We start from the raw sequence: 113,994 nt of genomic DNA on the forward strand, positions 1-113,994 counted from the left end.
CCGATATTGGTGAGGAAGACACAGGTCTCAAAACGTTTGGCTTTGACAACTACCAAACGGCCGCACGCGTGCTAGGTATCACTGCCACCTCGCCCGAGGGCGTGCGTCTCGCCATGATGGCCTCGGGACACAACCAACGCAATGGCAAGAACTTGGTGTTCTTTCAAATGGAGTCATGGAGCGCTGAGCCATTCAAATACCAATCTAATGACATGGATGTGCTCGCGGGATTGAAAGACAAACTGCACAACGCATGGCTGTTTGACAACTTCGACTCAGCTCATCACGGCACTCATCCTGCGCTCGAAGCGATTTTGTACAACACACCTGTCACGCCCATCACCAATGGCAAATACCGTCACATCAAGTTGGATTGGGGCGTGCCCTTTGCCATGAAAAAAGCGGGCTACGACACCTTGTTTGTGACATCGGGCCAGTCGGGTTGGCGTGAGCTCAACCGCGTGTTGCTCATTCAAAGTTTCGACGAAGTCATTGATGCAGCCACCTTGCGCGCCAAGTATTCAGGCGCAGAGGGCGGGATCTGGGGTGTGTGGGATTCCTACATGTTTCGCTACATCGAAGAGCGTTTAGCTCAGCAGCCCAAAGATCGGCCGTTGTTCATCTATGCGATGTCGACCACCAACCATCCGCCGTATGAGTTGCCCTCGGACTACAAGCCATTTGCGTTCGACGTCAACAAATGGCCAGGCGATAAAGGCTCTGAGCATTTGATTCCTAACTTGCAAACTTACCGCTATGCGAATGACGAGTTGGCCAAGTTCGTCACGGCCGTCGAGGCCAGTTCTGCTGCTGCTCGCACTGTCGTAGCCGCTACTGGCGACCACAACGTGCGAACCTTTGGCCAATACGCCACGCCTGAGAGTCAAGTGCTGCGTCAGCAAGTGCCGTTTGTGGTGTGGGGTGCTGGCAAGTTGGCTTGCCCAAGTGCCCTGCATCAAGTGGGTAGCCATTTAGACATGTTTCCGACCTTATTCTCATTGCTGGGTGTTCATGAGGGCTACATGATGACGGGGCGCGATTTGGCGGAGTGCCCCACATTGCGCAACACCGATGAGGCCATTGCCGTTACCTTCATTGGTCAAGCGCGAACCAATCACGCGATTTGGAGCATGGGCAGTGCCAACACCTTGGCCTGTCAACCCGTAGGAAGTGTGTGTGAATGGCAGTCCAAACAAGATGCCAAAGCGCGAGCTCGCGTAGCATTGTTGGACTGGAATATCCGTTATCACATCCAGCACGCTACAGGGAGAAAATAAGCCATGTCTCAATCTTTGCAACACCTTTTCGATAACAACCGGGCTTGGGCCGAGCGCATGATTCAGGAGAATCCTGCGTACTTCTCACGCTTGGCCAATCAGCAGAACCCCAAGTATTTGTGGATCGGCTGCTCCGACAGTCGCGTGCCTGCCAACCAAATCACCGGCCTCGACCCAGGTGAAGTGTTTGTGCATCGCAACGTGGCCAACGTAGTGGTGCATTCCGATTTGAACGCTTTGTCCGTCATTCAATATGCGGTCGATGCACTCAAGGTCGAGCACATCATGGTGGTGGGCCACTACGGTTGTGGTGGTGTGTTGGCGGCCACACGTGGCACACGCGTGGGCTTGGCCGACAACTGGTTGCGCCATGTGCAAGACGTGCGCTTGCGCCATCGCCAACGCCTCAACCATTTGCCACAAGCCGAACTTGAGTCGGTCATGTGCGAGATGAATGTGATCGAACAAGTGGGCAACGTTGCGTTGTCGAACGTCATGCAAGACGCTTGGGGCCGTGGCCAAAAAGTGACTGTGCATGGCTGGATTTACGGCTTAGATGATGGCTTGGTCAAAGACCTCGGCGTCAGCATGAGTCACGCTGGCGAAGTGGTGGATGTCTTCCGCAGCGCCTTCAAACGCTACCCTCGTGGTGGCATGCTTCCCGCCGCATGACCCTGTGGGTCGGCGCGGCATTTTTCTTTTTGTTAATTGGAGAAATTCATGTCCGACCCTATCGTCATCGTCAGCGCTGCTCGCACACCCATGGGCAGCTTTCAAGGCGACTTCTCTAGCCTTGCCGCACACGACCTCGGTGGCGCAGCTATCAAAGCAGCTGTTGAGCGTGCTGGCATCAACCCCGAGTTGGTGACCGAAGTTTTGTTTGGCAACTGCTTGATGGCCGGCCAAGGCCAAGCCCCTGCACGTCAAGCCGCATTCAAAGGTGGTTTGCCCAAGTCGGCTGGCGCTGTGACCTTGTCCAAGATGTGCGGATCTGGCATGCGCGCAGCCATGTTCGCGCATGACATGTTGATTGCCGGTACACACGATGTGTTGGTAGCCGGTGGCATGGAGAGCATGACCAATGCGCCTTACCTCATGCTCAAGGGCCGTGGCGGTTATCGCATTGGCCACGACCGCATCTTTGATCACATGATGCTCGACGGTTTGGAAGACGCTTACGAACCCGGCCGCAGCATGGGCACCTTTGGTGAAGACTGCGCAGCTAAGTACAGCTTCACACGCGCCGAGCAAGACGCATTCGCCACTGCCAGCGTGCAACGCGCCAAGGCCGCGACTGAGAGCGGTGCATTCGCCACAGAAATCACGCCCGTCACCGTCAAGACCCGTGCAGGCGAAACGGTGGTATCGATTGACGAAGGCCCAGGGAAAATCAAGCTCGACAAAATCACCTCGCTCAAGCCCGCGTTCAAAAAAGACGGCACCATCACGGCTGCTTCTAGCTCGTCCATCAACGACGGCGGCGCTGCCATGGTGATGATGCGTGAGAGCACAGCCAAGCAATTGGGCTGCAAGCCATTGGCTCGCATCGTCAGCCATGCCACCCACGCACAAGAGCCAGAATGGTTTGCCACCGCCCCCGTCGGTGCGACACAAAAAGCCTTGGCCAAAGCCGGCTGGAAAGTGGAAGACGTCGACCTGTGGGAAGTAAACGAAGCCTTCGCAGTCGTGCCCATGGCTTTGATGAAAGAACTTAACGTGTCGCATGACAAAGTCAACGTCAACGGCGGCGCGTGTGCCTTGGGTCACCCCATCGGCGCATCCGGTGCGCGCATCATGGTCACGCTCATTCATGCACTCAAAGCGCGTGGCCTGAAAAAAGGCTTGGCCACCTTGTGCATTGGCGGCGGTGAAGGCACTGCCGTCGCCCTCGAACTCGTTTAAGTTTTCGTCATGCCAACCGCACTCATCATCGGCGCGTCGCGCGGCATTGGGCTCGAGCTGGTTCGTCAATATGTGACGGACGGCTGGCGCGTCATTGCCACTGCGCGTGACGATGCTGGGCGCGATCGTATCCAAGCCCTCGGCGCGCAGTGCTTCCGCATCGATGTGGCGAGCCCCATCAGCGTCTCCTCGTTTGAGTGGATGCTGGATGGTGAAAAGCTAGACCTTGCTTTGTATGTGGCGGGTGTCATTGATCACAATGCCGCCAGCACCCCGCCCACGCAAGACGCGTTTGACCGCGTCATGCACACCAACGTCATGGGCGCCATGATGGTCATCCCGCAAGTTGCACCCATGGTCGAAGCTGCGAACGGCGTGTTCGCTTGTATCAGCAGCGTGATGGGCAGCTTGCAAGGCACACGCACTAGCGATGCCGCGCTGTACCGCATCAGCAAAGCTGCGCTAAACATGGTGGTGCGCACCTCTCAGCCTGAGTACCCCCGCGCACGCATGGTGGCCATGCACCCAGGCTGGGTGCAAACCGAGATGGGCGGCTCCAACGCCACGCTCACACCAGAGCAAGCTGTCACGCGCATGCGCCAAACGCTGGCGCACATCAAGCCCGAACACGCAGGGCAGTTTTTGTCTTACGACGGCAGCACCATTGCTTGGTGAGGCCATTCACTATTTCACTTCATAACGGATAAAGCCATGTTGCTCACCCCCGACCAAACCATGATTCGCGATGCCGTGCGCGACTTCGCACAGCAAGAGCTGTGGCCCAATGCCGCCAAGTGGGACAAAGAACACACCTTCCCGCACGAGGTGCACAAAGGTTTGGCCGCCCTCGGCGCTTACGGCATTTGCGTGCCCGAAGACTTGGGCGGTGCAGGCTTGGACTACACCACGCTCGCGATTGTTTTAGAAGAAATCGCTGCAGGGGATGGCGGCACCAGCACGGCGATTAGCGTGACCAACTGCCCCGTCAACGCCATCCTCATGCGCTACGGCAACGACGCGCAAAAGAAACAATGGCTCACTGAATTGGCGCAAGGCAACATGCTCGGCGCGTTTTGTTTAACCGAGCCACATGTGGGCTCTGACGCCTCCGCGCTGCGCACGACGGCCACCAAAGATGGCAATGAGTACGTCATCAACGGCGTGAAGCAATTCATCACCAGCGGCAAAAACGGCCATGTCGCCATCGTCATTGCAGTGACCGATAAAGGCGCTGGCAAAAAAGGCATGAGTGCGTTCATCGTGCCCACCAGCGCACCCGGCTACCAAGTGGCTCGCCTTGAAGACAAGCTCGGCCAGCACAGCAGCGATACCGCACAGATCAACTTTGACAACTGCCGCATCCCCGCCGAGAACTTGATTGGTTCGGAAGGCGAGGGTTACAAGATCGCCTTGTCCGCTTTAGAAGGCGGCCGCATCGGCATCGCCGCGCAAAGCATTGGTATGGCGCGCAGCGCATTTGAAGCCGCGCTGCAATACAGCAAAGACCGCGTGAGCTTTGGCACCGCCATCTTCAACCACCAAGCCGTGGGCTTCCGTTTGGCCGATTGCGCCACGCAGCTTGAAGCTGCACGTCAGTTGATGTACCACGCCGCCAGCTTGCGCGATGCCGGTTTACCGTGTTTGAAAGAAGCGGCCATGGCCAAACTCTTTGCCAGCGAAACGGCAGAGCAAGTGTGCAGCGTCGCCATTCAAACCTTGGGCGGCTACGGCGTGGTGAGCGACTTCCCCGTCGAGCGCATCTACCGCGACGTGCGTGTGTGCCAAATTTACGAAGGCACCAGCGACGTGCAAAAAATCATCATCCAACGCGCCTTGGCTTGATGGTGTTTAACTTGGCAGTTCACGCAAAGGCTTTGGCATGAACGGTGCCCAGCATTGCCCTTGTGGCCGTGTGGATGCCAAGAATCGCGCTGTGGCCTATGCCAATTGCTGCGGCCGTTTTGTTGACCACTTCGACACGACGGCTGCACCCAACGCCGAACACCTCATGCGCTCGCGTTACAGCGCGTTTGTGTTGGCGTGTGCTGACTACTTGCTGGCCACATGGAACAGCAGCACACGGCCGGCATCGCTGGACTTTGATGTGGGCGCTAAGTGGCTAGGGCTTGAGGTGCGTGAGCACAAAGTCACAGGTGCTGAAACAGCCGAGGTGGAGTTTGTTGCTCGTTGCCGTGTCGATAGCCGAGTCGTACGCTTGCACGAGCGCAGCCGCTTTGTGCGCGAAGATGGTCGCTGGTTTTATGTGGATGGCGATCAGTTCTAGTCCTTGCACGTGCCCCCGATAATCGGGACATGACATTTGAAGCAGTTTTATTTGATTGCGATGGCGTGCTGGTCGATAGCGAAGCCATCACCTGCGGCGCACTGCGCGACATGCTGGATGAAAACGGCTGGCGCCTGAGCTTGGCCGAATGCATGGCGCACTTCGTGGGCCACACCGTGCGTAGCCGTGCACCGCTGATCGAGGCGCACACAGGTAAGCCCCTGACCGACGCGTTCATGGATGAGTTCTATCGCCGCCGCAACATCCGCTTAGAAAGCGACATCACCGCCATCGACGGCATTCACGAAGCTGTGCGTCATTTGCATGAACGTTGCGAAGGCCGTATTGCCGTGGCATCAGGCGCAGATCGTTACAAAGTCGAGATGATGTTGCAACGTGTGGGCCTCGCTCAGTTTTTTGAAGGCCGCATCTTCAGTGGCCACGAGATGCCGCGCAGTAAGCCTTTTCCCGATGTGTACTTAGCAGCTGCTGCACACTTGCAAGTAGAGCCTGCGCGTTGCTTAGTGGTCGAAGATACGCCAGTGGGTATTGCTGCTGGTGTGGCTGCGGGTTCAATGGTATGGGCTTATGCGCCGCCACTAGCGCCCACTGAAGCGTTAGTGCTAGCGGGAGCCGCGCAAGTGTTTGCACATATGAACGACCTGCGTATCTAGCGCAACGTTCAAGTGATAACGGCCGTTAAGCGCTTTGCCGGAAGGTTTCAGGCGCTTTCCCTGTCCAAGTTTTGAACGCCCGAATAAAACTCTTCTCGTTCGAAAAGCCCACCTCAGCCGCGACTTGTTTGAGAGGTTTGTTCGTGCGCAGTAACAGCGCACGCGCACGTTGCTCGCGCACGCTGTCTTTGAGCTGTTGAAGGCTAGCGCCTTCTTCTTGCAGTTGACGGTGCAGGGTGCGGGCCGACATATTCAGCCACGCGGCTAAGTCATCGGCATTGCGGCTGTGCTCGGGGTGTTGCGCCAAGGTTTGGCGCACCTTCTCCACCAACAAGCGGTCGCGTCGATAGGGACGTACGGTCAGCAGCAGGGCGCGTTGCAGCATCTGTTGCAGCGCGGCTTCGTCGCGGCGCACGGGCAGGGCCAAGTAGCCTGCATCAAATTGCAAGCAGTTGACAGGTGCGTTGAAGTGCGTGGGGCCATCAAACAACACGCGGTAGCTATCGGCATGCGCGGGTGGTGCAAAGCGCAGGTGCGTGGCCGTGAGTGGGATGCGCGAATCGGTCAGCCAACACGCCACACCCAGCGCATTGCGCAGCACCGAGACCACGCAAAACTCGCGGAACACGCCGAGGTCGCGAGTCTCATCCAGCTGCAAACTGGCCACGCCGTTGCGCTCGATCAAGCTCAGGTGAATGTCGTCGGTCAACAAGCCGTGGTGCCTGCACCAGCGTGCCAGCGCGACGCCTAGGCTGGGTGAGGTGAGCGAGGCGCGCACCAACATGCCGTAGCTGCCCCACGGCAAACGACGGCTGAACCAACCCAAGCCCTCATCGTCCAACTCTTGCATGGCGATGCCCGAGATCAGCTCCATCTGCATGGCAGTCACTCGGGCACTGTTTTTCTTGAGAAGTTTTGGCTCGATTTGTACCTTCTTCAACGCGTCGTCCACGCGCAAACTGCGCTGCGCGTAAGCAGTGGCAATGGCCTGAATAAAAGCAATGGGCGTCTCTGCGCGGCCCTGTGCAGGCGTGGATTCAGAGGTGGGGCTAGGACTAACCATAGGAAGCGTCATTGTGGCAGGATTTGCAACCCATCTGACGCAGGCCGTGGTGGCAAACCGCCTAAGCTTGGGCCACAACGCCGTAATAGGACAAACACGATGACTGTTTTGCATTCCCAGCTCAACCCACGCTCCGCCGACTTCGCGGCCAACGCTGCCGCCATGCGCACGGTGGTGGATGACCTCAAAGCCCATCTCGAAAAAATCGCCGTCGGTGGCGGCGAGGCTGCGCGTGCCAAACACACCGCACGCGGCAAGCTGTTGCCCCGCGACCGCGTGCAAATGCTGCTCGACCCTGGCACGCCATTTTTAGAAGTGGCCCCACTCGCTGCGCTCAACATGTACAACAACGACGCGCCGTGCGCGGGCTTGATCGTCGGTATCGGCCGCGTGAGCGGTGTGGACTGCATGATCGTGTGCAATGACGCTACCGTGAAGGGCGGCACGTATTACCCACTCACGGTGAAGAAGCATTTGCGTGCGCAAGAAATCGCGCAGCAAAACAACTTGCCTTGCATTTACTTGGTTGACTCGGGCGGTGCCAACTTGCCCAACCAAGACGAGGTGTTCCCCGACCGCGACCACTTTGGCCGCATCTTCTTTAACCAAGCCAATATGAGCGCGCAAGGCCTTGCGCAAATCGCGGTGGTGATGGGCAGCTGCACAGCCGGTGGCGCGTATGTGCCGGCCATGAGCGACGAGACCATCATCGTGAAAAACCAAGGCACCATCTTCTTGGGGGGCCCGCCTTTGGTGAAGGCGGCCACAGGCGAAGTGGTGACGGCAGAAGACCTAGGCGGTGGCGATGTGCACACACGCCTCTCAGGTGTGGCAGACCACCTCGCGCAAAACGACGTGCATGCACTGGCGCTGGCTCGCCAATGCGTGAAAAGCCTCAACGCGCAAAAGCAACCCAACATCGCCACGCACGCACCTGTGCCTCCGAAGTACGACGCGCAAGAGTTGTACGGCGTGATCCCTACCGATACACGCAAGCCCTTTGATGTGCGCGAGATCATTGCGCGCATCGTGGATGGCAGCGAGTTTGACGAATTCAAAGCGCGTTTTGGTACGACCTTGGTGTGCGGCTTTGCCCGCATCGAAGGCATGCCGGTGGGCATCATCGCCAACAACGGCATCTTGTTCAGCGAGTCGGCTTTGAAAGGCACGCACTTCATCGAGCTGTGCTGCCAACGCAAAATCCCGCTCGTGTTTTTGCAAAACATCACCGGCTTCATGGTGGGCCGCAAGTACGAGAACGAAGGCATCGCACGCAACGGCGCGAAGATGGTCACGGCTGTGGCCACTGCGGCGGTCCCTAAGTTCACCGTCATCATTGGCGGAAGTTTTGGCGCGGGCAACTACGGCATGTGTGGTCGCGCCTTCAGTCCACGATTCTTGTGGATGTGGCCGAACGCTCGCATCTCTGTCATGGGTGGCGAGCAAGCGGCTAGCGTCTTGGCTACGGTCAAGCGTGATGGTATTGAAGGCAAAGGCGGCCAATGGAGCGCCGAAGAAGAGCAAGCCTTCAAAGACCCCATTCGCCAGCAGTACGAAGAACAAGGCCACCCTTACTTCGCCACAGCACGCCTGTGGGACGACGGTGTGATTGACCCCGCAGACACACGCCGCGTGTTGGCTTTGGGTTTGAGTGCGTCGCTGAACGCGCCCATTCCTGAGACCAAGTTTGGTTTGTTCCGCATGTGATGGGTGATTGACATGAGCGCTCTCACCATTACCAACCAAGGTGCGATTCGCACCATCACGCTTTGCCGCCCCGACGTGCGCAACGCCTTCAACGATGAAGTGATTGCGGAATTGAAAAACGCCTTCACAGAAGCTAGCCAAACCGCCGATGTGCGCTGCGTAGTGCTAGCCGCAGAAGGCCCCGCGTTTTGCGCAGGTGCTGACCTGAACTGGATGCGCCGCATGGCCGACTACACACGCGACGAAAACCTCGCCGACGCAGGTCAGCTTGCCGCCATGCTGCGTGCGATTTACGAATGCCCCAAACCCACCATCGCTCGCGTGCAGGGCGATGTGTTTGCCGGTGGCGTGGGCTTGGTCGCTGCGTGCGACATGGCGGTGAGTGTGGACACGGCAATCTACTGTTTGAGCGAAGTAAAACTGGGCCTCATCCCCGCCACCATCAGCCCTTATGTGATTCGCGCCATGGGTGCGCGTGCATCGCACCGCTACTTCTTAACAGCCGAGCGTTTCAGCGCGGCCGAGGCGCATCGCATTGGCTTGGTGCACGAAGTGGTCGCCGCTGATGCGCTGGATACCAAAGTGGCCGAGCTGACCAGTGCCTTGGTCAGTGCCAGCCCCAACGCTGTGCGCGCGTGTAAGCGTTTGGTGCAAGACGTGGCCGAGCGCGAGATCGACGACGCCTTGGTGGCGCACACCGTGGCGGGCATTGCCGACATTCGTTCAAGCGCGGAAGGCAAAGAGGGCGTGCAGTCCTTCTTGCAAAAGCGCAAGCCTTCGTGGTTGCTGTGAGCTTCTCGGAAAAAGGATTCAAAGATGTTTAAGAAAATTCTGATTGCCAACCGTGGCGAAATCGCCTGCCGAGTTGCCGCCACCGCCCGTCGCATGGGCATCAAAACCGTGGCTGTGTATTCGGACGCTGATGCACAAGCCAAACATGTGCAGGTGTGCGACGAAGCCGTACACATTGGCGGCAGCGCACCCAAAGACAGCTACTTGCGCTGGGAGCGCATCTTGCAAGCGGCCAAAGACACTGGCGCACAAGCGGTGCACCCAGGCTACGGCTTTTTGAGCGAGAACGAAGATTTTGCTAAGGCGTGCGCCGCCGCAGGTCTCGTGTTCATTGGCCCACCAGCCTCCGCCATTCTGGCGATGGGCTTGAAGGCGGAATCGAAACAGCTGATGGAAAAAGCTGGCGTGCCCTTGGTGCCCGGCTACCACGCAGCCGACCAAGACCCCGCCTTGTTGCAGCGCGAAGCCGACCGCATTGGCTACCCCGCGCTCATCAAAGCCAGCGCAGGTGGTGGTGGCAAAGGCATGCGCGTGGTCAACTGCAGTGCTGAGTTTGCCGATGCACTGGCCAGCTGTAAACGCGAAGCCATCAACAGCTTTGGCGACGATGCGGTGTTGATTGAAAAATACGTGCAACGCCCACGCCACATTGAAATTCAAGTGTTTGGCGACACGCACGGCAACTGCGTGTATTTGTTTGAGCGCGATTGCTCGGTGCAGCGCCGCCACCAAAAAGTGCTGGAAGAAGCCCCGGCGCCTGGCATGACCGAAGCCTTGCGCAAGCAAATGGGTGAAGCCGCCGTAGCAGCCGCCAAAGCCGTGAACTACGTGGGCGCAGGCACGGTGGAATTCATCGTGGAGCAGGCAGCGTATGACAAGCCTGAATCGATGAAGTTTTTCTTCATGGAGATGAACACGCGCTTGCAGGTGGAACACCCCGTGACCGAAGCCATCACTGGCCTCGACTTGGTGGAGTGGCAACTGCGCGTGGCCAGTGGCGAGCCGCTGCCTTTGCAGCAAAGCGATTTGCGTATTCACGGTCACGCCATCGAAGCGCGTATTTGCGCTGAGAACCCAGACAACAACTTCTTGCCAGCCACTGGAACTTTGGCGGTGTACCGTAAACCTGCGTGCAGCAGCTTTGAAATCAGCGACACCCGCATTGACGACGGCGTGCGCGAAGGCGACAGCATCAGCCCGTTTTACGACTCCATGGTGGCCAAGCTCATCGTGCACGGCGACACACGCGAGCAAGCGTTGGCGCGTTTGGATGACGCCCTGTCGCAAACCCGCATCGTTGGCTTGACGACCAATGTGCAGTTCTTGCGCCACATCATCCGCACCGATTCATTTGCCACAGCCAAGCTCGACACCGCGCTGATTCAACGTGAAGAAAAAGCCTTGTTTGCGCAAGAGCCTTTGGGCCTCGCACTCACCGCTGCGTCAGTCGTGGCCAACACGCTGTACCGCGAAGAAGCCTTGAAAGGCAACGACCCATTTAGCAGCCGTGATGGCTGGCGTGCTTACGGCGTGGCTACACGCAACTTTGGTTTTGTATTCCATGGCGCGTCTTACGACGCCGTGTTGACCTATGCCCATGATGGCAGCTTGCAATTGAACGTCGCGGATGCCGACGGTGATGTGTCGGGCGTCTTGACCTACCGCGAGGACGGCGATGCCTTGCACATCAGTTTTGCGGGCCACACAGCCCGTTTGCAGGTGTTCCATGAAACACAAGGCCACGAAGATGTGGCTCATGTGTTTGCACCCCAAGGCGCCACGCGCATCACCGTGGTCGACGCTTTGGCCCACGCGGGCGAAGTGCAAGAGGCCGGCGGCCGCTTGACGGCACCCATGCCCGGTAAGGTGGTGTCGTTTGCGGTTGCCGCAGGTGACAAAGTCAAGGCCGGTCAGCCGTTGGCGGTCATGGAAGCGATGAAAATGGAGCACACCATCGCCGCACCCGCGGACGGTGAAGTGTTGGAACTGCTCTATGCGCCGGGTGACCAAGTGGCCGAAGGCGAAGAGCTTTTGAAATTGAAAGTGTGATGACCATGGCGATGAATCTGCCGCGTCGCGTGAAGCTGATTGATGTCGGCCCTCGCGACGGCCTACAAAACGAAAAACAACCAGTGTCTGCTGCCGTCAAGGTGGAGCTGGTGCATCGCTTGCAAGCGGCGGGGCTGAAGGAAATTGAAGTCACCAGTTTTGTGTCGCCCAAATGGGTGCCGCAAATGGCCGACAACGCTGAGGTAATGGCTGGAATTCATCGACAGCCCGATGTGCGTTATTCGGTGCTCACGCCCAACTTGCAAGGCTTTGAGTCTGCGTTGAAAACCAAGCCCGACGAAATCGTGGTGTTTGGTGCAGCCAGCGAAGCGTTTAGCCAAAAGAACATCAACTGCTCGATTGCCGAGAGCATTGAACGTTTCGCCCCCGTGGTCAAAGCCGCACGTGATGCCGGTATTGCTGTGCGTGGCGCCATGAGTTGTACAGTGGGCTGCCCATACGAAGGCGACATTGCGCCTGAGCGCGTGGGCTACTTAGCGGGCTTGATGAAGGGCATTGGCATTCAACGCGTGGATGTGGCCGACACCATAGGTGTGGGCACGCCACGCAAGGTGCAAGCCGCCATGGAGGCCACGCTCAGGCATTACGCGCTCAACGACGTGTGCGGTCATTTTCACGACACCTATGGCCAAGCCTTGGTCAACACGCTGGCCGCTTTGCAAATGGGCGTCTGGAATTTTCAGTCGTCTGTGGCCGGTCTGGGTGGTTGCCCGTATGCCAAAGGTGCCACCGGAAATGTGGCCACTGAAGATCTGGTGTACATGATGCACGGCATGGGAATTGACACAGGTATTGATCTTGATAAGTTGATCGATGCCGGCGTGTTCATTAGCGAGGCTTTGGGGCGCCAGCCCAATTCCCTCGTGTCACGCGCGGTTTTGAACAAGCGCGCAGCTTGAGCGGTGGCATTCGCTGACAATGTAACCATGTGTGGAAGCGAACTTACTCCCAAGCCTCAAGGCCTAACCCCCGCTGATTTACGCTTAGTCGCACAGGCCAAGCGGGTGCTGCAAAGCAATGAGGTGTTGGAATCACCCTGCATCTCGATTTGCCGCATGTCGGACGACACGACCTACTGCGAAGGCTGTTGGCGCACGCTGGATGAAATCGGTGGATGGGGGCAGCGCAATGCCGATGAAAAACGGGTGGTATGGCAACTGATCAGTGAGCGTTTGGCTGCCCACGGAGCGACATAAATCGTCGGTGCGTCGTGATGCTTTGAATACCTGAAGGATGAACGCTATGAAAACCATCACCTGCTACCTCGATTTCATTTCTCCCTACGCCTACCTTGCCTTTGAGGCTTTGCCCAAAAGTTTGATGAGTGTGAGCCACCGCATGGTTTACAAGCCAGTGTTATTTGCCGCGATGCTCAAACACCACGGCCAGTTAGGCCCTGCTGAAATTGCAGGCAAGCGAGAGTGGACCTATCGCCAAGTGTTATGGCAAGCCAAGCAACTCGGCGTGGCGATGGACATGCCTCAATCGCACCCTTTCAATCCGCTGGCCTTGTTGCGTTTGGCCATCGCCTGCAGTGCTGACGGCGAGCCCAACCGCTATGTGTGCGAAACCATCTTCAACCATGTGTGGCAGGGCGGCGCAGCGGCAGACGATGCAGCGCGTTTACAGAAACTCACGCAGCAGTTGGCCCCTCAGCGCTCGGTGGACACGTCAGAGGTGAAAGGCCAGCTCAAAGCCAACACCGAAGAAGCCATTGCACGCGGCGTGTTTGGCGTGCCCACCTTTTGCGTGGACGACAAAGTGTTTTGGGGCTTGGATGCTTTGCCCATGATGCGCGCCTACCTTGATGGAGATCAATGGTTTGACACAGCTTGGGATGCCACCGCAAGTATCCAGCAAGGCGTGAAGCGTTGAATAGGGCATTGCCCTGACAATGCCTTATGCCCAACGCTTTTAACTTTTCCGCCTCCCCGTTTGATTGCTTAACACCCGACCAGCAACGCTTGGTGCGCGACAGCGTGGACGTGGTGTATTACCCCGAGGGTGAAGCGATCCTTGATGTGGGCACAGCTCCCACACATTTGTTCGTCATTATCAAAGGCTTTGTCACGCAGTACGACGGTGATGAGGTGATCACTACCTACGGCCCTGACGATACGTTTGACGGACGGGGCTTGGTGGCTGGTAAGACCAGTAACAAATTCGTTGCCCAAGAAGAGGTGGTGGCCTATCAGCTGGCACGCCAAACCGTGACCGAGTTGATTGCGAGCAATGCCACGTTTGGTGCCTTGTTGTTCTCTGACTTGAGCAACAAACTCACCGCTTTGTCGCAGCGACAAAGCCAGCATGAGTTGCAGTCGCTCACGCTCTCGCGTGTAGATGAGGCATTTGTGAGGCCTGCTCATTTTGTGAGTATGGATGCCGATGTGGTGTCTGCTGTGCATGTCATGCAAGTTCAGCGTACCAAGTGTGTACTCGTCCGTGATGAGAGAACATCCCCGCCTCGTCTGGGGGTCTTCACTGCATCCACCTTGCAGCGTGCGATTTTGAATGGCACACCTCTCAATCAACAGCGGGTGGGTGAGCTGGCCGGTTTTCAGCTCATCAGTGTTCGTCCCGATGATCAGGTGGGCGATGCCCTTGCCTTGCTGCAACGCCATCGCGTTCATCGTTTGGTGGTGATGGACGGCGATCATGTGGTGGGCGTGCTGGAGGCTTTGGACTTGTTCAGCTTCCTGTCCAACCATTCACACCTGATCACTGTGCAAGTGGAGGCCGCTGTCGACATTGAAGGCTTGGCGCAAGCGGCCACGCAAATCACCCGCATGGTCACTACGCTCTACCGCAGTGGTACGCGTGTGAGTTTGATTGCCCGTTTGGTGCAAGACTTGAATGCGCGTTTGTTTGAGCGCGCATGGCAGCTCATCGCTCCTGCCGATTTGGTCGCCAATAGCTGTTTGTTTGTGATGGGCAGCGAGGGGCGAGGCGAGCAGCTGCTCAAGACCGACCAAGACAATGGCCTCATCTTGCGTGACGGCTACACGCCACCAGAAAATTTAGAAGATATTTGCCAATCGTTCTCACAAGCGCTGACAGCATTTGGTTATCCCGAGTGCCCGGGGCACATCATGGTGAACAACCCGATGTGGCGTAAGACCGCGTATGACTTTGGCCAAATGGTCAAGCAGTGGCTGTTGATGCCCGATGCCAACAGCTTGATGAACTTGGCTATTTTTTTAGACGCGCACCCTGTGTGTGGTGATGCCCACCTTTTGCAAGATGCGCAGCAAGTCCTGCAGAAGTTGGCCACCGACAACGATGCCATGCTGGCGCGCTTTGCCGCGTCGATCGACGCCTTTGGCAATAGCAGTGGCTGGTGGAACCGCTTGCTGGGGCTGGATGATCAACAAGGCTTGCATCTCAAGAAAGAAGGCATCTTTCCCTTGGTGCATGGGGTACGCAGTTTGGCCCTGGCTGAGCATTTGCAAGAGACCAGCACGACTGCCCGCATTGATGCCTTGGTGGTGAAGCACGTGATCACGCCAGCACTTGGCGCAGACCTCACACAAACTTTGCATTTCTTGATGGGCCTCAAGCTCAAAGCTGGCGTGACCGAGATGGAGACACAACGTACCGTATCTGGCTTGGTCAACGTTGCCAAACTTTCGACCTTGGAGCGCGACTTGCTCAAGGATGCGTTGGGTGTGGTCAAACACTTCAAAGGCTTGTTACGCAGCCGTTTCAAACTAGACACCCTCTGATGCCCTCGATCATTTCTCCCACACGTTGGTGGCGCACGCTCAAGCGTGAGTGGTTGATTTACCACTTAGGCTTGCCGGAGTTTCGCTTCATGTTTGACAAGCCACCGCCCAACGAATGGGTGTCGCTTGATTGCGAGACCACAGGCTTGAATGTGAGTTCAGACGAAATTATCTCCATTGGTGCTGTGCGCATCGTGGGCAACAAGATCATGACCAGTGAACGCTTTGAAGTGTTGGTGCGTCCCGAGCGCGGTGTGTCAGCTGACAGCGTGCGCATTCACCGTTTGCGTGAACAAGATGTGGCGCAAGGCTTGCCCGCAGATGAGGCGATGAAACAGCTCATGCGCTTCATTGGCAGCCGGCCGCTGGTGGGTTACTTTTTAGAGTTCGATGTAGCGATGCTGAACAAAGCCATCTGGCCACTGTTGGGGCAAGGTTTGCCTCAGCCCAAGATCGAAGTCTCGGCGATGTATTACGACCACAAGTTTCGTCAAATGCTGCCGTATGAACAGCAGACTAATCCGAACATTGATTTGCGCTTCGCCACGATCATGTCGGATTTGGATTTGCCGGTGCGTGAGGCGCATGATGCTTTGAATGACGCTGTGATGGCTGCAATGGCGTTCATTAAGTTGCGTCAACTGCGTGGTGCGTGAGGTTTTAGCTCCCCTTCTTTGACGCGCGAGGTGAGGTAGGCGAACACGGCTTACATCGCTGCGCGACGAATGGCGCCGTATTCGCCTACCTCACCTCGCTTTCGCTTGTGAGCGAGTGATGTGCCGCGTGCCTGCAGTTGCTGTGAACGCAGATACATAGCCTAGCCATTACTCCGCTGCGCATAAAACCATCCGAAACACAAAGTGTGAGGGACATACAGATGCGGCGCCATTCGTCGCGAAGCGATGTAAGCCGCGTCTGTGTGTCCCTCACACCCCCCGTCAACGGAAACAATAAAAACAAACAGACATAAAAAAACCGAGCACGAATGCTCGGTTTTCAGTGGACTGAGCCCCGAAGGACTCAGTAACCCAAGGTCTTAGTGACCTGATGCGCCAGAAGCACCGAAGCCAGTTTCCGAACGCACTTGTTGTGCGGCGAAAGCTGCGCGCTCTTTCTTGGCTTGTTCGCTGTTGTCCAAGATGGAGAACAACCAGATGCCCACGAAGCCGATGGTCATAGAGAACAAGGCAGGTGAAGCATATGGGAACCATGCTGAACCTTTGGGGTTACCCAGTGTGGCTTCCCACACAGAAGGTGACACCACGGTCAAAGCCACAGAAGAGATTAGCCCCAAGAAGCCACCGATGACGGCGCCGCGGGTCGTGCAATCTTTCCACAGCACAGACATGAACAACACAGGGAAGTTAGCAGACGCGGCAATCGCGAAAGCCAAGGCCACCATGAAGGCGATGTTTTGTTTCTCAAACGCAATACCCAAGGCTACAGCGATGACGCCGAGAGCCAATGTGGTGATGCGAGAAACACGCAACTCAGAAGCGCTGTCAGCATTGCCCTTCTTGAACACCGTGGCGTACAAGTCGTGTGACACAGCAGATGCGCCAGACAGAGTCAAGCCAGCCACCACAGCCAAGATGGTTGCGAATGCCACGGCAGAGATGAAGCCGAAGAACACGTCGCCGCCAACAGCCTTAGCCACCAGCACAGCAGCCATGTTGGCGCCACCAGCTTTGAGTTGAGCATTCAGTTCAGGGTTGGTCATCACCAAAGTGATGGCACCGAAACCGATGATGAAAATCAACACGTAGAAGTAGCCGATCCATGTGGTTGCCCAGAACACAGATTTACGAGCTTCTTTTGCGTCAGGCACAGTGAAGAAGCGCATCAAGATGTGTGGCAAGCCAGCCGTACCGAACATCAAAGCCATACCGAAAGAGATGGCAGAGATGGGGTCCTTGATGAAGCCGCCTGGGCCCATGATGGACATGCCAACTTTGGCTGGGTCTGTGGCAACAGCTTTTTCCAATGCAGCAGACGCAGCGGCAGCGGCTTCTGGTGTTGCAGCGGCGGCAGCAGATGCGGTGGCCGCTGCAATCGCAGCTTCCTGAGCAACGCCAGCCAATGCTGTTTTCACTTCAACGCCTTTGGCAAACAAGGCTTCTGGGCTGAAACCGAATTGCGCCAAGACCATGAAGGCCATGAAGGTCACACCGGCGAGCAGCATGATGGCTTTGATAATTTGCACCCATGTCGTCGCAGTCATACCGCCGAACAACACGTACACCATCATCAATGCGCCCACGAGCACCACTGCGATCCAATAGTCCAAGCCGAACAACAACTTGATCAATGAACCAGCGCCAACCATTTGAGCGATCAAATAGAACGCCACCACCACCAAAGTGCCAGAAGCAGCAAAGGCGCGGATAGGGGCTTGAGCGAAGCGGTAGCCTGCAACGTCAGCAAATGTGAATTTGCCCAAGTTGCGCAGACGCTCGGCCATCAAGAAGGTGATCACAGGCCAGCCGACCAAAAAGCCGATGGAGTAGATCAAGCCGTCATAGCCCGATGCCATCACAGCAGCGGAAATGCCGAGGAACGAAGCAGCAGACATGTAGTCGCCGGCAATCGCCAAGCCGTTTTGGAAACCGGTGATGCCGCCACCTGCTGTGTAGAAGTCAGCAGCAGATTTGGTTTTAGCAGCAGCCCATTTGGTGATGCCCAAAGTGGCGATCACGAAGGCTGCAAACATGACGATGGCTGTCCAGTTGGTGGCTTGCTTGGTGGTTTGACCCAAGTCTGCACCTGCTGCGAACGCGGTGCCTGCAGCCAGCGCCAAGAATGCGCCTAGGAGTGTGGAGATTTTTTTCATTTTGTAGCGTCCTCCAAGATTTCCTTGGTCAGCGCGTCGTATTCGCTGTTAGCGCGGTTCACGTAGATGCCGGTGATCACGATCGTGAAAATGATCACGCCCATGCCCAATGGAATACCTACGGTCGTCACGCCAGCACCGATAGGTTGTGCGAGGAAAGGTTTGTTAAATGCAATCAATGCGATGTAGCCGTAGTACACGACCAACATCAACACGGCGAGGAACCAGCCGAAGCCACCGCGCTTAGCGCGCAGTTCTTTGTATTTCGGGTGGTTCTGGATCTTGTCGACCACTGGATCACTCATTGTTATCTCCCATTTGGGTTATTGAAAAACGCAAGAAGGATGACTCCTTCATTGACCAAGTCATTGTGTGAATGGGTACTGACCAAGCACTTACGCAGGCCCCTGTGGAAAACCCTATGACCGCTTGATGAATCAAGGGTTTTTCGGGTAAACCATTACGCTTATTGGTGTATTTTTCAAATGTTTTTTGGCGAGAGTCATTACAGCCTGCAAGGGTGTCAGAAATTGGTCAGCTTTGGCACACACAGTCGCCGCACAGTCACTGCCATGTGGCTGCAATCAATAAAAGTCTAAGGAGACAAAAGTATGGCAACACTAGATGTAGATCGCCCGATGTCGGCGGAAGAGAAGAAGGTGATCTTCGCCTCTTCTCTGGGTACCGTTTTCGAGTGGTACGACTTTTACCTTTATGGTTCACTCGCCGCAATTATTGCGAAGCAATTTTTCAGCGGCTTGGATGAAGGCTCTGCTTTCATCTTCGCATTGCTGGCTTTTGCTGCCGGCTTCATCGTGCGTCCTTTTGGCGCGATCTTCTTTGGCCGCTTAGGAGACATGATCGGTCGCAAGTACACCTTTTTGGTGACCATCCTGATCATGGGCTTGTCCACGTTCATCGTGGGTATCTTGCCTAATTACGCAAGCATTGGTGTGGCAGCTCCCGTCATCCTGATCTGCTTGCGTTTGCTGCAAGGTCTGGCTTTGGGTGGTGAGTACGGTGGTGCTGCGACGTATGTAGCTGAGCACGCACCGCACGACAAGCGTGGTGCTTACACCTCATGGATTCAAACCACTGCGACTTTGGGTTTGTTCCTGTCCTTGATGGTGATCTTGGGTACACGTACTGCCATTGGCGAAGCTGCTTTCGCTGAATGGGGCTGGCGCGTGCCGTTCATTGTGTCGATCGCTTTGTTGGCCGTGTCGGTTTACATCCGTTTGTCGATGAACGAGTCACCTGCTTTCCAAAAAATGAAATCTGAAGGCAAAACTTCAAAGGCCCCTCTGACCGAATCTTTCGGCCAATGGAAAAACCTGAAGATTGTGATCTTGGCGCTCATCGGTTTGACTGCAGGTCAAGCCGTGGTGTGGTACTCGGGTCAGTTCTATGCTTTGTTCTTCTTGACGCAAGCGTTGAAAGTGGACGGCGCAACAGCCAACATTTTGGTGGCTGTGTCTTTGTTGATTGGTACACCGTTCTTCATCGTGTTCGGATCACTGTCTGACAAGATTGGCCGCAAGCCGATCATCATGTTGGGTTGCTTGTTGGCTGTATTGACTTACTTCCCCGTGTTCGAAGCGCTGACCAAGGCTGCTAACCCAGACTTGTACGCGGCACAACAAAAGAACAAAGTGGTGGTCACCGCTGATGCAGCTGAGTGCTCATTCCAGTTCAACCCCACAGGCACTGTGAAGTTCACGAGCTCATGCGACATTGCTAAGCAAGTGTTGGCTGCCAGCTCTGTGAGCTACGAAAACGCTGCCGGTGCTGCTGGTACACCAGCCACCATCAAAATTGGTGAAACAGAAATCGCGAGCTACAGCTCTAAAGGCTTGCCAGCTGATGAGGCAAAAACTAAGTCAGCTGATTTCAAGAAGGCCGTGGCTGATGCTTTGAAAGAAGCTGGCTACCCAGCCAAAGCTGATCCAGCGAAAGTGGACCAAGTCAAGATCACCATCATCCTCACTTACTTGGTGATTTTGGTGACCATGGTGTATGGCCCCATCGCTGCGATGTTGGTGGAAATGTTCCCCACGCGCATCCGATACACATCCATGTCTCTGCCTTATCACATCGGTAACGGCTGGTTCGGCGGCTTGCTGCCCACCACCGCTTTTGCGATCGTGGCGCAGACCGGCAATATGTACAACGGCTTGTGGTACCCGATCATCATTGCGGGTATGACTTTCGTCATAGGTATGATCTTTGTGAAAGAAACCAAAGACGTCGACATCTACGAACACGACTAAAACTGTCAGCATCTCGGGGTGACCCGAGTGCTACATTCAAGCCCTCCCTCGTGGAGGGCTTTTTACTGATTTCGGAGACTTGATATGTTGAAAATTTTTGTAGGTTTCGTTCTCTTCGCGGCGTTGGCCATGTTCGTCATTCTCAAAGGTGGCAACAACTTGGATATGGGCGGTGAAAAGCACGGTGCTGATGCGGTGCACGCACCTGCTGAAGCCGCATCAGGCGCAGCGTCTGACGCCTCTGCTGCCAAGTAATTCTTCGTTACTTCGCTTGTCAAAACGCCACGGCTGGTCCGTGGCGTTTTGCTTTGTACTGACCTGCGGGCCGCTCAAAGATTGACAGATTGAATGCTTATGTGTGGCAATGCCCCGACACCGATGCGGGCCTGTGCGAATCTCTAAAATATTTGCCACACTTCAAAAGGTCCCGCCATGACAGGCACCATCCGCATTCGTGGCGCACGCCAGCACAACCTCAAAAACTTAGACCTCGACATTCGCACGGGCGAGCTGACGGTGGTCACCGGCCCCAGCGGCTCGGGCAAATCAAGTTTGGTGTTTGACACCTTATACGCTGAGGGCCAGCGCCGCTACGTAGAGACCTTCAGCGCTTACGCGCGTCAGTTCTTAGACCGCATGGACCGCCCAGCTGTGGACAAGGTCGAAGGCGTGCCCCCCGCGATTGCGATTGACCAGACCAACCCCGTACGCAGCTCGCGCTCCACCGTGGGCACGATGACCGAGCTGAACGACCACTTGAAGTTGCTCATCGCGCGAGCCGGAAATTTGTTTGACCGACAAACCGCACAGCCTGTGCAGCACGACACGCCGCAAACCATTTATGCCGAGCTGCAGCGCCGTTGCGCCACACAACCGCAAGACCCGCGACTCATCATGACCTTCCCAGTGGAGTTGCCCGCCAACACCACATCGGCCGAAGTGGAGCAGTGGCTCAGTGCGAGTGGCTTCACCCGCATTCACGCTGAGCGTGAGGTGGCCACGCCCACGGGTCCGCGCAAATTGTTGGATGTGGTGGCGGATCGTTTCAAGCTGGGCAACACCGAACAAGCCCGTGTCGTGGAAGCGATTGAGCTTGCCATCAAGCGTGGTGGTGGCCGACTGAATGTGTATTGGTCTTTAGACGCAGAAGCTACGCCTGAACTCTGGCGCTTCTCTACCGGCCTGCATTGCCCCGACAGCGATCTGCGTTATAGCGACCCCATCCCTTCGATGTTCTCGTTCAATTCCGCGGTGGGTGCCTGCGACACCTGTCGAGGCTTTGGCCGCGTGATTGGTGTGGACTACGGGCTGGTGATTCCCAACGACAAGCTCACCTTGCGTGCCGGTGCGATCAAAACCATTCAAACCCCAGCGTGGCTGGAAACACAAGAAGACTTGATGCGCCACGCCGAAGCCGAAGGCATTCCGCGTGACACACCTTGGTACAAGCTGAGCCAAGAACACAAAGACTGGGTGATCAACGGATCACCCTTGTGGAAAGGCAAATGGAACCACCAGTGGTACGGCGTCAAGCGTTTCTTCGAATATTTGGAGAGCAAGGCCTACAAGATGCACATCCGTGTGCTGCTGTCTAAGTACCGCAGTTACACACCCTGCGGCACCTGCGCAGGCGCGCGTTTGAAAACCGATAGTTTGTTGTGGCGCATTGGCACCAAAGAGCATGCCGATGCGGTGCTGCCTGCGGCCAAGCGCTTCTTGCCACAAGGCGTGCAATGGACGCGCGCGCAACTCGAAGCCATGCCTGGCTTGTGCCTGCATGACTTGATGCTCTTGCCCATCGACAAGTTGCATCAGTTCTTCAACGCCACGCAGGTGGATGTGGCTGGCGCAGACGCGCAAGCCTTGCACTTGCTGATGGATGAAATTCGCACGCGTTTGAAATACCTCAGCGATGTGGGCATTGGCTACCTCACCCTCGACCGTCAAAGCCGCACGCTCAGTGGCGGCGAGGTGCAACGCATCAACCTCACCACGGCGCTTGGCACTTCGTTGGTCAACACCTTGTTTGTGTTGGACGAGCCCAGCATAGGCTTGCACCCACGCGACATGAATCGCATCAACGAAGCCATGCTGCGCTTGCGCAATGCGGGCAACACGCTGGTGGTTGTGGAGCACGACCCAGCTGTCATGATGTGCGCTGACCGCATCATCGACATGGGCCCAGGCCCCGGCGTGAAGGGCGGGCAAATTGTGTTTGATGGCACGACCGAAGCTTTGAAGTCGGCCGACACTTTAACTGGCGCGTACTTGGGTGCGCGCAAAACCATTGGCCTTGGCCTCAAGCGTTTAGTCACGGACAACACCCCACGCTTGATTCTCGAAGGCGCACGCGAGCACAACCTACAAAACCTCAGCATTGAGTTTCCGTTGCAGCGCTTGGTGTGCATCACCGGCGTCAGCGGCTCTGGCAAGTCCACCCTGGTTCAAGACATCCTCACGCCAGCACTGTTGCGTCACTATGGCCGCGCCACAGAAACACCAGGCGCACATGACCGTTTGCTAGGTGCGGACTACCTGAGCGATGTGGTGTTTGTTGACCAATCGCCCATCGGTAAAACCGCAAGATCTAACCCCGCCAGCTACGTGGGTGCGTGGGACGCAGTGCGCGAAATTTTCGCGGTCGCTCCGTTGTCCAAACAGCGTGGCTATACGGCTTCAAAGTTCAGCTTCAACAGCGGTGATGGCCGTTGTCCAACTTGCGGTGGATCGGGATTCGAGCACGTAGAAATGCAGTTCTTAAGCGATGTCTACCTAAGATGCCAAGACTGCAACGGCCAACGTTACCGCCCAGAAATCCTAGAAGTCCGCATCGAGCGCGAAATTCGTGGCGTGGCTGCGGGGGCGACGGTGCAGCGACATTCTGAGCGAAGCGAAGAGGAGCAAGACGTTGCCCCCGCAGTCACGACACGAATCACCCTCAACGTGGCAGATGTGTTGGAGCTCACAGTCGGTGAAGCGTTAGAGATTTTTGCCAACGATCGCGAAGTCGTTCGCACCTTGCAGCCCATCGTTGACGTTGGCTTGGACTATGTGAAGCTTGGTCAACCTGTGCCCACGCTCAGCGGCGGCGAAGCGCAACGTTTGAAGTTGGCAGGCTTCTTGGCCGAAGCCGCCAAAGCCAAAACATCGAGCCGCCAATCGCTCGCCAAAAAAGGCGTGTTGTTCTTGTTCGACGAACCCACCACGGGGCTGCACTTTGACGACATCGCCAAACTCATGCGCGCTATGCGCCGCTTGCTGGAAGACGGCAACTCGCTCATCGTCATTGAGCACAACTTAGATGTAATTCGAGCCAGCGACTGGCTCATTGACCTTGGCCCCGAAGGCGGCGATGCCGGTGGTTTGTTGGTCGCCGAAGGTACGCCAGAAGACGTGCGCTTGCATCCCACATCGCACACGGGCAAAGCCTTGCGTGACTACGCCGCTTCCATGGGGGTGGTGTACGAGATTGATGGTAAAAAAGCCTCTGCTGGTTTGTTGGCAGCTGAAGGTGCAGCAAGGTTCGCCAAGGCTGCGCGTGGTGTTTCAATTGCCGATGGTGCAATTCAAATCATCAACGCCAAAGAGCACAACCTCAAAAACCTGAGCGTGAACATTCCACGCGGCAAGTTCAACGTCATCACCGGCGTTTCGGGCTCGGGCAAGTCCACGCTCGCGTTTGACATTTTGTTCAACGAAGGTCAGCGCCGCTATTTAGAAAGCCTCAACGCTTACGCACGCAGCATCGTGCAGCCCGCTGGCCGCCCTGAGGTGGATGCGGTGTACGGTATCCCGCCCACAGTGGCGATCGAGCAGCGATTGAGCCGTGGTGGTCGCAAGTCCACGGTGGGAACGACTACCGAGGTGTGGCACTTTTTGCGCTTGCTGTACGTCAAACTAGGTACGCAACATTGCACGCACGATGGCGCTGCGGTGCAGCCGCAAACGGCTGAGCGCATTGCGGCGCAGCTGATGCGTGAGTTCAAAGGCCAACACATTGGCCTGATGAGCCCCTTGGTGATGAACCGCAAAGGCGTTTACACCGAGCTGGCCGACTGGGCGCGTCCGCGTGGCTACACGCACTTGCGCGTGGATGGCCACTTCTTGCCCACTAACGGCTTTCCACGTTTGGACCGTTTCAAAGAGCACACCATTGAATTACCAGTGGCTAGCCTAGAGGTGTCTGCACAAAACGAAGCTGCTTTGCGCCAAGCACTGACGACTGCGCTAGAACATGGCAAAGGCGTGGTGCATGTGCTGAGTCAGTTGGACGGCCTGCGTGAAGCGATGGAGGCTGGCACGGACACCAACAGCATTGGCCGCTTGGATGTGTATTCCACCAAGCGCGCTTGCCCGGTGTGCGATACCTCGTATGCCGAGTTGGACCCGCGCTTGTTCTCGTACAACAGCAAACACGGCTGGTGCCCTGACTGCGTGGGCACAGGCGTGAAGCTCAACAAAGACCAACGCAAAGTGCTGGACGATTCGGTACGTGACGACAAAGACAAAGGCCGCGAGCAAACCTTTGCCGAGCCCGATGTGGATGATTTGGTCGACGTGGCGTGCCCGACCTGCGAAGGCACACGTTTGAACGCCACCGCGCGTGCGGTGAAGTTTGCAGGTGTGGGCATCACCGACATCGCACGCTTGAGCGTGACCGAGATTCGCAAGTGGGTGGAAAAGCTGGCGATGACGGGCCGTGATGGCGACATCGCGCGCGACCTGTTGCCAGAAATCAAGAGCCGTTTGGAGTTCTTAGAGCAAGTGGGCTTGAACTACCTCACCCTCGACCGTGGCGCTCCCACGCTCAGTGGTGGCGAAGCGCAACGCATTCGCTTGGCAGCTCAGTTGGGTAGCAACTTGCAAGGCGTTTGCTATGTGTTGGACGAGCCCACGATTGGCTTGCATGCGCGTGACAACCAAATTTTGTTGAATGCACTGCACTTGCTGAGTGACAAGGGCAACACGCTGGTGGTGGTGGAACACGACGAAGACACCATTCGACGCGCGGACCACATCATCGACATTGGGCCTAGCGCGGGTAAGCGCGGCGGACGGTTGATGGGTGAGGGTTCTGTGAAGGACATCACTGACCAAGCTGAATCGCAGACGGGGCGATATTTATTGCACGCGATGCGACATCCGTTGCAGGCGCGACGGCCTGTGTCTGAGGCTGCTTTGGCTGCCTTTGCTGCTGCATCTGCCGCGCTCGCTGCGAAGGATGAGGCATTGCCGGGCTCCTCATGCGGCGAGCCAAAATCGTCACCCGGCAACGCCACATCCTCCGCGAAGGTGGGTAAACGCAAGGCGGTTGCGCCTGTTGCTGAAGTTGCATCGGTTGATGCCGCTGCGCTTCAGTGGTTGTCGCTTGAAGGTGCGTCATTGCACAACTTGAATGACGTGAGTGTTGAAATCCCGCTCAAGCGTTTGGTGGCCGTGACAGGTGTGTCTGGCTCGGGGAAGTCCACGATTGCGCGTGATGTGTTGTTGCACAACGTGGCGGCTGCGGTGGCGCAGCGTTCAACGCAGGCAGGTCGCAAACTTGACGACGAAGGCAAACATCCTGCTTGGGCAGGTTGTACGGCTCTTGGCGGCTATCAAACCATCGACCGCGTGTTGGAAGTGGACCAAACGCCAATTGGCAAAACACCTCGTTCATGCCCCGCGACCTACATTGGTTTTTGGGACACGATTCGCAAGCTGTTTGCTGAAACACTCGAAGCCAAAGCCCGTGGTTATGGCGCAGGTCGCTTCAGTTTCAACACAGGTGAAGGCCGTTGCCACACCTGCGAAGGCCAAGGCCTGCGCACAATTGAGATGAGCTTTCTGCCTGACGTGAAAGTGCCCTGCGAAACCTGTCGCGGCGCACGCTTTAACCCCGAGACCTTGGCGGTGAGTTGGCGTGGCAAGAGCATTGGCGATGTATTGCAAATGGAAGTGGACGAGGCGGTGGAGTTCTTCGCCACCATGCCCAACATCGCGCATCCCTTGCAACTGCTCAAAGACGTGGGCTTGGGTTACCTCACACTCGGCCAGCCTTCCCCCACGCTGAGTGGCGGTGAAGCGCAGCGCATCAAGCTGGTGACCGAGCTGAGTAAAGTACGTGACGATGTGACCCGCCGCGGCAACAAAGCGCCGCACACGCTGTATGTGTTGGACGAGCCTACGGTTGGCCTGCACATGGCCGACGTGGACAAACTCATTCGCGTGTTGCATCGATTGGTAGACGGCGGTCACAGCGTGGTGGTGATTGAGCACGACTTAGATGTGATTGCCGAAGCGGATTGGATCATTGACCTTGGACCTGAGGGGGGCGATGGTGGTGGTTTGATCGTGGCGGCTGATACGCCTGAAGCGGTGGTGGCGTTGGGGACGCACACGGGTGTTGCTTTGAAGTCTGTGCTCGCGCGGGTTTGACGATGCCCACTTTGAAGGAGCTGATGGCGCACCGCAGTTTTGTGCGCTTCATGGGCGCGCGCTGTCTTGTGGTCATGGCCAATCAAATGTTAATGGTGGCCGTGGCGTGGCACATGTACGACATCACGGGAAGTGCGTGGGATTTGGGATTGGTGGGACTCTTTCAGTTTGTGCCTGCTTTGTTGTTGACCTTGCCTGCAGGACATTTTGCGGATCGTGTGCATCGTGGACATTTATTTGCGGCGTGTGTGGCAGTTCAGGCCGCTGTGTCTGCATGGTTGGTCTGGGCTACGCTGGATGAGTTCGTGAGCCGTGAGTTAATTTTGTTTTTGTCGGTGGTGTTGGGCAGCACGCGCGCATTTCAAATGCCCGCACAGCAGGCGCTGATGCCGGCGTTGTTACCGAATAGTTTGTTACAGCGTGGCGTTGCTTTAAGTTCCAGCGCATTGCAGGCAGGCACGATTGGTGGGCCCGCATTGGGTGGCGTGCTGTACGCGCATGGCGCGTTGACCGTGTACGCCACGTGCGTGGCCATGATGCTGCTGTCGAGTGCGCTCACCTTGACCGTGCGCTATGTTCACCACGCTACGCAAGAGGCAGTCTCTTGGATTTCTGCGATGGCGGGCGTGACCTTCGTGTGGCGCAACAAGATTCTGTTGGGCGCTACATCGTTAGATTTGTTCGCCGTCTTGCTGGGTGGCGCTACGGCGTTGTTACCCATTTACGCACGCGACATGTTGCACACGGGACCTGAAGGCCTAGGGCTGTTGCGCGCTGCGCCTGCGGCTGGTGCGTTGTTGATGTCGTTTGTGATGTTGCGTTGGCCGCTGCGCCGCCATGTGGGTTGCAGCTTGCTAGGTGCCGTGGCGGTGTTTGGTGTTGCGACGGTGGTGTTCGGTTTTTCGCATCACTTTGGTTTGTCGCTGTTGGCATTGGCTGTGACGGGGGCGGCAGACAACATCAGCGTGGTAACGCGTTTGACCTTGATGCAACTTCAAACGCCCGATGAAATTCGCGGGCGTGTGGCCGCCGTCAACTCGATATTCATTGGCGCATCCAACCAATTGGGTGAGTTTGAGTCCGGCGCAGTCGCCGCACTTTGGGGGCCTGTTGTGTCGGTGGTCAGCGGTGGCGTGGGCACTGTCTTGGTCGCTGCCTCTTGGGTCAAACTGTTTCCCGCATTGGCACGCAGAGACCGCATGCAGTGACATGGGCTTGCTGTTGCTCTGCAGCGAACCCGCCATTGCCATCGTGTCCCCGAATTTGATCCGTGCAACGCGAAGAGAGGCTCAGTGGTGTTGCCCGTAGCGACATTCTGAGCGCAGCGAAGAGGAGCCTAGGGCAGTGCCACTGAGCCTCTCTTCTCTACAAAAGCAATGAATCAACCCGCAGTTGACAAAGCCAACCCAGCGTGCTCACGCAGAGGGTGGAAATGAATCTTTGGAAAACGTTCCTGCGCCAACCGCACGTCATAAGGCGACGTGCACAAATACGCCAAGGTGTTGGCCGCATCCAAAGCCATGCGCTGAGGATACGCATAAGTGAACTCACGCAGCTCCGCAGGCGTGTCGGCCGTGATCCAACGCGCACCGGTGTATTGGCAGCTCTCTAGCTTCACATCACAGTCGTACTCTGCTTTCAAGCGGTGTTGCACCACTTCAAACTGCAACTGGCCCACTGCACCTAGCAGCATTGCGCCACCGGCTTCGGGTTTGAACACCTGAATCGCGCCTTCTTCACCCAACTGGTCCAAGCCCTGTTGCAGTTGCTTGGTGCGCAATGGATTTTTCAAAATCACCGTCATGAACAACTCAGGCGCGAAGAACGGCAATCCTGTGAATTGCAAAGCGGGTCCGTCGGTGATGGTGTCACCCAGCTGCACACCGCCGTGGGTGGTGAAGCCAATGATGTCGCCTGCATACGCTTCTTCCACCGCTTCACGGCGTTGCGACATGAAGGTCACCACGCTGGTGGGGCGAAGTTCTTTGGCGGTGCGTTGCACCTTGAGCTTCATGCCTGGCGTGAACTTGCCTGATGCCACGCGCACAAACGCAATGCGGTCGCGGTGGTTGGCGTCCATGTTGGCTTGCACCTTGAACACCACGCCTGCGAATCCTTCGTCTTCCGGTTGAATGGTTTTTTCCACCGCTTGTTTGTTAACAACAAGATGGCTCAAGCGAGGGCGGGGTGACGGTGCAAGGTCGACCAAGGCGTCGAGTACTTCCATCACACCAAAGTTGTTCACACCCGAACCAAAGAACACGGGGGTTTGTTTGCCGGCTAAGAAGGCTTCTTTGTCGAACTTGGGCGATGCACCGGTCGCCAGCTCCATGCTCTCCATGGCGGTGGCCCATTCCAAGCCAAAGCGCTCTGCCAATTGGGCTTGCTCGGCCAGTGGGTGTGTTTCAAAGTCTTGCGGCAAGCGCTCAGAACCCGAGTCAAACACCGTCATGGCTTGGGTGCGCAAGTTGATGATGCCGCCAAACAACTTGCCTTGACCCACAGGCCATGTCATGGGCACACAGGGCATGCCGAGTTCGCGTTCGACTTCGTCGAGGATGTCGAGCGGGTCGCGTACTTCTCGGTCCATTTTGTTCACGAAGGTAATGATGGGCGTGTCACGCTGGCGGCACACCTCAATCAGGCGGCGGGTTTGTGCTTCCACACCGTTGGCCGCGTCAATCACCATCAAGGCGGAGTCCACGGCGGTGAGCACGCGGTAGGTGTCTTCCGAGAAGTCTTTGTGGCCGGGCGTGTCGAGCAAGTTGATGACGTGATCGCGGTAGAGCATCTGCATCACCGATGAAGCCACCGAGATGCCGCGTTGCTTTTCAATCTCCATCCAGTCCGACGTGGCGTGGCGGCTGGCTTTGCGGCCCTTCACGGCACCTGCAATTTGAATCGCGCCCGAAAACAGCAACAGCTTTTCGGTCAGCGTGGTTTTACCCGCGTCAGGGTGAGAAATGATGGCAAAGGTGCGGCGACGGCGCACTTCGTTCAAAAAGGAGCTCATGGGGAGGTGCGTGTAAGCACGTCAGGTCAAAGGGCAGAATCATAGCGCCGCGGGATGCGCTTCGTCCTTCATGGCATGGGTCAAGATGGCATTGACCAAGACTTCGCGGTCAAACGGTTTGGGCAGTACATCCTTAAACCCCAATGCCATGCACTCGTTCACTGCTTCTTCGGCCACGTTGGCAGTCAGTGCGATGACGGGTACATCTTTGTAAGGATGCGTGATGTCGTTTTGGATGCGGCGTACGACTTCTGTGCCTGAGATGTCCGGCATGATGAGGTCCATCAAAACCACGTCGTAGCGGTGGCGACGCATTTTTTCTAGTGCTTCAGTGCCATTGACGGCTTGGTCAATGGTGGCGTTGGGCAAACTGCGTTTGATGGTGGCGCTTGCGACTAGGCGATTGGTTAAATGGTCGTCCACCACCAACAAGTCGAGCACAGCGGGATGTGTCACGGCAGACGATATGTTGCGATTCGCTGGAGGTGCGATTTCTTCAATCGGCAGCTTGACAGTGAACGTGCTACCTAAGCCTAATGTGCTGCTCACACTGATCGTGCCTTTGTGGCTTTGCACCAAACTGCGCGTGATGGCGAGGCCTAGGCCATTGCCATGTAATGCGTTGCCTGCTTTTAAATCGTTATCACTGATTTTGAGTTGCACAAAGGGTTTGAAGATAGCGTCTAGCGATTCAGGTGCAATGCCGCGGCCCGAGTCTGTCACGCTGATGCTCAATTGCCCATGCTTTGCATTTTCTAAATCGGCGTCAAAGCTGACGCGCATGATGACATGTCCTTCGGTGGTGAATTTGAGTGCGTTGCCCAGCAGGTTGATGATGATTTGCGCGAGTCTGTGTGGATCGATCGAGGCCCAAGTCGGTAGCGACTCGTCTAGTTCTAGCGGGTATGCCAGTCCTTGATCGTTGGCCCGTGGAGACAAGGTTTGGTGCGTGCTAGCGAGCATGTCCTTCAAATTGACTGCCTGCGGGCTAAGTACCAACTTGCCCTGTTGGATTTGTGAAAAGTCGAGCAAGTCATTGATGACGGTCAGCAGGTGTGACGCAGAGTTGCGAGCGCCTTGCACGTATTGCCCTGCGGCTTGTGGCAGTTGTGCATCAGATGAAAGCAATCCCAAGTAACCCATCACTGCATTGAGCGGGGTGCGCATTTCGTGGCTGACCATTGCTAGAAATTGGTCTTTGTGTGCGTTGGCGGTTTTGAGGTTGTTCGAGAGTGTTTCGAGGCGTTTGTTTGATTGGCGTAGGCGTCGCAGGTGCTGCTCGTTGGCCGTGTCATAGGTTTGTACCAAGATCATTTGAGCGAATAGCATGAGTGAAAACATGCCAGCTGCAAATGACATGGATTGCCAAGAGGTATCTCCGTGTGATGGCTCATCTCCTGCCGATTGAAGAGCAAACGATCCTTGCTCCACGACACTGGGAAGCAGCCCATGTGATTGGATGAAGTAAAGCGCGATCACACTGAATAAAGAGACGCACATCGATCCAATGGCCCATTGTCTAGAGGCGATAAATAGGGGGAGCAGGGGAATGATCGCTAGCCAGGTCATGACGGGGGAAGCGACGCCGCCGGTGATGGCTGCGTTGTAAAGAATCACGCTCATGAGCGTGACTTGATAAAGTAAGCCACCCCACAGCAAACCGCCCCCATAGCGCCAGACGACCATAGAAATTGCAACCATTGCTGCTGCAACGAGTGCAGAGGTTGCGCTATTGGTATTGCCCATCCAATGCAGCCACACGGAGATTGCCAAAAGACCGACCATGGCACAAGTGGTGAATGACACGAAGAAGATGTTTCTTGTGCGTCTAAGGTGCGATGGTAGGCGTCGCTTGATAAATATATGAATTCTGCGGTTTGCGTTCATGCTTGAATGTTAATGCTTAGGAATTGGTTTTTGGTGAATTCAAAAGAATCAGCTAAAATCTTGGCTATCCGAGGAGCGCTGCAGCCTGTCGGCCCGCAACGGGTTGATTCACAGGTGAGGCTCGGACTGCCAACCGCGCTCACCCACTAGTCGACGTGAGGTGAGCTCCTCGAAGAACCCTTCGGACTCTCAGATGACGCTGACCGCGCGTCGCTAGTGGCTTTGCCAACTTTTGGAGTCTCACAAATGAACGCTGTTCTTAAAACCAACGCCGCCGCCGATTACATCGTGGCCGATATGTCTTTGGCCGCTTGGGGTCGCAAAGAAATTAAAGTCGCCGAAACCGAAATGCCCGGTTTGATGGCCATTCGCGAAGAATTCGCCAAAGCGCAGCCTTTGAAAGGCGCTCGCGTGACGGGTTCTTTGCACATGACCATTCAAACGGCTGTGTTGATCGAAACCTTGAAGTCATTGGGCGCTGACGTGCGTTGGGCTTCTTGCAACATCTTCTCTACCCAAGACCATGCAGCGGCCGCCATCGCAGACGCTGGCATTCCAGTGTTCGCCACCAAAGGCGAAACCTTGGCTGAGTACTGGGATTACACCCACCGCATTTTTGAATTCGGCGCCAAAGGCGCTGAAGGCGAAGGCCCTAACATGATCTTGGACGACGGCGGCGATGCCACGTTGTTGATGCACTTGGGCAAGCGCGCTGAAACCGACGCTTCTTTGATCGCCAACCCCACCAGCGAAGAAGAAACTTGTTTGTTCAACGCCATCAAAGCCAAATTGGCTGTGGATCCCACTTGGTACAGCCGCAAAGGTGCGCACATCATCGGCGTGACTGAAGAAACCACCACAGGCGTGTTGCGTTTGAACGAAATGGCCGCCAAGGGCAGCCTAATGTTCCGCGCCATCAACGTGAACGACTCTGTGACCAAGAGCAAGTTTGACAACCTGTACGGTTGCCGAGAATCTTTGGTGGACTCCATCAAGCGCGCGACTGACGTGATGATCGCTGGCAAAGTGGCTTGCGTGGCCGGTTACGGCGACGTGGGCAAAGGTTCTGCACAAGCCTTGCGCGCTTTGAGCGCTCAAGTGTGGGTGACCGAGATCGACCCGATCAACGCCTTGCAAGCCGCGATGGAAGGCTACAAAGTGGTCACCATGGAATACGCTGCTGACAAGTGCGACATCTTCGTGTCTGCCACCGGCAACAAGAACGTCATCCGCTACGAGCACATGGCCGCCATGAAAGACGAAGCCATCGTTTGCAACATCGGTCACTTCGACAACGAAATCGATGTGGCTTCTTTGGAGAAGTGCAAGTGGGACGAGATCAAGCCTCAAGTCGACCACGTCATCTTCCCAGACGGCAAGAAGATCACTTTGTTGGCCAAAGGCCGCTTGGTGAATTTGGGCTGCGCCACGGGTCACCCCAGCTTTGTGATGAGCTCTAGCTTTGCAAACCAAACGATCGCTCAGATCGAGTTGTTCACCAAGCAAGACCAATACGAAGCAGGCAAGGTTTATGTGTTGCCTAAGCACCTCGACGAAAAAGTTGCACGTTTGCACCTCAAGAAAGTTGGCGCTCAGCTGACCGAGTTGAGCGACGAGCAAGCCGCTTACATCGGTGTGTCTAAGAACGGCCCATACAAAGCCGACACTTACCGCTACTAAGCACTTCGCACATCACGGATGCGTGCTGACCAGCTACTTCTCGAACGTGGGTTAGCCGCTTCGCGCTCTCAAGCGCAGCGGCTGATTACCTCGGGCGTGGAGTGGCGGTTAGGCACCAAGCCGTGGCAACGTGTTTCTAAAAATGGTGACGAGTTGCCACTGCCGTGTGAGGTGCGTTTGTTAGATACCGCCGAGGCACGCTACGTGTCTCGCGGTGGTTTGAAGCTGGAAGGTGCGCTGCAAAGCAGTGGCCTATTGGCCCAAGGTTTGCGTTGCCTCGATGTGGGGCAAAGCACCGGCGGCTTCACAGATTGCTTGCTGCAGCAAGGCGCTGCGCAAGTGGTGGGTTTGGATGTGGGGCATGGCCAGTTGCATCCACGTTTGCGCGACGATGCGCGTGTAGTATGTGTGGAACGCATCAACGCTCGCGAGCTAGAGCCTAACGATGCGCGTGTGCCTAATGTGGCCCTAGGATTTGATTTGGTGGTGGGTGATTTGTCTTTCATCTCTCTCACCCTCGTGTTACCTGCGTTGCTGCCTTTGTTGAAAAAAGGCGGATCGCTGCTGATGTTGGTCAAGCCGCAGTTTGAACTGCAGCCCAGTGACATTGGCAAAGGTGGCTTGGTCAAAGACGAAGCCAGCTATGTGCAAGTTGAAGCGCGATTGCGCGAGGCTTGTGCTGTATTGAAATTAGATGTGTTGGGCTATTGGCCCAGCGCTATTGCCGGTGGCGATGGCAACAAAGAATTTTGGATTGGTGCGCGTCGTGCATGATGCGCCAACAAGTGAGACGGATATGAACGCGAACAACAGCTTGAGCATTGAGTTTTTCCCACCCAAGACCCCAGAGGGTGCAGAAAAATTGCGTGCTGTGCGTCAAGCGCTGTATCCGCTCAAGCCGCAGTTTTGTTCAGTGACTTATGGCGCGGGCGGCTCGACCCAGGCTGGCACGATTTCAACCTTGAACGAAATTTTGAGCGAAGGTATGGCAGCGGCCTCTCACTTCTCTTGCATTGGTGCTACGCGCGACAGCGTGCGCCAACAACTGGCCGATTTCAAGGCCATGGGTGTCAAGCGTTTGGTGGCTTTGCGTGGTGACTTGCCAAGCGGTTACGGCGCGGGAGGCGAGTTTCAATACGCCAGCGACTTGGTGGCTTTCATTCGTGCTGAGACAGGCGACGACTTTGGCATTGAAGTGGCTGCCTACCCAGAGATTCACCCACAAGCCAAATCGGCCGAAGCTGATTTGCAAGCGTTCGCTACCAAAGTGAAAGCTGGTGCGGACTCAGCCATCACGCAATACTTTTACAACAGCGATGCATATTTCCGATTCGTGGAAGACGCTGACAAGCTGGGTGTGCACATTCCTATCGTGCCGGGCATCATGCCCATCAGCAGCTCGTCACAATTGCTGCGCTTCTCCGATGCATGTGGCGCAGAAATTCCGCGCTGGATTCGTTTGCGCTTGCAGGGCTACGGCGACGACATCGCGTCCATCAAGGCTTTCGGCTTAGAGGTGGTGACTGATTTGTGCGATCAGTTGCGTGCCGGTGGTGCGCCTAGTCTGCACTTCTACAGCATGAACCAAAGTGCCACAACATTGGCCATCTGCAAAAATTTGGGCTTGGCGGCTTAACCCTTTTCCTCTAGGAGTGCATACATGAAAAAAGTTTTGATTTCAGTTGCAGTAAGTTTGTTAGCTATTGGGCATGTGGCTGCGCAAGAAAGCGGATGGATGTTGCGAGCACGTGCCGTACAGGTGAAGATGCAAGACAACGGCACATCTGGTTTGGGCTGGACAGCTGAAAACAAATCACTCACTGCAGTAGATGCGAGCTACTTTCTTAACAAAAACGTCGCCGTTGAGTTACTGTGGGTGCCTTCGCAAAATCATGCCGTGAAGGCCGCTGGTGTAACTCAAGGTGCGTTCGCTGTATCGCCGCATGCTTTGGTCTTGCAATACCATTTGACCAACTGGGCACTTGTACAGCCTTACTTGGGTGGTGGAATCAACAACACCCAATACAGTAGCGCCAACTTTACGGGGAGTAAAACCGTAGACCGTTCTAGCTGGGGTGCTGCACTGCAAATCGGCGTGAATTTCCCCATTGATAAAAATTGGTTGATCAATGTCGACATGAAAAAGCTCTACAGCCAAACAGACATCGAAAGCGCAGGAGTTCAACAAGGCACGCTCAAGCTCAATCCCATGCTGACAGGTTTAGGTGTCGGCTACCGCTTCTAAGCATCAGCCCTTCACGCAAAAGGCCTCGCAGTGCGAGGCCTTTTTTCATGTGCGCGAGGCGAGCCACTTAGCCGCCCGACTCCACCACCCAGCCGCGACCTGGGCCGCGTGCTAAGGCTTCTTCGATGACGGTCAATGCTTCGTTCAACAAAGGTTTCAGCGCAAAAGGTGGGTTGACGATGAACATGCCGCTGGCGCTCAAGCCCGCGTCTTTGCTACCCGTTTCGCGGCCAATCGCCAAGGTGGCGTGCAACCATGGCTTTTTCACTTGGCTGCACAAGCCTTTGAGTTTGCGTGGCAAATCATGCGCTTCGGGGCGCGGCACGATGGGGTACCACACGATGTAGGTCCCGGTGGCAAAGCGCTTCAAGCTGTCTTGAATGCAATCAATCACGCGGTAATAGTCGTTTTTGATTTCGTAGCTCGGGTCAATCAACACACAAGTGCGGCGTGAGCCGGTACTTGATAAAGGAGGTGGCAGCAAAGCTTTGAGTGACTCAAAGCCATCCGCACGTGCCACGCTGACTGTGCGGCCTGCTTCGAGCTGCTGCACATTGCCCACCAATGATTTGTGGTCGGTGGGGTGAAGTTCGAACAGTTTCAAGCGGTCACGCGCTTCGTGGCGCAGCAGCTTGTGGATGATGAACGGCGAGCCTGGGTAAATCTTGTGGCTGCCTTTGGCGTTGAAACTGGCCACCATCTCTAGGTAGTCGGTCAGGGCGGCAGGGCCTTTGAGGTTCAAGACCTTCAAAATACCTTCAGCGGCTTCGCCACTTTTTTCAGCATAGTCGCCGTCCAAGCGGTACAGGCCCGCGCCCGCATGCGTGTCCACAAACTGAATGCCTGCGTCTTTTTGCATCAAATGCTTCAAAGTGGCAATCAAAGTGAGGTGTTTGAGGACGTCGGCGTGGTTTCCGGCGTGAAAAGCGTGGCGATAACTGAACATAAACAGGATGGTAACCCGCTAATTCGCCTTGTTTGGGCCAAATTTGCGCTAAGCGCTTGATTTTGCTTATAATCTTTGGCTCTGCAGCGTTTGAGTGGTCCCGCGGCAGAGGCTTTGAAAAAGGCACATCCCACCTAAGAGGTTCTCAACAGAAGAACGCCGACCGTGGAAAAGGACCCTACAAACCAACTCTCCTTTTAGGATTTAACTATGTCTACATTCAGCGCAAAACCCGCTGACGTGGTGCATGAGTGGTTTGTGATTGACGCCACCGATAAGGTGCTCGGACGAGTAGCCAGCGAAGTTGCTCTCCGTTTGCGCGGCAAACACAAAGCCATTTACACACCCCACGTCGATACAGGTGACTTCATCGTCATCATCAACGCTTCCAAGATCAAGGTCACTGGTACCAAGTCTTTGGACAAGGTGTACTACCGTCACTCGGGCTATCCCGGCGGTATCACTGCAACAAATTTCCGCGATCTGCAAGCCAAGCACCCTGGCCGCGCTATCGAGAAGGCTGTCAAGGGCATGTTGCCTAAAGGCCCACTCGGTTACGCCATGATCAAAAAGCTCAAGGTGTATGGCGGTGCAGAGCACCCACACACCGCACAACAGCCTAAAGTGCTGGACATCTAAGGAGCCGAAATGATTGGTGAATGGAACAACGGCACCGGCCGTCGCAAATCAAGCGTCGCTCGCGTGTTTCTGAAAAAAGGCTCCGGCAAAATCACGATCAACGGTAAAGACATCGCTGCATATTTCGGCCGTCAAACCTCGATCATGATTTCCAAGCAACCCTTGATGCTGACCAACAACGGCGAAGCGTTTGACATTCAAGTCAACGTGCACGGCGGTGGTGAGTCTGGCCAAGCTGGTGCTGTGCGTCACGGTATCACCCGCGCTTTGATCGACTACGACGCGGCTTTGAAGCCCGTCCTGTCACAAGCCGGTTACGTGACTCGCGATGCTCGTGAAGTCGAACGTAAAAAGGTTGGCTTGCACTCTGCTCGCCGCCGCAAGCAGTTCAGCAAGCGTTAATCTGCTTCCTGTTTTGCCAAAAGCCGCATGGGTTCGCCCTTGCGGCTTTTTTATTGGCGCTATCCAGCCTGTGTGGATGGGGCAATGCCCACATCGGCAACAGCGTTTCTCGGGTCTTGTGCAGCGCTATACCCGAGTAAAGCGATATACTTTTCGCATTGATTCAGGAGTCCTCATATGAGCGCAGTTGCCGAAAACGTCCAAACAGAAATGCCATCCCCATTCGTCTTCACCGACAGCGCGGCTGCCAAGGTGGCTGACCTGATTGCAGAAGAAGGCAACCCTGATTTGAAGTTGCGCGTGTTTGTGCAAGGCGGCGGCTGTTCAGGTTTCCAATACGGTTTCACGTTCGATGAAATCGTGAACGAAGACGACACCACCATCAACAAAAACGGCGTGTCTTTGCTAGTTGATGCGATGAGCTACCAATACTTGGTGGGCGCAGAGATTGATTACAAAGAAGACTTGCAAGGCGCACAGTTCGTCATTAAGAATCCGAACGCAACATCCACCTGCGGCTGCGGCTCATCGTTCTCAGCCTGATCGACAGATCCCTAAAGCTCAGGCTTTAAAAATTCCACCCAGTATGCGGGTGCCTTGGGCGCCCGTTACTTTTGGTAGGTTGCCAGGCAGGCTCAGCACGGTTTGGCGGGCCAGCCATGCAAAGGCTGCTGCTTCAACCTGCAAAGGTGGCATGCCTCGCTCAGCAGACGACAGCACGCGCACATGAGTTAAGCCAGCCTGCAAGCGTTGCATCAGCAACCCATTCAATGCGCCACCACCACACACGATGAGCTCAGATGCATCTGCTGCATGGCGCAGCACATCATTCACGCAGGCGCGTGCGGTGAACTCGGTGAGGGTGGCTTGCACGTCGGCCGCATTGGCATCGGCATAGCCACTCAGTTGATGGGCCAACCATGTGGGGTGAAACAAATCGCGCCCCGTGCTTTTGGGCGGCGCTTGGTGCAGAAAAGGTTCGGCCAACATGGCCTGCAGCAAAGGCTCAATCACGTTGCCGCTAGCGCCCCATGTACCGTTGTTGTCAAAGGCAGCGCCTGTGTGTGCTTGGCACCAGTGGTCTAGCAGTGCGTTGCCAGGCCCGCAGTCAAAACCCAACACATCGCCATTGGCGTGCAGCACGCTGAGGTTGGCAATGCCGCCAATGTTCAACACGCCTACAGTGCGGTTGGCTTGGCCAAAGATGCCTTGGTGAAACACGGGCACCAGTGGAGCACCTTGGCCACCTGCGGCCACATCGCGACTGCGGAAATCGGCCACCACGTCAATGCCGGTGAGCTCGGCCAAGAGAGCAGGGTTGTTGAGTTGCAGCGTGTAGCCTGTGCCGTCAAACGCACCGGGTTGGTGGCGTACGGTTTGACCGTGTGCGCCGATGGCGCAAATATCGCCCGCTGCTGTTTGCGTGTCCGTAAGCAAGGCTTGCACGGTTTGCGCATACACACGCACCAAGCCATTGGCGGCTAATGCGGCGCGATGCAGCTCGTTGTCAGAGGGTGTGTTGAGTGCGAGCAACTCTTGTTTGAGTGCAGGCGCAAAAGGCATCGCGTGGTGTGCCAAAACGCGTGGCTGAGTAACACTGAAATCTGCCAGCACACCATCCACACCGTCAAGCGAAGTGCCCGACATCAAGCCAATGAAAAGCTTCTGTGAGGTTCCTGCCGTCGACATTTATTCTGCGCTGCTGACTTGGCCCATTGCAGCTGCAGCGAGGTCAACTTTGGCAATGGCTGCGTGCCGCTTGAACTGATCACGCGCCACAGCAGATACTTCCACCGCTACGCTTTGTCGCGCCATCGTGAGAGGATCTTTGTGTTGACCATTCACGCGGAATTCAAAGTGCAAATGTGGGCCGGTGGCCCAACCTGTTGCACCGACTAGGCCGACTGTTTGGCCTTGCATGACCGACTGACCACGTTTGACGTTGATACGACTTAAGTGGGCATAAACAGTGGTTTGACCGCTGGCGTGTTTGACCATCACCACATTGCCAAAGCCGCCTTGCGAGCCCGCCACATCCACAACGCCTTGACCCACACTGCGCACGGGGGTGCCGGTGGGGGCTGCGTAGTCAACACCAAGGTGTGCGCGCCAAGTTTGCAGAATCGGGTGAAAGCGCATTTTGAAACTACTCGTCACGCGCGAGAATGCGAGTGGCGAGGCGAGGTAGGCCCGACGCAAGCTCACGCCGTCGGCATTGAAGTAGCCGCCTTCTTTGGTATTGGCTTCCTTGAACCAAAACGCTTGGTGTGTTTTACCGTTGTTCACAAACTCGGCAGATAAGACGCGGCCTGTGCGCAGCACTTCGCCATCGGCTTCGAGCGATTCGTACACCACGGCAAAACGGTCGCCCTTGCGCAAGGCGCGGTGAAAGTCGATGTCGCCTGCAAAGATATCTGCTAGTTGGCTGGCTACGCTGTCTGGGATGTCTGCATCGTCGGTGGCTGCAAACAGCGAACTCTGAATCGTGCCGTTGCCCATGCGTGTGCTGATGTTGAGTGCAGCAGTTTCTTGGCGCTCTACAAAACCTTCGGCTTTGCGCTCCATCACCCAACGGGTGAAGGTGTCGCCATCGTCATTGGCCCAACGCGCGGTCATGCGTGTGAGTCGGTGTTCAGCATCGCCCTCGACGCTCACCAAGCGGCCTGAGCGGCCTACAAATTGACGGGCTGTACGAGTGTTACGCAAGAAGGCTGCGGCTTCTGGGTCACTCAAGCCCAAGCGGGATAGCAAGCTGTCGGCAGAGTCGCTAGAGCGGGTGACGTCTGAGCGAAACAGTTGCAGGGATTTATTCGCCCACAAGCTGGGCAGTGAGAGTGTGTTAACGCTTTCTACCACTTGGCTCAACGGGAGCTTAGATGTGCTGTCATCCAAGTTAGCCACAGCAAACGCACCGCCACCCGCGACTGAGAGCGTGACGGCTACACCCGCTATGAAGCGGCGAGGGTGCTTTTGAAGGGCGTTTTGCAGGCGTGAGGCCCACAAAGAAAACATTTGCTGCAAGGGTTTTCTCCGGCAGTTGGTGAAGGCGTCGGCAAAAGCCAAGAGCCTCAAGGTTTGGGCCTCTAAAATCAGGCACAAACACCAAACCGTCAAGTATACCTTGGACGGTAAAAATCCTTATGAATCAAGCATCTTTACAAACTCACCCTGTCACCGATCGCGTGCTCGAAGCCTTGGCCGTGACCAAGCGCGGTTGCGAAGAACTGATCCCCGAAGACGCGTGGGTGAAAAAACTCGCGCGCTCAGAAGCCACAGGCCAACCGCTGCGCATCAAATTGGGCTTGGACCCTACAGCGCCCGACATTCACATTGGCCACACCGTGGTGCTCAACAAAATGCGTCAGTTGCAAGACTTGGGGCATCAAGTCATCTTTTTGATCGGCGACTTCACCAGCTTGATTGGTGACCCTTCTGGACGTAACAGCACGCGCCCTCCGCTCACACCAGAGCAGATCAAGGTGAACGCCGAGACGTATTACAAGCAAGCCTCGTTGGTGCTCGACCCCGCCAAAACCGAAATTCGTTACAACAGCGAGTGGTGCATTCCACTGGGTTCGATGGGCATGATTCAGTTGGCATCGAAGTACACCGTGGCGCGCATGATGGAGCGCAACGACTTCCATGATCGCTTCCATGCCAATACACCCATCAGCGTGCACGAGTTTTTGTACCCACTGATGCAGGGTTACGACTCGGTGGCGTTGAAGTCTGATTTGGAATTGGGCGGAACAGACCAAAAATTCAACTTGCTCATGGGCCGCCATTTGCAAGCCGAATACGGCCAAGAAGCGCAATGTATCTTGACCATGCCGCTGCTCGAAGGTTTGGATGGTGTTGAAAAAATGTCCAAGTCTAAGAACAACTACATCGGCATCAGCGAAGAGCCCAACACCATGTTTGCCAAGGTGTTGTCTATCTCTGATGTGTTGATGTGGCGTTGGTACACCTTGTTGTCGTTCAAATCGATGGCCGACATTGACGCGTTAAAAAAAGAAATCGAAGGTGGCCGCAACCCCAAAGACGCCAAGGTGGCCTTAGCCAAAGAAATCACGGCACGCTTCCACGGTGCGGCTGCAGCCGAGGCTGCCGAGCAAGACTTCATCAACCGCAGCAAAGGCGGCGTGCCCGATGAAATTCCAGAGGTGTCGCTCAGTGGCGCGCCCATGGGTATTGGTGCATTGCTCAAAGCCGCAGGCTTGGCGCCTTCTAGCAGCGAGGCCAACCGTTTGATTGACGGCGGCGGCGTACGTGTGGACTCCAGTGTGGTCAGCGACAAAGGCTTGAAGCTCGATGCGGGTACGTTTGTAGTGCAAGTGGGCAAGCGTAAATTTGCGCGTGTCACTTTGGCTTAACGAATTTCGGCCAAACTCAACACATGAACATTCTTTCCAAATGGTTTTCGCCCAAAGGGCTGTTGTGGGCATCGGTGGTGGTGGCGTGTATCACCATCGCGCTCAAAACGCTGGCATGGCACCTCACCGACTCGGTGGGCTTGTTGTCCGACGCCATGGAGTCGGTGGTCAATTTGGCCAGTGCCATTTTTGGATTGATGATGGTCACTGTGGCAGAGATGCCAGCAGACGAAGACCATCCTTATGGTCACCACAAAGCGGAGTATTTTTCGTCTGGCTTTGAGGGTATTCTCATCGTTGTGGCTTCACTCGGCATCATGTGGGCCGCCGCGCATCGCATTTTTGATCCGCAACCGTTGGAGCAAGTCGGCATTGGCTTGGCTTTGTCAGTGGCCAGTTCCGCCTTAAATGGTTTGCTGGCTTGGGTCATGTTTAAGGCGGCCAAGGCCCATCGCTCGATTGCGCTTGAAGCGGATGCGCGTCACTTGGTGACGGACGTGTGGACATCGGCTGGCGTTGTGATTGGCATCGGCTTGGTGAGCTGGACGGGTTGGTTGTGGCTGGATGCCTTGGTTGCGTTTGGCGTGGCACTGAACATCTTGCGCGAAGGTTGGCATTTGATTTGGGATGCCTCGCAAGGCTTGATGGATGAAGCGGTCGAGCCTGAGGTGCAGGCCCAAATTCAACAGGTGTTGGAAGACTTCTCACTCGGTCACGAAGAGTCATGGGCCAAGCACGTGCACGTGGTCCGGTTTGACCATGTCATCACGCGCAAAGCTGGACAACGTCGTTTTGTGGACATGCACATGCACATGCCTGCCGATTGGTCCTTGGGGTTGGCTGCCAATTTGCGTGGCACTGTCGAGCAATCGTTGATGAAGGCGGTACCTGGTTTGCGCGCCACGATTCAGCTGCTGCCCAATGATGTGGAGGCTCATTTTGACGACCCGAAAGACACCGTATGAAAGCGGTGTTGCAACGAGTGAGTGAAGCGCGTGTGGTGGTCGATGATCAAACCGTGGGTGAAATTGCACAAGGCTTGATGGTGTTGCTATGCGCTGAGAAGGGCGACACCGACGCTGTCGGCCAAAAAATGCTCGACAAAATTTTGAAGCTGCGCGTGTTCTATGACGACGCAGGCAAGATGAACCGCAGTGTGACCGATGTGAATGGCGGTTTGTTGGTGGTCAGCCAATTCACTTTGGCGGCAGATACCAGCAGCGGCACGCGCCCCAGCTTTACCAGCGCAGCGCCCGCCGACGAAGGTCGCCGCTTGTATGACGCGTTTGTGGCGCAAGCCAAAGTTCAGCACCCACTGGTGCAAACGGGCATCTTTGGCGCTGACATGAAAGTTCATTTGGTCAACGATGGCCCCGTGACTATCCCAATCACGATAATCGGTGCATGACCGATTCAAAAAATACCGCTACGACCTTTGCTTCCCTGAGCCTCGCGGCCTCTTCTTTAGATAACTTGACGCAGCTGGGCTACACCCAGATGACCCCCATTCAAGCTGCCAGCTTGCCTCTGACTTTGGCAGGCCGCGACCTGATTGCACAAGCCAGCACAGGCAGCGGCAAAACAGCTGCCTTTGGCATCCCCTTGGTCGAGAAGTTAGACCCTGCGCAGTTCAACGCGCAAGCCATGATCTTGTGCCCTACGCGCGAATTAGCCGACCAAGTGACACAAGAAATTCGCCGCTTGGCCCGTGCCGTGGGCAACATCAAAGTGGTCACCTTGTGTGGCGGTGTCGCTTTGCGCGGTCAAACCGTGAGCCTTGAACACGGTGCGCATGTGGTGGTCGGTACGCCCGGCCGCATCATGGACCACTTAGAGCGCGGCTCACTCAGCCTGCAAGGCTTGAAAATGTTGGTGCTCGACGAAGCCGACCGCATGTTGGACATGGGCTTTTTTGACGACATCGCCAAGGTGGCGCGTCAGTGTCCCAAAGACCGTCAAACCCTGTTGTTTTCGGCCACTTACCCCGAGGGTATTGCCAAGCTCGCTTCGCAGTTCATGCGCGAGCCGCAAACTGTCAAGGTGCAAGCGCAGCACGACGCACAAAAAATCAAACAGGTTTTTTATGAGGTGGGCAACAACGAACGCTTGCACGCAGTGTCACAGCTGCTCAACCACTTCAGACCTGAATCCACGCTGGCGTTTTGCAACACCAAGCAGCAATGTCGCGATTTGGTGACTGTGCTGCAAGCTCAGGGCTTCAGTGCTTTGGCCTTGTTTGGTGAATTGGAGCAACGCGAGCGTGACCAAGTGTTGGTGCAGTTCGCCAACCGCAGCTGCTCGGTGTTGGTGGCCACTGATGTGGCCGCGCGTGGTTTGGATGTGGCCAACTTAGAAGCCGTCATTAACGTGGATGTGACGCCCGACCCCGAGGTGCACATCCACCGCATTGGCCGCACAGGCCGCGGCGATGCAGAGGGCTTGGCTTTGTCACTCGCCAGCATGGACGAGATGGGCAATGTTGGCAAGATTGAGCTCTTGCAAAACCGTGAGTCCACCTGGGCGCCGCTCAGCAGCCTCACGCCAGCGTCTGGCAGTATCTTGCAGCCGCCGATGGCAACGCTGCAAATTGTGGGCGGGCGCAAAGAAAAGATTCGCGCAGGTGATGTGTTGGGCGCGCTCACTGGCGATGCCGGCTTTACCAAAGAGCAGGTGGGCAAGATCAACGTGAATGAGTTCTCCACCTACGTGGCGGTGGAGCGCGGCATTGCGCGTGAAGCCGTCAAGCGTTTGAGCGCTGGGCGCGTCAAAGGCAAGACGGTGAAAGTGCGTTTGCTCGAAGACGCCTCGGGTCGTTAATTCGTACAGCGCACTTCGCCGCAGTAATGTTGGCAAAACGGACAGCCCGTCATGGGTAACCATGACGGAATTTGGTGGCGTTTGGCGAAGATGTTTTTAAGGACAGTGTCTCGGTACACCGTCCACTTGAAGTTTTTGCCCTCCACTGCGTAGAACTGCACATCGTTTTGCGACACGGTGATGAGCGACACGCTGTCAAAGTAAGCGCGGTAGTCCTCTAAGTTGGGCTGGCTAAAGCCAATGATGCGAACCGTCTTGCCATCGAAGTCGGCAAAATTCACAAGCAAGTCGTCTTGGCGCGCATGAAAGCTGCCTTCGCCAAAGACGGGGACATAGGTTTTGAGCGTTTGGCCGTAGATGGACGCAGGCGTGTATGACGTTGCCATCAGAACTGTGTCGGAGGCTTGTACTTTCGCCAGTAGTTCTTCTGTGCGGTAGCTACGCACGATTTCTGGGTAAATTTTGGCGTTTTTCCAGTCCGAGAGTTGTGTGCAGTACATCGATGCGACTGCTATCAGGTGCGCACTTAGAAATACGGCTAACCACGTGCTGCAACGCTTCACTTGTTCGGACGGCAAGGCGAACGCGAGCCATACAAAAAACAGCGGGTAAAAATTGAGTACCCAGTGCAAGCCCACCACTTTCTTGCCGGCGATCAGTGCAAAGAACGCAAATGGAATCACGACGAGGGTGATGAGTAATGGATGCTTTCGCGCAAACGCTGTCATGACGTTGCGTCCTTTCCATGCGAACCACAGAAAGCCGGGCGTCAGCAAGTAGGCCCAAGTCAGCAGGTAGAGAGCTGGCTTGTGCCATTCAAACACTTCGCCTTGGTTGCGGTTATACACATTGAACATGATGTTGGCCCAGCCGTGGCCCATGTTCCACCAAAGATTAATTATGGGGCCGGGTAGAGCAGCTAGCACAAGCAGCACAAAGCCAAGCAAGCGCGCACGACGAAACGCCACGAAGTACACAAAGTACGCCAAGCCAATCACCACCGCAAAGTACTTGGATAAAAAAGCAAGGCCTAAAAACAAACCACTCAAGGCATGTAGCCCGTATGTGGTTCGGTCAAGTTGTGTGCGTTGCTCGGCACGCACCAAGGCGCAAATGGACAATACTGACCAAAAAATCAACGGCGTATCTGTGGTGATCAGTGCATTGAGCCAGTTGATGGGGGTAAGCCAAAACAACAAAACAGCCCAAGCTGTTTTTTCTCGGTCAATGTCCGAAAAGCCCCACCACAAAGCGGCCCCCAATGCGGTGGGCAACAACAGAGCAGGAATGCGCATTGCAAACGTACTATCGCCAAACACCTTGAGCATGGCCGCAATCGCCCAACCTGCCATGGGTGGATGGTCGTAATAGCCCCAATCGGGATACACCCCCCACCAATAAAAATACGCTTCGTCGCCTGTGATTGGAAATGTCGCGCCAATCCATGTGCGTACCAGCAGCGACAACACGCCCGTCCAGAGCAGCAAGCGAATCAAGGGCTGAGAAATCGGGGCGTTCATGATGCGGGGTTATGGCAATCAATAAGGGCAGGGGAGGCCAAGGTCGGCCATGATGAACATCTCTAACGTTTCCATCTCGATGGCATCTTTTTCAGAAGTTTCGTGGTCATAGCCTTGGGCATGCAACGCGCCGTGAATCAGCAAATGCGCATAGTGCTCTTGCAGCGACTTGCCTTGCTCTTTGGCTTCAGCGGCCACCACGGGCGCACACAGCACGATGTCAGCCATGACTATGGGTGCTTGCGCATAGTCAAACGTCAGTACATTGGTGGCGTAGTTCTTCTTGCGGTAGCTGCTGTTGAGTGCTTGGCCTTCTTCCGCATCGACGATGCGCACGGTCATCTCAGCATCGTGCGCCAAGGCGCTGCGGATGCAGCGGTTCACAAACGCGCGGGGAAGTGCAGCGCGGTGGCGTGGGGCGTTTGGCACATCGCCAAATTGCAGGGTCAGGTCTAAGGTGGGCAGTGCCATGTTTTAAGATTGTTTGCGTGAAGGAGCGCCTGTGGTGGCGCTGCGTTGTGCGTCATAAGCGTCGACGATGCGTGCCACGAGCGGGTGGCGCACCACATCGGCGCTGGTGAAGCGGGTGACTGAAATGCCTTTGACGCGTTTCAATACACGTTCGGCATCAATCAAACCACTCAGCTGACCCTTGGGTAAGTCAATTTGGCTAACGTCACCCGTCACCACCGCTTTGGCGCCAAAGCCAATGCGGGTGAGGAACATCTTCATCTGTTCGGGCGTGGTGTTTTGCGCTTCGTCCAAGATGACGAAAGCGTTGTTAAGTGTGCGGCCACGCATGAAGGCGAGCGGCGCAATTTCAATCGCGTTGCGCTCAAACGCTTTTTGTACGCGGTCGTAGCCCATGAGGTCATACAACGCGTCGTACAGGGGGCGCAAATACGGGTCGACTTTTTGGCCCAAGTCGCCGGGCAAGAAGCCCAGCTTTTCGCCTGCTTCTACAGCGGGACGGGTCAGCACAATGCGTTGCACAGCGCTGCGCTCGAGCGCATCCACCGCGCAAGCCACTGCCAAATAAGTTTTGCCTGTGCCTGCTGGGCCAATGCCAAAACTGATGTCGTGTGCGGCAATGTTGTCGAGGTACGCAGCCTGTGTGGGTGTGCGTGGGCGAAGGTCGGTGCGGCGGGTTTGTAGTGTGGGGATGTCTTCTTCCTCCATCGCACTGTCACCTGCCAACATGAGTTGTACTTGTTCGGGGGGGATCGCTTTGGCCGCACGCTCATACAAAGCTTGCAGTACCTCCATGGCACGCGTGGCTTTGGCCTTGTGGCCGTCCACTTTGAACTGTTCATGGCGGTGGGCGATTTTCACGTCCAGCGCCAGTTCGATGGTGCGCAAGTGCTCGTCGGTGGGGCCGCACAAATGCGACAGACGGGTGTTGTTATGCGGGGTGAAGGTGTGGCGAAGAATCAAGTCGATAATCTCTCAAAAGGTCCCCAATGATAGGCAAGATGTGATTGGCAAATTAAGCGGCATTCTCAGTGAGAAAAATCCACCCCAAGTTTTGGTGGACTGCAATGGCGTGGGCTACGAAGTGGATGTGCCCATGAGCACGTTTTACAACCTGCCCGCCACTGGTGAAAAAGTGTCCCTGCTCACCCACTTTGTGGTGCGTGAAGATGCGCAAATTTTGTTTGGCTTTGGCACAGCGTCAGAGCGTGCGACGTTTCGCTTGCTCATCAAAATCTCAGGCGTGGGTCCGCGCATGGCGCTTGGTATCTTGAGCGGTTTGAGCGCTGACGAGCTGGCGCGTGCCGTGTCAGACCAAGATGCAGGCCGCCTCACCAAGGTGCCAGGTATTGGCAAGAAAACGGCCGAGCGTTTGTTGCTCGAACTCAAAGGCAAGTTAGGCGCAGACCTTGGCCCGCATTTGTTTTCCACCCCCGACCACCAAAGCGACATCTTGCAAGCGTTGCTGGCACTGGGCTACAACGACAAAGAAGCTGCTGCTGCGCTCAAGGCGTTGCCAGCAGATGTGGGCGTGAGTGACGGCATCAAGCTAGCGCTGAAATCTTTGGCCAAATAAACCATGAGCATTCAAACAGACGATTTCGCGCCTTCCCCCGTGCCGTCGCGCGTGGTGTCTGCAGCGCCTGTGTCGCCCAACGAAGAAGCGATTGAGCGCGCTCTGCGTCCCAAACTGCTGCAAGAGTACGTGGGACAGATGAAGGTGCGCGAGCAGCTTGAAATCTTCATTGGTGCAGCCAAGAAGCGCAACGAAGCACTCGACCACGTGCTGCTGTTTGGCCCGCCCGGTTTGGGCAAGACCACGCTGAGCCACATCATTGCCCAAGAGCTGGGCGTGAACCTGCGATCCACCAGCGGCCCTGTGCTGGAAAAGCCCAAAGACTTGGCCGCGTTGCTGACTGGGTTAGAGAAAAACGACGTGCTGTTCATCGACGAGATTCACCGCTTGTCGCCTGTGGTGGAAGAGATTTTGTATCCCGCGCTAGAGGACTACAAAATCGACATCATGATTGGTGAAGGCCCTGCGGCGCGAAGCATCAAGCTCGACTTGCAGCCCTTCACTTTGGTGGGGGCTACTACCCGTGCGGGCATGTTGACTAACCCGCTGCGCGACCGTTTTGGCATCGTGTCGCGCTTAGAGTTTTACACCGCTGAAGAATTGCAACGCATCGTGGTGCGTAGTGCGGGCTTGCTGGACACTCCGATGGATGTGGAAGGTGGGTTTGAGATTGCGCGTCGCTCACGCGGCACGCCACGCATTGCCAACCGCTTGCTGCGCCGTGTGCGCGACTATGCCGATGTGAAGGGCACAGGCCGTATCACCGAAGACATCGCCAAACGTGCGTTGGCCATGTTGGATGTAGACCCGCAAGGTTTCGATTTGATGGACCGCAAATTGTTGGAAGCCGTGATTCACCGCTTTGATGGAGGCCCCGTGGGTTTGGACAACATCGCGGCCAGCATCGGCGAAGAGCGTGACACGATTGAAGACGTGATTGAGCCGTATTTGATTCAGCAAGGTTTCTTGCAACGCACGCCGCGTGGTCGCATGGCCACCTTGGCTGCGTACCGCCACTTGGGGGTCACGCCGCCCAAGGCGATTGGCGACGTCACCACAGATTAAGTGGTGGTCTCGTCGCGGGGCGCGCCAAGCGCTTCATCAAAGTGCGACACATCACCCCAGCCCACCAAGCTCAAGCCTTGAGGTGTCCATAGCAAACGGTTGATGGCGGCATTGCCTAAGTGCCAACTGCGTGGTGCCTCTACCGATTGGTTGGTGGCCAAGCGATACAGGGCATCCATCACGCCGCCGTGCGCGACCAACACAATTTGTTCGCCTAAGTGTTGACTGGCCAATTCGTTCACGCAGTTGCTGATACGTTCGCGCAAACCCGTCAAAGACTCGCCGCCCACCGGTGCCCAATGCGGGTCACGCCCACGCCAGAGCTTGCATTCTTCGGGATGTTCGTTTTCGATCTCTGCCCAAGTCTTGCCTTGCAAATGGCCGAAGTGACGTTCGCGCAGCTGTAAATGCGGTGTCACTTGCGCGGGCGTCGGTGTGCGGGCACTCAATCGTGCGGGTGCTGTTGCAATGGCTTGCGCGGTTTCAAACGCACGGCGCAAGTCGCTGCTGTAGATGGCGTGGATGGGTTCATCTGCCAAGGCATGGCCTACGCGTTCGGCTTGCCAGCGACCTGTTTCGTTGAGGTCAATGTTGAGGTGGCCTTGGATGCGGGTATCCACATTCCACAGGGTTTCCCCGTGGCGGATGGCGAGAATTCGGGTGGCTTGCATAGGGGTTTAGTTTAAAGATTCGAAAATCGTGCAAAATAGCACGATCGTTCTTTTTCTGAATTCTCTTCATGAGTCTCGCATGACCGCTTCTCGCAGAACAGTAGCCACCGAAAGCCGCGCCCATCAAAAAGGCCAGCAAACCAAAGCCGCCATTGTGGATGCAGCTTTGGGCCTTGCCACGCAAATTGGCTTAGAGGGTTTGAGCATTGGTGCATTGGCCGAAGTGGCACGCATGAGCAAGTCGGGCGTGTTTGCCCACTTTGGGTCGCGAGAAGAACTGCAAATTTCGGTGGTGCGTGAATACCACATCCGATTTGAAGCTGAAGTTTTTTTGCCCATTTTGCAAGTCGAACGCGGCTTGCCTCGTTTGCGTCAACTCTTTGCCAACTGGACCAAGCGCACGTCTGCCGAGATTGATTCGGGCTGCCTCTACATCAGCGGTGCGGCTGAGTTTGACGACCGGCCAGGTCCCGTGCGCGATGCGCTGGCCAGTTCGGTCAAAACTTGGCTCGCAGCGGTGCACCGCACGGTGGTTCAAGCGCGTGAAGAGGGGCACTTGGCTGCGGACATGGATGCCGAGCAAATGGTGTTTGAGTTACACGGCCTCATCTTGGCTTTGCAATATGAAGCCCGTTTTTTGCGTTCGTCCAAATCGTTGGCTCGCACCCTCAAAGGATTTGAAAACATCTTGTTGCGCTACGGCGCGACCGATGCTGAACCCGTCATTAAAACAAGCGCCAAGCGCACCCCCTCAACCAAAAAGTAAGGAGACCCACCATGCCTAGCTACACCCCACCTCTGCGCGATATGCAATTTGTGCTGCACGAAGTGCTGCACGTCACCGATGACTTCAAGCAAATGCCCAAACACGTCGACATCGATGCCGACACCATTGCTGCCGTGTTGGAAGAGGGCGGTAAGTTTGCGTCTGAAGTGATTTTTCCGCTGAACCAAAGTGGCGATGAACAAGGCTGCACGCTTGATCGTGACACGCACGAAGTCAAAACGCCCGATGGATTTAAAGCTGCATATGACCAATACGTGCAAGGCGGCTGGCCCGCCTTGAGCGCTGATCCTGATTTCGGCGGCCAAGGTTTGCCCGTGGTGGTGAACCAGTGTTTTTACGAGATGCTCAACAGTGCCAACCAAGCGTGGACCATGTACCCAGGCCTCACGCACGGCGCGTATGAGGCATTGCACGCGCACGGCACAGACGCACAAAAAGCGCTGTACCTGCCCAAGCTCACCAGCGGCGAATGGACAGGAACCATGTGCTTGACCGAGCCACATTGCGGCACGGACCTCGGCCTCTTGCGCACCAAAGCAGAACCACAAGCCGATGGCACCTACCGCATCACGGGTAACAAAATTTTCATCAGCGCCGGCGAGCACGACATGGTGAGCAACATCGTCCACTTGGTGTTGGCGCGCTTGCCCGATGCGCCTGCAGGAAGCAAAGGCATCAGCTTGTTTGTGGTGCCCAAGTTCCATGTCAATGCCGATGGCAGCGTTGGCGAGCGCAACGGCATTTACTGCGGTGGCTTAGAACACAAGATGGGCATTCACGGCAACGCCACAGCGCAGATGGTGTTGGACGGCGCGGTAGGCACGATGGTGGGTCAGCCCAACAAAGGCTTGGCCGCCATGTTTGTGATGATGAATGCGGCACGCATTGGCGTGGGCATGCAGTCCTTGGGCTTGACCGAGGTGGCTTATCAAAACGCAGTGGCCTATGCCAAAGACCGCATCCAGTCGCGCAGCTTGACGGGCCCCAAAGACCCGAGCAAACCCGCTGACAGCATCTTGGTGCACCCCGATGTTCGCAAGATGCTACTGACTGCTCGCGCCTATGCCGAGGGTGGTCGTGCGCTGGCGTTGCACTGCGCTTTGCTGATTGACCGCGAACTGAACCACCCTGATGAAGCGGTGCGTGCTGAATCCGCGGAACAAGTGGCTTTGCTCACGCCTATCGTCAAAGCCTTCATCACCGACAACGCTTGGACGGCCACCTCATCATGCATGCAAGTGTTTGGTGGTCACGGCTTCATCCGTGAGTGGGGCATGGAGCAATACGTGCGCGATGCACGCATCAACATGATTTACGAAGGCACCAACACCATCCAAAGCTTGGACTTGTTGGGTCGCAAGGTGCTGGGTAATCAAGGCGCATCTCTTAAGAAGTTTGGCAAACACATTGCCGCACTGGTGGCCGAGGCGCAAGACAACGAGGACATGGCTGAGTTCGTCAACCCACTGGCAAAGTTGGGCCAGCAGATGACACAGTTCACAGGTGAGATTGGCTATAAGGCCCTGGAAAACGCAGACGAAGTGGGCGCAGCAGCCGTGGACTACCTGCGTGTGGCGGGCCATTTGGTGTTTGGTTACTTCTGGGCGCGCATGGCGCAAGTGGCCCTGCAAAAGATTGCCGAAGGCAACCGTGACCCGTTCTACCAAGCCAAGCTGCAAACCGCGCGTTTTTACTTTGCCAAGTTGTTCCCAGAAACCGCATCGCTCATGCTCACTGCGCGTGCTGGCTCTGCTGTGCTGATGGAGACAGAGGCCGTGTTTGCCTGAGTGGCATCGTCATTTAATTCGAGTAAATTCAAACCATGACACACACACACTTTTTCAAAACAATCGTGGGCTTGGCCCTGTTAGCCGCAGGCAGCAGCTTTGCGCAAATGACGCCTGTGGGCACTTGGCACTCGATTGACGACAAGACGGGCGAGGCCAAAGCCGAAATTCAAATTGTCGACAAAGACGGCGCGCTCAGCGGCCGTGTGGTCAAGTCTCTGCGCAACGATCCCAATGCCAAGAAAACTTGCGACGACTGCAAAGACGATCGCAAAGGCAAAGACATCATCGGCATGGAAATCATCCGTGGTGTGAAGCCGGACTCCTCTGGCGAAAATCTGTGGGCGAACGGCGGCAAAATTTTGGACCCAGAAAACGGCAAGGAATACACCGTCAAAATGGTTCCCTTAGAAGGTGGCAAAAAGCTGCAAGTGCGCGGCTACATTGGCCCGTTCTACCGTACACAAACCTGGCTGCGTGCCCAGTAACGAGGAAATCTATGTCCGAAATCTTGAGCCATATCGATGCAGGTGTGATGACCCTGACGTTTAACCGCGTCGACAAAAAGAATTCGCTCACTGCGGCCATGTACACCACCTTGGCAGATGCGGTGGAGCAAGCCGAGCATGATGCCAATGTGCGCGTGTTGGTGTTTCAAGGCCACGAAGCGGTGTTTTGCGCAGGCAACGACATTGCCGACTTTTTGAACAACCCACCGTCATCGCAAGACGCACCCGTGTTCCGTTTGTTGCGCAACATCGCCGCGTTTCCAAAACCTGTCTTAGCTGCTGTGGCAGGCCCAGCTGTGGGTATCGGCACCACGCTGTTGTTCCATTGCGACTTGGTTTATGCGGGCGACAACGCCGCGTTTGCCATGCCGTTTGTCAACCTGGGTGTGTGCCCCGAAGCTGCATCGAGCTTGCTAGCACCACAAATGATGGGCTACCACCGCGCCGCTGAGGCGTTGCTCTTGGGCGAGCCTTTCATGGCTGAAGCCGCTTTGGAAATTGGTTTGGTCAACCGCGTATTGCCGCCCACCGAGGTGAACAGCTATGTGCAAGTGCAAGCCCGCAAGCTAGCTGCCAAACCTTTGTCCTCGTTGCTGGAAACCAAACGATTGATGAAAGCGGGACACGCCGCACTGGTGCAAAAACAAATGAACGAAGAAGCGGCTTCGTTTGGCCGCATGCTCACAGAGCCTGCTGCCAAAGAAGCATTTGGCGCGTTCATGGAAAAACGCAAGCCTGATTTCTCAAAGCTCTGACAGGCCCTCGGCATGATGCAAACAACAGCCAGCCAAGTCGTGTTTGAAGCGGATTACCTTGAGGGTTTTCGTGACATCTACGAAGAGAAAATCGTGTTCAACAAAACGCTGGGTTTGAAGCTGGTGAGCGTGACACCCGACGAAGTCGTGGCTCGTATCGATATGCGCCCAGAGCTTGTGGGGCACTACGCCTACAACCGCATTCATGGCGGCGTGATCAGCGCGGTGCTCGATGCAATAGGCAGCGCGGCTGTGATGGCGTGTTTGGCTGCCAAGCACATGAAAGAACCACCTGCAGAGCGTCTAGAGCGCTTTGCCAAGCTGGGCACGATTGATTTGCGGGTGGATTATTTGCGCCCCGGAATTGGCGAGTACTTCACCATTCATGCCCATGCTTTGCGTGTTGGTACGCGTGTGGGTACTTCGCGTATGGAGTTTCGCGGGCCGGATGGCACGCTGATGTCCACAGGCACGGGGGCCTACATCGTGTCTTGATGTCTAGTCTTTGGGGATGACGCGGGGCTTGCCCGTTTCATCGATGGCCACGTAGGTCAGCGTGGCTTCGGTCACCTTCATGTACTCACCCTGCGAACTGAAACGTTCGGCAAACACTTCCACTTTAACGCTGATGGAGGTGTTGCCAATGCGTTGCACGCGCGAGAAAAAACTCAAGATGTCGCCCACCTTGACTGGGTGTTTGAAAATGAATTCATTCACGGCCACGGTGGCCATGCGGCCTTTCACGTAACGCGCCGGCAGTACAGCACCTGCCAAGTCGACCTGTGCCATGACCCAGCCACCAAAGATGTCGCCGTTTTGGTTGCAGTCGGCGGGCATGGGGATGACCTTCAATACCAGCTCTTGGTCAGTAGGCAAGGGGACGGCGTGAGGGTTTTGAGTGATAGACATAGGCACAATCGAAGAATTACTTTTTGGCATTGTGCAACATGCGTCATCACGCCCATTCTTCTGCGCCCACACCTGCTGGGCAGCCACCCAAGCAGCGCCCCGATAGCGAAACGCTCAAACGTCTCTTTCCGTACCTGTGGCAGTACAAGTGGCGCGTGGTTGCGGCCTTGAGCTTCATGGTGGGGGCCAAGCTGGCCAACGTGAGCGTTCCCTTGCTGCTCAAAGAGTTGATCGATGCCATGTCGTTCAAGCCGAATGACCCGATGGCCGTCATCGTCGTGCCCGTGTCGTTGCTGGTGGTGTACGGCGTATTGCGTTTGTCGGTGTCGGCCTTCACCGAGCTGCGTGAGTTGGTATTTGCCAAAGCCACGCAAGGTGCAGCACGCCAGATCGCGCTTGAAACATTCCAGCACTTACATGGTCTGAGCTTGCGTTTTCACCTAGAACGTCAAACGGGTGGCATGACGCGCGACATCGAGCGCGGCGTGCGCGGCATTGAGTCGCTCATTTCGTATTCGCTCTACAGCGTCGTACCCACGTTGATTGAAGTGGCTTTGGTGCTCAGCATCTTGGCGGTGAAGTTTGATGTGTGGTTTGCGGGCATCACGCTTGCTGCGCTGGCGCTTTACATCGTGTTCACCATCAGTGTGACCGAGTGGCGCACTCAGTACCGTCGCCAAGCGAACGAGTTTGATTCAGCGGCTCACACCAAAGCGGTGGACTCGTTGCTCAACTACGAAACGGTGAAGTACTTCAACAACGAAGCCTTTGAAGCCGCGCGCTATGACAAAAGCCTAGAGGCCTTGCGGCTTGCACGTCTGAAAGCGCAAACCTCGTTGTCGTTGCTCAACACGGGCCAGCAGCTCATTATTGCGGTGGCTTTGGTGGGCATGTTGTGGCGTGCGACACAAGGCGTGGTCGACGGTCGTATGACTTTGGGCGACTTGGTGATGATCAACGCCTTCATGATTCAGCTCTACATCCCATTGAACTTCTTGGGCGTGCTGTACCGCGAGATCAAACAAAGCCTGACCGACTTGGACCGCATGTTCTCCTTGCTTGAGAAAGAGCGCGAAGTGGCCGATGCGCCCAACGCGCCTACCTTGCAGCTGAGTGGTTCACCCACGGTGAAGTTTGAGTCTGTGGTGTTTGCGTATGAAGCCACGCGGCCCATCTTGCATGGCATCAGCTTTGAAATTCCTGCGGGTAAAACGGTAGCGGTGGTTGGGCCTTCAGGTTCGGGCAAGTCCACCCTAGCGCGTTTACTGTTTCGTTTTTACGACGTGGGCAGTGGTGCGATCACCATCGACGGCCAAGATATTCGCCAAGTCACGCAAGGCAGTGTGCGCCGCGCCATGGGCATCGTGCCGCAAGACACCGTGTTGTTCAACGACACCGTGCGCTACAACATTGCGTATGGCCGCACGGATGCGACTAAGGCCGAGGTGGAACAAGCCGCAAAGGCCGCGCACATTCACGACTTCATCTCAGCCACGCCCAAGGGCTACGACACGATGGTGGGTGAGCGTGGTTTGAAATTGTCTGGCGGTGAGAAGCAACGTGTGGCGATTGCCCGAACCTTGCTGAAGAACCCGCCGATTGTGATTTTTGATGAGGCCACTTCCGCTTTGGATAGTGCCAATGAGCGGGCGATTCAAGCCGAGTTGCAAAGTGCGGCGCAGAACAAAACGACGTTGGTGATTGCGCACCGCTTGTCTACCGTGGTGGAGGCGCATGAGATTTTGGTGCTCGATGCGGGACGCATCGTGGAGCGTGGCAATCACGCGGCGCTTTTGAACATGAATGGACGCTATGCGCAGATGTGGGCTTTGCAGCAATCATCTGAGAACTGATTTATCCGATTGATTGGATGAGTCAAGGTCGTCCTGTACCTCGCTTGGTCTTTAAGCCCCTTTTACACAGCCTTTACCTATGGGCGGCACAATAGGTGCACTCCCTCTCAGAATTCAATGGGCTGCTTGTTCAGCAGTCTATTTCGGTGTTTGCAAAAGGTCTCTTCATGTTCCCCACGCGTTTTCACAACCTCGCAATTTGTACGCTGGCTCTGGCCAGTCTTGTGGCCTGCGGCCCTTCCTCAGACGGCAAGCCGCCAGCAGGTGCTGGAGGCCCGCCACCCGCCGAGGTCAATGTGATGACGGTGGCTTCTAGCCCGGTCGAATTGACCACTGATTTGTCCGGACGCTTGCAAGCCGTTCGTACCGCACAAGTGCGTGCGCGTGTGGAGGGTGTGGTGGATCGCATCTTGTTCAAAGAAGGGGCTGAGATCAAAGCTGGTGCGCCTTTGTTTCAGATTGACCCTCGTGCGTATCGCGCGAGCGCTGATGCCGCGCGCGCTGATGCGCAGGCCGCCGAGCAATTGCTGCAACGTTATCAAGCCTTGCTGGAGGTTCGCGGTGTGAGCCAACAAGAGTACGAGGGCGCCGTGACCCGCGCCAAACAAGCCAAAGCCATGTTGGCCAAAGCCAGCATCGACTACGAAAACGCCATGATCACTTCGCCCATCAATGGCCGTGTAGGCCACGCCTTGGTGACCGAGGGCACGTTGGTGGGACGAGGCGATGCCACACCTTTGGTCAATGTTGATCAGATGGACCCGATCTATGTGAACTTCAGCCAAAGCGAAAACGAGTTGTTTAGCTTGCGTCAAGAGATCAAACAAGGCAAGGTCAAAGCAGGCGATAACCTCAAGGTTCAACTGCTTTTGTCGGATGGGTCTGTCTATGGCCAAACAGGCAAGCTGTTGGTGTCAGAGCAAACCGTGGATGTCAACACGGGCAATGTGTTCTTGCGTGCTGAGTTTGCCAACCCACAGCGCGAGCTTTTGCCCGGTAGCTTTGTGCGTGTGCGTATTTCGCAAGCGCGCATGGAGCAAGCCATCACAGTGCCGCAGCGAGCGGTGCAGATGAATTCCAACGGCGCCTATGTGTTGTCAGTCACGCCCGAAAACAAAGTTGCGCCTGTGCCGATTCAGATCGGACCCATGAGCGGCGACAAATGGGTGGTGACGGGTGGTTTGGCCGAGGGGACGCGTATCGTGGTGGACGGCATACAAAAAGCCAAACCTGGCGCAACCGTTAAGCCAGTGGACCCTGCCAACCCAGCTGCACCGGCTGCTTCGCAATAAGGGCGACACGTTATGTTCGCCAAATTTTTCATTGACCGCCCTGTTTTTGCATGGGTCATCGCCATTGTTTTGGTGTTGGCTGGTGCCTTGTCGTTGCGCAAGATGCCAGTGTCGCAATACCCGCAAGTGGCGCAGCCTTCAATTGCCTTCAACATCACCTACCCCGGCGCATCTGCTGAGGTGGTCGAGCAAACCGTTACCGCGCTGATTGAGCAAGAGATGAACGGGATTGAGCATTTGCTCTACATGGAGTCCTCGTCTGAGCTGGGCGTGGGTACTTTGACTCTCACGTTCGAGGCGGGTACCAACGTTGACATTGCCTCAGTGGAAGCACAAAACCGCTACAAGCGCGTCGAGGCACGTTTGCCAGATGATGTCCGTCGTCTCGGTGTGCCTGTAACCAAACCACAGCGCAACTATTTGCTGTTTGTGGTGTTGACCTCGCCCGATAAAAGCAAAGATGCGGTGGCTTTGGGTAGCTACGCGGCAGCTAACGTGTTGGATCAAATCCGTCGCGTGCGCGGTGTGGGCGAGGCTATTTTGTTTGGTACCGAATACTCCATGCGTATTTGGCTCAAACCCGAAAAACTGCACGCCTATGGTATTGCGCCAAGTGATGTGGCTGCAGCGGTGCGTGCGCAAAACGTACAACTGGCTACCGGTGAAATGGGGCAAAACCCAGCGCCTGCAGGTCAGCAACTCAACGCGGTGGTGGTCGTGCGCAGCCGACTGAATCGACCCGAGGAGTTTGGCGAAATTTTGGTGAAGACTCAGACTGATGGTTCTGCTGTTCGGCTCAAAGATGTGGCGCGCATTGAACTCGGTGCACAGAGTTACGACATTTTGGCCCGAACGGATGGCGCATCTTCAGCCGCGATTGCGGTACGCGTGGCGCCTGATGGCAATGCCTTGGAAGTGGCGCAGGCCGTCAAGCAGCGCATGAAAGAGTTGGAGCGCTACTTCCCTCAAGGCGTGGGTTGGGACGTACCTTATGACACCTCACGTTTTGTAGAAATCTCCATCTCCGAAGTGGTGCACACCTTGTTCGAAGCCATGGTGTTGGTGTTCCTGGTCATGTGGTTGTTTTTGGGAAATTTGCGCGCGACGCTTATTCCAGCGGTGGTGGTGCCCGTGGCTTTGCTGGGCACCTTCACTGGCTTGTTCTTGTTGGGCTATTCCGTCAACGTTCTCACCTTGTTTGCGATGGTGTTGGCCATCGGTATCGTGGTGGACGATGCGATTGTTGTGGTTGAAAACGTCGAACGTCTCATGAGCCAAGAAGGCCTGTCGCCGCGTGACGCCACACGCAAAGCAATGGACCAAATCATTGCGGCCATCATCGGCATCACCTTGGTGTTGTGCGCGGTGTTTGTACCCATGGCATTTTTTGGTGGGTCGGTGGGCGTGATTTATCGCCAGTTCTCTGTCACTTTGGTATTGACCATGTTGTTGTCTGCGTTGATGGCGATCACGCTCACACCCGCCATGTGCGCCACTTTGTTGCAGCCGATTGAAAAAGGTCATGCGCCAACAGAGACGGGCTTGCTCGGTTGGTTTAACCGTTATTTCACACGCATCAGCGGACGTTATGCCGAGCGCGTGGAAAAAATCATCAAGCGCCCCACGCGCTGGCTGGCTGTGTTTGTGGCGATTTGTATCGCGACAGCTTGGCTTTTTGCACGTTTGCCAGGCAGCTTTTTACCCGATGAAGACCAAGGCTATTTCATCAGCATGGTGCAGCTGCCACCGGGCGCTTCAACGGAGCGCACCCGTGACGTGGTGAGCAATGCAGAGCAGTACTTTTTGAAACAGCCCGAGGTCGAGCATGTAATTGGTGTGTTGGGCTACTCGTTCTTTGGCCGTGGACAAAATGCTGCATTGGTGTTTGTGAAGCTCAAAGACTGGGATGTGCGCAAAACAGCAGAGCACTCTGCGCAGGCCGTGATTCAACGCGCCAACATGTATTTGTTCTCACTCAAGCAAGCGTTTGCTTTAGCTGTGAACGTGCCCCCTATTCCTGAGTTGGGGGCTGTAGGGGGTTTTGACTTCCGTCTGCAAGACCGCGCTGGCGTGGGACGAGAGCGCTTGATGGATGCACGCAACATGATGTTGGGCATGGCGGCGAGCCATCCGGCATTGGCGGGCGTGCGTCCAGAAGGGCAAGAGCCTGCACCACAAATTTTGCTAGACATTGATCGTGCTAAGGCGCGTGCGTTGTCTGTCGATTTAGGTAGCTTGAACGACACTTTGCAATCGACTCTGGGCGTGTCTTATGTGAACGACTTTGTGCGTGATGGCCGCATCTTGCGTGTGCAAATGCAAGCCGAGGGTGATTTGCGTAGCAACCCACAAACCATTTTGCGCCTGCCTGTGCGCAACACCCGAGGCGAGATGGTGAGTTTGGGGGAGTTTGCGAAGACCCGTTGGGTCGTAGGCTTGCCAAGGGTGGACCGTTACAACGGTTTGCCTTCGACCAAGCTTTCAGGTTCGCCAGCGCCTGGTCGCAGTTCAGGCGAGGCCATGGCGGCGATGGAAGAGTTGGCTGCCAAATTGCCGCCTGGCTTGGGCTATGAATGGTCTTCGACATCTTTAGAGGAGCGTTTGTCTGGCAACCAAGCGCCTGCACTTTTTGCTGTGTCGGTGGTGGTGGTGTTCTTGGCGTTGGCTGCTTTGTATGAAAGCTGGTCGATTCCATTTGCGGTGATGTTGGTGGTTCCTCTTGGTGTGTTTGGCGCAGTGCTGGCTGTGCTGTTGCGTGGCTTGCCCAACGATGTGTTTTTCAAGGTGGGCATGATCGCCATCATCGGCTTGGCTTCTAAGAACGCGATCTTGATCATCGAGTTTGCACGCGATTTGAATGACCGAGGGCACAGTGTGCTAGACGCCACGCTCGAGGCTTGTCGCATGCGGTTTCGCCCGATTTTGATGACGTCGATTGCGTTCATCTTGGGTGTGATGCCCTTGGCTATTTCTAGCGGTGCGGGCGCAAAGAGTCGCCAAGCAATTGGCACGGGCGTGGCTGGCGGTATGTTGGGTGCCACGGTTTTGGCTGTGTTTTTGGTACCGGTATTTTTTGTGGTGGTGCGGCGTTATTTCCCGGGCAAGCCTAAGCACCTTGATGCAGAGCAAGGAGCCCACCATGACTGATCGCATTCGTTTTTCAGTGCTGACGTTGGTTGCTGCTGCCGCATTGAGTGCGTGCAGTTTGGCACCAACCTACAAGCGTCCAGACGCGGGCTTGGAGAAGAGCTGGACTGTGGCAGCTGGTGCATCTGATACGTCACAGCTGCAAGATATTCCTTGGGAGACGCTTTACACCGATGAGCATTTGCGTGGTCTTATTCGAATTGCACTAGAGCGCAACCACGATTTGCGCATCGCAATAGGACGCATGGAAGAAGTGCGAGCTATGTGGGGCGTGCAACAAGCTGATCAGTTGCCTAGTGCCACGATGTCGTTGGGGCGTACGGGGTCATTGACACCTGCAGGGGTGGGTAACGTCAGTCCAACGCCTATTCGCATCAACCGCTATGACGCCAATGTGAACCTGGTTTCGTTTGAGGTGGATTTTTGGGGCCGTGTGGCGGATTTGACGCAAGCTGCCAAATCCAACTACCAAGCTAGCGCCGAAGACCAACGCGTGGTTCGTTTGGGCTTGATCAGTGATGTGGCCAATGGTTATTACTTGGTCCAAGACTTAGATTTGCGAAGCCAGTGGACTCGCCAAATAGCACAGGGACGTCAGCAGTTGTTTGATTTGACGCTTCGTAAACAAGAGTTAGGAGCGGCGAGTGATGTGGATGTCGCCGCAGCCCAAACGGCCTTGTCGGCTGCTCAGAGCGATCAACTCACCACGGACCGAGCATTGCAGCAAGCGCGCCATGCGTTGACCTTGCTTGTCGGCGGTCGTTTGCCCGCTGATTTGCCTGCAGCAGTGGCGCTGGATGCGCAAAAGCTGTCGCTGACTTGGGGCGCTAATTTGTCGTCCGATGTATTGCTGCGACGACCCGATGTGCGCGCAGCGGAGCTACGTTTGATGGCTGCAAACGCCAATATCGGCGTGGCGCGCGCGGCGTTCTTACCGCGTTTGCAGCTCACGGGTGCGTCCGGTTCGGCGAGCACGAGCATGAATGGCTTGTTTGACCCTGGCTCGCGAAGCTGGAGCTTTCTTCCAACGTTGCAAATGCCGTTGTTTGATTGGGGGCGAACCACGGGTAACTTAGATATTGCAGAAGCACGCAAAGTGCAATCTGTCGCTGCGTATGAAAAGGCTTTGCAACAAGCGTTTCGCGAAGTAGCTGACTTGCTGGTGGCGCGCGACACTTTGCAGCAGCAGCTGGCATCGCAAACAAGTTGGGTACAGAGTCAGCAACAGCGCTTGCGTGTGATGGAAGTGCGTTACGAGCAAGGTGCTGCGAATCAGTTTGATTTGCTCGATGCGCAACGCGATGTCATGGCCGCCCAGCAGTCGCGTGTGCAGGTGTTGCGTCAGCTGTTGGGGACTACAGCTCAGTTGTACAAAGCATTGGGTGGGGGAGAAGTCTGACCCTTTGACGTTGCAGCGAAGTTTGGGTGGCGCACCCCAACTCGAGTCCCCTAGAAACGAAGAAGCAAACAAAAAAGGGCCTCCCGTCAAAAACGAGAAGCCCTTTAAAACGACTTCTGGTCTCCGCTCACATCGCAAGCGATATGAGCTTCGCCCGAAGACAGACAAATGCGCTTCGCTTGGGTCTTACAGACCCGCAGCCGCTTTCAAAGCGGCTGCTTTGTCAGTCTTCTCCCAAGTGAATTCTGGCTCTTCACGGCCAAAGTGACCGTAAGCTGCTGTCTTGCTGTAGATCGGACGCAGCAAATCGAGCATTTGAATGATGCCTTTGGGGCGCAAGTCAAAGTGCTCAGCCACCAATGCGGACAACTTGTCGTCAGAGATCACGCCAGTACCAGCCGTGTTCACGGTGATGTTCATGGGGCGCGCCACGCCGATGGCGTATGCCACTTGCACTTGACACTGTGTGGCCAAGCCTGCGGCCACGATATTTTTAGCCACGTAGCGTGCAGCGTAAGCAGCAGAGCGGTCTACTTTAGATGGGTCTTTGCCTGAGAAAGCGCCACCGCCGTGAGGGCATGCACCGCCGTAGGTGTCCACAATGATCTTGCGGCCAGTCAAACCGCAATCGCCTTGTGGGCCGCCGATGACGAAACGACCTGTGGGGTTGATCAAATACTTGGTGTCTTGCAACCACTCTTTGGGCAACACGGGCTTGATCAGCTCTTCGATGATGGCTTCGTTAAAGCTGGCCTTCATCTTGGTGGCTGACTCGCTTTGGTCTGGGCTGTGTTGGGTGGACAGCACCACGGTGTCAATGCTGTGAGGCTTGCCGTCGACGTAGCGCATCGTCACTTGGCTCTTGGCGTCAGGACGCAAGAAAGGCAAGCGGCCGTCTTTGCGCAATTGCGCTTGGCGCTCGACCAAACGGTGGGCGTAATAGATGGGAGCGGGCATCAACTCTGGTGTTTCGCTGCAAGCGTAGCCAAACATCAGGCCTTGGTCGCCGGCGCCGATGTTGAGGTGGTCGTCAGACGCGTGGTCCACGCCTTGGGCGATGTCGTTGGATTGCTTGTCGTAGCAAACCATGACAGCGCAACCTTTGTAGTCGATGCCGTAGTCGGTGTTGTCGTAGCCGATGCGCTTGATGGTGTCGCGTGCAACTTGGATGTAATCCACGTGTGCGTTGGTGGTGATCTCGCCAGCCAGCACAACCAAACCTGTGTTGGTCAGGGTTTCGGCGGCAACGCGGCTACGTGGGTCTTGTTCAAAGATCGCGTCCAAAATCGCGTCAGAGATTTGGTCTGCCACTTTGTCTGGGTGGCCTTCTGAAACGGATTCAGAAGTGAAGAGGTAATTGCTAGACATAAAAAAGCTCCTTGTTTTCAATGGGTTGTTCGGCGTTGCCGACCCTGAAAACTTGGAGCCCAGCGAACGCTTTAGCAGAGTGGCCCAGATTGCTCTTAGCCTGCACACCTAAGTGTCTTGTCGCCCTGCAAGTAGTTCTTTAACTCGGCGACAATCTGAATTCTAGTGGATTTATCAAAGTCATCAAAAAGTTCATGTCTTCCATCACCCGCACTTTCCATTTTTTGGCTCGCATGCCTCTGCCTTTGATGCAGCGGTTAGGTGCTGCCTTGGGTTGGCTGGTGTGGTGGTTGTCGCCCAGTTACAGACGTAATTTCAAAGCCAATGTGCAGGCTGCCGGCGTTACTTGGCGTGATGCACGTCCAGCAGTGGCAGCCATTGGCGCGATGGTGGCTGAATTGCCTTGGGTATGGATGCGCCCGCATGAGGCCAAGCTCGATGGCTTGATGAAATGGGATGGCGCTGAACACTTTGAAGCTGCGATGCAAGCCGGCAAGGGCGCGATCATCATGTCTCCCCATTTGGGTTCTTGGGAAATTGGCGCACAAGCCATTGCTGAAAAGTTTGGCCCTAGTTATGGACCCATGGTCGCGTTGTTTCGCCCCGCACGCAAAGCATGGCTTGAGCCATTGGTGGCCAATGCCCGCACTCGTCCTTATTTAGATTCAGCACCTACCTCCTTGGCAGGCGTGCGCACGCTCATTCGCGCTTTGCGCAATGGAGGCTATACAGCCATATTGCCTGACCAAGTGCCACCCTTGGGCCAAGGTGTGTGGGCGCCATTTTTTGGTCGTGATGTGTACACCATGACTTTGTTGGCGAAGCTGGCACAACAAACAGGCGCACAAGTCATCATGACGTGGTGCGAACGCTTACCTGCAGGCCAAGGCTTTTGCATGCACATGCGACCCTTTGAGGCGCCCGAAATGAAAGACACAACGGTGTCTCCAGAGCTGGCTGCTGCTGCGGTGAACCGTGGTGTGGAGCGCATGGTGTTGGATGCCCCAGGTCAATACCTGTGGGGTTACGCGCGTGACAAGCAGCCGCGTGCAGAGGGCTAAGTAATGTTTAGCAAGTTGGGTTTGCTACTGCTGCGTGCTTTGGGTTATTTGCCTTTGTCATGGTTGCGTGCGCTGGGTGCTGGTTTGGGCGCATTGTTGTTTGTGTTGATTCCTTCTCGCCGCCGTGTGGTGCAAACCAATTTGCGCGTGTGCTTCCCGCATTTGAACGATGCCGAGCGTGATGCACTGATGCGACAAACTTTTGTGCATTTCGCCCAAGCATGGCTTGACCGCAGCTGGTTGTGGCATCGCAGTGCCGCTTGCGTTCAGTCGCGCGTGCAACTGTCGGGGGCAGTGGCGGCGTTATCTGACGCAACGCCGACCGTGTTGTTTGCGCCGCATTTCATGGGCTTGGATGTGGGCTGGACAGCGCTCACCATGAACCTGCCTTTGTACTTCACCACCATCTTCACGCCCCAGTCCAATGCTGTTGTGGATGCATGGGTGGCCAAGGGGCGTCAACGTTTTGGCCATGTGCGCTTGTTTCGCCGCGAGGATGGCGTCAAGCCCATCGTGGCCGCTCTACGTCAAAACGAATTGCTGTACTTGTTGCCCGACATGAACTTTGGGCCGAGCGAGTCTATTTTTGTGCCGTTTTATGGCGAGCCGGCAGCTACTGTGCCTTCGCTCTCGCGCTTTGCCAAGCTGGGCCGTGCACGTGTGGTTCCCGTCATCACACGCATGACAGAGACGGGCTACGAAGTGGTGGTGCATCCCGCGTGGGCAGATTTCCCCACGGACGATGCCGAGGCTGACACGGCGACCATGAACCAGCGCTTAGAGGTGTTCATCAGCACCATGCCCGCTCAATATTTTTGGGTGCACAAGCGTTTCAAGACACGCCCACCGGGCGCAGCAGAGGTTTACTAACTCGGCTGATTGAAACGCCTCACCAAATAAGGTCAAGCGTCCCGTTCAATTAAGGGTGCATCCACTTGTACAAGGTGGCAGCCACCTCATCCACGCCTTGTTTTTTCAGTGCCGAGAACAATCGCACTTCACCGCCGCCAGCTTGCAGCTTGGTGATTTGCAGCGCCTTAGCGCCATCGGTTTTGTTCAGCTTGTCAGCCTTGGTGAGCAAGACCAAAAACTTCAAACCTTCTTCCACGCGTGGGCGAATCACATCCAACAAAATTTCGTCGAGTTCTGTCAGGCCATGACGGGGGTCACACATCAGCACCACGGCGCGCAGGTTGGGGCGGGTGAGCAAGTAGTTTGCCATCACTTGTTGCCAGCGAATCTTGTCTTGCTTAGGCACAGCGGCGTAGCCGTAGCCTGGCAAGTCTGCCAGAACAGCGTCTGTCTTGCCTTGGCGGCCCATTGCAAACAAGTTGATGTGTTGCGTGCGGCCTGGTGTTTTGGATGCATAGGCCAAGCGCTTTTGTTGCGTCAGCACGTTGATACAGGTCGATTTACCGGCGTTCGAGCGACCCACAAACGCAATTTCGGGCAAATCGTAGGTGGGCAGGTGGTGCAACTGGGCCGCAGTGGTTAAAAACCGCGCGGTGTGCAGCCATCCCATGGCATATTTGGCTTGGTCGGCGGGACTTAACAGTTCGAAAGCGGCTTTGGCAGCAGCACGATCGGCTTCTCGTTGGGCCTCAAATTCAGCGTTCAAGACCGCAATTTCGGGCACCTCAGGGTTGTCAATAGGGGCTTGGGTGTCATGTGGGTCAGGCTGGTTCATACGGCATTGTAGAATCACCGCAGTTTTTCGACGTCTTTGAGACCCCTTAACCAAAGAATACTTATGAAGCTGATTGCCTCCTTGTTGATCGCCGCCGCCTTGGTGGCCCCCGCCCTTTCTCACGCTGCTGAGCCAGCAGCGCCTGCTGCCAAGGCCGATTTGGCCAAAGGTGAAGCCACCTACAACACCATTTGCGCTGCTTGCCACGGTGCAGAGGGCAATTCTGGTGTTCCTGCTTACCCTAAGCTGGCGCAACAACACCCAGACTACTTGGTCAAGCAATTGCAAGAGTTCAAATCTGGCAAGCGTACCAACCCCATCATGATGGGCATGGCTGCAGGTTTGTCTGATGCCGATATGAAGAACGTGGCCGCATGGTTGGGCACCAAAACATCGGCTGCTAACTTCGCCAAAGAAAAAGACTTGGTGGTGTTGGGCGAGCGCATCTACCGCGGTGGCGTGGCCGACCGCCAAATCGCTGCTTGCGCCGGTTGCCACAACCCCACAGGTGCTGGCATTCCAGCCCAATACCCACGCTTGGCCGGCCAACACGCCGACTACACCATGGCTCAGTTGACATCATTCCGTGAACACGGCAACCGTGGCGCAGGCCAACCTAGCGTGGGCCGCGGTAACAGCGCTCAAATGAGCGGTGTGGCTGCAAAGCTCAACGACCGTGAAATCAAAGCCGTGGCGGACTACGTCGCTGGTTTGCGTTAATTCATCGCTTCACGCGCCCCTGAAAAGCTGGCCTTGTGCCAGCTTTTTTGTTTTCTGCGTGAAGGTCATTGCGTGCTTGGCGTGTGGTCATGTTGACTTTGCCTCACAATACGAAAACTTTTTAATACAAAGGAAGTTCTTGTGCGCTTCGATCAATTTTTAAACAGCTCGGACTCAGGTTTTGTTCATCCGCTGAGCAGCGAAATCACGCCGCAAACTGTGTATACCGAGCGACGCGAGTGGCTCAAGCAAATAGCTGCAGGTGCGGCAGGCCTGTCGATGGCTGCGTGGGCTTCACGTGAAGCCTTTGCACAAACACCTAGCGAAGTCGTGGTGCGCCCTGGCAAGTTGGCCCCGTTGACAGGCGCAGTGAGCCGTGTCAGTGGTGCCAACACGATGGAAAAAATCACCACCTACGCTGACGCGAGCAGCTACAACAACTTCTACGAATTCGGCACGGATAAATCAGACCCTGCCAAATACGCTCACACGCTGCAAACCAAACCGTGGACGGTCGAGGTGGAGGGGCTTGTTAAGAAGCCTGCACGTTTTGACTTAGACGACCTGCTCAAACTTAGCCCTATGGAAGAGCGTATTTATCGTTTGCGTTGCGTGGAAGGCTGGTCGATGGTGGTGCCGTGGGTGGGTTATTCGTTGGCTGAACTCATCAAGCGCGTGGAGCCTTTGGGCAGCGCCAAGTATGTGGAGTTCATCACCCAAGCCGATCCCAAAACCATGCCCGGTGTGCGCTCGCGCGTGCTCGATTGGCCCTACGTCGAAGGCCTGCGCATGGACGAGGCCATGCACCCCCTCACGCTGCTGAGCTTTGGTATGTACGGCGAAGTGCTTCCCAATCAAAACGGCGCACCTGTGCGCTTGGTAGTGCCATGGAAATACGGCTTCAAAAGCGCCAAGAGCTTGGTGAAGATCCGCTTTGTGGAGAAGCAACCCATCAACTCATGGGGCCGCTCAGCCCCGCAAGAGTACGGTTTTTATTCCAACGTGAACCCGAACGTCAGCCACCCGCGCTGGAGCCAAGCCACCGAGCGTCGCATTGGCGAAGACGGCTTGTTTGCCAAGAAGCGAAAGACTCTCATGTTCAACGGCTACGAAGCCCAAGTGGGTCAGCTCTACACAGGCATGGACCTGAGTAAGTTTTATTGAGGTGCCATCCGTATTGCGCCAAGCCCTGAAACACCGCAGCGCTAAGTCTGTGCTGTGGCTCTTGTGCAGCTTGCCCTTTGCTTGGTTGGTGTGGGGTGCTGCGAACGACGCTTTAGGGGCAAATCCCGCTGAGTATTTGATTCGCGCCACGGGGGACTGGACGTTGCGCCTGTTGTGCGTCACCTTGGCTGTCACTCCGTTGCGTGTGATGTTTGGCTTGCCCGAACTCGCCAAGCTGCGGCGCATGCTGGGCTTGTTCACCTACTTTTATGTCGTGTTGCATTTACTTTGCTACAGCTGGCTCGACATGGGCTTTGAGTGGGGCGATATTGCGGCTGATATCGCTAAGCGCCCATTCATCTTGGTGGGCTTTAGTGCGTTTGTGCTGCTCACACCTTTGGCGTTGACTTCATTCAACCGCTCCATTCGTTGGCTAGGTGCCAAACGTTGGCAGTGGTTGCATCGGCTTGTGTATGTGGTTGCGCTGCTAGCGGTGTTGCACTTTTTTTGGATGCGGGCGGGGAAGAGCAACTTTGCTGAGGTGTTTGTTTATGCCTCGGTTTTGCTTGTGTTGCTCGCTTGGCGTGTTGTTCACTCTTCTTTGTGGCGCCGTTTGTTTAGCTCGGGTGGCTTCACTCGCTGATGTGGCTACGGGTGTGCGGCCGCTTCTTCATGCTGGAGTACCAGAAATCGTCAGGGGCCGCACACCCGTAGCCACATCGGGGTGTTGGTTGTGAATCGATTCAGGCCGAATTTGTTTGCATTTAAGTGCAATGACTCATGTTGAATTTAGCTTGCGCCGTTCATAAAGCTAACGAGTGCCGTCAAAGAAGTTGATCCACCGTGTAGATAAGCCCGAAGCCACGGCGAGCTGTCAGTGCCTGACTTGGCGACATTCGTCGCGCAGCGATGGGAGCCATGGCAGGTGCTGGCTGATCGTCGTGGCGGAGCGAAAGAGCCCACACGAACACACGAACACACGAACACACGAACACACGAACACACGAACGTACAAACAGTCGCAAAAGAAAAAGCGAGCCCAAGAGCTCGCTTTGAAAGTGGGGAGATAAAAGACTCAGCGAACCAACGACTCGCAAGCTATCTGATCCGCCACCGTCTCACGACGACGAATCACATGCGCCTGAGTGCCGTCGACCAAAATCTCAGCCGCGCGGCCACGTGTGTTGTAGTTGCTAGACATCGCCACGCAATAAGCACCGGTGGACAGCACAGCCAACAAGTCACCCGACTGCACGGTGAGTTGACGGTCACGGCCCAACCAGTCGCCGCTCTCGCACACAGGGCCCACCACGTCATACGTCACTGCATCACCTGAGCGTGCAGACACAGGTACGATTTGGTGAAAGGCTTCGTACATCGCAGGGCGAGGCAGGTCGTTCATCGCCGCATCGACGATGCAAAAGTTCTTTTGCTCGCCAGGCTTCAAGTACAGTACTTCGGTCAAACACACGCCTGCATTGCCTACAAGTGAACGACCAGGCTCAATCATCAGCTGGCGTTGGCCGTAGCCGCGTGCATCCAGCTTGGCCAGCAGTTGCGCCCACAGCTCGTCTGCAGCAGGCGGCGTGTCACCGTTGTAGTTGATGCCCAAGCCGCCGCCAAAGTCGATGTGGTGAATGGCAATGCCTGCGGCTTCGATGGCTTGCACGAGGTCCAACACGCGATCCATCGCATCGAGGTAGGGCGTGGACTCGGTGATTTGCGAACCGATGTGGCAGTCAATACCTGTGACTTGAAGTCCGGGCAAGCTGGCGGCGCGTTGGTAGGTGGCCAAGGCGCGTTCGTGCGCCACGCCAAATTTGTTACCTTTGAGTCCGGTGGAGATGTAGGGGTGCGTTTTAGCGTCTACGTTGGGGTTGACGCGAATGCTGATGGGTGCACGTTTGCCCATGCTTTGTGCCACGTCGCTCAACACTTCCAGCTCGGCTTCGCTCTCCACGTTGAAGCAGGCGATGCCCACTTCCAACGCCTTGCGCATTTCGGCGCGTGTTTTGCCCACGCCGGAGAAGATGACTTTTGAAACATCGCCACCCGCCGCGATCACACGGTCTAGCTCGCCGCCCGACACGATGTCAAAGCCGCAACCTGCTTGCGCAAACACTTGCAATACAGCGAGTGATGAGTTGGCCTTCATGGCATAGCAAATGCGTGCGTTGCGGCCTGCAAAGCCGCGTTGGTAGGCCGCAAGTGCGCTTAGCATGGCGGCTTTGGAATACACAAACAAGGGTGTGCCGTGAGCGTGTGCGAGGTCGGCCAGTTTGACGCCTTCCAAATACAAATCGTTGTTCTGTGTGGCCACAAAGGGCGCACCGGCAAGCGTGGTGTGTGTCATCAGACGGCTCTTGAAAAGTTAACGACCCGTCGCGGCGGGCGCAGCGGTGGCAGGGGATGTTGTGGTGGACTGAGTCGCAGGCGAGGCTGTCGTACCAGATGTGGGGGACGATGCTGCGCCGGTCGCTGGCGTCGGTGCATTGCCAGGCAACTGGCGACGCACAATATCGGGTAAGGTGGCCCGCTGTTTGAATTCAGGGTCGTTGGGCATGTACAGATTGCCTTTTTGACCGCATGCTGTCAATGCAAGCAAAACGTATAGCGCAGAGGCCACACACGCACGAAGGCTGGCGCCCCTGACTAAAATCTTTTGTTGAATACCCATGGCGTAAATTGTAATGACCGATCTCGAATTCTTAGACCGCGCGGAACTTCTTCTCAAAGCTGTTGAGTTGGCCTGCGACCGCATCAATGATGAAGGCGAAGCCGATATCGACAACCAGCGCGTTGGCGGGATGATCACACTCACCTTTGAGAATAAAAGCCAAATCATCATCAATCTGCAAAAGCCCTTGCACGAGGTGTGGTTAGCGGCTCGCTCGGGGGGGTATCACTTCAAGTTTGATGGCGCGCAGTGGGCCGACACAAAAGGCCAGGGTGAATTTTTTGAGCACTTAAGCAAAGACGCCAGCACTCAAACTGGGCTGGCGCTTGTCTTTCACGCGTAATTTCAAAATGTCACTAAGAAACAAGGGCGCTATCAGCGCCCTTGTTGTTAGTTTTTGAATAAATCGAGAATCTTTTTCTTCTCGTCGTTGGCTGGCAGTTGTTCATTGCCGCCGGCAGGCTTGCTTTCCATTCCTAGGCTGCTCACGCCGCCACCTTTGCTGAACTCGCTATAAACCCAGTCGCCGCTTTCATGGTTCAGGCCTGCGGGCGGTGTGGGCTCTGCAATTGGGACGTTTTGCAAAGCGTGTTGCATGTAGCTGATCCACACCGGCAAGCTCAAACCGCCGCCAGTTTCACGGTCACCCAGTTTGCGAGGCGTGTCGTAGCCGATCCAAGTAACAGCTGTGAGCGTGGGGTGGTAGCCCGCAAACCAAGCGTCCATCGAGTCGTTGGTGGTACCTGTTTTGCCGTAAATGTCTGAGCGCTTGAGCGTGGCTTGTGCGCGAGCCGCCGTGCCTGAGCGTGTGACTTCTTGCAGCAAGCTGGTCATCACAAAGGCGTTGCGAGCATCAATGGCGCGGGCAGACTCTTCCAATGGAGGAGGGGTGAATTCAGACAACACCTTGCCCATTTGGTCGGTCACCTTGCTGACGAGAAAGGGGTTCACGCGGTAGCCGCCGTTGGCAAACACCGAATAGCCCGACGCCATCTGCATCGGCGTCACTGAGCCCGCACCGAGTGCCATTGTCAGGTAGGGCGGGTGCTTTTCGGCGTCAAAACCAAACTGGGCAATCCAATCTTGTGCGTTTTGCGCACCCACGGCTTGCAACACACGAATCGAAATCATGTTTTTCGATTTGGCCAAACCTTTGCGTAAAGTCATGGGGCCTTCAAATGTGCCATCGTAGTTTTTGGGTTCCCACGGTTGGCCACCCGTCACGCTGGCGTCAAAAAACAAGGGTGCGTCGTTGACCACCGTCATGGGTGTGAAGCCTTTTTCCAAGGCGGCGGAATAGATGAAAGGCTTGAAGCTCGAGCCTGGCTGACGCCAAGCTTGGGTCACATGGTTGAACTTGTTTTTGTTGAAGTCAAAGCCACCCACCAGTGCGTGAATTGCGCCGTCGCGTGGGTCGATGGACACAAACGCGCCTTCCACTTCAGGCAGTTGTGTAATTTCCCAGCCGCCTTTGGCGGTTTGGGTGATGCGCACCAACGCTCCGGGGCGCAGCTTGATGTTGGGTGCAGCTTTGTCAGATAAACCCGACTGCACAGGCTGCAATCCATCGCCCGTGATTTCTAGCACTTCGCTGTTTTGGCGCATCACGCGCACTTTTTTGGGCGTAGCTTCAAGCACCACAGCTGCAAGCAGGTCACCTTTGTCGCCTTGCTCAATCAAGGCGTCGTCAATCGCGTCTTCGAGTTCGGCAGGCTTGGTAGGCAAGTTGATGAAGCGCTCAGGGCCACGGTAGTGTTGGCGACGCTCGTAGTCCATGATCCCGCGGCGCAAAGCAAAGTAAGCCGCTTGCTGGTCGCTGGCGCGAATGGTGGTGTAAACGTTCAAACCGCGTGTGTAGATCTCTGGGCCGTATTGCGCAAACATCAGCTGACGCGCCATTTCAGCCACGTAGTCGGCGTGAGTGTTGAGGCTGCTCGTTGCAGTGCGGATCTTCAACTCTTCTTGTTTGGCAGCAACGGCTTGTTCTTTGGTGATGAAGCCGTTTTCTTCCATGCGCTCAATGATGTAGAGCTGGCGTGCGCGTGCACGCTTGGGGTTGGCAATTGGGTTATAGGCCGATGGTGCTTTAGGCAGGCCTGCCAGCATGGCGGCTTCGGCGATGCTGATGTTCTTCAGTGGCTTGCCAAAGTAGGCTTCGGATGCAGCAGCAAAACCGTATGCGCGGTTGCCTAAATAAATTTGGTTCAGATAGATTTCAAAAATCTGATCTTTGCTCAGCATGTGCTCGAGCTTGCTGGTCAGCAAAATTTCATAAATTTTGCGTGTGAAGGTTTTTTCGGACGACAGGTAAACGTTACGCGCCACCTGCATCGTGATGGTCGACGCGCCTTGGCTCTTGGCGCGGCCCAAGTTGGCCAAGCCTGCGCGCATCAAACCGATGTAGTCCACGCCACCGTGTTGGTAAAAGCGAGCATCCTCAATCGCCAGTACCGCGTCTTTCATCACCTTGGGGATGTCTTTGAACGGTGTGAGATTGCGTTTTTCTTCACCAAACTCGCCAATTTGCGTGCCTTCTACGGAATATACGCGCATCGACAGCTTGGGTCGGTAGTCAGCCAAGTCAGAGACATCTGGCAGTTGCGGGTAAGCCATGGCCAGCGCAACGGCTACCAGCAGGCCTACTGCCAGCGCCAATGCAGCGCCAATGCCAAAGGTCCATAGCAAGACGTGACCCAATAAAGAGCGGGGCGCAGCAGGTGCGGCTGTGTGTTCTTTCGAACCTTCGGGGGTGTGGTTTGTCGCCATATGTGTAGAAGATTATAAAAACACGCTCACATCACAAAAGTCTCGAGTCAAACACCTCCGCAGCTGCTTGTCAACGCGTTGAAATGCAATGCATGCCAACCCTTTTCAAAAGGATGTGTTTCATGCGTTGGACTTCATGGTTGCCTAAGCCACGAAATCGTCGCCTGTGTGCGGTGGGGCTGGATATTGGCCCTGACTCAACCAGCTTGGTTGTGCTCAGTGGTTTCTTAAGTCAACCAGATAGCGTTTGCTGTGCCGAACGTCTTGAACTACCAGATGGGCTGGTGTCCCATGGCGAGGTGATGCAGTCCGTCTTGTTAGGGCGTTGGTTGCGGAATTATTTAGAGGCAAGCGACTATCAGCCGGATGGCGCGTACCTTGGTCTGGACGATGCTTGTGTGTCAAATCACCTAGTCACGATTGCTGCAGGTTTATCCCCCGAAGATGTGGCGTTTCAGTTGCAGGCAGAAGTGCAATCTTTGTTGCCTGAATATGCACCTGAGGTGTGGATTGATTACCGCTTAGATGCAGAACCCGCACAGGAGGGCGAACAACGGTATGTGGTGCAAGCTGCGCCGCGCTTGCGCGTAGAGGCTTTACAACGTGTTGCCCATTTCGCTGGTTTGAAAGCCGTGGTGGTTGAGCCTCGATGCGATGCAGCTCATCGCACCGAAGTCAGTGATACTTTGTCAACGTTGCCTCAAGCCAGCGCGGCTTTGGCGCTGCAATGCGATGAAGCCTTTGGCTTGGCCTTGCGTGCTTGGCAAGATGATGGCGTTAACTTGTTGCCACATCGTGATCACGCTTATGACGTGCTACGCCGCGCTTGGCTGTTAGGTGTGACTGTATGCGCGATAGGTGGTGCATTTTTGGCGGCAGGGTTTGCCATGGTCATGGCGTCAGCGGCTGACAGTCGGCAACCGCAGGCGTTGGATGTGAGTGCTTCGAGTCGAGCTTTGGATGAGGCACAAAAAGCACATGCGCAAGTCAAAGTCGTCCATGAGCGCAAGGCAGAGCAAGCCCGTTGGCTCAAAGTTCGTCAAGACTTGCAATCGCAAAGCTTGCAGTGGAGCCGTGTACTCAGCCACGCCGCGCAAGGCGTGTGGGTGGCCAGCGTCAAACAACAAGGCACGCGTTGGACCGTGCAAGGCGAAGCGCTGTCGTCGAACCACGCCCAGCAGTTGGTCAAGCAACTCAAAGCGTTAGATATTTGGGCCCAAGCGCCAGAGCTACCTCAGTTGCAAGTGATGCCCTCGGTGTCCAGCACGGGCTTGCCCATTTGGCAATTTCGCATCGAAGCAGATTTGAAAGTGGGGGTGTGATGAAGCGGGTGAACTTCTTAATGCCTCAATTGGACTTGCATCGTCCTTGGCTTTGGCCTCGCACTTACCAATATGCTTTGTTTGTGATGTCCGGCTTAATGGGTGCAGCCTTGCTCAGCCCTTGGTGGCTCGGCAGTTGGCAAGCATGGGATGAAGCCAACGCAGCCAAATCCAAGTTGATGACACAACAAGAATCGACCCAAGCGTTGCGAGCAAAAACTGCGCAATTGCTGCAAGACCAACCCCAGCCGCAAACATCGTTTGCCGATGTGTCTGTGCTGAATCAATTGGCGCAAGAGCAGGGTCTAAAGTTTTCTCAAGTTGGTTTAGATAAGCCGCAACACAGCCCGGCGATGACTGCGCTGCAAGTGCAGCAATTGCCCGTGCATTTGAAAGTGCAAGGCTCATGGAATGGTTGGATCAACTGGCTAGCGCAATGGTCTACCGCCGCACCTGGTGTGACGGTAGCCTCACTGGAACTCAAAGCGGATCCACAAGGGGGTATTTCAGCACACGTGGTAGCCGCTGCGCCGCAATCCACAGCAATCGAAACAGAGTTTGAACTGTCGAGTGTGAATATAGATACGGCATCACCATCAGATCCATTCAGCGCGATCGATTGGGCTAGAGCGCAACGCGCCCATGTGCAGCAGCACCCTAGTTACGCTCGCTTGGTGGCACCCGAGTTGTTGCGTCCGCGCGACTTGCTCGAAACCTTTCCACGCGAGCGCTTGCAATACGTGGGACAAATCGCATCACGAGGAGAGGTAGAGGCTTTGGTCAAAGTTATGCCGCCTCACGGCGTAAATAAAGAGGCCCAGATTATGAGTGTGCACCGTGTTCGCGTGGGCAGTCACTTAGGGCATGACTTTGGCAAAGTGCAAGCAGTTCAGGCCGATCACTTAGTGGTGCAAGAGCTGGCATTGATGCCCACTGGCGAATGGCAAACCCGTGAGGTGCGTTTGCCCTTGCATGAGGCAGCACCATGAATGGCAAGCTTTTGATGCAGCAATTCATCGTCATCATGAATTACGTGATGTGCCCTGCCTACATTTGTGTGCTTTGCTTATTCGGTCCTCCGGTGTATGGCCAAGAAATCAAGCCTGTTTATATCGGTGCGCCTATGTCGATGAACTTTCAAAACATCGAGGTGCGCACCGCCTTGCAAATCGTGGCCGATTTCACGGGGCTCAACATCATCACGTCCGACAGCGTGACGGGTTCGCTCACCCTCAAACTGCACAAAGTGCCGTGGGACCAAGTGCTCGACATCATGGCGCAAGCCAAGGGCTTGAGCGTGCGCCGACAAGGCAATGTCATTTGGGTGGCCCCGCGTGCCGAGGTGGCTGCACGAGAAAAGCTCGAATATGAAAGCAAGCTCGCCGCGCAAAACCTAGAGCCCATGCAAACGCATGGCTTTGCACTGAACTACGCCAAGGCGGTGGATGTGCTGACGCAAATTCAAGGTGGCACGGTGTTGCCTGCTATGCCTGCTATGCCTGCGATGGGCGGCTACGGCGGATATGGCGCAGGCTATGGTGGGTTGGGTAGTGCTGGCCTGGGCTACTCGTCAGCCTCAAGTACCGCGCCTTTCAGCTTGTCGTCGATGGGCGGCGGTTCGCGCATTCTCAGCACACGCGGCAGCGCCATGGCCGAGTCGCGCACCAACCAACTCTTCGTCACCGACATTGCCGAGCGCCTCGACCAAGTGGCGCAAATGATTGCCAAGATCGACATTCCCCTGCGTCAAGTGATGATTGAAGCACGCATCGTGCAAGCGAGCGACACCTTTGGTCAGACCCTCGGTGTGCGCTTGGGCGGCATGGGGCAGGGTGGTGCGCAAACGGTGTGGGGCCCGACCAATGCCAACGCGATTGCTAATGCCAACCCCACCGCGCAGCAAGGTACCAGTTTCAACATTGCCGACAAGGCGCTCGACACCTCGGGTAGCTTTGTCAATTTGCCCGCCGCCAGCCTGAACGGTTTTGCATCGGCCAGCTTTGCTGTGTCCATCTTCAACTCAGCCAAGAACCGTTTTTTGAATCTTGAGCTGTCGGCGTTAGAGGCTGACGGCAAAGGCAAGGTTGTATCGAGCCCTCGCGTAGTCACCGCAGACCAAGCTAAAGCGATTATTGAGCAGGGCACAGAGTTGCCCTACCAAGTAGCAGCCGCCAGCGGCGCATCCACCTTGGCGTTTCGCAAGGCCAACCTCAAGCTAGAGGTCACGCCGCAAATCACGCCCGAGGGCGGCATCGTGCTCGACCTTGATATTTCCAAGGACAACGTGGGCCAAATCACCCCCGCGGGTTTTGCCATCGACACCAAGCACGTCAAGACCCAAGTGCTCGTGGAAAACGGTGGCACGGTCATGATTGGCGGCATTTACGAGACCAGCGAGCAAGAGGACGAGTACAAAGTGCCGTTCTTCGGTGACATCCCTGTGCTGGGCTATTTGTTTAAAAACCGCCGCACCGCCCAAGCCAAGCAAGAGTTGCTGGTCTTCATAACGCCTAAAATGCTCGATCACAGTGCCGTTGCACGTTAAGAAAGCATATGTTGTTGGTTTTGGTGGGTCTGCCGGGTTCCGGCAAAACGACCGTTGGGCGTCAACTCGCTCGACGACTACACCTCCCCTTTGTTGATTCGGATCACGCGATTGAGAACCGCTTGGGTTGCTCGGTGCGCGAATATTTCGAACGCGAAGGGGAAGACCGCTTTCGCGACCTCGAATCTGAAGTGCTTGCCGACTTGTGCCACAACCACCACGGTGTGTTGTCCACGGGTGGCGGCTCGGTGTTGCGTCCCATCAACCGCGAACGTTTGCGCGAACACGGCCACGTGTTCTATTTGCGTTCGAGCCCTGAAGAAGTGTTTCGCCGCTTGCGCAATGACCAAAACCGCCCCTTGCTGCAAGTGGCCGACCCGCAAGCGCGTTTGCGCGAACTCCTCGACGTGCGTGACCCGCTGTACCGCGAAACCGCGCACTACGTCATCGAAACAGGCCGCCCCAATGTGGCGGGCTTGGTCAACATGATCGTGTCACAGCTCGAACTCGCTGGCCACATCAAACCCGTCTCGCCCCCCGCGCCTGCCGACCGCCCTCGCGTGTCGCCCCCACACAGAATCTGAGCCATGTCAAACACACCACACCTCGAACGCGTTGCCATTGACTTGGGCGACCGCAGTTACAGCATCTTGATTGGCGAGCAGTTGCTCGACGCAGCAAGCACTTGGGCTGACTTACCCAAAGCCTCGGCTGCTCTCATCGTCACCAATGACACCGTGGGCCCCATTTATGCCGAGCGTTTGCAAGCCGCCCTTGCGCCGCTCTACAAACAGGTTCACACCGTGGCCTTGCCCGATGGCGAAAGCCACAAAGACTGGCAAACGCTGAATCTAATTTTTGACGAGCTGCTGGGCAAAGGCGCTGACCGCAAAACCGTGCTGTTCGCCTTGGGCGGCGGCGTGGTGGGCGACATGACCGGTTTTGCCGCCGCTTGCTACATGCGCGGCGTGCCCTTTGTGCAAGTGCCCACCACTTTGCTGGCGCAGGTTGATTCATCGGTGGGTGGCAAGACGGCTATCAACCACCCCATTGGCAAAAACATGATTGGCGCGTTCTATCAACCGCAACGTGTGGTGTGCGACCTCGACACTTTGCAAACTTTGCCCCAGCGCGAAATGAGCGCGGGCTTGGCCGAAGTTATCAAATACGGCCCCATCGCCGATATGCAGTTTTTGGATTGGATCGACACCAATCTCGACGCGCTCTTGGCGCGTGACCCCAAGGCTTTGGCGCACGCTGTCAAGCGCAGCTGCGAAATCAAAGCCTGGGTGGTGGGCCAAGACGAACGCGAAGGCGGCATTCGTGCGATCTTGAATTTCGGTCATACCTTTGGCCACGCCATCGAAGCGGGCTTGGGCTTTGGCGAATGGTTGCACGGCGAAGCTGTGGGCTGCGGCATGGTCATGGCCTCGCACCTGTCGCAACGTTTGGGTTTGGTGGACGAGTCGTTTGTGTCCCGCTTCACTGCACTCATTGAGCGCGCAGGCTTGCCCATCGTCGGCCCGAAGCTCGGTGCTGACGAATACCTGCACCACATGCGCGTGGACAAAAAAGCCGAAGCAGGCGAAATCAAATTCGTGCTCATCGACAAACCCGGCACAGCCATCGTGCGCGGTGCGCCTGACGCTTTGGTGGCGCAAGTCATAGATGACTGCTGTTCCCAATGACGCAGCTAGCACCCTACGCCTGCCTGCCTGAACAGTCCCGTGGCCGCCGCCACGCCGAACCCTCACTACCCGCCCACGCCTCCAGCGTGCGCAACCCGCATCAGCGCGACCGTGACCGCATCGTTCACTCCACCGCGTTTCGCCGCTTGGTTTACAAGACACAAGTTTTCTTGAACCACGAAGGTGATTTGTTTCGCACGCGCATGACGCACTCGTTGGAGGTGGCGCAACTCGGCCGCTCCATCGCCCGCGCGTTGAACTTGAACGAAGATTTGGTCGAAGCCATCGCTTTGGCACACGACCTAGGCCACACGCCTTTCGGCCACGCCGGTCAAGACGCGCTGAACGAATGCATGGCCCCTTATGGCGGCTTCGAGCACAACCTGCAAAGCCTGCGCGTGGTGGACGAACTCGAAGAACGCTACCCCGCATTCAACGGCCTTAACCTGAGCTTTGAAACCCGCGAAGGCATCTTGAAGCACTGCGCGCGCCGCAACGCCGAACTCATCAACGCGCAAGAGCCCAACGGCATTGCCGCACGTTTCTTGAACGGCACACAGCCCAGCCTTGAAGCGCAGCTGTGCAATTTGGCCGACGCCATTGCCTACAACGCGCACGACATTGACGACGGTGTGCGCTCTGGCTTGCTCACGATGGAGCAAATGCAAGATGTGTCGTTATTCGCCCGCTACCACGTGCAAACCTTGGCTGAATACCCAAGCCTTCAAGGTCGCCGCGTGCTGTACGAAACCATTCGCCGCATGTTGTGTGATCAGGTGTACGACGTGATCAACGCCACACGCGCAGCGCTGCAACAGCACGCGCCCACCAGTGCCGACGAAGCGCGTCAGTGCCCCGCACTCATGCAGTTCAGCGCAGCGATGTACGAAGAATCCAAAGCGCTCAAGTCGTTTTTATTCCGCAATTTGTACCGCCATCCGCAGGTCATGCAAACCACAGACGGTGCGCGTGCCATGGTGCAAGAACTGTTCGCCGTCTACTTGGCCAAGCCCCAAGAAATGCCCGCCGCCTACGCCGAGCGCAGCGATGTGCCGCGTGCTGTGGCCGACTATTTGTCTGGCATGACTGACCGTTTTGCCACGCGTGAGCACGCACGACTCACGGCGTAAATAAGCCGCATCACTTGAGTATGAGCAAGCACCGCTTTGGCATCCACCCTTCGTGGGTCATTGTGTTTGCAGGCGTGTGTGCTGCGTTGCATGTGGGCAAGCTGCCGCCCGCTTTGCCGGTGCTGCAAGACGCACTGGGCATCACCTTGGTCCAAGCGGGCTTCTTGCTGTCAGCTGTGCAAGTGGCCAGCATGACGCTGGGTCTTGCTGTTGGGCTGAGTGCTGACAGTTTGGGTCTGCGCCGCAGCATGTTGGTTGGCTTGGCGCTTTTGTCAGTCGCCAGCATCAGTGGTGGCTTTGTGGCTGATGCCAGTGGCTTGTTGTTCTTGCGCGCGTTAGAGGGCTTGGGCTTTTTGCTGGTCGTCATGCCTGCGCCTGCGCTCATTCGCCGCACGGTCGATGCATCGCAGCTCAGCGGCCGCATGGGCTGGTGGGGCACGTACATGCCCACGGGCAGTGCGCTGGCGCTGTTGTTGGGGCCTTGGGTCATTGCGGGTTTGAACTGGTCCGCGTGGTGGTGGCTGCTGGGTGCAGTGGCTGCGTTTGCTTGGGTCGCCGTGTGGCTCTGTGTGCCCGATGTGCAGCCGCCCGTAGCCACACATAACGCCGCTAGCGATGCATGGCCCAAGCGCTTGGCGCTCACACTTCAAAGTCCTGGCCCTTGGTTGGTGGCGCTCACCTTTGCGGTGTACTCCTCGCAGTGGCTGGCTGTGGTGGGCTTCTTGCCCACGGTCTATGCCGAGCTGGGTTTGGCCGCAGGCACGGCGGGTGTGTTGTCGGCTTGCGTGGCGCTGGCCAATGTTAGCGGCAACATCATGTCGGGTCGTTTGCTGCAACGCGGTTGGCCTGCGCAGCGTTTGCTTTCCATCGGCTTTGCTTGCATGACCTTGGGCGCTGTTGGCGCATATGCCGTGTGGCAGGGCGAAGGCTTGCCCACCTCACTGCGATTTGCGTGCGTGGTGATGTTCTCGGCCGTGGGAGGTTTGATTCCCGGCACTTTGTTTTCATGCGCCTTGCGTTTGGCCCCTAGCGAAGGCACGGTGTCCACCACCGTGGGTTACATGCAGCAGCTCTCAGCGCTGGGCCAGTTTGCAGGCCCGCCCTTGGTTGCGTGGGTGGCAGCCAGCGCAGGCGGCTGGCAGTGGACGTGGGCGGTCACCGCCACGCTCAGTTTGGCGGGCGCGGTGTTTGCGCACTTCATTGGCCGTGCATTGCACAAGAAAGAAAAACATGACTGACACATTGACCCCAGACCAAGAACGCACCGTCATCGAAGACACGCAAAAGTGGTTGCTAGAAGCCGTGGTGGGCCTCAACCTGTGCCCCTTTGCCAAAGCGGTGGTCGTCAAAGACATGGTGCGTTACCGCGTGTGCGCATCTGCCGAGCCCGCCGACCTGCTGGCCATGCTGCGCGAAGAGTTGCAGCACTTGGCTGAGGCCGACCCAGACAAGCTAGACACCACGCTGCTGATTGCGCCCAATGGCTTGCCCGACTTTTTGGATTTCAACGATTTCTTGGCCGACTGCGACGAAGTGCTGATGGACTTAGAACTAGACGGCGTGCTGCAAGTGGCCGACTTTCACCCGCACTACCAATTTGGCGGTACGGATGTGGACGACATCGAGAACTTCACCAACCGCACGCCATACCCCACGTTGCATTTGCTGCGCGAAGCCAGCATTGACAAAGCTGTGGAGGCTTATCCCGATGCGTCGCTCATCTTTGAACGCAACATTGAGGTGTTGAATAAGTTGGGGCAAGAAGGCTGGGCCAAACTGGGCATCGCTTCTCGACTGCACAATTAAGCTATGTCCAAACACAAACAAGCCGTCGCCCCCAAACCTCTTGATCTAGACCTGCGCCCCGGCCAGTCCATCGAGTTGCTCAAAGAGTTGCACATCCTCACACGCGACGGCAAGCTCAACCAAGATTCACGCCGCAAGCTCAAGCAGGTGCACCACCTGTTTCAATTCATCGAAAAGCTGCTGAAAGAACTTCCCGCCAGCGAACAAGGCCCCACGCTCGCCGACCACGGCGCGGGCAAGTCGTATTTGGGTTTCATCATTTACGACTTGTTTTTCAAAGCTTTGGGGCAGGGCAGTATTTACGGCATCGAGACGCGCAGCGAGTTGGTCGAATCGTCCAAAGCACTGGCGCAACGCTTGGGCTTTGACCGCATGAAGTTTCTCAACCTCAGCGTGGCCGAATCCGCACACAGCGATGCCTTGCCCGACCAGATAGATGTGGTCACTGCGCTGCACGCGTGCGACACCGCCACCGACGATGCGATTGCGTTTGGCCTGCAAAAGAAAGCCAAATACATGGTGCTCGTGCCGTGTTGCCAAGCAGAGTTGGCGCGTGCGCTGAATAAAAACAAAGCGCTCAACTTGCAGCGCACACCGCTGGCCGAGCTGTGGCGTCACCCGCTGCACACGCGTGAGATGGGCAGCCAGATTACCAACGTGCTGCGCTGTTTGTATCTAGAGGCGATGGGCTACCAAGTGACCGTGACCGAGCTTGTGGGCTGGGAGCACAGTATGAAAAACGAACTCATCTTGGCCAAGTACACGGGGCAGAAAAAGCGTAGCTCGGCGGAGCGGTTGTCTGCTTTGTTGGAAGAGTTCGGGTTGCAAGAGTTGGCTCAAGAGCGATTCAAAATTGCCGCTTAATTAATCGGGGTCAGGTTCGAATTACCATCGGCAGATGGCCCGCCTCCCTCGTCTCACCGTCACCGGCTACCCGCACCACGTCATCCTGCGGGGCAACAACCGACAAGACATTTTTCGCAGCACCGCTGATTACCAGCGCATGCTCGATTTGTTGTTCGAGCACAGCCGTGCGCACAAGGTCGACATTCACGCCTATGTGTTGATGGGCAACCATTTGCATTTGCTGCTCACGCCACAAGAAGACCAGGGTCTACCCAAAATGATGCAAGCCGTGGGCCGCAGCTATGTGCAGGTGTTCAACAAAGTGCACGCACGCACCGGCACGTTGTGGGAAGGGCGCTACCGCTCCACGCTCATTCAGACCGACCGCTACTTGCTGGCCTGCATGGCCTACATTGACCTCAACCCCGTGCGTGCGCACATGGTGGCGCGGCCTGAGGATTACGTGTGGTCTAGTTATGGGCACTACGCAGGGCATCGCATCGACAGGCTCATCACGCCGCACGCTCTGGTTTGGGGCTTGGGCAACACGCCGTTCGCGCGTGAGGCGGCATACGCCGAATTGGTGCACTCAGGCATCAGCGAGGACCAGCAGAGTGCATTGACCGACGCCACGCTCAGTGGTTGGGCGCTGGGCGACGAGCGTTTTGTGGCCGATTTGCAGTCGCAAACCGAACGACGCTTGGTCAAAACCAAGGCAGGACGGCCGTTCAGCAAGGTTAATAAACCTGTCCCCAATTAAATAATTGCCAAAATTAAGGCTCAATTAATTGGGTTCTGACCCCAATTAATTTTCTTGGCATAGATGCTGCAATGCAGTATTCTTCTGGTCCCGCTGAATTTTTGAGGAATGCGCATGTCTACGGCTGCCGATAAAGCACAACTGCAATCTCAGGGTTTGTACGACCCATCTAACGAACACGACGCCTGTGGCGTGGGCTTTGTTGCTCACATCAAGGGTCAAAAGAGCCACGCCATCGTGGGTCAAGCGCTCAAAATTTTGGAAAACCTCGACCACCGTGGTGCTGTGGGTGCTGACGCGCTCATGGGCGACGGCGCAGGTATCTTGATTCAATTGCCTGATGCGCTGTATCGCGAAGAGATGGCCAAGCAGGGCGTTGCCTTGCCACCCCTCGGCGAGTACGGCGTGGGTATGGTGTTCTTGCCCAAAGAAAGCGCGTCGCGCTTGGCTTGTGAGCAAGAACTCGACCGTGCTGTCAAAGCCGAAGGCCAAGTGTTGTTGGGCTGGCGCGATGTGCCAGTCAACCTCGACATGCCCATGTCACCTCGCGTGCGCGAAAAAGAGCCAGTCATCCGCCAAATCTTCATCGGTCGTGGCAATGACGTGATCGTGCAAGACGCGCTCGAGCGAAAGTTGTACGTCATTCGCAAAACAGCCAGCGCCGCGATTCAAAACTTGAACCTCAAGCACGGCAAAGAGTATTACGTGCCTAGCATGTCTAGCCGCACCATCATTTACAAAGGCTTGTTGCTGGCCGACCAAGTCGGTACTTATTACCGCGACTTGACCGACGAGCGCTGCGTGTCAGCCCTCGGTTTGGTGCACCAACGCTTCTCCACCAACACCTTCCCAGAGTGGCCTTTGGCTCACCCATACCGCTATGTGGCGCACAACGGCGAGATCAACACCGTCAAAGGCAACTACAACTGGATGAAGGCCCGCGAAGGCGTGATGTCTTCCCCCGTGTTGGGCGACGACCTGAAAAAGCTCTATCCCATCAGCTTCGCTGACCAGTCTGACACCGCCACCTTCGACAACTGCCTCGAATTGATGACGATGGCTGGCTACCCCATCAGCCAAGCCGTGATGATGATGATCCCAGAGCCATGGGAAAACCACACCACCATGGACGAGCGCCGCAAGGCCTTCTACGAATACCACGCTGCGATGTTGGAGCCCTGGGACGGCCCAGCTTCTATCGTGTTCACCGACGGCCGCCAAATCGGCGCGACGCTGGACCGCAACGGTTTGCGCCCATCACGCTACTGCATCACCGACGACGACATGGTCATCATGGGTTCAGAGTCTGGCGTGTTGCCAGTGCCAGAAAGCAAGATCGTTCGCAAGTGGCGTCTGCAGCCCGGCAAGATGTTCTTGATCGACCTCGAACAAGGTCGCATGATCGACGACGAAGAACTCAAAGCCGGCCTGACCAACACCAAGCCGTACAAGCAATGGATTGAAAACGTCCGCATCAAGCTCGACGACGTCAAAGGCCACGAAGGCGAAACCGCCAAGGCTAGCGATGTGTCCTTGCTCGACCGCCAACAAGCCTTCGGCTACAGCCAAGAAGACATCAAGTTCTTGATGGCTCCTATGGCTATCAACGGCGAAGAGGGCATTGGCTCGATGGGCAACGATAGCCCCTTGGCTGTGTTGTCTAGCAAAAACAAACCGCTCTACAACTACTTCAAGCAGTTATTCGCGCAAGTTACCAACCCACCGATCGACCCGATCCGTGAGGCCATCGTCATGTCCTTGGTGTCGTTCGTGGGCCCTAAACCCAACTTGCTCGACATCAACCAAGTCAACCCACCCATGCGTTTGGAAGTCAGCCAACCTGTGCTGAACTTCGCCGACATGGCCAAGTTGCGTGACATCGAACAGTACACACACGGCAAGTTCAAGAGCGCCACGCTCGACATGACTTACCCCTTGGCTTGGGGCCACGACGGCGTCGAAGCCAAGTTGGCGTCGTTGTGCGCTGAAGCTGTGGACGCCATCAAAGGTGGCCACAACATCTTGATCATCAGCGACCGCGCTGTGAGTGCCACTCAAGTGGCCATCCCTGCTGTGTTGGCCTTGTCTGCGATTCACCAACACTTGGTACGCGAAGGCTTGCGTACCACGGCTGGTTTGGTGGTTGAAACTGGCAGCGCTCGCGAAGTGCATCACTTCGCTGTGTTGGCGGGCTACGGCGCAGAAGCCGTACACCCCTACCTCGCGCTCGAAACATTGGCCAATCTGCACAAAGATTTGCCAGCTGACTTGTCGACCGAAAAAGCGATCTACAACTACATCAAAGCCATCGGCAAAGGCCTGTCCAAGATCATGTCCAAGATGGGCGTGTCGACCTACATGTCTTACTGCGGTGCGCAGTTGTTTGAAGCCATCGGTATCAACACCGAAACCGTGCAAAAGTATTTCACCGGCACACCTAGCCGCGTGGAAGGCATCGGCATTTTCGAAATGGCCGAAGAAGGCATTCGCATGCACAAGGCCGCATTTGGCGAAGACCCAGTGCTGGCCAATATGCTCGACACCGGTGGTGAATACGCTTGGCGCGCCCGTGGCGAAGAGCACATGTGGACGCCTGATGCGATTGCCAAGTTGCAACACAGCACACGCTCGAACAACTTCAGCACGTACAAAGAGTACGCACAAATCGTCAACGACCAAAACAAGCGTCACCTGACCTTGCGCGGTTTGTTCGATTTCAAAATTGACCCATCCAAAGCCATCTCGGTGGACGAGGTTGAGCCAGCCACTGAAATCGTCAAACGTTTCGCCACAGGCGCGATGTCCTTGGGCTCTATCTCTACAGAAGCACACGCCACTTTGGCCGTGGCGATGAACCGCATTGGCGGCAAGTCCAACACGGGTGAGGGCGGTGAAGACCCAGCGCGTTACCGCAACGAACTCAAAGGCATCCCAATCAAACAAGGCGACACACTCAAAACCATCATCGGCAACGATGTGGTCGAAGTGGACATGCCTTTGAATGCTGGCGACAGCTTGCGTTCGCGCATCAAGCAAGTGGCTTCTGGCCGCTTCGGTGTAACGGCTGAATACCTGTCTTCATCTGACCAAATTCAGATCAAGATGGCCCAAGGCGCGAAGCCCGGTGAAGGTGGTCAGTTGCCAGGCTCGAAAGTGTCTGAGTACATCGGCAAGCTGCGTTACAGCGTGCCAGGCGTGGGTTTGATTTCTCCACCTCCACACCACGACATCTACTCCATCGAAGACTTGGCTCAGTTGATCCATGACTTGAAGAACGTCGCCCCTCACGCTGACATCAGCGTGAAGTTGGTGGCAGAAATCGGTGTGGGCACGATTGCCGCAGGCGTTGCCAAGTGCAAGGCCGATCACGTGGTGATCGCCGGCCACGACGGCGGCACAGGCGCATCGCCTTGGTCTTCCATCAAGCATTGCGGTTCACCTTGGGAAATCGGTTTGGCCGAAACCCAACAAACTTTGGTGTTGAACGGTTTGCGTGGCCGCGTGCGCGTCCAAGCTGACGGCCAAATGAAAACCGGCCGCGACGTGGCTGTGGGTGCTTTGCTCGGCGCTGACGAGTTTGGCTTTGCCACTGCACCTTTAGTGGTTGAGGGCTGCATCATGATGCGCAAGTGCCACCTGAACACATGCCCTGTGGGCGTGGCCACACAAGACCCAGAGTTGCGCAAGAAGTTCACAGGCAAGCCTGAGCACGTCGTCAACTACTTCTTCTTCATCGCTGAAGAAGTGCGTCAGATCATGGCGCAGTTGGGTATCAAGAAGTTTGACGACATGATCGGCCGCGCCGACTTGCTCGACATGCGCGCTGGCATTGAACACTGGAAAGCTTCTGGCCTCGACTTCGCTCGCTTGTTGGCTGTGCCTCAAGTGGGCCCAGAGATTCCTCGCTACCACGTGGACAAGCAAGACCACGGCTTGGAAAAAGCACTGGACCAAAAACTCATCGAGAAATCCAAGCCCGCCATCGAGCGCGGCGAGAAGGTGCAGTTCATGGAAGTGGCCCGCAACGTCAACCGCTCAGTCGGTGCGATGTTGTCCGGCGCTGTGACCAAGGTGCACCCAGAAGGTTTGCCAGATGACAGCATCCGCATCCAACTCGAAGGCACGGGCGGTCAATCGTTCGGCGCGTTCTTGTGCAACGGCATCACGCTGTACCTCATTGGTGACGCCAACGACTACACCGGCAAAGGCCTCTCAGGCGGCCGCGTGGTGGTTCGCCCCAGCATCGATTTCCGTGGCGACGCGGTCAACAACATCATTGTGGGTAACACTGTGATGATTGGTGCGACACGCGGTGAAGCGTTCTTCTCCGGCGTGGCTGGCGAGCGTTTTGCTGTGCGTTTGTCTGGCGCGACCGCAGTGGTCGAAGGTACAGGCGACCACGGTTGCGAATACATGACAGGCGGCACAGTCGCGGTGTTGGGTAAAACCGGCCGTAACTTTGCAGCTGGTATGAGCGGCGGTGTGGCGTACGTGTACGACGAAGACGGCCAGTTCGACAAGAAGTGCAACACAGCCATGGTTTCCATGGAAAAAGTGTTGACGGCTGCGCAGCAAGAAGAAACCTTGCCACGCGCCATTTGGCACCGCGACCAAACCGACGAAGCGCAACTCAAGAAGTTGCTCGAAGACCACCACCGTTGGACGGGCTCTAAACGCGCCCGTGACTTGCTGGACAACTGGGGCACTGCACGTGCCAAGTTTGTCAAAGTGTTCCCCAACGAATACAAGCGTGCATTGGGCGAGTTGAACGCAGCCAAGACTGCCAAAGCTCCAGCGGCCAAAAAAGCCGTCGCTGCCAAGTAACGCTAAGACCAAGCAAAAGGATTTGAATCATGGGAAAAGTCACTGGCTTTATGGAAATTGAGCGCATCGAAGAGGGCTACAAGCCCGTCAAAGAGCGCTTGAAGAACTACGACGAATTCGTGATCGCTTTGGACGACAAACAAGCGCACGATCAAGCTGCACGTTGCATGGACTGCGGCACACCGTTTTGTAACAACGGCTGCCCTGTCAACAACATCATTCCGGACTTCAACGACTTGGTGTACCAAGGCGATTGGAAAAACGCGATCGACGTGCTGCACAGCACCAACAACTTCCCCGAGTTCACCGGCCGAATCTGCCCTGCACCTTGCGAAGCGGCTTGCGTGGTGAACGTCAATGGCGACGCGGTGGGCATCAAGTCCATCGAGCACGCCATCATTGATAAAGCTTGGAATGAAGGCTGGGTTGTACCCAAGCCCGCCAAGCACAAGACTGGCAAAAAGGTTGCCGTCGTGGGCTCTGGCCCTGCCGGTATGGCCGCTGCACAGCAGTTGGCACGCGTCGGTCACGACGTGACCTTGTTCGAGAAAAACGACCACATCGGTGGCTTGTTGCGCTACGGCATTCCAGACTTCAAGATGGAAAAGTCGCACATCGACCGCCGCGCCAAGCAGCTAGCCGCTGAAGGTGTGACCATTCGCACCAACGTGATGGTGGGCGAGTTGCCCAAGGGCTCTAAGGTCACCAACTGGGCCACAGAAACCATCAGCCCAGCGCAACTGCAAAAAGACTTTGACGCTGTGTTGTTGACCGGTGGCTCTGAGCAGTCTCGCGACTTGCCAGCACCTGGCCGCGACTTGGCTGGCATTCACTTCGCGATGGAGTTCTTGCCCCAACAAAACAAGGTCAACGGCGGCGGCAAGGTCAAAGACCAATTGCGCGCTGACGGCAAGCACGTGGTGGTCATCGGCGGTGGCGACACCGGCTCTGACTGCGTGGGCACCAGCACACGCCACGGCGCTGCAGGTGTGGTTCAGTTCGAGGTGATGCCTATGCCACCCGAGCATGAGAACAAGCCTTTGGTATGGCCATACTGGCCACTGAAGCTGCGCACCAGTTCTAGCCACGACGAGAGCGCCGAAAAAGGTTTGCTCAAGCGCGAATTCGCCATCTCCACCAAAGAGTTTGTGGGCGAAAACGGCAAAGTCACTGGCGTCAAGACCGTTCGCGTCGAATGGAAAGACGGCAAGATGGTGGAAGTGGCAGGCACTGAAGAAATCATCAAAGCCGACCTCGTGTTGCTGGCGATGGGCTTTGTGAACCCCGTGGCCACGATTCTTGACGGTTTTGGCGTTGAGAAAGACGCACGCGGCAATGCCAAGGCAACCACCGAATTCACCGGCGGCTATGCCACCAACGTACCTAAAGTGTTTGCTGCGGGCGATATTCGCCGCGGCCAGTCTTTGGTGGTGTGGGCCATCCGCGAAGGCCGCCAAGCTGCCCGCTCGGTGGACGAGTTCTTGATGGGTGCTAGCGATCTGCCCCGTTAATTTCCGTCTTTACAAGCCTTTGATGGCTTGGAACTAAAATACAAAGGCTGACCTGTTTCATGAACAGGCCAGCTTTTGTTTCTATGAATACCACTTCCTTGCTAAATACAAACCCTGATGCGTTGGTTGAGCTGCGCGATATTCGCTTTGGCTATGGCGAACGCGTCATCTTGGATGGCATAACGCTGACCATCCCGCGAGGCAAAGTCACAGCGCTCATGGGTGCATCGGGTGGCGGTAAAACCACGGTGATGCGTTTGATTGGCGGCCAATACCGCGCCCAGTCAGGCAGCCTCACGTTTGATGGCAAAGAAGTGGCGTCACTCAACCCTACCGATTTGTATGCTGTGCGTCGTCGTATGGGCATGTTGTTTCAGTTTGGTGCTTTGTTCACCGACTTGAGCGTGTTTGACAACGTGGCCTTCCCGCTGCGCGAACACACCGACCTGAGCGAATCTATGATTCGCGACATCGTGTTGATGAAACTCGAAGCCGTGGGCCTGCGCGGCGCACGTGATTTGATGCCCAGCGAAGTGTCAGGTGGCATGGCCCGCCGTGTGGCCTTGGCCCGCGCCATGGCGCTTGACCCAGAACTCATCATGTACGACGAGCCCTTTGCAGGCTTAGACCCAATTTCCCTCGGCACGGCCGCGCGTTTGATTCGTCAGCTCAACGATACGTTGGGCCTCACCAGCATCATCGTGTCGCACGATTTGGATGAAACCTTCCACATCGCGGACCAAGTGATCGTGTTGGCCAACGGCAAGATTGCCGCACAAGGCACACCCGATGAAGTGCGTCACAGCACCGACCCGTTGGTGAAACAGTTTGTCACCGCAGCGCCTGATGGCCCTGTGCGTTTCCATTACCCAGGCCCATCCGTGGCGCAAGATTTTGGCGTGGTGGGCAAAGCATGAAATTCATCGCCAATATAGGTTTTGCTGTGCGCAGCTATTTGGCTGGCTTAGGGCTTGGTGCGCGATTGTTCATTCGCCTCATGGGCTTGTTTGGCAGCAACATGCGCCGCTTTGGTTTGGTGCGTGACCAAGTGCATTTCTTGGGCAACTATTCGTTGGCCATCATCGCGGTGTCAGGTTTGTTTGTGGGCTTTGTGCTCAGCTTGCAGGGCTACTACACCTTGCAGCGTTATGGCTCTGCTGAAGCGCTGGGTTTACTTGTAGCTTTGAGCTTGGTGCGCGAGCTCGGCCCCGTGGTGAGCGCCTTGTTGTTTGCGGGCCGCGCCGGTACATCGCTCACTGCTGAAATTGGTTTGATGAAAGCGGGCGAGCAACTCAGCGCCATGGACATGATGGCGGTTGACCCCGTGCGCCGCATCTTGGGCCCACGTTTTTGGGGCGGCATCATCGCCTTGCCTTTGCTTTCGGCTGTGTTCAGCGCCGTGGGTATTTTGGGCGGCTGGATGGTGGGTGTGTTGATGATTGGCGTAGACGCCGGCTCGTTCTGGAGTCAGATGCAAGGCGGCGTAGACGTGTGGAAAGACGTGGGCAATGGCGTGGTCAAGAGCATCGTGTTCGGTGTGACCGTCACGTTTGTCGCGCTGCTGCAAGGCTATGAAGCACAGCCCACGCCTGAAGGTGTATCGCGCGCCACGACTAAAACGGTCGTGGTCGCTTCGTTGGCAGTGTTGGGGTTGGACTTCATCCTCACCGCCATGATGTTCAGTATTTGATGAATCGAGGAAGCTATGCAACGCTCCAAAGTTGATGTCTGGGTCGGTTTGTTCGTGCTCTTGGGTGCGGCTGCCATTTTGTTTTTGGCTTTGAAGTCAGCCAATTTGTTGACGCTGAGTTTTCAGTCCAACTACACCGTCAGTGGGCGCTTTGACAACATCGGTGGCTTGAAACGTCAAGCAGCGGTCAAGAGCGCAGGCGTTGTGGTGGGGCGTGTGGAGTCGGTCACGTTTGATGACAAAACATTCCAAGCCACGGTGACCATGAGCATCGAGAGCCGTTACCAATTTCCCAAAGACAGCTCTTTGAAAATTCTTACGAGCGGTTTGTTGGGCGAGCAATACATTGGCATTGAAGCAGGCGCAGAGGCTGACAACTTGGCCAATGGCGACCGCATTCAAGCCACGCAATCAGCTGTGGTGTTGGAAAACCTCATCAGTCAATTCTTGTACAACAAAGCTGCGGAACCGGCACCTGAAAAGGGTGGCAAATGATTGCGCCCTTGCACAAGCGATGGGCGATGACTGCCATGCTTGTAGCCGTGGCTGTGCTTAGCACTGGTTGCGCTTCGGGTCCCAATGTCAACCCCAAAGATCCTTTGGAGCCGATGAACCGCAGTGTTTCCAAGTTCAACGACACATTGGATGACAACGTACTCAAGCCAGTCGCAACGGGGTACAGAGATTACACGCCTGAACTTGTTCAAAAGGGCATTACCAATTTCTTTCGTAACTTGTCAGATGTGTTTTCAACTGCCAATAACGGTTTGCAATTTAAAGGCCGCGAGACAGCAGAGTCCTTGATGCGCGTGGTTGTTAACACCACATTGGGTATCTATGGCCTCTTTGATGTGGCGACTGAAATAGGTTTGCAACGTCACCCTGAAGACTTCGGTCAAACCTTGGGTTACTGGGGTGTACCTGATGGCCCTTATGTTGTGTTGCCAGTGTTTGGCCCATCTACTGCGCGTGATACGTCCGTTTTGCCCTTGGAATTTTCTACAGACTTTGTTGCCAAACATGATGTGGTTGCTGAGCGCAATGCAGCGGTTGTTGCACGTATCGTGGAAAAACGCGCAAGCTTGCTGCAAACGTCTGATTTGTTAACCGGTGCAGCAATTGATAAATACAGCTTCACGCGTGATTCGTATTTGCAGTTCCGTCGTAATCAGGTGTACGACGGCAATCCGCCTGATGAAGATCAATTAGAAGACCCTAGTGCGGATCCTGCTTCACCGTCAGCCAAATAAGACGGTTCCGCGTTAAATAAAATTGAATACCTTGGAGTTTGAAGTCATGAGCCATTTTTTGTCACGCCGCAGCCTTTTTGCATGGATCCTTGGCTCAGTCTGCGCACTGGGTTTGGTCAGCGTTGCAAACGCTGCAGACGAAGCAGCCGACGCTTTCATCAAACGAGTGTCGTCTGATATCTTGGACGCCATTAAGGCGGATAAGTCCATTCACAACGGTGATGTGAACAAAATCATTGTTTTGGTTGACCAACGCGTCATGCCTAACGTGAACTTCTTGCGCATGACCGCTTCAGCGGTTGGGCCAGCCTGGCGTCAAGCCACGCCTGAGCAGCAAAAACGTTTGCAAGAAGAGTTCAAGATTTTGCTGGTGCGCACCTATTCAGGTGCATTGGGTCAGGTGAGTGACCAAACGATTACCGTCAAGCCATTGCGCGCCGCGGCTGATGACAAAGAGGTGATTGTCAAAACCGAAGTGCGTGGCAAAGGTGACCCCATCCAGCTGGACTACCGCGTTGAAAAAACGGCAGATGGTGCGTGGAAGGTCTACAACATGAACGTCATGGGCATTTGGTTGGTTGAAAACTACAAAACCCAGTTCGCGCAAGAAATCAACACCAAAGGTGTGGATGGTTTGATCGCCAGCTTGGCCGATCGCAACAAAACCAACGCCAAAGCCTCTAAATAAACCATGACGGCTCAACATACCTCCGTCGCTTTGCCTGCTGTCTTGATGCAGGCGCAAGCACAAGCCGTCACAGACGAGCTGGCCCCTTTGTTGAGCGCGTGCGTGTCTGAAGGCGGCGAGGCAGTGTTGGATGCATCAGCGCTCACCCAGTTCGACTCTTCGGCGTTGGCAGTGATCTTGGCATGTCGCCGTGCGGTGTTGGCTCGTGGCGCGCACCTGCGCATCAAGGGCTTGCCTGAGCGAGCCCAAGCCTTGGCCAAGGTGTATGGTTTGAGCGATTTGCTCCAATAAAACGCGTTTTCAGCGCCCCCCCTAGGGGTGCCCAAGTCAGGGCATTGGTAAAGCCTTAAAATCAAAGGCTACTCATGCCCGCTATTTCATTCCAATCCGTTTCCAAAACCTTCCAAACCGCCCGAGGTCCGTTTCAGGCGCTCGATGGCGTGCGTTTTGATGTCCAAAAAGGCGAGTTCTTCGGGCTCTTAGGGCCCAACGGCGCTGGCAAAACCACCCTCATCAGCATCTTGGCTGGTTTGGGCAAGGCCACATCTGGCTCGGTGTTGGTGCACGGGGTGGATGTCGCCACCCAATCTGCCCAAGCCCGCCGCATGTTGGGCGTGGTGCCGCAAGAGCTGGTGTTCGATCCATTCTTCAATGTGCGCGAAGCCTTGAAGTTTCAGTCGGGCTACTTTGGCGTCAAGCACAACGACGACTGGATTGACGAGCTGTTGCACAGCCTCGGTCTCACTGACAAAGCCAACCACAACATGCGCCAACTCTCGGGTGGCATGAAGCGCCGCATGTTGGTGGCGCAAGCCTTGGTGCACAAACCACCCGTCATCGTGCTCGACGAGCCTACAGCTGGCGTGGACGTGGAGCTGCGTCAAACTCTGTGGCAGTTCATTGCCAAACTCAACCGCGAGGGCAGCACCGTGCTGCTGACCACGCATTACCTCGAAGAAGCCGAAGCTTTGTGTGGCCGCATCGCCATGTTGAAAAACGGCAAAGTGGTGGCGCTGGATAGCACCACTGAGTTGCTCAAAGCGGCATCGAGCAATGTGCTGCGCTTCAAGATTGACACCGAGTTGCCTGCTGCCTTGGCTGCCAAGGCGCGTGTGACCGGCCGCATTGTGCAGTTCCCTGCCAATGACGCGCTGGAGATTGAGCGCTACCTTGCCGCCGTGCGTGAGGCGGGCTTGCAAGCGCAAGACGTTGAAATTCGCAAAGCCGATTTGGAAGATGTCTTCCTCGATGTGATGCACAGCAGTGATGAGGTGAAAGCATGATGACCGGCTGGACCATGCTCTTTTACAAAGAGGTACTGCGCTTTTGGAAAGTCAGTTTCCAAACGGTGGCTGCGCCCGTGCTCACCGCGGTGATGTACCTGATGATTTTTGGTCATGTGCTTGAAGCGCACGTGCAGGTGTACGACGGCGTGAGCTACACCGCGTTTTTGATTCCAGGCCTCGTGATGATGAGCGTGTTGCAAAACGCGTTTGCCAACAGCTCCTCGTCCATGGTGCAAAGCAAGATCATGGGTAACTTGGTGTTCCTGTTGCTCACGCCGCTGTCGCACTGGAGCTGGTTTTTTGCCTACGCGCTTTCTGCCATGGTGCGCGGATTATTGGTGGGCGCGGGTGTGTTGCTGGCCGGCGTGCTTTTTGTGTGGCAATCGTCAGTGCTCAATTTTTCGCTTTTGCCTACGCAGCCTTTGTGGGTCATCACCTTTGCGGTGTTTGGCGCACTCATGCTTGGCACGTTGGGTTTGATTGCGGGCTTGTGGGCTGATAAGTTTGACCAAATGGCCGCTTTCCAAAACTTCATCATCATGCCGATGACGTTTTTGAGCGGCGTGTTTTATTCCATCCACTCACTGCCCAGCTTTTGGCAAAACGTGAGCCACCTCAACCCGTTCTTCTACATGATTGATGGCTTCCGCTTTGGCTTCTTTGGTCAAAGCGATGTGTCGCCTTGGTTGAGCTTGGGTGTGGTGGGTGTGTGCCTTGGTTTTGTGTCGGCCGTTGCGCTGCACTTGCTGCGCACGGGTTACAAGATTCGAGGATGAAGGTTTTTAAATGACAGCAGACGAACTACAAACCATCATCGCCGCAGGCCTGCCCTGTGAGCATTTGCACGTCGAGGGCGATGGCCGTCATTGGTATGCCACTTTGGTGTCTGCTGAGTTTGAAGGCAAGCGCCTCATCCAACGCCACCAAAAGGTGTACGCCACTTTGGGCGAAAAAATCAAAACTGACGAAGTGCATGCTTTGTCTATGAAAACCTACACGCCTGCCGAATGGCAAGCCGCAGCCACGAAAGCCTAAACACAATGGATAAATTACTCGTTCGCGGCGGCCGCACCCTCAATGGCGAAGTGTTGATTTCAGGCGCTAAAAACGCGGCCTTGCCCGAGCTGTGCGCAGCCTTGTTGACCGACCAGCCTGTCACGTTGCAAAACGTGCCGCAGTTGCAAGACGTGGCTACCATGCTCAAGCTCATCCGCAACATGGGTGTGACAGCCGAGCGTGCAGACGACGGCACAGTCAGCTTAGACGCCGGCGGTTTGAACAACCCAGAAGCCCCTTACGAGTTGGTGAAAACCATGCGCGCTTCGGTGCTGGCTCTCGGCCCCTTGTTGGCCCGCTTTGGCCACGCCAAGGTGTCGTTGCCCGGCGGCTGCGCCATTGGCTCACGCCCTGTGGATCAGCACTTGAAAGGCTTGCAAGCCATGGGCGCAGAGATTGAGGTGGACCACGGCTACATGGTTGCCAAATTGGGTGGTGGTCGCACACGCCTCAAAGGCGCGCGCATCGCCACCGACATGGTGACCGTCACTGGCACAGAAAACTTCCTCATGGCCGCGGCTTTGGCCGACGGTGAAACCGTGTTGGAAAACGCCGCCCAAGAGCCAGAGATTCCAGACTTGGCCGAAATGCTCCTTGCCATGGGAGCGAAGATTGAAGGCCACGGCACAAGCCGCATCCACATCCAAGGTGTGGATCGCTTGCACGGCTGCACCCACAAAGTGGTGGCTGACCGCATTGAAGCCGGCACATTTTTGTGCGCGGTGGCAGCCACTGGCGGCGACGTGTTTTTGCGTCATGCCCGCGCCGACCATTTGGATGCGGTCATCGACAAGCTGCGCGATGCAGGTGCAACAGTCACTGCCAACGCACAGGGCATCCGCATTCAAGGCACTGCGCCTGCGTATGAACACCTCAAGGCGCAAAACTTCCGCACCACCGAATACCCAGGCTTCCCCACCGACATGCAAGCGCAGTTCATGGTGTTGAACGCGATTGCCAAGGGCGCATCGAAGGTGACCGAAACGATTTTTGAAAACCGCTTCATGCACGTCAACGAGTTGGTGCGCTTGGGCGCACACATCCAAATCGACGGCAAAGTGGCTGTGCTTGAAGGCGTGCAAAAGCTCTCCGGTGCAACCGTCATGGCCACCGACTTGCGCGCTTCTGCCTCGCTGGTGATTGCGGGCTTGGTGGCCGACGGCGAAACCTTGGTGGACCGCATTTACCACTTGGACCGCGGCTACGACAAGATGGAAGCCAAGCTGCGCGCCATTGGCGCAGACATTGAAAGAGTGAAATGAACAACATGCTGACGCTGGCGCTTTCCAAGGGCCGCATCTTTGATGAAACCATGCCGCTGCTCAAAGCCGCAGGCATTGAGGTGCTCGAAGATCCAGAAAAATCTCGCAAGCTCATCTTGCCCACCAACCACGCCAATGTGCGCGTGGTGTTGGTGCGTGCGTCTGACGTGCCCACGTATGTGCAATACGGCGGTGCTGATTTGGGCGTAACGGGTCTCGACACATTGATTGAGCACGGTACGGATGGACTCTATCAACCGCTCGATTTGCAAATCGCCAAATGCCGCATGAGCGTGGCGGTGCGTTCTGATTTCGACTACGCCGCCATGGTCAAACAAGGCGCGCGCTTGAAAGTCGCGACCAAGTACACCACCATCGCGCGTGACTTCTTCGCCACCAAAGGCGTGCACGTCGATTTGGTCAAGCTCTATGGCTCCATGGAATTGGCCCCGCTCACCGGCTTAGCCGATGCCATCGTCGACTTGGTGTCCACCGGCAACACACTCAAAGCCAACCACTTGGTAGAAGTCGAACGCATCATGGACATCAGCTCGCGCTTGGTGGTCAACCAAGCGGCGCTCAAGATGAAGCAGGCCGACATTCGCCGCATCATTGATGCGTTTTCTGCCGCGCTTGCCAAATAAACCTTTCACCACACTCGTACACAAGATGGCCAAACCGCTTCGTCTCTCGACCACCAGCCCTACCTTTGAAGCTGATTTCAAAGCGCGTCTGCATTGGTCTGCCGATACCGATGCGGCCATCGAGCAACGCGTGGCCGACATCTTGGCCGACGTGCAAAAGCGTGGCGATGCCGCCGTGTTGGAGTACACAGAGCGCTTTGACGGTCTGAAGGTCGACAGCATGGCCGCGTTGGAGTTGACGCAAACCGAACTCAAAGCCGCCTTCGATGGTTTGCCCGCCGAACAACGCGACGCCTTGCAAGCCGCTGCCGCACGCGTGCGCAGCTATCACGAGGCTCAAAAGAAAGCCAGCGGCGAAAGCTGGACTTACCGCGATGCCGATGGCACATTACTGGGCCAAAAAGTCACGCCCCTCGACCGCGTGGGTATTTATGTGCCCGGTGGCAAAGCCGCTTATCCATCCAGCGTGTTGATGAACGCCATTCCTGCGCACGTCGCGGGTGTGCAAGACATCATCATGGTGGTGCCTACGCCCAAGGGCGAAAAGAACCCACTCGTCTTAGCTGCTGCCTATGTGGCCGGCGTGAGCCGCGCCTTCACCATTGGTGGCGCACAAGCGGTGGCTGCCTTGGCCTACGGCACAGCCACTGTGCCAGCGGTGGATAAAATCACCGGCCCCGGCAATGCCTATGTGGCCGCTGCCAAGCGCCGCGTGTTTGGCGCGGTGGGCATCGACATGATTGCTGGCCCCAGCGAAATTTTGGTGTTGGCCGATGGCTCCACGCCCGCCGATTGGGTGGCCATGGATTTGTTCAGCCAAGCCGAGCATGACGAATTGGCGCAAAGCGTGTTGCTCTGCCCCGATGTCGCGTACATCGACCGCGTGCAAGCCGAGATCGAACGCTTGCTGCCGCAAATGCCGCGCAAAGACATCATCGAAAAATCTCTCAATGGCCGTGGTGTGCTCATCCACACCCGCAGCATGGAAGAAGCCTGCGCCATCAGCAACCGCATTGCGCCCGAACACTTAGAAGTGTCGAGCAACGAGCCACACAAGTGGGAGCCATTGCTCAAGCACGCAGGTGCGATCTTTTTGGGTGCGTTCACCAGCGAAAGCTTGGGCGACTACTGTGCGGGCCCCAACCATGTGTTGCCCACCAGCGGCACGGCGCGTTTCAGCTCGCCCTTGGGCGTTTACGACTTTCAAAAGCGCAGCAGCTTGATTGAGGTCAGCGAGCAGGGCGCACAAACGCTGGGCAAGATTGCCGCCGTGTTGGCCTATGGCGAAGGCTTGCAAGCCCACGCCATGGCGGCTGAGTTCCGTTTGAAGAAAGACTGACATGACGAACGCCCTGCGTTTCATTCGCCCCGACGTCCAAGCCATGCACGCCTATGCCGTGCAGCACTCGGTGGGCATGGTCAAGCTCGACGCGATGGAAAACCCGTTCACCCTCTCGCCCGAATTGCAGGCCCAGCTGGGCGCACGTTTGGGCGCGGTGGAAGTCAATCGCTACCCCGGCGCTCGCATCGATGACTTGAAAAACGCACTGGCGAAATACGTTGATTTGCCCGCCGGCTTAGGCCTGATGTTGGGCAACGGATCTGACGAACTCATTTCTTTGTTGTCGCAAGCTTGCGCCGTCCCCGGCGCTCAAGATCGCGCTAAAGTCGTCGCCCCAGAGCCCGGCTTTGTCATGTACGGCATGAGCGCACAGTTGCAAGGTTTGCAATACATCGGCGTGCCGCTCAAGGCCGACTTTGAGCTGGACGAAGCCGCCATGTCTGCCGCCATCGCGCAGCACGAGCCCGCCATTGTTTACATCGCGTACCCCAACAACCCCACAGCCAATTTGTGGGACGCCGACACCATTCGCCGTCTCATCACGCAGGTCAGCGCTTATGGCGGCTTGGTGGTGATGGACGAGGCGTATCAGCCGTTCTCCAGCAAAAGCTGGTTGGATGAAATTCGCCAACACCCAGCGGCTAACGCCCATGTGCTGCTGATGCGCACGCTGTCAAAGTTTGGTTTGGCCGGCATCCGCTTGGGCTACATGATTGCCCCGCAGGCGCTGATCAACGAGGTCGACAAGCTGCGCCCACCGTACAACGTGAGCGTGCTCAACGCCGAATGCGCTTTGTTTGCGCTGGAGCACACCGATGTGTTCGCCCAGCAAGCTGCCGTCATTCGCACCGAGCGTGAGGCTTTATTCAAAGCCTTGCAGCAATTGGCCGGCGTCACGCCCTACGCCAGCGAAGCCAACATGATGGTGTTACGTTTCAATGGTGAAGCTGATGCCGCCAACCGCGCTTTTGAGGTGCTCAAGGCCCACAAAGTGCTGGTCAAGAACGTTTCTAAAATGCACCCATTGCTTGCCAACTGCTTGCGCTTGACCATCGGCACGCCCGAGGAAAACAAACAACTCTTGGCTGCCCTGCAAGCCGCTCTCTCTTCATCGAAAGTCACCGCATGACCGCTCAATCAGCAGCTCGTATCGCCGAAGTCAGCCGCAACACGGCCGAGACCCAAATCACCGTCAAGATCAACCTCGACGGCACGGGCCAATCCAAGCTCTCTACCGGCATTGGTTTCTTTGACCACATGCTCGACCAAATCGCGCGTCATGGTTTGATTGACCTCGACATCCAAGCCAAGGGCGACCTGCACATCGACGGTCACCACACCGTGGAAGACGTGGGCATCACCTTGGGCCAAGCGTTTGCCAAAGCCGTGGGCGACAAAAAAGGCATTCGTCGTTATGGCCACGCCTATGTGCCACTCGACGAAGCACTCAGCCGCGTGGTGGTGGACTTCTCTGGCCGCCCAGGCTTGGTCATGCACGTGCCGTTCAAGAGCGGCATGATTGGCGAGTTCGACAGCCAATTGGCGTTTGAATTCTTCCAAGGCTTTGTGAACCACGCCTTCGTGACCCTGCACATCGACAACCTGCGCGGCGAAAACGCGCATCACCAAGCTGAGACTGTGTTCAAAGCGTTTGCCCGCGCCTTGCGTGCCGCTTTGGAGTTGGACCCACGCTCTGCCGGCATGATTCCCTCCACCAAGGGAAGCCTGTGACCAACAAAGTCGCAGTCGTTGATTACGGCATGGGCAACCTGCGCTCTGTGGCGCAGGCTGTGATGCATGCTGCTTCAGTGGTGGACCATGCGGAAGTCATCGTCACGTCTGACCCCCAAGTGGTGCGCGACGCGCACCGCGTGGTGTTGCCAGGCCAAGGCGCGATGCCTGACTGCATGCGCGAGTTGCGCGAGTCCGGCATGTTTGACGCGGTGATGGACGCTGCCCATAAAAAGCCATTGTTTGGTGTGTGCGTGGGCATGCAAATGTTGCTCGACCACAGCGCCGAGGGCGACACACCTAGCCTAGGCCTCATCCCCGGCGAAGTGGTGCAGTTTGACTTGGCTGGCCGCACCCAAGCCGATGGCAGCCGTTTCAAAGTGCCGCAAATGGGCTGGAACCAAGTGCAGCCGACACGCCCGCACTTCATGTGGACCGATGTGCCCGACGGCAGCTACTTCTATTTCGTGCACAGTTTCTACGCCCGCCCTGCCAATTCAGAGCACAGCGCGGCCCAAACGGACTACGGCGGCCTTTTTACATGCGCCGTGGCCCGCGACAACATTTTTGCGACACAATTTCACCCCGAGAAGAGCGCGGCGCATGGCTTGGCCCTGTACCGCAACTTTCTGCACTGGAACCCTTGAACTTTTAACGCCATCATGTATTTAATTCCCGCCATCGATCTCAAAGACGGACATTGCGTGCGCCTCAAACAAGGTGACATGGAGCAATCCACCACCTTCGGTGAAGACCCAGCGCAAATGGCGCTCAACTGGGTGGCCAAAGGCGCACGTCGCCTGCACTTGGTGGACTTGAACGGCGCTTTCGCCGGCACACCGCAAAACAAAGCGGCCATCAAAGCCATTTTGAAAGCTGTGGGCCACGACATTCCCGTGCAATTGGGTGGCGGCATTCGCGACCTCGACACGATTGAAAAATACATCGACGCTGGCTTGCGCTACGTCATCATCGGCACAGCCGCCGTCAAGAACCCCGGCTTCTTGCGCGATGCGTGCAGCGCCTTTGGCGGCCACATCATCGTCGGCCTCGATGCCAAAGACGGCAAAGTGGCTACCGACGGTTGGAGCAAGCTCACAGGTCATGACGTGGCTGACCTCGGTAAGAAGTTTGAAGATTACGGCGTCGAGTCCATCATCTACACCGACATCGGTCGCGATGGCATGCTGACGGGCATCAACATCGACGCCACCGTCAAACTGGCACAAGCCGTGTCTATCCCAATCATCGCCTCTGGCGGTTTGTCCAACATGGCCGACATCGAACAGTTGTGCGCCGTGGAAGACGAGGGCGTGGAAGGCGTGATCTGCGGTCGCGCCATTTACAGCGGCGATTTGGACTTTGAAAAAGCCCAAGCCCGCGCTGACGAACTCAATGGCTAATGAGCAATACCAAGGTCAGGCCTGCCAGCGCTTGACCTTGCCTTGCGGCGACACCGTGCTGGTGGCCCTGCAAGGTGCACATGTGTTGTCGTGGTTCAGCCAAGGCCGCGAGCGTTTGTTTTTAAGCCCCGATAACCTGTGGGATGGCAAATCCGCCATCCGTGGCGGCGTGCCGGTGTGCTTCCCCCAGTTCAACCAACGCGGCACATTGCCTAAGCATGGCTTTGCTCGCAACATGAATTGGACAGTGGGTGAGGCAGTGGCCAGCGGCGACGCCGCCCACATCGACTTCACCCTCAGCACCAACCCAGACACACTCGCTATTTGGCAACAAGCCTTTGTGGCCGTGCTGCGCGTGGCGATGGCCCCAGGCCAGCTGACCATCACTCTGATCGTCAACAACACTGAAGCGCAAAATGAATTGCACTTCACCGGCGCACTGCACACCTACTTTGCGGTGGACGACATTGACCTGACCGAGCTGCGTGGCCTAGGCGGCCGCCCCGAGTGGGACTCTGTGGCCGATGTGCATGCCTTGGCCGACGAGGCACTTTACTTTGATGGCGAGTTTGACCGCGTGTACTCATGGGGTGAAAGCGCATCGTCAAACCCACTGCACCTGCAAGACGGCACAAGCACCCTGCAAATTGAACAAAGCCCCTCATGGGCCAACTCAGTGGTGTGGAACCCGGGCGAGGGCAAGTGCGCCGCACTGGCCGACATGCCCGCCCAAGGCTTCGCGCGCATGTTGTGCGTGGAAGCCGCGCAGGTGTTTGACCCCATCTTGATTCCCGCTGGTGGCCAATGGGTTGGCTGGCAGCGTTTGACCGTTTCTTGAAGAACTCTTTGGACCTCTATGCTTGCTAAGCGCATCATTCCTTGCCTCGACGTGACCGGCGGTCGCGTCGTCAAAGGCGTCAACTTTGTCGAGCTGCGCGATGCAGGCGACCCTGTGGAAATCGCAGCACGCTACAACGACCAAGGCGCAGACGAGCTCACCTTCTTGGACATCACCGCCACCAGCGACGCGCGCGATGTGATTCTTCACATCATCGAAGCCGTGGCCAGCCAAGTGTTCATCCCCCTCACTGTGGGCGGCGGTGTGCGCACCGTCGACGACGTGCGTCGCATGCTCAACGCAGGCGCTGACAAAGTGAGCTTTAACTCGGCCGCTATTGCCAACCCACAAGTCATTCGCGATGCCTCAGCCAAATACGGCGCGCAGTGCATCGTGGTGGCCATCGACGCCAAACGCCGCACTGCGGAAGACGAACAACGCGCGGGTACAAACGGTTTGCCTGTCGGCCCCGGTTGGGATGTGTTCAGCCACGGTGGCCGCAAAAACGTGGGCCTAGATGCCGTGGCATGGGCCAAGCAAATGGCCGACTACGGCGCAGGCGAAATTTTGCTTACCAGCATGGACCGCGACGGCACAAAGAGCGGCTTTGACTTATCACTCACCCGCGCTGTGTCCGACATCGTGCCCGTGCCCGTGATTGCATCAGGCGGCGTGGGCAACCTAGACCACTTGGCCGACGGCGTGCAGCAAGGCGGCGCAGATGCTGTGCTGGCCGCGAGCATCTTCCACTACGGCGAATACACCGTGCAGCAGGCGAAAGAGCGGATGCGGGAGCGTGGGATTCCTGTTCGGTTGTGATTTATGGATGCCGATCTTGAACTTAGGCGTGAAGCGTATGTGGCGTTCATGCGTGAATTTGTAGATGAGAGTGATAGGGCGTGTGTCATCCTTGCATCTGCGGAAATTGAACTTCGATTTCAGCAGTTGTTTGAAAAAATATTAGTAACGAACTCAAAAATTAAAAAAGATCTTTTTGATTTTCGTGGCCCTTTAGGTGGCTTTAGTTCCCGTGTAAAGCTAGCTTTTGCGATGGGGCTTATTGATAAAGAATTCTTCGAAGTGCTTGAAGCCTTTAGGGCAATTCGTAATGAGATTGTTCATAAGGGTAGCGGCGCTTCTTTGTCAGACCCCAAATTGATCAAGCTTAGTAATGAAATGCTTAAGCCTTTTAAGAAATCTCCCAAGTTTTCGACATGGATGAACGAACACGATCATTTAAGTAAAACACAAATAGAGTTTAGATATACGTTGTCGTTTGTGATTCTTATGATTGAGTACGCAACGCAAGAAGCAACAAAGATTAAGCTTCGAACGCAGTCGTGTGACCCAGAGAAATATATTCAATAGCCAATGAGACGATCACACAGGGTCAATGTCTTAAGATCACCCCTATGACTTGGCTAGACAACATCAAATGGGACGACAAGGGGCTGGTGCCCGTGATCGCCCAAGAAAAAGACAGCGGCGATGTGCTGATGTTTGCGTGGATGAACCGCGAGGCGCTGCAAAAAACGGCTGAGCTCAAGCGTGCGGTGTATTTCAGCCGCTCACGCAACAAGCTGTGGTTCAAGGGCGAGGAGTCGGGCCATGTGCAAACGGTGCACGACATTCGCATCGACTGCGACAACGACGTGGTGTTGCTCAAGGTGACGCAAGAAGGGCACGAGCCCGGCATTGCCTGCCATACTGGCCGCCATAGCTGCTTCTACCAGCGCCTTGAAGGTGAAGCGTGGCACGCTTGTGAGCCTGTGCTGAAAGACCCCGAATCTATTTACAAGTGAACACCATGAGTTCAAACGATACATTGCAACGTCTGGCCGACGTGATTGAAAGCCGCAAGCCCGCCAACGGTGGCGACCCCGAGAAGAGCTACGTCTCGCGCTTGTTGCACAAAGGCCCAGACGCCTTTTTGAAGAAGATTGGCGAAGAAGCCACCGAAACCGTGATGGCCGCCAAAGATGTGGACCATGGTGGTGACGCTTCTAAGCTGGTGTACGAAGTGGCCGACCTGTGGTTTCACAGCATGATTGCTTTGGCGCACTATGGTTTGAAGCCTTCTGACGTGGTGGACGAGCTGGCGCGCCGCGAAGGCCTGAGCGGCTTGGAAGAAAAAGCTTTACGCAAAGCGCAAGCACGCGAAGCCGCAGGCGAGTGAGGACGGCATGACAGACGACAACTGCATTTTTTGCAAAATCATCGCGGGCAAGATTCCCTCACGCAAGGTGTACGAGGACGACGAAATTTTCGCGTTTCACGACATCAACCCTTGGGCCCCTGTTCACTTTTTGATCATCCCCAAGCAGCACATCGTCTCGGTGGCGCACGCCACGCCTGAGCACGAGGGCTTGCTGGGTCGCATGATGTTGCTGGCGCCTAAGCTGGCTTTCCAAGAAGGCGCAAGACCTTACCCAGAGGGTGGCTTTCGCATCGTGACTAACACAGGCGCTGAGGGTGGCCAAGAAGTCCACCACATGCACTGGCATGTCATGGGTGGTCCACGCCCTTGGCTGCGCGGCTGATTAGAATTGACTGAATTAATTTAGGAGTTCCACATGGGTTCGTTTTCTATTTGGCATTGGCTGATCGTGTTGCTGATCGTCATCATGGTGTTCGGTACCAAGAAGCTCAAAAATTTGGGCTCTGACTTGGGTGGCGCTGTGAAGGGCTTCAAAGACGGCATGAAAGACGGCAGCGCTCCAGCCGAAGACAAGCCAGCAGCGCCTGCTGCCGCTGTGTCTGCAGACAAAAACACCATTGACGTTGAAGTCAAAAACAAGTCTTAATTGCTGTTGATCGTTCGCTTTGTTTGATCTTGATTTTTCCAAAATCGCGGTAGTAAGTGCGGTGGCCCTAGTAGTCATCGGGCCTGAGCGCCTGCCGGGCGTGGCCCGTACCGTGGGGACGTTGATTGGCAAGGCCAAGCGTTACGTCTCGGATGTGAAGGCTGAGGTCAACCGCACGATGGAGCTCGACGAGCTCAAGAAGATGAAAGAGACGATGGAGACCGCTGCACGCGATGTGGAGCACTCGGTCCACACCGCCGCCAGCGACTTTGAAAAAGACTGGGCCGATACCACGGCTGGTTTGACGTCTGACCATTACGAGCCGCTGGCACCCCCGCCACCGACTTATGAAAACCCAGGCAAAAAATGGCGTCTCAAGCGAGGCGCAGTGCCGCATTGGTACAAAGCCCGTCAAGGTGTGCGCACCAAGGCGCTATCTGGCGCAGCCCGCGTGGCGCGTTTTCGCCCTGTGAAGCGTTCTGAACATGTCTGACACCACCCCTAAAGACGAATTGGCTGGCACAGAGCAGCCGTTTGTGCAGCACTTGATCGAGCTGCGCGACCGCTTGGTCAAAGCCGCTATTGCTGTTTTGGTGGCTGGCGCTGCGCTGGCCATTTACCCCGGCCCTGCCGAGTTGTACGACTTGCTGGCCGCGCCTTTGGTGGCGCAGTTGCCAGAAGGTGCGCACTTGATTGCCACTTCTGTGATCTCACCATTTTTGGTGCCGCTCAAGATTTTGCTGATGACCGCATTTTTGGCAGCGTTGCCTGTGGTGCTGTACCAAGTGTGGGCGTTTGTGGCGCCTGGTTTGTATTCGCACGAAAAGAAATTGGTGCTGCCTTTGGTGGTGTCGAGCACTTTGCTGTTCATGGTGGGCGTGGCGTTTTGCTACTTCTTCGTGTTTGGCCAAGTGTTCAAGTTCATTCAGAGCTTTGCGCCAAAAAGCATCACGGCTGCTCCAGATATCGAAGCGTATTTGGGCTTTGTCATCAGCATGTTCATCGCCTTTGGTTTGGCGTTTGAAGTGCCCATCGTGGTGATTGTGTTGGCCCGCATGAATGTGGTGACCATCGAGAAGCTCAAAGATTTTCGCTCGTACTTTATTGTGTTGGCCTTCATCATTGCGGCCATCGTGACACCGCCCGATGTGGTGTCGCAGCTGGCGCTGGCCATTCCGATGTGCGTCTTGTATGAGATTGGCATTTGGGCCGCGCAACTCTTCATCCAACACACGCAAGCGCCTGACGCCGAATAAGCGTCGCGCAAACACACCATGAAACGTCAATGGTTGTTGTTCTCTCAAGTGGTCACCGTGTTGGTGGCCATTTGGTTTGTGGTGGTGACCTTAAAGCCAGAGTGGGTCAATTCTCAACGTAGCCCCACGTTCAACGGCGTCACATTGCTGGAAGCTGCGCCCAACCTCTCTGGTGCACCTATGCCCGGCAGCCTGAGCCCCGCTGCCAAGGTGGCCTCGCCCGCGGTGGTGAGCATTGCCACCACGCAAGCGCAAACTCCCAAACAAGATTTACAAAACGACCCATGGTTTCGCTTCTTTTACGGCGACCGTGAAGACGAAGCACCGCAGCAAGGTTTGGGCAGTGGCGTCATCGTCAGCCCTGAGGGCTACATCCTCACCAATAACCATGTGATTGAAGGCGCAGCTGAAATTCAAGTCACGCTCAGCGACAGCCGCCGCGCCATTGCGCAAGTCATTGGCGCTGACCCCGATACCGACCTCGCCATTTTGCGCATCACCCTTGACCGTTTGCCCGTCATCGCGCTGGGTAACTCAGACACCGCTCAAGTGGGCGATCGTGTGCTGGCCATTGGCAACCCATTTGGCGTAGGCCAAACGGTGACCAGCGGCATCGTGTCCGCCTTGGGTCGCAACCAACTCGGTATCAACACCTTTGAGAACTTCATTCAAACCGATGCTGCCATCAACCCCGGTAATTCGGGCGGTGCGTTGGTGGATGTGAATGGCAACCTGATTGGCATCAACACGGCTATCTATTCGCGCTCGGGCGGCAATATGGGCATTGGCTTTGCCATTCCTGTGTCCACCGCGCGCCAAGTGCTGGAAGGCATCGTGCGCGACGGCCAAGTGGTGCGCGGTTGGGTGGGCATTGAGCCGATGGAGCTCACCGCTGAATTGGCAGAAACATTTGGTTTGAAGCAAACCGAAGGCGTCATTGTCACCGGCGTGTTGCAAAACGGACCAGCTGCGAATGCCGGTTTGCGCCCCGGCGACTTGCTGCTGAAAGTGGCTGGCCAGCCTGTGAAAAACGTGGGCGAGTTGTTGACGCAGATTGCATCCCTCACACCAGGTAAAGCAGCAAAGGTTGAAGTGATGCGCCGCAACCAAACCCTCACGCTAGACGTGACACCCGCTCAGCGCCCCAAACCCAAACTTCAAAAGTAAGGCCGCCACGATGAGCCACACCGTCACACGTCAAGCTTTGCTGAATGCCTGCACTGAGCTGCTGCAGCCTGCCCGTTTCAAAGACTACGGGCCGAATGGCTTGCAGGTGGAAGGCGCAGAAACTATTCGCCACATTGTGTCTGGCGTGACCGCCAGCCGCGCATTGATTGAAGCCGCGATTGACGCGAAAGCCGATGCCATCTTTGTGCATCACGGTTTGTTTTGGCGCGGCCAAGACGGCACAGTGACGGGCTGGATGAAACAACGCTTGCAGTTGCTGCTGGCGCACAACATCAATTTGTTGGCCTACCACTTGCCACTGGACGCGCACCCTGAGTTGGGCAACAACGCGCAGCTGGGCAAGCGTTTGGGTTTGCAAGTGCAGGGCACGTTTGGTGAACAAGATTTAGGGCTGTGGGGCACACGCGCCGACAGCCAAGCGTTTGCCGATGTGAACGCGTTGGCTGCTGTGGTGTCTACAGCCTTGCACCGTGAACCGGTGGTGGTGCAAACGCCTGCGCGTGAAATTCGCAAAGTGGCGTGGTGTACAGGTGGCGCGCAAAGCTACTTTGAAGCAGCCATTGCTGCGGGTGTGGATGCGTTCATCACTGGCGAAATTTCAGAACCGCAAGCTCACTTGGCCCGCGAAACAGGTGTGGCATTTTTGGCCTGCGGCCATCACGCCACTGAGCGTTATGGTGCGCCTGCAACTGCTGCGCACCTAGCCGCACAACTGGGCATCACGCACCAGTTCATTGAGATTGATAACCCCGCATGACCATCAAGCCAATGGTCATCACGCTGGGCGATGCCGCGGGCATTGGCCCAGAGATCATCGTCAAAGCATTTCGTGATGCGCCAGAGCAGCTGAAAGGCTGCGTGGTGGTGGGCGATTTGGCTGTGATGCAACGCGCTGCATTGCTGGTGGCTCAGTGTGAATATCATGCGCCACACATGCAGATTCAGCTGGTGCGCGATTTACACGAAGCAGCGCGAATCAAAGAACCATTCACTATTCCTGTGTTGCAAGTGACGCAGCCTTTGACGACGGACCAGCTTCCTGTATGGGGGCAAATCAGCGCCACTGCTGGCAAGCTGGCGGCTGACTGCGTGGTGTGGGCTGCCAATGCAGCCCTGCGCGGCGAGGTGTCGGCTGTGGTGACTGCGCCTTTGCACAAAGAGGCTTTGTTTGCAGCGGGTGTGCCGTTTCCAGGCCACACCGAAATGCTGCAAGCGTGTGCCGCAGCCCACGCGGGCGTGGCGGTGGACGACATGCCCGTGCGCATGATGTTGGCCAATCCCGAACTCAAAACCGTGTTGGTCAGCATTCATGTGTCGTTGCGCAAGGCCATCGAGGCGGTGACGGTCGACAACATTTTGCAAACCCTGCGCATCACCCATGCGGCCGAGTTGGCGGCTACGGGCCGTGCGCCACACATGGCAGTGGCAGGTTTGAACCCGCACGCAGGCGAGGGCGGCTTGATGGGACGCGAAGAGCTAGACATCATCATCCCAGCCCTGCAGCAAGCACGTGCCGAAGGCATGCAGGTGAGCGGCCCGTTTGCGCCAGATACGGTGTTCATGCGCGCACGCACCAAGAACGGTAAAGCGGGTGAGTTTGATGTGGTGATTGCGATGTACCACGACCAAGGCTTGATTCCTGTGAAGTACCTCGGCGTAGAGCAGGGCGTGAACGTGACGCTGGGTCTGCCGCTGGTGCGTACCAGCCCCGACCACGGCACAGCCTTTGATGTGGCCGGTACAGCCAAGGCTGATCCGTCAAGCCTGTTGGCTGCAGTGGCGATGGCGCGTGCCATGCGCCACCACTAAAGCGGCTTACTTTTTCAGGCTGTCGCGGATGTCGCGCAGCAGCAGGACTTCTTCTTTGACTTCTGCTTCAGCAGGCGTGCCACCTTTGAGTTTGTTGATTTGCTTGATCATCAAGAAAATGATGAAAGCCAAAATCACAAAGTTCACTGCCACGGTGATGAAGTTGCCATAGGCAAACACGGGCACGCCCGCCTTTTTCATGGCGTCCAGCGTCATGGCTGTGCCTTCTGGCGCTTTGCCGAGCACGAGGAAGAAGTTAGAAAAGTCGAGATGGCCGATAAAAGCCGCCACGATGGGCATGATCAGGTCGTTGACAGCGGAATCCACGATTTTTCCGAAAGCTGCGCCGATGATGACGCCCACCGCCAAATCAATCACATTGCCACGTACTGCGAATGCTTTGAACTCTTTCAACATGTCAAATTCCTTGTATATATAAAAAGTACTCTAATTATCACTGCCTTACCTCAGGCTTTCAGTGGAAGCACTTCGAAATGAAAGGTCCTACGTAGCGGTCAGCTACAATAAACGGTTAGCCCAACCAGTGATGATTGTTTGAGGAATCCCATGAGTGACACCCCAGTAGACACCAGTAAACGCACGTGGCTGATTGCCTCGACATGCGCCGGTGCAGTCGGTGGTGCAGCAGTTGCTGTGCCTTTCGTTAGTACATTCCAGCCCTCCGAGCGCGCCAAAGCCGCCGGTGCAGCTGTTGAAGTCGATATCTCTGCCATGAAACCCGGCGAGAAAATGACCGTTGAATGGCGCGGTAAGCCAGTTTGGATCGTCAAGCGCACACCCGAGCAACTCGAGTCTTTGAACAAGACAGAGGCTCAATTGGCTGACCCCAAATCTGAACGCAAGCAAGACGAGTTCACGCCCGTTTACGCACGCAACCAAGCCCGTTCGATCAAACCAGAAATTTTTGTGGCTGTCGGTATTTGCACCCACTTGGGTTGCTCGCCCTCAGACAAGTTCCAAACCGGCGCGCAGCCCTCGTTGCCCGACGACTGGAACGGTGGCTTCTTGTGCCCTTGCCACGGTTCAACCTTCGACATTGCTGGTCGCGTGTTTAAAAATAAGCCCGCACCAGACAACCTCCAAGTCCCGCCACACATGTACCTCTCCGACACTAAGTTGTTGATCGGTGAAGACAAGAAAGCCTGATAGGACACACCATGGCTGAATTTAAAGAAATCTCTCCGAACGCCAGCGCTGGCGAAAAACTGTTGAACTGGGTGGATAACCGCTTCCCAGCTTCAAAAATGTACAAAGAGCATCTCTCTGAGTACTACGCACCCAAGAACTTCAACTTCTTCTATTTCTTTGGCTCATTGGCACTCTTGGTGTTGGTGATTCAAATCGTGACCGGTATCTTCTTGGTCATGCACTACAAGCCTGATGCCGCTTTGGCATTTGGTTCTGTGGAATACATCATGCGCGACGTGCCATGGGGCTGGTTGATCCGCTACATGCACTCGACAGGCGCTTCGGCGTTCTTTGTTGTGGTTTACATGCACATGTACCGTGGTTTGATTTACGGTTCATATCGCAAGCCACGTGAGTTGGTGTGGGTGTTTGGCTGTGCCATCTTCTTGGCATTGATGGCTGAAGCCTTCATGGGTTACTTGTTGCCTTGGGGCCAAATGTCCTATTGGGGCGCTCAAGTGATCGTGAACTTGTTTGCTGCTGTGCCCTTCATTGGTCCCGACTTGGCTTTGCTGATTCGTGGTGACTACGTGGTGGGCGACGCCACTCTGAACCGCTTCTTCAGCTTCCACGTGATTGCCGTGCCACTCGTCCTGTTGGGCTTGGTGGTGGCGCACATCATTGCGTTGCACGAAGTGGGTTCGAACAACCCCGACGGCGTTGAAATCAAAGGCCCGAACGCATTGAAAGATGCCAACGGCCATCCACTCGACGGCGTGCCTTTCCACCCCTACTACACCGTGCACGACATCTTGGGCGTGAGCGGTTTCTTGTTGGTGTTCAGCGCGATCATTTTCTTCGCGCCTGAATTCGGTGGTTACTTCCTCGAATACAACAACTTCATCCCTGCGGATCCATTGAAGACACCGTTGCACATTGCCCCAGTGTGGTACTTCACGCCCTTCTATTCGATGTTGCGTGCGATCACCAGCGAAATGATGTACGTCTTGATCGCTTGCGTTTTGGCTGGTGCCTATTTTGGCGCTGCCAAAACCAACTTGCCAAAAGTCATCAAAGCTGGCGTGGTGGGGGCGGCTGTGTTCGTGTCCTTGCTCATGCTCTCGATCGACGCCAAATTCTGGGGTGTGGTCGTGATGGGTGGCGCTGTGGTCATCTTGTTCTTCTTGCCTTGGTTGGATAACTGCGCGGTCAAATCGATCCGCTACCGTCCTGACTGGCACAAGTACATGTACGGCGTGTTTGTGGTGAATTTCATCGTATTGGCCTATTTGGGTGTTCAGCCACCTTCAGCCATCGGTGAGCGCGTGTCACAAGTGGGTACCTTGTTCTATTTCGGCTTCTTCTTGTTGATGCCAATCTGGAGCCGTATCGGCGAAACCAAGCCAGTGCCAGACCGCATTACTTTCACGCCTCACTGAGATTCACGGAGAACATAACCATGAAAAAAATCATTCTCAGCTTGGCATTGGCCCTCGGTGTTGTTGCAGGTGCGCAAGCATCCAGCGACGGCATGGCTTGGGACAAGGCGCCTAACAAAATCAACGATCAAGCCGCTTTGCAAAATGGCGCCAAGATCTTTGTAAACCATTGCTTGAACTGCCACTCAGCCGCATTCATGCGCTACAACCGTTTGAAAGATATCGGTTTGACTGAGCAGCAGATCAAAGACAACTTGTTGTTCACGACTGAAAAAGTCGGCGACACCATGAAAGCCAACATTGATGCCAAACAGGCCAAAGAGTGGTTTGGTGCAACGCCTCCTGACTTGACCGTGATTGCACGTTCTCGCGCTGGCCACAACGGCACAGGTGCAGACTACCTCTACACCTACATGCGCACGTTCTACCGTGATGAAACCAAAGCCACAGGTTGGAACAACTTGGTGTTCCCGAACGTAGGCATGCCTCACGTGTTGTGGGAATTGCAAGGCGAGCGTCGCGCTGTGTTTGAG

General features: G+C 56.0%; 109 protein-coding genes and 1 riboswitch (2 of these 110 running past the window's edge). Of the genes, 90 read left to right on the top strand and 19 right to left on the bottom strand.

What is annotated here, in order from left to right; all coding sequences use genetic code 11:
- The 7 genes in view from B9Z35_RS00255 to B9Z35_RS00285 are tightly spaced (at most 48 nt apart) and all read left to right on the top strand, a layout consistent with a single transcriptional unit that may run on beyond the window.
- Positions 1 to 1,277, top strand: partial view of an LTA synthase family protein gene (locus B9Z35_RS00255; RefSeq protein WP_108281685.1) — the 3' portion only. 718 nt of this gene lie to the left of the window's left edge; only the last 1,277 of its 1,995 coding nucleotides appear in the window; the start codon falls outside the window, past its left edge; its stop codon occupies positions 1,275 to 1,277.
- A gap of 3 nt (positions 1,278 to 1,280) precedes the next feature.
- Positions 1,281 to 1,949, top strand: coding sequence for a carbonate dehydratase (gene can / locus B9Z35_RS00260; RefSeq protein WP_108281686.1), 669 nt, complete (start codon positions 1,281 to 1,283; stop codon positions 1,947 to 1,949).
- A 48-nt stretch (positions 1,950 to 1,997) separates the two neighbouring features.
- The gene (locus B9Z35_RS00265; protein ID WP_108281687.1) at positions 1,998 to 3,179 is read left to right on the top strand and encodes an acetyl-CoA C-acyltransferase; all 1,182 of its coding nucleotides are present in this window, start codon (positions 1,998 to 2,000) and stop codon (positions 3,177 to 3,179) included.
- A 9-nt stretch (positions 3,180 to 3,188) separates the two neighbouring features.
- Entirely contained in the window at positions 3,189 to 3,854 is a 666-nt protein-coding gene (locus B9Z35_RS00270; RefSeq protein WP_108281688.1) for an SDR family oxidoreductase, read from the top strand.
- Positions 3,855 to 3,890: 36 nt separating this feature from the next.
- Positions 3,891 to 5,021 (top strand): acyl-CoA dehydrogenase family protein, encoded by a 1,131-nt coding sequence (locus tag B9Z35_RS00275; RefSeq protein WP_108281689.1) that lies wholly within the window; start codon positions 3,891 to 3,893, stop codon positions 5,019 to 5,021.
- A 37-nt stretch (positions 5,022 to 5,058) separates the two neighbouring features.
- Complete coding sequence (locus B9Z35_RS00280; RefSeq protein WP_108281690.1) at positions 5,059 to 5,463, top strand: YchJ family protein; 405 nt, start codon at positions 5,059 to 5,061, stop codon at positions 5,461 to 5,463.
- Positions 5,464 to 5,492: 29 nt separating this feature from the next.
- Positions 5,493 to 6,137 carry an HAD family phosphatase gene (locus B9Z35_RS00285; protein WP_108281691.1) on the top strand — a complete coding sequence of 215 codons (645 nt, stop codon included), beginning with the start codon at positions 5,493 to 5,495 and terminating at the stop codon, positions 6,135 to 6,137.
- 25 nt (positions 6,138 to 6,162) lie between these two features.
- Here B9Z35_RS00285 and B9Z35_RS00290 read toward each other — a convergent pair whose 3' ends face one another.
- Positions 6,163 to 7,200 (bottom strand): AraC family transcriptional regulator, encoded by a 1,038-nt coding sequence (locus tag B9Z35_RS00290; RefSeq protein WP_199219744.1) that lies wholly within the window; start codon positions 7,198 to 7,200, stop codon positions 6,163 to 6,165.
- Between the two features lie 99 nt (positions 7,201 to 7,299).
- Here B9Z35_RS00290 and B9Z35_RS00295 point away from each other — a divergent pair, with 99 nt between their 5' ends.
- The 8 genes from B9Z35_RS00295 to B9Z35_RS00330 are packed head-to-tail and all read left to right on the top strand — an operon-like array spanning position 7,300 to position 16,147.
- A complete protein-coding gene (locus B9Z35_RS00295) occupies positions 7,300 to 8,907 on the top strand; it encodes a carboxyl transferase domain-containing protein (RefSeq protein ID WP_108281693.1) in 1,608 nt (535 codons plus the stop codon).
- Between the two features lie 12 nt (positions 8,908 to 8,919).
- Positions 8,920 to 9,699 (top strand): enoyl-CoA hydratase/isomerase family protein, encoded by a 780-nt coding sequence (locus tag B9Z35_RS00300; protein ID WP_108281694.1) that lies wholly within the window; start codon positions 8,920 to 8,922, stop codon positions 9,697 to 9,699.
- Positions 9,700 to 9,723: 24 nt separating this feature from the next.
- The gene (locus B9Z35_RS00305) at positions 9,724 to 11,748 is read left to right on the top strand and encodes an acetyl/propionyl/methylcrotonyl-CoA carboxylase subunit alpha (RefSeq protein WP_108281695.1); all 2,025 of its coding nucleotides are present in this window, start codon (positions 9,724 to 9,726) and stop codon (positions 11,746 to 11,748) included.
- Positions 11,749 to 11,759: 11 nt separating this feature from the next.
- Positions 11,760 to 12,668 (top strand): hydroxymethylglutaryl-CoA lyase, encoded by a 909-nt coding sequence (locus tag B9Z35_RS00310; RefSeq protein ID WP_108282745.1) that lies wholly within the window; start codon positions 11,760 to 11,762, stop codon positions 12,666 to 12,668.
- 27 nt (positions 12,669 to 12,695) lie between these two features.
- Complete coding sequence (locus B9Z35_RS00315) at positions 12,696 to 12,965, top strand: DUF1289 domain-containing protein (protein ID WP_108282746.1); 270 nt, start codon at positions 12,696 to 12,698, stop codon at positions 12,963 to 12,965.
- A 46-nt stretch (positions 12,966 to 13,011) separates the two neighbouring features.
- Positions 13,012 to 13,644, top strand: a complete 633-nt coding sequence (locus B9Z35_RS00320; RefSeq protein WP_108281696.1) for a 2-hydroxychromene-2-carboxylate isomerase — start codon at positions 13,012 to 13,014, stop codon at positions 13,642 to 13,644.
- Positions 13,645 to 13,670: 26 nt separating this feature from the next.
- Entirely contained in the window at positions 13,671 to 15,491 is a 1,821-nt protein-coding gene (locus B9Z35_RS00325) for a DUF294 nucleotidyltransferase-like domain-containing protein (protein WP_108281697.1), read from the top strand.
- Positions 15,491 to 16,147, top strand: coding sequence for a 3'-5' exonuclease (locus tag B9Z35_RS00330; protein ID WP_108281698.1), 657 nt, complete (start codon positions 15,491 to 15,493; stop codon positions 16,145 to 16,147). Before B9Z35_RS00325 ends, B9Z35_RS00330 begins: the two co-directional genes overlap by 1 nt.
- A 380-nt stretch (positions 16,148 to 16,527) precedes the next feature.
- Here B9Z35_RS00330 and B9Z35_RS00335 read toward each other — a convergent pair whose 3' ends face one another.
- Complete coding sequence (locus tag B9Z35_RS00335) at positions 16,528 to 18,321, bottom strand: cation acetate symporter (RefSeq protein WP_108281699.1); 1,794 nt, start codon at positions 18,319 to 18,321, stop codon at positions 16,528 to 16,530.
- A complete protein-coding gene (locus B9Z35_RS00340; RefSeq protein ID WP_108281700.1) occupies positions 18,318 to 18,626 on the bottom strand; it encodes a DUF485 domain-containing protein in 309 nt (102 codons plus the stop codon). The genes B9Z35_RS00335 and B9Z35_RS00340 overlap by 4 nt, the downstream gene beginning before the upstream one ends.
- 306 nt (positions 18,627 to 18,932) lie before the next feature.
- On the opposite strand from B9Z35_RS00340, the gene B9Z35_RS00345 reads away from it, so the two are divergent.
- From B9Z35_RS00345 to B9Z35_RS00355, 4 genes are all read left to right on the top strand, one after another.
- Positions 18,933 to 20,591: an MFS transporter gene (locus tag B9Z35_RS00345; protein WP_108281701.1), complete on the top strand. Its 1,659-nt coding sequence runs from the start codon at positions 18,933 to 18,935 to the stop codon at positions 20,589 to 20,591.
- 84 nt (positions 20,592 to 20,675) lie between these two features.
- Positions 20,676 to 20,846, top strand: a complete 171-nt coding sequence (locus tag B9Z35_RS13005) for a hypothetical protein (RefSeq protein ID WP_199219745.1) — start codon at positions 20,676 to 20,678, stop codon at positions 20,844 to 20,846.
- Positions 20,847 to 21,023: 177 nt separating this feature from the next.
- Positions 21,024 to 27,008, top strand: coding sequence for an excinuclease ABC subunit UvrA (locus B9Z35_RS00350; protein WP_108281702.1), 5,985 nt, complete (start codon positions 21,024 to 21,026; stop codon positions 27,006 to 27,008).
- A 23-nt stretch (positions 27,009 to 27,031) separates the two neighbouring features.
- Positions 27,032 to 28,216: an MFS transporter gene (locus B9Z35_RS00355; protein WP_233246435.1), complete on the top strand. Its 1,185-nt coding sequence runs from the start codon at positions 27,032 to 27,034 to the stop codon at positions 28,214 to 28,216.
- 173 nt (positions 28,217 to 28,389) lie between these two features.
- Here B9Z35_RS00355 and B9Z35_RS00360 read toward each other — a convergent pair whose 3' ends face one another.
- Both B9Z35_RS00360 and B9Z35_RS00365 read right to left on the bottom strand, forming a co-directional pair.
- The gene (locus B9Z35_RS00360) at positions 28,390 to 30,021 is read right to left on the bottom strand and encodes a peptide chain release factor 3 (RefSeq protein ID WP_108281704.1); all 1,632 of its coding nucleotides are present in this window, start codon (positions 30,019 to 30,021) and stop codon (positions 28,390 to 28,392) included.
- Positions 30,022 to 30,060: 39 nt separating this feature from the next.
- Positions 30,061 to 31,827, bottom strand: a complete 1,767-nt coding sequence (locus B9Z35_RS00365) for an ATP-binding protein (protein ID WP_158268097.1) — start codon at positions 31,825 to 31,827, stop codon at positions 30,061 to 30,063.
- Between the two features lie 145 nt (positions 31,828 to 31,972).
- Positions 31,973 to 32,056: riboswitch (S-adenosyl-L-homocysteine riboswitch) on the top strand.
- Between the two features lie 98 nt (positions 32,057 to 32,154).
- Between B9Z35_RS00365 and ahcY the strand changes: the two genes are divergently transcribed.
- Genes ahcY through B9Z35_RS00385 form a run of 4 tightly spaced genes read left to right on the top strand, consistent with a single transcriptional unit; the run spans position 32,155 to position 35,833 of the window.
- Positions 32,155 to 33,588 (top strand): adenosylhomocysteinase, encoded by a 1,434-nt coding sequence (gene ahcY / locus B9Z35_RS00370; RefSeq protein ID WP_108281706.1) that lies wholly within the window; start codon positions 32,155 to 32,157, stop codon positions 33,586 to 33,588.
- Between the two features lie 18 nt (positions 33,589 to 33,606).
- Complete coding sequence (locus B9Z35_RS00375; RefSeq protein WP_108281707.1) at positions 33,607 to 34,362, top strand: TlyA family RNA methyltransferase; 756 nt, start codon at positions 33,607 to 33,609, stop codon at positions 34,360 to 34,362.
- Positions 34,363 to 34,384: 22 nt separating this feature from the next.
- Positions 34,385 to 35,224: a methylenetetrahydrofolate reductase [NAD(P)H] gene (gene metF / locus B9Z35_RS00380; protein WP_108282747.1), complete on the top strand. Its 840-nt coding sequence runs from the start codon at positions 34,385 to 34,387 to the stop codon at positions 35,222 to 35,224.
- Positions 35,225 to 35,248: 24 nt separating this feature from the next.
- Positions 35,249 to 35,833, top strand: a complete 585-nt coding sequence (locus B9Z35_RS00385) for an OmpW family protein (RefSeq protein WP_108281708.1) — start codon at positions 35,249 to 35,251, stop codon at positions 35,831 to 35,833.
- 67 nt (positions 35,834 to 35,900) lie between these two features.
- Here the strand turns inward: B9Z35_RS00385 and B9Z35_RS00390 are convergent, their stop codons facing one another.
- Entirely contained in the window at positions 35,901 to 36,779 is an 879-nt protein-coding gene (locus tag B9Z35_RS00390) for a 23S rRNA (adenine(2030)-N(6))-methyltransferase RlmJ (RefSeq protein ID WP_108281709.1), read from the bottom strand.
- Between the two features lie 210 nt (positions 36,780 to 36,989).
- Between B9Z35_RS00390 and rplM the strand changes: the two genes are divergently transcribed.
- From rplM to erpA, 3 genes are all read left to right on the top strand, one after another.
- Positions 36,990 to 37,418 carry a 50S ribosomal protein L13 gene (gene rplM, locus B9Z35_RS00395; protein ID WP_104799524.1) on the top strand — a complete coding sequence of 143 codons (429 nt, stop codon included), beginning with the start codon at positions 36,990 to 36,992 and terminating at the stop codon, positions 37,416 to 37,418.
- A 9-nt stretch (positions 37,419 to 37,427) separates the two neighbouring features.
- Positions 37,428 to 37,820 (top strand): 30S ribosomal protein S9, encoded by a 393-nt coding sequence (gene rpsI, locus B9Z35_RS00400; RefSeq protein WP_104797055.1) that lies wholly within the window; start codon positions 37,428 to 37,430, stop codon positions 37,818 to 37,820.
- A gap of 177 nt (positions 37,821 to 37,997) precedes the next feature.
- A complete protein-coding gene (gene erpA, locus B9Z35_RS00405; RefSeq protein WP_108281710.1) occupies positions 37,998 to 38,363 on the top strand; it encodes an iron-sulfur cluster insertion protein ErpA in 366 nt (121 codons plus the stop codon).
- Between the two features lie 18 nt (positions 38,364 to 38,381).
- Here the strand turns inward: erpA and B9Z35_RS00410 are convergent, their stop codons facing one another.
- Together B9Z35_RS00410 and B9Z35_RS00415 are read right to left on the bottom strand one after the other, a co-directional pair.
- Positions 38,382 to 39,509, bottom strand: a complete 1,128-nt coding sequence (locus tag B9Z35_RS00410; RefSeq protein WP_108281711.1) for an anhydro-N-acetylmuramic acid kinase — start codon at positions 39,507 to 39,509, stop codon at positions 38,382 to 38,384.
- Positions 39,510 to 40,832, bottom strand: coding sequence for a M23 family metallopeptidase (locus B9Z35_RS00415; protein WP_108282748.1), 1,323 nt, complete (start codon positions 40,830 to 40,832; stop codon positions 39,510 to 39,512).
- 128 nt (positions 40,833 to 40,960) lie between these two features.
- Between B9Z35_RS00415 and tyrS the strand changes: the two genes are divergently transcribed.
- The 4 genes from tyrS to dbpA are packed head-to-tail and all read left to right on the top strand — an operon-like array spanning position 40,961 to position 45,010.
- On the top strand, positions 40,961 to 42,193 hold the full coding sequence (gene tyrS / locus B9Z35_RS00420) for a tyrosine--tRNA ligase (RefSeq protein ID WP_108281712.1): 1,233 nt from the start codon (positions 40,961 to 40,963) through the stop codon (positions 42,191 to 42,193).
- A 23-nt stretch (positions 42,194 to 42,216) separates the two neighbouring features.
- Entirely contained in the window at positions 42,217 to 43,158 is a 942-nt protein-coding gene (locus B9Z35_RS00425; protein ID WP_108281713.1) for a cation diffusion facilitator family transporter, read from the top strand.
- Positions 43,155 to 43,601, top strand: coding sequence for a D-aminoacyl-tRNA deacylase (gene dtd, locus B9Z35_RS00430; RefSeq protein WP_108281714.1), 447 nt, complete (start codon positions 43,155 to 43,157; stop codon positions 43,599 to 43,601). The genes B9Z35_RS00425 and dtd overlap by 4 nt, the downstream gene beginning before the upstream one ends.
- Positions 43,598 to 45,010: an ATP-dependent RNA helicase DbpA gene (dbpA, locus tag B9Z35_RS00435; protein ID WP_108281715.1), complete on the top strand. Its 1,413-nt coding sequence runs from the start codon at positions 43,598 to 43,600 to the stop codon at positions 45,008 to 45,010. The genes dtd and dbpA overlap by 4 nt, the downstream gene beginning before the upstream one ends.
- Here the strand turns inward: dbpA and B9Z35_RS00440 are convergent.
- From B9Z35_RS00440 to B9Z35_RS00450, 3 genes are read right to left on the bottom strand one after another with little or no spacing between them, the layout of a single operon-like run.
- Entirely contained in the window at positions 45,007 to 46,530 is a 1,524-nt protein-coding gene (locus B9Z35_RS00440) for a glycosyltransferase family 39 protein (RefSeq protein ID WP_108281716.1), read from the bottom strand. The two genes, dbpA and B9Z35_RS00440, sit on opposite strands and share 4 nt — an antisense overlap.
- A gap of 18 nt (positions 46,531 to 46,548) precedes the next feature.
- Positions 46,549 to 47,001, bottom strand: a complete 453-nt coding sequence (gene ybeY / locus B9Z35_RS00445; RefSeq protein WP_108281717.1) for an rRNA maturation RNase YbeY — start codon at positions 46,999 to 47,001, stop codon at positions 46,549 to 46,551.
- Positions 47,002 to 47,004: 3 nt separating this feature from the next.
- Entirely contained in the window at positions 47,005 to 47,964 is a 960-nt protein-coding gene (locus tag B9Z35_RS00450) for a PhoH family protein (protein ID WP_108281718.1), read from the bottom strand.
- 40 nt (positions 47,965 to 48,004) lie between these two features.
- On the opposite strand from B9Z35_RS00450, the gene ruvA reads away from it, so the two are divergent.
- Positions 48,005 to 48,577 (top strand): Holliday junction branch migration protein RuvA, encoded by a 573-nt coding sequence (ruvA, locus tag B9Z35_RS00455; RefSeq protein WP_108281719.1) that lies wholly within the window; start codon positions 48,005 to 48,007, stop codon positions 48,575 to 48,577.
- A gap of 3 nt (positions 48,578 to 48,580) precedes the next feature.
- Complete coding sequence (gene ruvB, locus B9Z35_RS00460) at positions 48,581 to 49,642, top strand: Holliday junction branch migration DNA helicase RuvB (RefSeq protein ID WP_108281720.1); 1,062 nt, start codon at positions 48,581 to 48,583, stop codon at positions 49,640 to 49,642.
- On the opposite strand, the gene B9Z35_RS00465 is transcribed toward ruvB, so the two are convergent.
- Complete coding sequence (locus B9Z35_RS00465; RefSeq protein WP_108281721.1) at positions 49,639 to 50,313, bottom strand: histidine phosphatase family protein; 675 nt, start codon at positions 50,311 to 50,313, stop codon at positions 49,639 to 49,641. The two genes, ruvB and B9Z35_RS00465, sit on opposite strands and share 4 nt — an antisense overlap.
- Before the next feature lie 79 nt (positions 50,314 to 50,392).
- Between B9Z35_RS00465 and B9Z35_RS00470 the strand changes: the two genes are divergently transcribed.
- From B9Z35_RS00470 to B9Z35_RS00490, 5 genes are read left to right on the top strand one after another with little or no spacing between them, the layout of a single operon-like run.
- The gene (locus tag B9Z35_RS00470; protein WP_108281722.1) at positions 50,393 to 51,079 is read left to right on the top strand and encodes a TetR/AcrR family transcriptional regulator; all 687 of its coding nucleotides are present in this window, start codon (positions 50,393 to 50,395) and stop codon (positions 51,077 to 51,079) included.
- A gap of 11 nt (positions 51,080 to 51,090) precedes the next feature.
- Complete coding sequence (locus B9Z35_RS00475) at positions 51,091 to 52,887, top strand: acyl-CoA dehydrogenase C-terminal domain-containing protein (protein WP_108281723.1); 1,797 nt, start codon at positions 51,091 to 51,093, stop codon at positions 52,885 to 52,887.
- A 35-nt stretch (positions 52,888 to 52,922) separates the two neighbouring features.
- Positions 52,923 to 53,375: a DUF2147 domain-containing protein gene (locus tag B9Z35_RS00480; protein ID WP_108281724.1), complete on the top strand. Its 453-nt coding sequence runs from the start codon at positions 52,923 to 52,925 to the stop codon at positions 53,373 to 53,375.
- Positions 53,376 to 53,386: 11 nt separating this feature from the next.
- Positions 53,387 to 54,151 carry an enoyl-CoA hydratase gene (locus B9Z35_RS00485; protein WP_108281725.1) on the top strand — a complete coding sequence of 255 codons (765 nt, stop codon included), beginning with the start codon at positions 53,387 to 53,389 and terminating at the stop codon, positions 54,149 to 54,151.
- Between the two features lie 12 nt (positions 54,152 to 54,163).
- Positions 54,164 to 54,646: a thioesterase family protein gene (locus B9Z35_RS00490; protein WP_108281726.1), complete on the top strand. Its 483-nt coding sequence runs from the start codon at positions 54,164 to 54,166 to the stop codon at positions 54,644 to 54,646.
- Positions 54,647 to 54,649: 3 nt separating this feature from the next.
- Here the strand turns inward: B9Z35_RS00490 and B9Z35_RS00495 are convergent, their stop codons facing one another.
- The gene (locus B9Z35_RS00495; RefSeq protein ID WP_108281727.1) at positions 54,650 to 55,060 is read right to left on the bottom strand and encodes an acyl-CoA thioesterase; all 411 of its coding nucleotides are present in this window, start codon (positions 55,058 to 55,060) and stop codon (positions 54,650 to 54,652) included.
- Between the two features lie 38 nt (positions 55,061 to 55,098).
- Between B9Z35_RS00495 and B9Z35_RS00500 the strand changes: the two genes are divergently transcribed.
- The 4 genes from B9Z35_RS00500 (at position 55,099) to B9Z35_RS00515 (ending at position 62,751) form a co-directional block, all read left to right on the top strand.
- Complete coding sequence (locus tag B9Z35_RS00500; RefSeq protein WP_108281728.1) at positions 55,099 to 56,913, top strand: ABC transporter ATP-binding protein/permease; 1,815 nt, start codon at positions 55,099 to 55,101, stop codon at positions 56,911 to 56,913.
- 167 nt (positions 56,914 to 57,080) lie between these two features.
- Positions 57,081 to 58,205 (top strand): efflux RND transporter periplasmic adaptor subunit, encoded by a 1,125-nt coding sequence (locus B9Z35_RS00505; protein WP_108282749.1) that lies wholly within the window; start codon positions 57,081 to 57,083, stop codon positions 58,203 to 58,205.
- A gap of 12 nt (positions 58,206 to 58,217) precedes the next feature.
- Positions 58,218 to 61,352, top strand: coding sequence for an efflux RND transporter permease subunit (locus B9Z35_RS00510; RefSeq protein ID WP_108281729.1), 3,135 nt, complete (start codon positions 58,218 to 58,220; stop codon positions 61,350 to 61,352).
- Complete coding sequence (locus B9Z35_RS00515) at positions 61,345 to 62,751, top strand: efflux transporter outer membrane subunit (protein WP_158268098.1); 1,407 nt, start codon at positions 61,345 to 61,347, stop codon at positions 62,749 to 62,751. Before B9Z35_RS00510 ends, B9Z35_RS00515 begins: the two co-directional genes overlap by 8 nt.
- 186 nt (positions 62,752 to 62,937) lie before the next feature.
- On the opposite strand, the gene metK is transcribed toward B9Z35_RS00515, so the two are convergent.
- Positions 62,938 to 64,119 carry a methionine adenosyltransferase gene (gene metK / locus B9Z35_RS00520; RefSeq protein ID WP_108281731.1) on the bottom strand — a complete coding sequence of 394 codons (1,182 nt, stop codon included), beginning with the start codon at positions 64,117 to 64,119 and terminating at the stop codon, positions 62,938 to 62,940.
- Positions 64,120 to 64,313: 194 nt separating this feature from the next.
- On the opposite strand from metK, the gene B9Z35_RS00525 reads away from it, so the two are divergent.
- Complete coding sequence (locus tag B9Z35_RS00525) at positions 64,314 to 65,180, top strand: lysophospholipid acyltransferase family protein (protein ID WP_108281732.1); 867 nt, start codon at positions 64,314 to 64,316, stop codon at positions 65,178 to 65,180.
- A 3-nt stretch (positions 65,181 to 65,183) separates the two neighbouring features.
- The gene (locus tag B9Z35_RS00530; protein WP_108281733.1) at positions 65,184 to 66,050 is read left to right on the top strand and encodes a lysophospholipid acyltransferase family protein; all 867 of its coding nucleotides are present in this window, start codon (positions 65,184 to 65,186) and stop codon (positions 66,048 to 66,050) included.
- 49 nt (positions 66,051 to 66,099) lie between these two features.
- Here the strand turns inward: B9Z35_RS00530 and yihA are convergent, their stop codons facing one another.
- Positions 66,100 to 66,702 carry a ribosome biogenesis GTP-binding protein YihA/YsxC gene (gene yihA / locus B9Z35_RS00535; RefSeq protein ID WP_108282750.1) on the bottom strand — a complete coding sequence of 201 codons (603 nt, stop codon included), beginning with the start codon at positions 66,700 to 66,702 and terminating at the stop codon, positions 66,100 to 66,102.
- Positions 66,703 to 66,930: 228 nt separating this feature from the next.
- Between yihA and B9Z35_RS00540 the strand changes: the two genes are divergently transcribed.
- The 3 genes from B9Z35_RS00540 (at position 66,931) to B9Z35_RS00550 (ending at position 69,394) form a co-directional block, all read left to right on the top strand.
- Positions 66,931 to 67,587 (top strand): cytochrome c, encoded by a 657-nt coding sequence (locus B9Z35_RS00540; protein WP_108281734.1) that lies wholly within the window; start codon positions 66,931 to 66,933, stop codon positions 67,585 to 67,587.
- 141 nt (positions 67,588 to 67,728) lie between these two features.
- Positions 67,729 to 68,751 (top strand): protein-methionine-sulfoxide reductase catalytic subunit MsrP, encoded by a 1,023-nt coding sequence (gene msrP, locus B9Z35_RS00545; RefSeq protein WP_108281735.1) that lies wholly within the window; start codon positions 67,729 to 67,731, stop codon positions 68,749 to 68,751.
- Between the two features lie 13 nt (positions 68,752 to 68,764).
- Complete coding sequence (locus B9Z35_RS00550; protein ID WP_108281736.1) at positions 68,765 to 69,394, top strand: sulfite oxidase heme-binding subunit YedZ; 630 nt, start codon at positions 68,765 to 68,767, stop codon at positions 69,392 to 69,394.
- 432 nt (positions 69,395 to 69,826) lie between these two features.
- Here the strand turns inward: B9Z35_RS00550 and lysA are convergent, their stop codons facing one another.
- On the bottom strand, positions 69,827 to 71,104 hold the full coding sequence (lysA, locus tag B9Z35_RS00555) for a diaminopimelate decarboxylase (protein ID WP_108281737.1): 1,278 nt from the start codon (positions 71,102 to 71,104) through the stop codon (positions 69,827 to 69,829).
- Positions 71,105 to 71,122: 18 nt separating this feature from the next.
- The gene (locus B9Z35_RS13130) at positions 71,123 to 71,512 is read right to left on the bottom strand and encodes a lipoprotein (protein WP_370444101.1); all 390 of its coding nucleotides are present in this window, start codon (positions 71,510 to 71,512) and stop codon (positions 71,123 to 71,125) included.
- Between B9Z35_RS13130 and cyaY the strand changes: the two genes are divergently transcribed.
- A complete protein-coding gene (gene cyaY / locus B9Z35_RS00565) occupies positions 71,442 to 71,771 on the top strand; it encodes an iron donor protein CyaY (protein ID WP_108281738.1) in 330 nt (109 codons plus the stop codon). The genes B9Z35_RS13130 and cyaY overlap by 71 nt on opposite strands.
- A gap of 47 nt (positions 71,772 to 71,818) precedes the next feature.
- Here cyaY and B9Z35_RS00570 read toward each other — a convergent pair whose 3' ends face one another.
- On the bottom strand, positions 71,819 to 74,194 hold the full coding sequence (locus B9Z35_RS00570; protein ID WP_108281739.1) for a penicillin-binding protein 1A: 2,376 nt from the start codon (positions 74,192 to 74,194) through the stop codon (positions 71,819 to 71,821).
- A 122-nt stretch (positions 74,195 to 74,316) separates the two neighbouring features.
- On the opposite strand from B9Z35_RS00570, the gene pilM reads away from it, so the two are divergent.
- The 40 genes from pilM to pdxA all read left to right on the top strand — a co-directional run bounded on the left by pilM (position 74,317) and on the right by pdxA (position 110,873).
- A complete protein-coding gene (gene pilM / locus B9Z35_RS00575; RefSeq protein ID WP_158268099.1) occupies positions 74,317 to 75,516 on the top strand; it encodes a pilus assembly protein PilM in 1,200 nt (399 codons plus the stop codon).
- The gene (locus B9Z35_RS00580) at positions 75,516 to 76,505 is read left to right on the top strand and encodes a pilus assembly protein PilP (RefSeq protein ID WP_108281741.1); all 990 of its coding nucleotides are present in this window, start codon (positions 75,516 to 75,518) and stop codon (positions 76,503 to 76,505) included. Before pilM ends, B9Z35_RS00580 begins: the two co-directional genes overlap by 1 nt.
- Positions 76,502 to 78,061, top strand: coding sequence for a type IV pilus secretin PilQ (locus B9Z35_RS00585; RefSeq protein WP_108281742.1), 1,560 nt, complete (start codon positions 76,502 to 76,504; stop codon positions 78,059 to 78,061). The genes B9Z35_RS00580 and B9Z35_RS00585 overlap by 4 nt, the downstream gene beginning before the upstream one ends.
- A gap of 8 nt (positions 78,062 to 78,069) precedes the next feature.
- Positions 78,070 to 78,645, top strand: coding sequence for a shikimate kinase (locus B9Z35_RS00590; RefSeq protein ID WP_108281743.1), 576 nt, complete (start codon positions 78,070 to 78,072; stop codon positions 78,643 to 78,645).
- A 3-nt stretch (positions 78,646 to 78,648) separates the two neighbouring features.
- A complete protein-coding gene (aroB, locus tag B9Z35_RS00595) occupies positions 78,649 to 79,749 on the top strand; it encodes a 3-dehydroquinate synthase (RefSeq protein ID WP_108281744.1) in 1,101 nt (366 codons plus the stop codon).
- Positions 79,746 to 80,879, top strand: coding sequence for a deoxyguanosinetriphosphate triphosphohydrolase (locus B9Z35_RS00600; protein WP_108281745.1), 1,134 nt, complete (start codon positions 79,746 to 79,748; stop codon positions 80,877 to 80,879). Before aroB ends, B9Z35_RS00600 begins: the two co-directional genes overlap by 4 nt.
- Before the next feature lie 20 nt (positions 80,880 to 80,899).
- Positions 80,900 to 82,117, top strand: a complete 1,218-nt coding sequence (locus tag B9Z35_RS00605; RefSeq protein ID WP_108281746.1) for a CynX/NimT family MFS transporter — start codon at positions 80,900 to 80,902, stop codon at positions 82,115 to 82,117.
- Positions 82,110 to 82,685, top strand: coding sequence for a DUF1415 domain-containing protein (locus B9Z35_RS00610; protein ID WP_108281747.1), 576 nt, complete (start codon positions 82,110 to 82,112; stop codon positions 82,683 to 82,685). The genes B9Z35_RS00605 and B9Z35_RS00610 overlap by 8 nt, the downstream gene beginning before the upstream one ends.
- Before the next feature lie 3 nt (positions 82,686 to 82,688).
- Positions 82,689 to 83,549, top strand: coding sequence for an SAM-dependent methyltransferase (locus B9Z35_RS00615; protein WP_108281748.1), 861 nt, complete (start codon positions 82,689 to 82,691; stop codon positions 83,547 to 83,549).
- A 34-nt stretch (positions 83,550 to 83,583) separates the two neighbouring features.
- Complete coding sequence (locus B9Z35_RS00620) at positions 83,584 to 84,291, top strand: transposase (RefSeq protein WP_108281749.1); 708 nt, start codon at positions 83,584 to 83,586, stop codon at positions 84,289 to 84,291.
- 114 nt (positions 84,292 to 84,405) lie between these two features.
- Entirely contained in the window at positions 84,406 to 89,115 is a 4,710-nt protein-coding gene (locus B9Z35_RS00625) for a glutamate synthase-related protein (RefSeq protein ID WP_108282752.1), read from the top strand.
- Positions 89,116 to 89,144: 29 nt separating this feature from the next.
- Positions 89,145 to 90,626: a glutamate synthase subunit beta gene (locus tag B9Z35_RS00630; protein WP_108281750.1), complete on the top strand. Its 1,482-nt coding sequence runs from the start codon at positions 89,145 to 89,147 to the stop codon at positions 90,624 to 90,626.
- 83 nt (positions 90,627 to 90,709) lie between these two features.
- On the top strand, positions 90,710 to 91,543 hold the full coding sequence (locus B9Z35_RS00635) for an ABC transporter ATP-binding protein (RefSeq protein WP_199219746.1): 834 nt from the start codon (positions 90,710 to 90,712) through the stop codon (positions 91,541 to 91,543).
- Complete coding sequence (gene mlaE / locus B9Z35_RS00640) at positions 91,540 to 92,316, top strand: lipid asymmetry maintenance ABC transporter permease subunit MlaE (RefSeq protein ID WP_108281752.1); 777 nt, start codon at positions 91,540 to 91,542, stop codon at positions 92,314 to 92,316. Before B9Z35_RS00635 ends, mlaE begins: the two co-directional genes overlap by 4 nt.
- A gap of 15 nt (positions 92,317 to 92,331) precedes the next feature.
- Positions 92,332 to 92,811 carry an outer membrane lipid asymmetry maintenance protein MlaD gene (gene mlaD, locus B9Z35_RS00645; protein ID WP_108281753.1) on the top strand — a complete coding sequence of 160 codons (480 nt, stop codon included), beginning with the start codon at positions 92,332 to 92,334 and terminating at the stop codon, positions 92,809 to 92,811.
- A 26-nt stretch (positions 92,812 to 92,837) separates the two neighbouring features.
- Positions 92,838 to 93,566 carry a VacJ family lipoprotein gene (locus B9Z35_RS00650; protein ID WP_233246436.1) on the top strand — a complete coding sequence of 243 codons (729 nt, stop codon included), beginning with the start codon at positions 92,838 to 92,840 and terminating at the stop codon, positions 93,564 to 93,566.
- Between the two features lie 46 nt (positions 93,567 to 93,612).
- A complete protein-coding gene (locus B9Z35_RS00655; RefSeq protein ID WP_108281755.1) occupies positions 93,613 to 94,254 on the top strand; it encodes a phospholipid-binding protein MlaC in 642 nt (213 codons plus the stop codon).
- 3 nt (positions 94,255 to 94,257) lie between these two features.
- Entirely contained in the window at positions 94,258 to 94,545 is a 288-nt protein-coding gene (locus B9Z35_RS00660; RefSeq protein ID WP_108281756.1) for a lipid asymmetry maintenance protein MlaB, read from the top strand.
- Between the two features lie 74 nt (positions 94,546 to 94,619).
- Entirely contained in the window at positions 94,620 to 95,537 is a 918-nt protein-coding gene (locus B9Z35_RS00665; protein ID WP_108281757.1) for an ABC transporter ATP-binding protein, read from the top strand.
- On the top strand, positions 95,537 to 96,316 hold the full coding sequence (locus B9Z35_RS00670) for an ABC transporter permease (protein ID WP_108282753.1): 780 nt from the start codon (positions 95,537 to 95,539) through the stop codon (positions 96,314 to 96,316). The genes B9Z35_RS00665 and B9Z35_RS00670 overlap by 1 nt, the downstream gene beginning before the upstream one ends.
- 10 nt (positions 96,317 to 96,326) lie before the next feature.
- Positions 96,327 to 96,575, top strand: a complete 249-nt coding sequence (locus B9Z35_RS00675) for a BolA family protein (protein ID WP_108281758.1) — start codon at positions 96,327 to 96,329, stop codon at positions 96,573 to 96,575.
- 5 nt (positions 96,576 to 96,580) lie between these two features.
- The gene (gene murA, locus B9Z35_RS00680; protein ID WP_108282754.1) at positions 96,581 to 97,858 is read left to right on the top strand and encodes a UDP-N-acetylglucosamine 1-carboxyvinyltransferase; all 1,278 of its coding nucleotides are present in this window, start codon (positions 96,581 to 96,583) and stop codon (positions 97,856 to 97,858) included.
- Positions 97,859 to 97,863: 5 nt separating this feature from the next.
- Positions 97,864 to 98,502 carry an ATP phosphoribosyltransferase gene (gene hisG / locus B9Z35_RS00685; protein WP_104797166.1) on the top strand — a complete coding sequence of 213 codons (639 nt, stop codon included), beginning with the start codon at positions 97,864 to 97,866 and terminating at the stop codon, positions 98,500 to 98,502.
- A gap of 25 nt (positions 98,503 to 98,527) precedes the next feature.
- Positions 98,528 to 99,841, top strand: a complete 1,314-nt coding sequence (hisD, locus tag B9Z35_RS00690; RefSeq protein WP_108282755.1) for a histidinol dehydrogenase — start codon at positions 98,528 to 98,530, stop codon at positions 99,839 to 99,841.
- A gap of 1 nt (position 99,842) precedes the next feature.
- Positions 99,843 to 100,973 (top strand): histidinol-phosphate transaminase, encoded by a 1,131-nt coding sequence (gene hisC, locus B9Z35_RS00695; protein ID WP_108281759.1) that lies wholly within the window; start codon positions 99,843 to 99,845, stop codon positions 100,971 to 100,973.
- Positions 100,970 to 101,575, top strand: a complete 606-nt coding sequence (hisB, locus tag B9Z35_RS00700; RefSeq protein ID WP_108281760.1) for an imidazoleglycerol-phosphate dehydratase HisB — start codon at positions 100,970 to 100,972, stop codon at positions 101,573 to 101,575. The genes hisC and hisB overlap by 4 nt, the downstream gene beginning before the upstream one ends.
- Positions 101,572 to 102,222 (top strand): imidazole glycerol phosphate synthase subunit HisH, encoded by a 651-nt coding sequence (gene hisH, locus B9Z35_RS00705; RefSeq protein WP_255416663.1) that lies wholly within the window; start codon positions 101,572 to 101,574, stop codon positions 102,220 to 102,222. Before hisB ends, hisH begins: the two co-directional genes overlap by 4 nt.
- A gap of 15 nt (positions 102,223 to 102,237) precedes the next feature.
- Complete coding sequence (gene hisA / locus B9Z35_RS00710) at positions 102,238 to 102,978, top strand: 1-(5-phosphoribosyl)-5-[(5-phosphoribosylamino)methylideneamino]imidazole-4-carboxamide isomerase (protein ID WP_108281761.1); 741 nt, start codon at positions 102,238 to 102,240, stop codon at positions 102,976 to 102,978.
- Positions 102,971 to 103,816 (top strand): D-hexose-6-phosphate mutarotase, encoded by an 846-nt coding sequence (locus B9Z35_RS00715; protein ID WP_108281762.1) that lies wholly within the window; start codon positions 102,971 to 102,973, stop codon positions 103,814 to 103,816. The genes hisA and B9Z35_RS00715 overlap by 8 nt, the downstream gene beginning before the upstream one ends.
- A gap of 18 nt (positions 103,817 to 103,834) precedes the next feature.
- Positions 103,835 to 104,635 (top strand): imidazole glycerol phosphate synthase subunit HisF, encoded by an 801-nt coding sequence (gene hisF, locus B9Z35_RS00720; RefSeq protein WP_108281763.1) that lies wholly within the window; start codon positions 103,835 to 103,837, stop codon positions 104,633 to 104,635.
- 3 nt (positions 104,636 to 104,638) lie between these two features.
- On the top strand, positions 104,639 to 105,184 hold the full coding sequence (locus B9Z35_RS00725) for an MltR family transcriptional regulator (protein ID WP_108281764.1): 546 nt from the start codon (positions 104,639 to 104,641) through the stop codon (positions 105,182 to 105,184).
- A 35-nt stretch (positions 105,185 to 105,219) separates the two neighbouring features.
- Positions 105,220 to 105,618, top strand: coding sequence for a phosphoribosyl-AMP cyclohydrolase (gene hisI / locus B9Z35_RS00730; protein ID WP_199219772.1), 399 nt, complete (start codon positions 105,220 to 105,222; stop codon positions 105,616 to 105,618).
- A 5-nt stretch (positions 105,619 to 105,623) separates the two neighbouring features.
- Positions 105,624 to 105,992 carry a phosphoribosyl-ATP diphosphatase gene (locus tag B9Z35_RS00735; RefSeq protein WP_108282757.1) on the top strand — a complete coding sequence of 123 codons (369 nt, stop codon included), beginning with the start codon at positions 105,624 to 105,626 and terminating at the stop codon, positions 105,990 to 105,992.
- A 7-nt stretch (positions 105,993 to 105,999) separates the two neighbouring features.
- Positions 106,000 to 106,356: a histidine triad nucleotide-binding protein gene (locus B9Z35_RS00740; protein WP_108281766.1), complete on the top strand. Its 357-nt coding sequence runs from the start codon at positions 106,000 to 106,002 to the stop codon at positions 106,354 to 106,356.
- A gap of 33 nt (positions 106,357 to 106,389) precedes the next feature.
- Entirely contained in the window at positions 106,390 to 106,620 is a 231-nt protein-coding gene (tatA, locus tag B9Z35_RS00745) for a Sec-independent protein translocase subunit TatA (RefSeq protein ID WP_108281767.1), read from the top strand.
- A 19-nt stretch (positions 106,621 to 106,639) separates the two neighbouring features.
- On the top strand, positions 106,640 to 107,113 hold the full coding sequence (gene tatB, locus B9Z35_RS00750) for a Sec-independent protein translocase protein TatB (RefSeq protein WP_108281768.1): 474 nt from the start codon (positions 106,640 to 106,642) through the stop codon (positions 107,111 to 107,113).
- Positions 107,106 to 107,876 carry a twin-arginine translocase subunit TatC gene (gene tatC / locus B9Z35_RS00755; protein WP_108281769.1) on the top strand — a complete coding sequence of 257 codons (771 nt, stop codon included), beginning with the start codon at positions 107,106 to 107,108 and terminating at the stop codon, positions 107,874 to 107,876. Before tatB ends, tatC begins: the two co-directional genes overlap by 8 nt.
- 18 nt (positions 107,877 to 107,894) lie before the next feature.
- Positions 107,895 to 109,043, top strand: a complete 1,149-nt coding sequence (locus B9Z35_RS00760; RefSeq protein ID WP_108281770.1) for a S1C family serine protease — start codon at positions 107,895 to 107,897, stop codon at positions 109,041 to 109,043.
- A gap of 10 nt (positions 109,044 to 109,053) precedes the next feature.
- Positions 109,054 to 109,821 (top strand): Nif3-like dinuclear metal center hexameric protein, encoded by a 768-nt coding sequence (locus B9Z35_RS00765; protein WP_108281771.1) that lies wholly within the window; start codon positions 109,054 to 109,056, stop codon positions 109,819 to 109,821.
- On the top strand, positions 109,818 to 110,873 hold the full coding sequence (gene pdxA / locus B9Z35_RS00770) for a 4-hydroxythreonine-4-phosphate dehydrogenase PdxA (protein ID WP_108281772.1): 1,056 nt from the start codon (positions 109,818 to 109,820) through the stop codon (positions 110,871 to 110,873). Before B9Z35_RS00765 ends, pdxA begins: the two co-directional genes overlap by 4 nt.
- Positions 110,874 to 110,879: 6 nt before the next feature.
- On the opposite strand, the gene mscL is transcribed toward pdxA, so the two are convergent.
- Positions 110,880 to 111,290 (bottom strand): large conductance mechanosensitive channel protein MscL, encoded by a 411-nt coding sequence (mscL, locus tag B9Z35_RS00775; RefSeq protein ID WP_108281773.1) that lies wholly within the window; start codon positions 111,288 to 111,290, stop codon positions 110,880 to 110,882.
- A gap of 150 nt (positions 111,291 to 111,440) precedes the next feature.
- Here mscL and petA point away from each other — a divergent pair, with 150 nt between their 5' ends.
- The 3 genes in view from petA to B9Z35_RS00790 are tightly spaced (at most 20 nt apart) and all read left to right on the top strand, a layout consistent with a single transcriptional unit that may run on beyond the window.
- On the top strand, positions 111,441 to 112,040 hold the full coding sequence (gene petA / locus B9Z35_RS00780; RefSeq protein WP_108281774.1) for a ubiquinol-cytochrome c reductase iron-sulfur subunit: 600 nt from the start codon (positions 111,441 to 111,443) through the stop codon (positions 112,038 to 112,040).
- A gap of 11 nt (positions 112,041 to 112,051) precedes the next feature.
- Entirely contained in the window at positions 112,052 to 113,461 is a 1,410-nt protein-coding gene (locus B9Z35_RS00785; RefSeq protein ID WP_108281775.1) for a cytochrome bc complex cytochrome b subunit, read from the top strand.
- Positions 113,462 to 113,481: 20 nt separating this feature from the next.
- A protein-coding gene (locus tag B9Z35_RS00790; RefSeq protein ID WP_108281776.1) for a cytochrome c1 crosses the window boundary here: on the top strand, positions 113,482 to 113,994 show its 5' portion. The gene runs 231 nt beyond the window's last position; only the first 513 of its 744 coding nucleotides appear in the window; its start codon is at positions 113,482 to 113,484; its stop codon lies beyond the right edge, outside the window.

It is taken from the genome of Limnohabitans sp. Jir61 (genome assembly GCF_003063545.1).
Lineage (GTDB): Bacteria > Pseudomonadota > Gammaproteobacteria > Burkholderiales > Burkholderiaceae_C > Limnohabitans.

Coding starts and splice junctions, on each gene's coding strand:
- can (WP_108281686.1), top strand. CDS start 1,281: ATGTCTCAATCTTTGCAACACCTTTTCGATAACAACCGGGCTTGGGCC.
- B9Z35_RS00265 (WP_108281687.1), top strand. CDS start 1,998: ATGTCCGACCCTATCGTCATCGTCAGCGCTGCTCGCACACCCATGGGC.
- B9Z35_RS00270 (WP_108281688.1), top strand. CDS start 3,189: ATGCCAACCGCACTCATCATCGGCGCGTCGCGCGGCATTGGGCTCGAG.
- B9Z35_RS00275 (WP_108281689.1), top strand. CDS start 3,891: ATGTTGCTCACCCCCGACCAAACCATGATTCGCGATGCCGTGCGCGAC.
- B9Z35_RS00280 (WP_108281690.1), top strand. CDS start 5,059: ATGAACGGTGCCCAGCATTGCCCTTGTGGCCGTGTGGATGCCAAGAAT.
- B9Z35_RS00285 (WP_108281691.1), top strand. CDS start 5,493: ATGACATTTGAAGCAGTTTTATTTGATTGCGATGGCGTGCTGGTCGAT.
- B9Z35_RS00290 (WP_199219744.1), bottom strand. CDS start 7,200: ATGGTTAGTCCTAGCCCCACCTCTGAATCCACGCCTGCACAGGGCCGC.
- B9Z35_RS00295 (WP_108281693.1), top strand. CDS start 7,300: ATGACTGTTTTGCATTCCCAGCTCAACCCACGCTCCGCCGACTTCGCG.
- B9Z35_RS00300 (WP_108281694.1), top strand. CDS start 8,920: ATGAGCGCTCTCACCATTACCAACCAAGGTGCGATTCGCACCATCACG.
- B9Z35_RS00305 (WP_108281695.1), top strand. CDS start 9,724: ATGTTTAAGAAAATTCTGATTGCCAACCGTGGCGAAATCGCCTGCCGA.
- B9Z35_RS00310 (WP_108282745.1), top strand. CDS start 11,760: ATGAATCTGCCGCGTCGCGTGAAGCTGATTGATGTCGGCCCTCGCGAC.
- B9Z35_RS00315 (WP_108282746.1), top strand. CDS start 12,696: ATGTGTGGAAGCGAACTTACTCCCAAGCCTCAAGGCCTAACCCCCGCT.
- B9Z35_RS00320 (WP_108281696.1), top strand. CDS start 13,012: ATGAAAACCATCACCTGCTACCTCGATTTCATTTCTCCCTACGCCTAC.
- B9Z35_RS00325 (WP_108281697.1), top strand. CDS start 13,671: ATGCCCAACGCTTTTAACTTTTCCGCCTCCCCGTTTGATTGCTTAACA.
- B9Z35_RS00330 (WP_108281698.1), top strand. CDS start 15,491: ATGCCCTCGATCATTTCTCCCACACGTTGGTGGCGCACGCTCAAGCGT.
- B9Z35_RS00335 (WP_108281699.1), bottom strand. CDS start 18,321: ATGAAAAAAATCTCCACACTCCTAGGCGCATTCTTGGCGCTGGCTGCA.
- B9Z35_RS00340 (WP_108281700.1), bottom strand. CDS start 18,626: ATGAGTGATCCAGTGGTCGACAAGATCCAGAACCACCCGAAATACAAA.
- B9Z35_RS00345 (WP_108281701.1), top strand. CDS start 18,933: ATGGCAACACTAGATGTAGATCGCCCGATGTCGGCGGAAGAGAAGAAG.
- B9Z35_RS13005 (WP_199219745.1), top strand. CDS start 20,676: ATGTTGAAAATTTTTGTAGGTTTCGTTCTCTTCGCGGCGTTGGCCATG.
- B9Z35_RS00350 (WP_108281702.1), top strand. CDS start 21,024: ATGACAGGCACCATCCGCATTCGTGGCGCACGCCAGCACAACCTCAAA.
- B9Z35_RS00355 (WP_233246435.1), top strand. CDS start 27,032: ATGGCGCACCGCAGTTTTGTGCGCTTCATGGGCGCGCGCTGTCTTGTG.
- B9Z35_RS00360 (WP_108281704.1), bottom strand. CDS start 30,021: ATGAGCTCCTTTTTGAACGAAGTGCGCCGTCGCCGCACCTTTGCCATC.
- ahcY (WP_108281706.1), top strand. CDS start 32,155: ATGAACGCTGTTCTTAAAACCAACGCCGCCGCCGATTACATCGTGGCC.
- B9Z35_RS00375 (WP_108281707.1), top strand. CDS start 33,607: ATGCGTGCTGACCAGCTACTTCTCGAACGTGGGTTAGCCGCTTCGCGC.
- metF (WP_108282747.1), top strand. CDS start 34,385: ATGAACGCGAACAACAGCTTGAGCATTGAGTTTTTCCCACCCAAGACC.
- B9Z35_RS00385 (WP_108281708.1), top strand. CDS start 35,249: ATGAAAAAAGTTTTGATTTCAGTTGCAGTAAGTTTGTTAGCTATTGGG.
- B9Z35_RS00390 (WP_108281709.1), bottom strand. CDS start 36,779: ATGTTCAGTTATCGCCACGCTTTTCACGCCGGAAACCACGCCGACGTC.
- rplM (WP_104799524.1), top strand. CDS start 36,990: ATGTCTACATTCAGCGCAAAACCCGCTGACGTGGTGCATGAGTGGTTT.
- rpsI (WP_104797055.1), top strand. CDS start 37,428: ATGATTGGTGAATGGAACAACGGCACCGGCCGTCGCAAATCAAGCGTC.
- erpA (WP_108281710.1), top strand. CDS start 37,998: ATGAGCGCAGTTGCCGAAAACGTCCAAACAGAAATGCCATCCCCATTC.
- B9Z35_RS00410 (WP_108281711.1), bottom strand. CDS start 39,509: ATGTCGACGGCAGGAACCTCACAGAAGCTTTTCATTGGCTTGATGTCG.
- B9Z35_RS00415 (WP_108282748.1), bottom strand. CDS start 40,832: ATGTTTTCTTTGTGGGCCTCACGCCTGCAAAACGCCCTTCAAAAGCAC.
- tyrS (WP_108281712.1), top strand. CDS start 40,961: ATGAATCAAGCATCTTTACAAACTCACCCTGTCACCGATCGCGTGCTC.
- B9Z35_RS00425 (WP_108281713.1), top strand. CDS start 42,217: ATGAACATTCTTTCCAAATGGTTTTCGCCCAAAGGGCTGTTGTGGGCA.
- dtd (WP_108281714.1), top strand. CDS start 43,155: ATGAAAGCGGTGTTGCAACGAGTGAGTGAAGCGCGTGTGGTGGTCGAT.
- dbpA (WP_108281715.1), top strand. CDS start 43,598: ATGACCGATTCAAAAAATACCGCTACGACCTTTGCTTCCCTGAGCCTC.
- B9Z35_RS00440 (WP_108281716.1), bottom strand. CDS start 46,530: ATGAACGCCCCGATTTCTCAGCCCTTGATTCGCTTGCTGCTCTGGACG.
- ybeY (WP_108281717.1), bottom strand. CDS start 47,001: ATGGCACTGCCCACCTTAGACCTGACCCTGCAATTTGGCGATGTGCCA.
- ruvB (WP_108281720.1), top strand. CDS start 48,581: ATGAGCATTCAAACAGACGATTTCGCGCCTTCCCCCGTGCCGTCGCGC.
- B9Z35_RS00465 (WP_108281721.1), bottom strand. CDS start 50,313: ATGCAAGCCACCCGAATTCTCGCCATCCGCCACGGGGAAACCCTGTGG.
- B9Z35_RS00470 (WP_108281722.1), top strand. CDS start 50,393: ATGACCGCTTCTCGCAGAACAGTAGCCACCGAAAGCCGCGCCCATCAA.
- B9Z35_RS00475 (WP_108281723.1), top strand. CDS start 51,091: ATGCCTAGCTACACCCCACCTCTGCGCGATATGCAATTTGTGCTGCAC.
- B9Z35_RS00480 (WP_108281724.1), top strand. CDS start 52,923: ATGACACACACACACTTTTTCAAAACAATCGTGGGCTTGGCCCTGTTA.
- B9Z35_RS00485 (WP_108281725.1), top strand. CDS start 53,387: ATGTCCGAAATCTTGAGCCATATCGATGCAGGTGTGATGACCCTGACG.
- B9Z35_RS00490 (WP_108281726.1), top strand. CDS start 54,164: ATGATGCAAACAACAGCCAGCCAAGTCGTGTTTGAAGCGGATTACCTT.
- B9Z35_RS00495 (WP_108281727.1), bottom strand. CDS start 55,060: ATGTCTATCACTCAAAACCCTCACGCCGTCCCCTTGCCTACTGACCAA.
- B9Z35_RS00500 (WP_108281728.1), top strand. CDS start 55,099: ATGCGTCATCACGCCCATTCTTCTGCGCCCACACCTGCTGGGCAGCCA.
- B9Z35_RS00505 (WP_108282749.1), top strand. CDS start 57,081: ATGTTCCCCACGCGTTTTCACAACCTCGCAATTTGTACGCTGGCTCTG.
- B9Z35_RS00510 (WP_108281729.1), top strand. CDS start 58,218: ATGTTCGCCAAATTTTTCATTGACCGCCCTGTTTTTGCATGGGTCATC.
- B9Z35_RS00515 (WP_158268098.1), top strand. CDS start 61,345: ATGACTGATCGCATTCGTTTTTCAGTGCTGACGTTGGTTGCTGCTGCC.
- metK (WP_108281731.1), bottom strand. CDS start 64,119: ATGTCTAGCAATTACCTCTTCACTTCTGAATCCGTTTCAGAAGGCCAC.
- B9Z35_RS00525 (WP_108281732.1), top strand. CDS start 64,314: ATGTCTTCCATCACCCGCACTTTCCATTTTTTGGCTCGCATGCCTCTG.
- B9Z35_RS00530 (WP_108281733.1), top strand. CDS start 65,184: ATGTTTAGCAAGTTGGGTTTGCTACTGCTGCGTGCTTTGGGTTATTTG.
- yihA (WP_108282750.1), bottom strand. CDS start 66,702: ATGGGATGGCTGCACACCGCGCGGTTTTTAACCACTGCGGCCCAGTTG.
- B9Z35_RS00540 (WP_108281734.1), top strand. CDS start 66,931: ATGAAGCTGATTGCCTCCTTGTTGATCGCCGCCGCCTTGGTGGCCCCC.
- lysA (WP_108281737.1), bottom strand. CDS start 71,104: ATGACACACACCACGCTTGCCGGTGCGCCCTTTGTGGCCACACAGAAC.
- cyaY (WP_108281738.1), top strand. CDS start 71,442: ATGACCGATCTCGAATTCTTAGACCGCGCGGAACTTCTTCTCAAAGCT.
- B9Z35_RS13130 (WP_370444101.1), bottom strand. CDS start 71,512: ATGCGGTCGCAGGCCAACTCAACAGCTTTGAGAAGAAGTTCCGCGCGG.
- B9Z35_RS00570 (WP_108281739.1), bottom strand. CDS start 74,194: ATGGCGACAAACCACACCCCCGAAGGTTCGAAAGAACACACAGCCGCA.
- pilM (WP_158268099.1), top strand. CDS start 74,317: ATGCGTTGGACTTCATGGTTGCCTAAGCCACGAAATCGTCGCCTGTGT.
- B9Z35_RS00580 (WP_108281741.1), top strand. CDS start 75,516: ATGAAGCGGGTGAACTTCTTAATGCCTCAATTGGACTTGCATCGTCCT.
- B9Z35_RS00585 (WP_108281742.1), top strand. CDS start 76,502: ATGAATGGCAAGCTTTTGATGCAGCAATTCATCGTCATCATGAATTAC.
- B9Z35_RS00590 (WP_108281743.1), top strand. CDS start 78,070: ATGTTGTTGGTTTTGGTGGGTCTGCCGGGTTCCGGCAAAACGACCGTT.
- aroB (WP_108281744.1), top strand. CDS start 78,649: ATGTCAAACACACCACACCTCGAACGCGTTGCCATTGACTTGGGCGAC.
- B9Z35_RS00600 (WP_108281745.1), top strand. CDS start 79,746: ATGACGCAGCTAGCACCCTACGCCTGCCTGCCTGAACAGTCCCGTGGC.
- B9Z35_RS00605 (WP_108281746.1), top strand. CDS start 80,900: ATGAGCAAGCACCGCTTTGGCATCCACCCTTCGTGGGTCATTGTGTTT.
- B9Z35_RS00610 (WP_108281747.1), top strand. CDS start 82,110: ATGACTGACACATTGACCCCAGACCAAGAACGCACCGTCATCGAAGAC.
- B9Z35_RS00615 (WP_108281748.1), top strand. CDS start 82,689: ATGTCCAAACACAAACAAGCCGTCGCCCCCAAACCTCTTGATCTAGAC.
- B9Z35_RS00620 (WP_108281749.1), top strand. CDS start 83,584: ATGGCCCGCCTCCCTCGTCTCACCGTCACCGGCTACCCGCACCACGTC.
- B9Z35_RS00625 (WP_108282752.1), top strand. CDS start 84,406: ATGTCTACGGCTGCCGATAAAGCACAACTGCAATCTCAGGGTTTGTAC.
- B9Z35_RS00630 (WP_108281750.1), top strand. CDS start 89,145: ATGGGAAAAGTCACTGGCTTTATGGAAATTGAGCGCATCGAAGAGGGC.
- B9Z35_RS00635 (WP_199219746.1), top strand. CDS start 90,710: ATGAATACCACTTCCTTGCTAAATACAAACCCTGATGCGTTGGTTGAG.
- mlaE (WP_108281752.1), top strand. CDS start 91,540: ATGAAATTCATCGCCAATATAGGTTTTGCTGTGCGCAGCTATTTGGCT.
- mlaD (WP_108281753.1), top strand. CDS start 92,332: ATGCAACGCTCCAAAGTTGATGTCTGGGTCGGTTTGTTCGTGCTCTTG.
- B9Z35_RS00650 (WP_233246436.1), top strand. CDS start 92,838: ATGACTGCCATGCTTGTAGCCGTGGCTGTGCTTAGCACTGGTTGCGCT.
- B9Z35_RS00655 (WP_108281755.1), top strand. CDS start 93,613: ATGAGCCATTTTTTGTCACGCCGCAGCCTTTTTGCATGGATCCTTGGC.
- B9Z35_RS00660 (WP_108281756.1), top strand. CDS start 94,258: ATGACGGCTCAACATACCTCCGTCGCTTTGCCTGCTGTCTTGATGCAG.
- B9Z35_RS00665 (WP_108281757.1), top strand. CDS start 94,620: ATGCCCGCTATTTCATTCCAATCCGTTTCCAAAACCTTCCAAACCGCC.
- B9Z35_RS00670 (WP_108282753.1), top strand. CDS start 95,537: ATGACCGGCTGGACCATGCTCTTTTACAAAGAGGTACTGCGCTTTTGG.
- B9Z35_RS00675 (WP_108281758.1), top strand. CDS start 96,327: ATGACAGCAGACGAACTACAAACCATCATCGCCGCAGGCCTGCCCTGT.
- murA (WP_108282754.1), top strand. CDS start 96,581: ATGGATAAATTACTCGTTCGCGGCGGCCGCACCCTCAATGGCGAAGTG.
- hisG (WP_104797166.1), top strand. CDS start 97,864: ATGCTGACGCTGGCGCTTTCCAAGGGCCGCATCTTTGATGAAACCATG.
- hisD (WP_108282755.1), top strand. CDS start 98,528: ATGGCCAAACCGCTTCGTCTCTCGACCACCAGCCCTACCTTTGAAGCT.
- hisC (WP_108281759.1), top strand. CDS start 99,843: ATGACGAACGCCCTGCGTTTCATTCGCCCCGACGTCCAAGCCATGCAC.
- hisB (WP_108281760.1), top strand. CDS start 100,970: ATGACCGCTCAATCAGCAGCTCGTATCGCCGAAGTCAGCCGCAACACG.
- hisA (WP_108281761.1), top strand. CDS start 102,238: ATGTATTTAATTCCCGCCATCGATCTCAAAGACGGACATTGCGTGCGC.
- B9Z35_RS00715 (WP_108281762.1), top strand. CDS start 102,971: ATGGCTAATGAGCAATACCAAGGTCAGGCCTGCCAGCGCTTGACCTTG.
- hisF (WP_108281763.1), top strand. CDS start 103,835: ATGCTTGCTAAGCGCATCATTCCTTGCCTCGACGTGACCGGCGGTCGC.
- B9Z35_RS00725 (WP_108281764.1), top strand. CDS start 104,639: ATGGATGCCGATCTTGAACTTAGGCGTGAAGCGTATGTGGCGTTCATG.
- B9Z35_RS00735 (WP_108282757.1), top strand. CDS start 105,624: ATGAGTTCAAACGATACATTGCAACGTCTGGCCGACGTGATTGAAAGC.
- B9Z35_RS00740 (WP_108281766.1), top strand. CDS start 106,000: ATGACAGACGACAACTGCATTTTTTGCAAAATCATCGCGGGCAAGATT.
- tatA (WP_108281767.1), top strand. CDS start 106,390: ATGGGTTCGTTTTCTATTTGGCATTGGCTGATCGTGTTGCTGATCGTC.
- tatC (WP_108281769.1), top strand. CDS start 107,106: ATGTCTGACACCACCCCTAAAGACGAATTGGCTGGCACAGAGCAGCCG.
- B9Z35_RS00760 (WP_108281770.1), top strand. CDS start 107,895: ATGAAACGTCAATGGTTGTTGTTCTCTCAAGTGGTCACCGTGTTGGTG.
- B9Z35_RS00765 (WP_108281771.1), top strand. CDS start 109,054: ATGAGCCACACCGTCACACGTCAAGCTTTGCTGAATGCCTGCACTGAG.
- pdxA (WP_108281772.1), top strand. CDS start 109,818: ATGACCATCAAGCCAATGGTCATCACGCTGGGCGATGCCGCGGGCATT.
- mscL (WP_108281773.1), bottom strand. CDS start 111,290: ATGTTGAAAGAGTTCAAAGCATTCGCAGTACGTGGCAATGTGATTGAT.
- petA (WP_108281774.1), top strand. CDS start 111,441: ATGAGTGACACCCCAGTAGACACCAGTAAACGCACGTGGCTGATTGCC.
- B9Z35_RS00785 (WP_108281775.1), top strand. CDS start 112,052: ATGGCTGAATTTAAAGAAATCTCTCCGAACGCCAGCGCTGGCGAAAAA.